Origin of the sequence: Nonomuraea sp. NPDC050478, assembly GCF_044458265.1 — a bacterium.
Taxonomy (GTDB): Bacteria; Actinomycetota; Actinomycetes; order Streptosporangiales; family Streptosporangiaceae; genus Nonomuraea; species Nonomuraea ferruginea.
Genome location: NZ_JBITHT010000014.1, coordinates 1 through 90332 on the forward strand (window position 1 = coordinate 1; position 90332 = coordinate 90332).

At 70.2% G+C, this 90332-nt stretch carries 101 protein-coding genes; 71 read left to right on the top strand and 30 right to left on the bottom strand.

The features are described from left to right. From ACIBF7_RS43245 to truA, 40 genes are all read left to right on the top strand, one after another. Nucleotides 1-2298: DNA-directed RNA polymerase subunit beta (locus ACIBF7_RS43245; protein ID WP_397199751.1), on the top strand; the 2298-nt coding region annotated here is incomplete at its 5' end. Between the two features lie 17 nt (nucleotides 2299-2315). Then, complete coding sequence (locus ACIBF7_RS43250; protein WP_271274679.1) at nucleotides 2316-6191, top strand: DNA-directed RNA polymerase subunit beta'; 3876 nt, start codon at nucleotides 2316-2318, stop codon at nucleotides 6189-6191. A 509-nt stretch (nucleotides 6192-6700) separates the two neighbouring features. Next, complete coding sequence (gene rpsL / locus ACIBF7_RS43255; protein WP_020542315.1) at nucleotides 6701-7075, top strand: 30S ribosomal protein S12; 375 nt, start codon at nucleotides 6701-6703, stop codon at nucleotides 7073-7075. 2 nt (nucleotides 7076-7077) lie between these two features. Further along, nucleotides 7078-7548 carry a 30S ribosomal protein S7 gene (rpsG, locus tag ACIBF7_RS43260; protein ID WP_055505082.1) on the top strand — a complete coding sequence of 157 codons (471 nt, stop codon included), beginning with the start codon at nucleotides 7078-7080 and terminating at the stop codon, nucleotides 7546-7548. 90 nt (nucleotides 7549-7638) lie between these two features. Beyond that, a complete protein-coding gene (gene fusA, locus ACIBF7_RS43265; protein ID WP_378525323.1) occupies nucleotides 7639-9687 on the top strand; it encodes an elongation factor G in 2049 nt (682 codons plus the stop codon). A gap of 110 nt (nucleotides 9688-9797) precedes the next feature. Next, nucleotides 9798-10991, top strand: a complete 1194-nt coding sequence (gene tuf, locus ACIBF7_RS43270; RefSeq protein WP_219545096.1) for an elongation factor Tu — start codon at nucleotides 9798-9800, stop codon at nucleotides 10989-10991. A gap of 261 nt (nucleotides 10992-11252) precedes the next feature. Continuing rightward, nucleotides 11253-11561 carry a 30S ribosomal protein S10 gene (rpsJ, locus tag ACIBF7_RS43275; protein WP_030912931.1) on the top strand — a complete coding sequence of 103 codons (309 nt, stop codon included), beginning with the start codon at nucleotides 11253-11255 and terminating at the stop codon, nucleotides 11559-11561. Between the two features lie 14 nt (nucleotides 11562-11575). Further along, nucleotides 11576-12229: a 50S ribosomal protein L3 gene (gene rplC / locus ACIBF7_RS43280; RefSeq protein ID WP_148036778.1), complete on the top strand. Its 654-nt coding sequence runs from the start codon at nucleotides 11576-11578 to the stop codon at nucleotides 12227-12229. Next, nucleotides 12226-12882 carry a 50S ribosomal protein L4 gene (gene rplD / locus ACIBF7_RS43285; RefSeq protein WP_148036779.1) on the top strand — a complete coding sequence of 219 codons (657 nt, stop codon included), beginning with the start codon at nucleotides 12226-12228 and terminating at the stop codon, nucleotides 12880-12882. The genes rplC and rplD overlap by 4 nt, the downstream gene beginning before the upstream one ends. A gap of 38 nt (nucleotides 12883-12920) precedes the next feature. Further along, nucleotides 12921-13223, top strand: a complete 303-nt coding sequence (rplW, locus tag ACIBF7_RS43290) for a 50S ribosomal protein L23 (protein WP_148037290.1) — start codon at nucleotides 12921-12923, stop codon at nucleotides 13221-13223. 187 nt (nucleotides 13224-13410) lie between these two features. Next, nucleotides 13411-14244, top strand: a complete 834-nt coding sequence (gene rplB, locus ACIBF7_RS43295; RefSeq protein ID WP_148036780.1) for a 50S ribosomal protein L2 — start codon at nucleotides 13411-13413, stop codon at nucleotides 14242-14244. A gap of 11 nt (nucleotides 14245-14255) precedes the next feature. Further along, nucleotides 14256-14534, top strand: a complete 279-nt coding sequence (rpsS, locus tag ACIBF7_RS43300) for a 30S ribosomal protein S19 (RefSeq protein WP_030451498.1) — start codon at nucleotides 14256-14258, stop codon at nucleotides 14532-14534. Nucleotides 14535-14563: 29 nt separating this feature from the next. Then, on the top strand, nucleotides 14564-14917 hold the full coding sequence (rplV, locus tag ACIBF7_RS43305) for a 50S ribosomal protein L22 (protein WP_148036781.1): 354 nt from the start codon (nucleotides 14564-14566) through the stop codon (nucleotides 14915-14917). After that, on the top strand, nucleotides 14917-15750 hold the full coding sequence (rpsC, locus tag ACIBF7_RS43310) for a 30S ribosomal protein S3 (RefSeq protein WP_148036782.1): 834 nt from the start codon (nucleotides 14917-14919) through the stop codon (nucleotides 15748-15750). Before rplV ends, rpsC begins: the two co-directional genes overlap by 1 nt. A gap of 2 nt (nucleotides 15751-15752) precedes the next feature. After that, nucleotides 15753-16172: a 50S ribosomal protein L16 gene (gene rplP / locus ACIBF7_RS43315; RefSeq protein WP_148036783.1), complete on the top strand. Its 420-nt coding sequence runs from the start codon at nucleotides 15753-15755 to the stop codon at nucleotides 16170-16172. After that, on the top strand, nucleotides 16172-16408 hold the full coding sequence (rpmC, locus tag ACIBF7_RS43320; RefSeq protein WP_080047279.1) for a 50S ribosomal protein L29: 237 nt from the start codon (nucleotides 16172-16174) through the stop codon (nucleotides 16406-16408). The genes rplP and rpmC overlap by 1 nt, the downstream gene beginning before the upstream one ends. Further along, entirely contained in the window at nucleotides 16401-16700 is a 300-nt protein-coding gene (gene rpsQ, locus ACIBF7_RS43325; protein ID WP_148036784.1) for a 30S ribosomal protein S17, read from the top strand. The genes rpmC and rpsQ overlap by 8 nt, the downstream gene beginning before the upstream one ends. A gap of 258 nt (nucleotides 16701-16958) precedes the next feature. After that, nucleotides 16959-17330, top strand: coding sequence for a 50S ribosomal protein L14 (gene rplN / locus ACIBF7_RS43330; protein WP_148036785.1), 372 nt, complete (start codon nucleotides 16959-16961; stop codon nucleotides 17328-17330). Between the two features lie 8 nt (nucleotides 17331-17338). Then, entirely contained in the window at nucleotides 17339-17638 is a 300-nt protein-coding gene (gene rplX, locus ACIBF7_RS43335; protein ID WP_219545196.1) for a 50S ribosomal protein L24, read from the top strand. Then, a complete protein-coding gene (gene rplE, locus ACIBF7_RS43340) occupies nucleotides 17638-18213 on the top strand; it encodes a 50S ribosomal protein L5 (protein WP_148036787.1) in 576 nt (191 codons plus the stop codon). The genes rplX and rplE overlap by 1 nt, the downstream gene beginning before the upstream one ends. Nucleotides 18214-18218: 5 nt before the next feature. Continuing rightward, nucleotides 18219-18404, top strand: coding sequence for a type Z 30S ribosomal protein S14 (locus tag ACIBF7_RS43345; RefSeq protein WP_132337023.1), 186 nt, complete (start codon nucleotides 18219-18221; stop codon nucleotides 18402-18404). 186 nt (nucleotides 18405-18590) lie between these two features. Beyond that, the gene (gene rpsH, locus ACIBF7_RS43350) at nucleotides 18591-18989 is read left to right on the top strand and encodes a 30S ribosomal protein S8 (protein ID WP_148036788.1); all 399 of its coding nucleotides are present in this window, start codon (nucleotides 18591-18593) and stop codon (nucleotides 18987-18989) included. A gap of 16 nt (nucleotides 18990-19005) precedes the next feature. Next, nucleotides 19006-19548 carry a 50S ribosomal protein L6 gene (rplF, locus tag ACIBF7_RS43355; RefSeq protein WP_148036789.1) on the top strand — a complete coding sequence of 181 codons (543 nt, stop codon included), beginning with the start codon at nucleotides 19006-19008 and terminating at the stop codon, nucleotides 19546-19548. A gap of 2 nt (nucleotides 19549-19550) precedes the next feature. After that, a complete protein-coding gene (rplR, locus tag ACIBF7_RS43360) occupies nucleotides 19551-19934 on the top strand; it encodes a 50S ribosomal protein L18 (RefSeq protein ID WP_148036790.1) in 384 nt (127 codons plus the stop codon). A gap of 25 nt (nucleotides 19935-19959) precedes the next feature. After that, nucleotides 19960-20589 carry a 30S ribosomal protein S5 gene (gene rpsE, locus ACIBF7_RS43365; protein WP_132509678.1) on the top strand — a complete coding sequence of 210 codons (630 nt, stop codon included), beginning with the start codon at nucleotides 19960-19962 and terminating at the stop codon, nucleotides 20587-20589. Nucleotides 20590-20591: 2 nt separating this feature from the next. After that, nucleotides 20592-20774 (top strand): 50S ribosomal protein L30, encoded by a 183-nt coding sequence (gene rpmD, locus ACIBF7_RS43370; RefSeq protein ID WP_080043226.1) that lies wholly within the window; start codon nucleotides 20592-20594, stop codon nucleotides 20772-20774. Nucleotides 20775-20776: 2 nt separating this feature from the next. Continuing rightward, on the top strand, nucleotides 20777-21232 hold the full coding sequence (rplO, locus tag ACIBF7_RS43375; RefSeq protein ID WP_148036791.1) for a 50S ribosomal protein L15: 456 nt from the start codon (nucleotides 20777-20779) through the stop codon (nucleotides 21230-21232). A gap of 167 nt (nucleotides 21233-21399) precedes the next feature. Next, nucleotides 21400-22710 (top strand): preprotein translocase subunit SecY, encoded by a 1311-nt coding sequence (gene secY, locus ACIBF7_RS43380; RefSeq protein ID WP_148036792.1) that lies wholly within the window; start codon nucleotides 21400-21402, stop codon nucleotides 22708-22710. Continuing rightward, nucleotides 22710-23360: an adenylate kinase gene (locus tag ACIBF7_RS43385; protein ID WP_148036793.1), complete on the top strand. Its 651-nt coding sequence runs from the start codon at nucleotides 22710-22712 to the stop codon at nucleotides 23358-23360. The genes secY and ACIBF7_RS43385 overlap by 1 nt, the downstream gene beginning before the upstream one ends. A gap of 109 nt (nucleotides 23361-23469) precedes the next feature. Then, the gene (gene map / locus ACIBF7_RS43390; RefSeq protein WP_148036794.1) at nucleotides 23470-24273 is read left to right on the top strand and encodes a type I methionyl aminopeptidase; all 804 of its coding nucleotides are present in this window, start codon (nucleotides 23470-23472) and stop codon (nucleotides 24271-24273) included. Nucleotides 24274-24293: 20 nt separating this feature from the next. Next, nucleotides 24294-24719, top strand: a complete 426-nt coding sequence (locus tag ACIBF7_RS43395; RefSeq protein WP_219545098.1) for a DUF1707 domain-containing protein — start codon at nucleotides 24294-24296, stop codon at nucleotides 24717-24719. A gap of 109 nt (nucleotides 24720-24828) precedes the next feature. Next, entirely contained in the window at nucleotides 24829-25242 is a 414-nt protein-coding gene (locus tag ACIBF7_RS43400; RefSeq protein WP_397199752.1) for a hypothetical protein, read from the top strand. 310 nt (nucleotides 25243-25552) lie between these two features. Next, nucleotides 25553-25774: a translation initiation factor IF-1 gene (infA, locus tag ACIBF7_RS43405; protein ID WP_012887858.1), complete on the top strand. Its 222-nt coding sequence runs from the start codon at nucleotides 25553-25555 to the stop codon at nucleotides 25772-25774. A gap of 23 nt (nucleotides 25775-25797) precedes the next feature. Then, a complete protein-coding gene (rpmJ, locus tag ACIBF7_RS43410; RefSeq protein ID WP_003956441.1) occupies nucleotides 25798-25911 on the top strand; it encodes a 50S ribosomal protein L36 in 114 nt (37 codons plus the stop codon). A gap of 218 nt (nucleotides 25912-26129) precedes the next feature. Next, on the top strand, nucleotides 26130-26510 hold the full coding sequence (gene rpsM, locus ACIBF7_RS43415; protein ID WP_148036797.1) for a 30S ribosomal protein S13: 381 nt from the start codon (nucleotides 26130-26132) through the stop codon (nucleotides 26508-26510). A gap of 43 nt (nucleotides 26511-26553) precedes the next feature. Next, complete coding sequence (gene rpsK / locus ACIBF7_RS43420) at nucleotides 26554-26958, top strand: 30S ribosomal protein S11 (protein ID WP_020542285.1); 405 nt, start codon at nucleotides 26554-26556, stop codon at nucleotides 26956-26958. 23 nt (nucleotides 26959-26981) lie between these two features. After that, complete coding sequence (rpsD, locus tag ACIBF7_RS43425) at nucleotides 26982-27608, top strand: 30S ribosomal protein S4 (protein WP_148036798.1); 627 nt, start codon at nucleotides 26982-26984, stop codon at nucleotides 27606-27608. A 105-nt stretch (nucleotides 27609-27713) separates the two neighbouring features. After that, nucleotides 27714-28730 (top strand): DNA-directed RNA polymerase subunit alpha, encoded by a 1017-nt coding sequence (locus tag ACIBF7_RS43430; protein WP_055506403.1) that lies wholly within the window; start codon nucleotides 27714-27716, stop codon nucleotides 28728-28730. Nucleotides 28731-28911: 181 nt separating this feature from the next. After that, the gene (gene rplQ / locus ACIBF7_RS43435) at nucleotides 28912-29436 is read left to right on the top strand and encodes a 50S ribosomal protein L17 (RefSeq protein ID WP_148036799.1); all 525 of its coding nucleotides are present in this window, start codon (nucleotides 28912-28914) and stop codon (nucleotides 29434-29436) included. Between the two features lie 67 nt (nucleotides 29437-29503). Next, nucleotides 29504-30361: a tRNA pseudouridine(38-40) synthase TruA gene (gene truA / locus ACIBF7_RS43440; RefSeq protein WP_397199753.1), complete on the top strand. Its 858-nt coding sequence runs from the start codon at nucleotides 29504-29506 to the stop codon at nucleotides 30359-30361. On the opposite strand, the gene ACIBF7_RS43445 is transcribed toward truA, so the two are convergent. Beyond that, nucleotides 30362-31138 carry a hypothetical protein gene (locus tag ACIBF7_RS43445; RefSeq protein ID WP_271274682.1) on the bottom strand — a complete coding sequence of 259 codons (777 nt, stop codon included), beginning with the start codon at nucleotides 31136-31138 and terminating at the stop codon, nucleotides 30362-30364. 1828 nt (nucleotides 31139-32966) lie between these two features. On the opposite strand from ACIBF7_RS43445, the gene ACIBF7_RS43450 reads away from it, so the two are divergent. After that, nucleotides 32967-33215 (top strand): hypothetical protein, encoded by a 249-nt coding sequence (locus ACIBF7_RS43450; protein ID WP_148036801.1) that lies wholly within the window; start codon nucleotides 32967-32969, stop codon nucleotides 33213-33215. Nucleotides 33216-33682: 467 nt separating this feature from the next. Here the strand turns inward: ACIBF7_RS43450 and ACIBF7_RS43455 are convergent, their stop codons facing one another. After that, the gene (locus ACIBF7_RS43455; RefSeq protein ID WP_364225157.1) at nucleotides 33683-35095 is read right to left on the bottom strand and encodes a hypothetical protein; all 1413 of its coding nucleotides are present in this window, start codon (nucleotides 35093-35095) and stop codon (nucleotides 33683-33685) included. Nucleotides 35096-35119: 24 nt separating this feature from the next. Beyond that, the gene (locus tag ACIBF7_RS43460; RefSeq protein ID WP_397199754.1) at nucleotides 35120-35878 is read right to left on the bottom strand and encodes a CAP domain-containing protein; all 759 of its coding nucleotides are present in this window, start codon (nucleotides 35876-35878) and stop codon (nucleotides 35120-35122) included. A gap of 322 nt (nucleotides 35879-36200) precedes the next feature. Here ACIBF7_RS43460 and rplM point away from each other — a divergent pair, with 322 nt between their 5' ends. From rplM to glmM, 3 genes are all read left to right on the top strand, one after another. Next, nucleotides 36201-36644 carry a 50S ribosomal protein L13 gene (gene rplM / locus ACIBF7_RS43465; protein WP_148036804.1) on the top strand — a complete coding sequence of 148 codons (444 nt, stop codon included), beginning with the start codon at nucleotides 36201-36203 and terminating at the stop codon, nucleotides 36642-36644. 119 nt (nucleotides 36645-36763) lie between these two features. Further along, complete coding sequence (gene rpsI / locus ACIBF7_RS43470; RefSeq protein WP_148036805.1) at nucleotides 36764-37285, top strand: 30S ribosomal protein S9; 522 nt, start codon at nucleotides 36764-36766, stop codon at nucleotides 37283-37285. Nucleotide 37286: 1 nt separating this feature from the next. Then, nucleotides 37287-38639, top strand: coding sequence for a phosphoglucosamine mutase (gene glmM / locus ACIBF7_RS43475; RefSeq protein WP_148036806.1), 1353 nt, complete (start codon nucleotides 37287-37289; stop codon nucleotides 38637-38639). A 36-nt stretch (nucleotides 38640-38675) separates the two neighbouring features. Here glmM and ACIBF7_RS43480 read toward each other — a convergent pair whose 3' ends face one another. The 7 genes from ACIBF7_RS43480 to coaA all read right to left on the bottom strand — a co-directional run bounded on the left by ACIBF7_RS43480 (nucleotide 38676) and on the right by coaA (nucleotide 44954). After that, nucleotides 38676-39143: a hypothetical protein gene (locus tag ACIBF7_RS43480; RefSeq protein WP_148037292.1), complete on the bottom strand. Its 468-nt coding sequence runs from the start codon at nucleotides 39141-39143 to the stop codon at nucleotides 38676-38678. A 2-nt stretch (nucleotides 39144-39145) separates the two neighbouring features. Further along, a complete protein-coding gene (locus ACIBF7_RS43485; protein WP_397199755.1) occupies nucleotides 39146-40501 on the bottom strand; it encodes an AAA family ATPase in 1356 nt (451 codons plus the stop codon). A gap of 39 nt (nucleotides 40502-40540) precedes the next feature. Beyond that, entirely contained in the window at nucleotides 40541-41257 is a 717-nt protein-coding gene (locus tag ACIBF7_RS43490; RefSeq protein WP_148036808.1) for an ABC transporter permease, read from the bottom strand. 1 nt (nucleotide 41258) lies between these two features. Beyond that, nucleotides 41259-42173 carry an ABC transporter ATP-binding protein gene (locus ACIBF7_RS43495; protein WP_148036809.1) on the bottom strand — a complete coding sequence of 305 codons (915 nt, stop codon included), beginning with the start codon at nucleotides 42171-42173 and terminating at the stop codon, nucleotides 41259-41261. Then, the gene (locus tag ACIBF7_RS43500) at nucleotides 42170-43027 is read right to left on the bottom strand and encodes an ABC transporter permease (RefSeq protein WP_148036810.1); all 858 of its coding nucleotides are present in this window, start codon (nucleotides 43025-43027) and stop codon (nucleotides 42170-42172) included. The genes ACIBF7_RS43495 and ACIBF7_RS43500 overlap by 4 nt, the downstream gene beginning before the upstream one ends. Beyond that, nucleotides 43020-43928 (bottom strand): ABC transporter ATP-binding protein, encoded by a 909-nt coding sequence (locus ACIBF7_RS43505; protein WP_397199756.1) that lies wholly within the window; start codon nucleotides 43926-43928, stop codon nucleotides 43020-43022. Before ACIBF7_RS43505 ends, ACIBF7_RS43500 begins: the two co-directional genes overlap by 8 nt. 108 nt (nucleotides 43929-44036) lie before the next feature. Further along, nucleotides 44037-44954 (bottom strand): type I pantothenate kinase, encoded by a 918-nt coding sequence (gene coaA / locus ACIBF7_RS43510; protein WP_148036812.1) that lies wholly within the window; start codon nucleotides 44952-44954, stop codon nucleotides 44037-44039. 172 nt (nucleotides 44955-45126) lie between these two features. Between coaA and ACIBF7_RS43515 the strand changes: the two genes are divergently transcribed. The 12 genes from ACIBF7_RS43515 to tsaD all read left to right on the top strand — a co-directional run bounded on the left by ACIBF7_RS43515 (nucleotide 45127) and on the right by tsaD (nucleotide 55713). Continuing rightward, nucleotides 45127-46539, top strand: coding sequence for an alkaline phosphatase PhoX (locus ACIBF7_RS43515; protein WP_397199757.1), 1413 nt, complete (start codon nucleotides 45127-45129; stop codon nucleotides 46537-46539). A gap of 40 nt (nucleotides 46540-46579) precedes the next feature. Next, on the top strand, nucleotides 46580-46930 hold the full coding sequence (locus ACIBF7_RS43520) for a holo-ACP synthase (RefSeq protein ID WP_148036814.1): 351 nt from the start codon (nucleotides 46580-46582) through the stop codon (nucleotides 46928-46930). Between the two features lie 10 nt (nucleotides 46931-46940). Next, nucleotides 46941-48428, top strand: a complete 1488-nt coding sequence (locus tag ACIBF7_RS43525; protein ID WP_397199758.1) for an NAD(P)H-hydrate dehydratase — start codon at nucleotides 46941-46943, stop codon at nucleotides 48426-48428. Between the two features lie 100 nt (nucleotides 48429-48528). Beyond that, nucleotides 48529-49659, top strand: a complete 1131-nt coding sequence (gene alr / locus ACIBF7_RS43530; protein ID WP_397199777.1) for an alanine racemase — start codon at nucleotides 48529-48531, stop codon at nucleotides 49657-49659. Further along, a complete protein-coding gene (locus ACIBF7_RS43535) occupies nucleotides 49656-50744 on the top strand; it encodes an alpha/beta fold hydrolase (RefSeq protein ID WP_397199759.1) in 1089 nt (362 codons plus the stop codon). Before alr ends, ACIBF7_RS43535 begins: the two co-directional genes overlap by 4 nt. After that, nucleotides 50741-51199, top strand: a complete 459-nt coding sequence (gene tsaE, locus ACIBF7_RS43540; RefSeq protein WP_397199760.1) for a tRNA (adenosine(37)-N6)-threonylcarbamoyltransferase complex ATPase subunit type 1 TsaE — start codon at nucleotides 50741-50743, stop codon at nucleotides 51197-51199. Before ACIBF7_RS43535 ends, tsaE begins: the two co-directional genes overlap by 4 nt. 206 nt (nucleotides 51200-51405) lie before the next feature. After that, complete coding sequence (locus tag ACIBF7_RS43545; RefSeq protein WP_187281615.1) at nucleotides 51406-52053, top strand: hypothetical protein; 648 nt, start codon at nucleotides 51406-51408, stop codon at nucleotides 52051-52053. 2 nt (nucleotides 52054-52055) lie between these two features. After that, the gene (locus ACIBF7_RS43550; protein ID WP_187281616.1) at nucleotides 52056-52589 is read left to right on the top strand and encodes a class F sortase; all 534 of its coding nucleotides are present in this window, start codon (nucleotides 52056-52058) and stop codon (nucleotides 52587-52589) included. Between the two features lie 31 nt (nucleotides 52590-52620). Next, the gene (locus tag ACIBF7_RS43555; RefSeq protein ID WP_397199761.1) at nucleotides 52621-53550 is read left to right on the top strand and encodes a phosphotransferase family protein; all 930 of its coding nucleotides are present in this window, start codon (nucleotides 52621-52623) and stop codon (nucleotides 53548-53550) included. A 51-nt stretch (nucleotides 53551-53601) separates the two neighbouring features. Continuing rightward, nucleotides 53602-54246 carry a tRNA (adenosine(37)-N6)-threonylcarbamoyltransferase complex dimerization subunit type 1 TsaB gene (gene tsaB / locus ACIBF7_RS43560; RefSeq protein ID WP_148036821.1) on the top strand — a complete coding sequence of 215 codons (645 nt, stop codon included), beginning with the start codon at nucleotides 53602-53604 and terminating at the stop codon, nucleotides 54244-54246. 11 nt (nucleotides 54247-54257) lie between these two features. Beyond that, complete coding sequence (gene rimI / locus ACIBF7_RS43565; protein ID WP_271274761.1) at nucleotides 54258-54689, top strand: ribosomal protein S18-alanine N-acetyltransferase; 432 nt, start codon at nucleotides 54258-54260, stop codon at nucleotides 54687-54689. Then, on the top strand, nucleotides 54682-55713 hold the full coding sequence (gene tsaD, locus ACIBF7_RS43570; RefSeq protein ID WP_148036822.1) for a tRNA (adenosine(37)-N6)-threonylcarbamoyltransferase complex transferase subunit TsaD: 1032 nt from the start codon (nucleotides 54682-54684) through the stop codon (nucleotides 55711-55713). Before rimI ends, tsaD begins: the two co-directional genes overlap by 8 nt. A 14-nt stretch (nucleotides 55714-55727) precedes the next feature. Here tsaD and ACIBF7_RS43575 read toward each other — a convergent pair whose 3' ends face one another. The 3 genes from ACIBF7_RS43575 to ACIBF7_RS43585 form a co-directional block, all read right to left on the bottom strand. Next, complete coding sequence (locus ACIBF7_RS43575) at nucleotides 55728-56192, bottom strand: tetratricopeptide repeat protein (protein ID WP_148036823.1); 465 nt, start codon at nucleotides 56190-56192, stop codon at nucleotides 55728-55730. A 95-nt stretch (nucleotides 56193-56287) separates the two neighbouring features. Next, nucleotides 56288-57907 carry a hypothetical protein gene (locus tag ACIBF7_RS43580; RefSeq protein ID WP_397199762.1) on the bottom strand — a complete coding sequence of 540 codons (1620 nt, stop codon included), beginning with the start codon at nucleotides 57905-57907 and terminating at the stop codon, nucleotides 56288-56290. 191 nt (nucleotides 57908-58098) lie between these two features. After that, the gene (locus ACIBF7_RS43585) at nucleotides 58099-59271 is read right to left on the bottom strand and encodes a methyltransferase domain-containing protein (protein WP_397199763.1); all 1173 of its coding nucleotides are present in this window, start codon (nucleotides 59269-59271) and stop codon (nucleotides 58099-58101) included. A gap of 303 nt (nucleotides 59272-59574) precedes the next feature. Between ACIBF7_RS43585 and groES the strand changes: the two genes are divergently transcribed. The 4 genes from groES to ACIBF7_RS43605 all read left to right on the top strand — a co-directional run bounded on the left by groES (nucleotide 59575) and on the right by ACIBF7_RS43605 (nucleotide 62717). Then, the gene (gene groES, locus ACIBF7_RS43590) at nucleotides 59575-59889 is read left to right on the top strand and encodes a co-chaperone GroES (RefSeq protein WP_219545199.1); all 315 of its coding nucleotides are present in this window, start codon (nucleotides 59575-59577) and stop codon (nucleotides 59887-59889) included. Between the two features lie 72 nt (nucleotides 59890-59961). After that, nucleotides 59962-61581, top strand: a complete 1620-nt coding sequence (groL, locus tag ACIBF7_RS43595) for a chaperonin GroEL (protein WP_271274693.1) — start codon at nucleotides 59962-59964, stop codon at nucleotides 61579-61581. Nucleotides 61582-61929: 348 nt separating this feature from the next. Then, nucleotides 61930-62565: a sigma-70 family RNA polymerase sigma factor gene (locus ACIBF7_RS43600; RefSeq protein ID WP_148036828.1), complete on the top strand. Its 636-nt coding sequence runs from the start codon at nucleotides 61930-61932 to the stop codon at nucleotides 62563-62565. After that, the gene (locus ACIBF7_RS43605; protein ID WP_187281617.1) at nucleotides 62562-62717 is read left to right on the top strand and encodes a hypothetical protein; all 156 of its coding nucleotides are present in this window, start codon (nucleotides 62562-62564) and stop codon (nucleotides 62715-62717) included. The genes ACIBF7_RS43600 and ACIBF7_RS43605 overlap by 4 nt, the downstream gene beginning before the upstream one ends. Here the strand turns inward: ACIBF7_RS43605 and ACIBF7_RS43610 are convergent. Beyond that, nucleotides 62678-63055 (bottom strand): DUF5319 family protein, encoded by a 378-nt coding sequence (locus tag ACIBF7_RS43610; RefSeq protein WP_271274694.1) that lies wholly within the window; start codon nucleotides 63053-63055, stop codon nucleotides 62678-62680. The two genes, ACIBF7_RS43605 and ACIBF7_RS43610, sit on opposite strands and share 40 nt — an antisense overlap. Before the next feature lie 36 nt (nucleotides 63056-63091). Then, on the bottom strand, nucleotides 63092-64105 hold the full coding sequence (locus ACIBF7_RS43615) for a helix-turn-helix transcriptional regulator (RefSeq protein WP_148036830.1): 1014 nt from the start codon (nucleotides 64103-64105) through the stop codon (nucleotides 63092-63094). 397 nt (nucleotides 64106-64502) lie between these two features. Between ACIBF7_RS43615 and guaB the strand changes: the two genes are divergently transcribed. Together guaB and ACIBF7_RS43625 are read left to right on the top strand one after the other, a co-directional pair. Continuing rightward, complete coding sequence (guaB, locus tag ACIBF7_RS43620; protein ID WP_148036831.1) at nucleotides 64503-65984, top strand: IMP dehydrogenase; 1482 nt, start codon at nucleotides 64503-64505, stop codon at nucleotides 65982-65984. 15 nt (nucleotides 65985-65999) lie between these two features. Beyond that, nucleotides 66000-67109: a GuaB3 family IMP dehydrogenase-related protein gene (locus ACIBF7_RS43625; RefSeq protein WP_271274762.1), complete on the top strand. Its 1110-nt coding sequence runs from the start codon at nucleotides 66000-66002 to the stop codon at nucleotides 67107-67109. A 12-nt stretch (nucleotides 67110-67121) separates the two neighbouring features. On the opposite strand, the gene ACIBF7_RS43630 is transcribed toward ACIBF7_RS43625, so the two are convergent. Genes ACIBF7_RS43630 through ACIBF7_RS43665 form a run of 8 tightly spaced genes read right to left on the bottom strand, consistent with a single transcriptional unit; the run spans nucleotide 67122 to nucleotide 71413 of the window. Beyond that, on the bottom strand, nucleotides 67122-68102 hold the full coding sequence (locus ACIBF7_RS43630) for a serine hydrolase (protein WP_271274695.1): 981 nt from the start codon (nucleotides 68100-68102) through the stop codon (nucleotides 67122-67124). Beyond that, nucleotides 68099-68569 carry a Clp protease N-terminal domain-containing protein gene (locus ACIBF7_RS43635; protein ID WP_271274696.1) on the bottom strand — a complete coding sequence of 157 codons (471 nt, stop codon included), beginning with the start codon at nucleotides 68567-68569 and terminating at the stop codon, nucleotides 68099-68101. Before ACIBF7_RS43635 ends, ACIBF7_RS43630 begins: the two co-directional genes overlap by 4 nt. Next, nucleotides 68566-68802, bottom strand: coding sequence for a hypothetical protein (locus ACIBF7_RS43640; protein WP_148036834.1), 237 nt, complete (start codon nucleotides 68800-68802; stop codon nucleotides 68566-68568). Before ACIBF7_RS43640 ends, ACIBF7_RS43635 begins: the two co-directional genes overlap by 4 nt. Nucleotides 68803-68849: 47 nt before the next feature. Continuing rightward, a complete protein-coding gene (locus tag ACIBF7_RS43645; protein ID WP_397199764.1) occupies nucleotides 68850-69617 on the bottom strand; it encodes an alpha/beta fold hydrolase in 768 nt (255 codons plus the stop codon). A gap of 2 nt (nucleotides 69618-69619) precedes the next feature. After that, nucleotides 69620-70069, bottom strand: coding sequence for an SRPBCC domain-containing protein (locus ACIBF7_RS43650; RefSeq protein ID WP_397199765.1), 450 nt, complete (start codon nucleotides 70067-70069; stop codon nucleotides 69620-69622). Then, nucleotides 70066-70413: an ArsR/SmtB family transcription factor gene (locus ACIBF7_RS43655; protein ID WP_397199766.1), complete on the bottom strand. Its 348-nt coding sequence runs from the start codon at nucleotides 70411-70413 to the stop codon at nucleotides 70066-70068. Before ACIBF7_RS43655 ends, ACIBF7_RS43650 begins: the two co-directional genes overlap by 4 nt. Before the next feature lie 53 nt (nucleotides 70414-70466). Next, nucleotides 70467-70841, bottom strand: a complete 375-nt coding sequence (locus ACIBF7_RS43660) for a VOC family protein (protein ID WP_364225226.1) — start codon at nucleotides 70839-70841, stop codon at nucleotides 70467-70469. Nucleotides 70842-70846: 5 nt separating this feature from the next. Further along, nucleotides 70847-71413, bottom strand: coding sequence for a TetR/AcrR family transcriptional regulator (locus ACIBF7_RS43665; protein ID WP_397199767.1), 567 nt, complete (start codon nucleotides 71411-71413; stop codon nucleotides 70847-70849). Between the two features lie 57 nt (nucleotides 71414-71470). Here ACIBF7_RS43665 and ACIBF7_RS43670 point away from each other — a divergent pair, with 57 nt between their 5' ends. Beyond that, a complete protein-coding gene (locus ACIBF7_RS43670) occupies nucleotides 71471-72433 on the top strand; it encodes a DsbA family protein (protein ID WP_397199768.1) in 963 nt (320 codons plus the stop codon). Nucleotides 72434-72454: 21 nt separating this feature from the next. Here the strand turns inward: ACIBF7_RS43670 and ACIBF7_RS43675 are convergent, their stop codons facing one another. From ACIBF7_RS43675 to ACIBF7_RS43690, 4 genes are read right to left on the bottom strand one after another with little or no spacing between them, the layout of a single operon-like run. Continuing rightward, on the bottom strand, nucleotides 72455-73282 hold the full coding sequence (locus tag ACIBF7_RS43675) for a ketose-bisphosphate aldolase (protein WP_397199769.1): 828 nt from the start codon (nucleotides 73280-73282) through the stop codon (nucleotides 72455-72457). 13 nt (nucleotides 73283-73295) lie between these two features. Then, nucleotides 73296-74198 carry a 1-phosphofructokinase family hexose kinase gene (locus tag ACIBF7_RS43680; protein WP_397199770.1) on the bottom strand — a complete coding sequence of 301 codons (903 nt, stop codon included), beginning with the start codon at nucleotides 74196-74198 and terminating at the stop codon, nucleotides 73296-73298. Next, nucleotides 74198-75331 (bottom strand): N-acetylglucosamine-6-phosphate deacetylase, encoded by a 1134-nt coding sequence (nagA, locus tag ACIBF7_RS43685; RefSeq protein WP_397199771.1) that lies wholly within the window; start codon nucleotides 75329-75331, stop codon nucleotides 74198-74200. Before nagA ends, ACIBF7_RS43680 begins: the two co-directional genes overlap by 1 nt. Continuing rightward, nucleotides 75328-76200, bottom strand: a complete 873-nt coding sequence (locus ACIBF7_RS43690) for an SIS domain-containing protein (RefSeq protein ID WP_148036844.1) — start codon at nucleotides 76198-76200, stop codon at nucleotides 75328-75330. The genes nagA and ACIBF7_RS43690 overlap by 4 nt, the downstream gene beginning before the upstream one ends. 127 nt (nucleotides 76201-76327) lie before the next feature. Here ACIBF7_RS43690 and ACIBF7_RS43695 point away from each other — a divergent pair, with 127 nt between their 5' ends. Continuing rightward, the gene (locus ACIBF7_RS43695) at nucleotides 76328-77098 is read left to right on the top strand and encodes a DeoR/GlpR family DNA-binding transcription regulator (protein ID WP_148036845.1); all 771 of its coding nucleotides are present in this window, start codon (nucleotides 76328-76330) and stop codon (nucleotides 77096-77098) included. Between the two features lie 44 nt (nucleotides 77099-77142). After that, nucleotides 77143-78873 (top strand): glycerol-3-phosphate dehydrogenase/oxidase, encoded by a 1731-nt coding sequence (locus ACIBF7_RS43700; protein ID WP_148036846.1) that lies wholly within the window; start codon nucleotides 77143-77145, stop codon nucleotides 78871-78873. Here the strand turns inward: ACIBF7_RS43700 and ACIBF7_RS43705 are convergent. Continuing rightward, nucleotides 78868-80793 (bottom strand): beta-propeller domain-containing protein, encoded by a 1926-nt coding sequence (locus ACIBF7_RS43705; RefSeq protein WP_148036847.1) that lies wholly within the window; start codon nucleotides 80791-80793, stop codon nucleotides 78868-78870. The two genes, ACIBF7_RS43700 and ACIBF7_RS43705, sit on opposite strands and share 6 nt — an antisense overlap. 118 nt (nucleotides 80794-80911) lie before the next feature. Here ACIBF7_RS43705 and ACIBF7_RS43710 point away from each other — a divergent pair, with 118 nt between their 5' ends. Both ACIBF7_RS43710 and ACIBF7_RS43715 read left to right on the top strand, forming a co-directional pair. Further along, nucleotides 80912-82414: a succinic semialdehyde dehydrogenase gene (locus ACIBF7_RS43710; RefSeq protein ID WP_397199772.1), complete on the top strand. Its 1503-nt coding sequence runs from the start codon at nucleotides 80912-80914 to the stop codon at nucleotides 82412-82414. Then, nucleotides 82396-84072, top strand: coding sequence for an FAD-dependent oxidoreductase (locus ACIBF7_RS43715; protein WP_397199773.1), 1677 nt, complete (start codon nucleotides 82396-82398; stop codon nucleotides 84070-84072). Before ACIBF7_RS43710 ends, ACIBF7_RS43715 begins: the two co-directional genes overlap by 19 nt. Here the strand turns inward: ACIBF7_RS43715 and ACIBF7_RS43720 are convergent. Continuing rightward, complete coding sequence (locus tag ACIBF7_RS43720) at nucleotides 84062-85417, bottom strand: pyridoxal-dependent decarboxylase (protein ID WP_187281618.1); 1356 nt, start codon at nucleotides 85415-85417, stop codon at nucleotides 84062-84064. The two genes, ACIBF7_RS43715 and ACIBF7_RS43720, sit on opposite strands and share 11 nt — an antisense overlap. Before the next feature lie 64 nt (nucleotides 85418-85481). On the opposite strand from ACIBF7_RS43720, the gene ACIBF7_RS43725 reads away from it, so the two are divergent. The 4 genes from ACIBF7_RS43725 to guaA are packed head-to-tail and all read left to right on the top strand — an operon-like array spanning nucleotide 85482 to nucleotide 89796. Further along, nucleotides 85482-85955: an Lrp/AsnC family transcriptional regulator gene (locus ACIBF7_RS43725; RefSeq protein ID WP_246639931.1), complete on the top strand. Its 474-nt coding sequence runs from the start codon at nucleotides 85482-85484 to the stop codon at nucleotides 85953-85955. A 12-nt stretch (nucleotides 85956-85967) separates the two neighbouring features. Then, nucleotides 85968-86714, top strand: coding sequence for an N-acetyltransferase (locus ACIBF7_RS43730; protein ID WP_397199774.1), 747 nt, complete (start codon nucleotides 85968-85970; stop codon nucleotides 86712-86714). A gap of 10 nt (nucleotides 86715-86724) precedes the next feature. After that, nucleotides 86725-88215, top strand: a complete 1491-nt coding sequence (locus tag ACIBF7_RS43735) for a DUF885 family protein (protein WP_397199775.1) — start codon at nucleotides 86725-86727, stop codon at nucleotides 88213-88215. A gap of 9 nt (nucleotides 88216-88224) precedes the next feature. Then, the gene (guaA, locus tag ACIBF7_RS43740) at nucleotides 88225-89796 is read left to right on the top strand and encodes a glutamine-hydrolyzing GMP synthase (protein ID WP_378525324.1); all 1572 of its coding nucleotides are present in this window, start codon (nucleotides 88225-88227) and stop codon (nucleotides 89794-89796) included. 14 nt (nucleotides 89797-89810) lie between these two features. On the opposite strand, the gene ACIBF7_RS43745 is transcribed toward guaA, so the two are convergent. After that, nucleotides 89811-90119, bottom strand: coding sequence for a hypothetical protein (locus ACIBF7_RS43745; protein WP_397199776.1), 309 nt, complete (start codon nucleotides 90117-90119; stop codon nucleotides 89811-89813). Nucleotides 90120-90332: the final 213 nt, after the last annotated feature.

Genomic DNA, 90332 nt, shown 5'->3' on the forward strand with positions numbered 1-90332 from the left:
GCGATCACGCCGCAGACCCTGATCAACATCCGCCCGGTGGTGGCGTCGATCAAGGAGTTCTTCGGCACCTCCCAGCTGTCCCAGTTCATGGACCAGACCAACCCGCTGGCCGGCCTGACGCACAAGCGGCGTCTGTCCGCGCTCGGCCCCGGTGGTCTGTCGCGTGAGCGGGCCGGCTTCGAGGTCCGCGACGTGCACCCGTCCCACTACGGCCGGATGTGCCCGATCGAGACTCCTGAAGGCCCCAACATCGGCCTGATCGGCTCGCTCGCCTCCTACGGCCGGATCAACGCGTTCGGCTTCGTCGAGACGCCTTACCGCAAGGTCGTCGACGGCAAGGTGACCGACCAGATCGACTACCTCACGGCCGACGAGGAAGACCGCTACGTCAAGGCGCAGGCCAACACCACGCTCAACCCCGACGGCTCGTTCGCCGAGTCCCGGGTGCTCGTCCGCACCAAGGGCGGCGAGACCGAGCTGGCCAGGGCCGAGGAAGTCGACTACATCGACGTGTCGCCGCGCCAGATGGTGTCGGTCGCCACCGCGATGATCCCGTTCCTGGAGCACGACGACGCCAACCGCGCGCTCATGGGCTCCAACATGCAGCGCCAGTCGGTGCCGCTGCTCAAGAGCGAGGCGCCGCTGGTCGGCACCGGCATGGAATACCGTGCCGCGACCGACGCGGGCGACGTCATCAGCGCCGAGAAGGCCGGTGTGGTCGAGGAGGTCTCGGCCGACTACGTCACCGTGGCCAACGACGACGCCACCCGCACCACCTACCGGGTGGCCAAGTTCAAGCGGTCCAACCAGGGCACCTCGTTCAACCAGAAGCCGATCGTGGCCGAGGGTGACCGGATCGAGGTCAACCAGGTCATCGCCGACGGTCCCTGCACCGAGAACGGCGAGATGGCGCTGGGCAAGAACCTCCTGGTGGCGTTCATGCCGTGGGAGGGCCACAACTACGAAGACGCGATCATCCTGTCCCAGCGGCTGGTGCAGGACGACGTGCTGTCCTCGATCCACATCGAGGAGCACGAGGTCGACGCCCGTGACACCAAGCTGGGCCCTGAGGAGATCACGCGGGACATCCCGAACGTCTCCGAGGAGGTGCTGGCCGACCTCGACGAGCGCGGCATCATCCGGATCGGCGCCGAGGTGGTTCCCGGCGACATCCTGGTCGGCAAGGTCACCCCGAAGGGCGAGACCGAGCTGACTCCGGAGGAGCGGCTGCTGCGGGCGATCTTCGGTGAGAAGGCGCGTGAGGTGCGTGACACCTCGCTGAAGGTGCCGCACGGTGAGCAGGGCAAGGTCATCGGGGTTCGGGTGTTCTCCCGTGAGGAGGGCGACGAGCTGCCGCCGGGGGTCAACGAGCTGGTGCGCGTGTACGTGGCGCAGAAGCGTAAGATCACCGACGGTGACAAGCTGGCCGGCCGTCACGGCAACAAGGGTGTCATCTCGAAGATCCTGCCGGTGGAGGACATGCCGTTCCTGGAGGACGGCACGCCGGTCGACATCATCCTCAACCCGCTGGGCGTGCCCGGCCGGATGAACGTGGGCCAGGTGCTGGAGACCCATCTGGGGTGGATCGCCGCCCGGGGCTGGGACATCACCGGCATCCAGGAGGCGTGGGCCGAGCGGCTGCGCGAGAAGGGCTTCGAGAAGGTCGAGGCGCGCACCAACGTCGCCACCCCGGTCTTCGACGGCGCCAACGAGCAGGAGATCGTCGGCCTGCTCAACAACACCGTGCCCAACCGCGACGGCGACCGGATGGTCCAGGAGACCGGCAAGGCCCGCCTGTTCGACGGCCGCTCCGGCGAGCCGTTCCCGTACCCGATCTCGGTCGGCTACATCTACATCCTCAAGCTGCTCCACCTGGTCGACGACAAGATCCACGCGCGGTCGACCGGCCCGTACTCCATGATCACCCAGCAGCCGCTCGGCGGTAAGGCCCAGTTCGGCGGCCAGCGCTTCGGTGAGATGGAGGTGTGGGCGCTGGAGGCCTACGGCGCCGCCTACGCCCTGCAGGAGCTGCTGACCATCAAGTCCGACGACGTTCTCGGCCGGGTGAAGGTCTACGAGGCCATCGTCAAGGGCGAGAACATCCCCGAGCCCGGCATCCCGGAGTCCTTCAAGGTGCTGATCAAGGAGATGCAGTCGCTCTGCCTCAACGTCGAGGTGCTCTCCAGCGACGGCATGTCCATCGAGATGCGCGACACCGACGAGGACGTCTTCCGCGCCGCGGAGGAGCTCGGCATCGACCTGTCCCGGCGTGAGCCGAGCAGCGTGGAAGAAGTCTGAGGGGGAGATCGCACAAAATGCTAGACGTCAACTTCTTCGACGAGCTTCGGATCGGGCTGGCGACGGCCGACGACATCCGTCAGTGGTCGCACGGCGAGGTCAAGAAGCCCGAGACCATCAACTACCGGACCCTCAAGCCGGAAAAGGACGGGCTCTTCTGCGAGAAGATCTTCGGCCCGACCCGCGACTGGGAGTGCTACTGCGGTAAGTACAAGCGCGTCCGGTTCAAGGGCATCATCTGTGAGCGCTGCGGCGTCGAGGTGACCCGTGCCAAGGTGCGCCGTGAGCGGATGGGCCACATCGAGCTGGCCGCTCCGGTCACGCACATCTGGTACTTCAAGGGCGTTCCCTCGCGCCTCGGCTACCTGCTCGACCTGGCCCCGAAGGACCTGGAGAAGGTCATCTACTTCGCGGCCTACATGATCACGCAGGTCGACACCGAGATGCGTGAGCGTGACCTGCCCTCGCTGGAGGCGAAGATCTCCGTCGAGCGGCAGCACATCGAGCAGCGGCGAGACGCCGACATCGAGGCCAGGCAGAAGAAGCTCGAAGGCGACCTGGCCGAGCTGGAGGCCGCCGGCGCCAAGGGCGACCAGCGCCGCAAGGTCCGTGAGGGCGCCGAGCGCGAGATGCGCCAGCTCCGTGACCGGGCCCAGCGTGAGCTGGACCGGCTGGAGGAGGTCTGGAGCCGCTTCAAGAACCTCAAGGTCCAGGACCTCGAGGGCGACGAGCTGCTCTACCGCGAGATGCGCGACCGCTTCGGCCGCTACTTCAAGGGCGGCATGGGCGCGCAGGCGATCCAGGACCGGCTCGTCAGCTTCGACCTCGACGCCGAGGCCGAGAACCTGCGCGAGACCATCCGCAGCGGCAAGGGCCAGAAGAAGGCCCGTGCGCTCAAGCGGCTCAAGGTGGTGTCGGCGTTCCTCAACACCACCAACTCGCCGCGCGGCATGGTCCTCGACTGCATCCCGGTCATCCCGCCGGACCTGCGCCCGATGGTGCAGCTCGACGGTGGCCGGTTCGCGACCTCCGACCTGAACGACCTGTACCGCCGGGTCATCAACCGCAACAACCGCCTCAAGCGGCTTCTCGACCTCGGCGCGCCCGAGATCATCGTGAACAACGAGAAGCGGATGCTGCAGGAGGCCGTCGACGCGCTGTTCGACAACGGCCGTCGCGGCCGCCCGGTCACCGGTCCCGGCAACCGGCCACTCAAGTCCCTCAGCGACATGCTGAAGGGCAAGCAGGGTCGGTTCCGCCAGAACCTCCTGGGCAAGCGCGTCGACTACTCCGGCCGTTCGGTCATCGTCGTCGGCCCGCAGCTCAAGCTCCACCAGTGCGGCCTGCCCAAGCAGATGGCGCTGGAGCTGTTCAAGCCGTTCGTGATGAAGCGGCTGGTCGACCTCAACCACGCCCAGAACATCAAGTCCGCCAAGCGGATGGTCGAGCGCGCCCGCCCGGTCGTGTGGGACGTGCTCGAAGAGGTCATCACCGAGCACCCGGTGCTGCTCAACCGCGCGCCCACGCTCCACCGTCTGGGCATCCAGGCGTTCGAGCCGCAGCTCGTGGAGGGCAAGGCCATCCAGATCCACCCGCTCGTCTGCACCGCGTTCAACGCGGACTTCGACGGCGACCAGATGGCCGTGCACCTGCCGCTGTCGGCTGAGGCCCAGGCCGAGGCACGCATCCTGATGCTCTCGACCAACAACATCCTCAAGCCGGCCGACGGCAAGCCCGTGACGATGCCCACCCAGGACATGGTCATCGGCCTCTACTGGCTGACCACCATGAAGGAGGGCGCGCTGGGCGAGGGCCGCGTGTTCGGCTCCGTCGCCGAGGCGCAGATGGCCTTCGACCGCAGCGAGCTCGACATCCAGGCCAAGATCCAGATCAGGCTCAAGGATGTCCTGCCGCCGCGTGACTGGGTCGCGCCCGAGGGCTGGGAGCAGGGCGACCCGATCCGTCTGGAGACGACGTTCGGCCGCTGCCTGTTCAACCAGACGCTGCCGATGAGCTACCCGTTCGTCAACTTCCAGGTCGGCAAGAAGCAGCTGTCCACGATCGTCAACGAGCTGGCCGAGACCTACCCGAAGATCGAGGTCGCCAACTCGCTCGACGCGCTCAAGGACGCCGGCTTCCGCTGGGCGACCCGCTCCGGCGTCACGATCTCGATCGAGGACGTCGTCGCGCCGCCCAACAAGACCGACATCATGGAGAACTACGAGCGCCGCGCCGACAAGGTGCAGCGTGAGTACGAGCGCGGTCTGATCACCGACGAGGAGCGCCGCCAGGAGCTCATCGAGATCTGGACCCACGCCACGGCCGACGTCGAGACCGACATGGTCAACGCCTTCCCGGCGACCAACCCGGTCTGGATGATGGTCAACTCCGGCGCCCGCGGTAACAAGATGCAGGTGCGTCAGATCGCCGGCATCCGCGGCCTGGTGTCCAACACCAAGGGTGAGACGATCCCGCGGCCGATCAAGGCCTCGTTCCGCGAGGGCCTGTCGGTGCTGGAGTACTTCATCTCCACCCACGGACAGCGGAAGGGTCTGGCCGACACCGCGCTGCGCACCGCCGACTCGGGTTACCTCACCCGGCGTCTGGTGGACGTGGCGCAGGACGTCATCGTCCGCGAGATCGACTGCGGCACCGACCGTGCTGTCCCGCTGGCCGTCGGCGAGCGCGACATCTCGGGCAACCTGGTCAAGGCCGAGAACGCCGAGTCCAACGTGCACGGCCGCATCCTGGCCGAGGACGTCGAGGTCGACGGCAAGGTCGTCGTGGCGGCGGGTGTCGACATCAACGACATCCACGTCACCAAGCTGGTCGAGGCCGGCGTCGAGACCGTCCGCACCCGCAGCGCGCTCGTCTGCGAGGCGAAGATCGGTGTCTGCGCCACCTGCTACGGCCGCTCGCTGGCGACCGGCAAGCTCGTGGACGTCGGCGAGGCGGTCGGCATCATCGCCGCCCAGTCGATCGGTGAGCCCGGCACGCAGCTGACGATGCGTACCTTCCACACCGGTGGTGTGGCGGGCGCCGACATCACCCACGGTCTGCCCCGAGTCCAGGAGCTGTTCGAGGCGCGCATCCCCAAGGGTGTCGCCCCGATCTCCGAGGCGGAGGGCCGGGTCCGCATCGACGAGACCGACAAGGCGCGCAAGGTCGTCATCGTCCCGGACGACGGCTCCGAGGAGATCGCCTACCCGGTGTCGATGCGGTCGCGTCTGCTGGTCTCCGAGGGCGAGCGCGTCAAGGTCGGCCAGCAGCTGGTGGCCGGTGCGGTCAACCCCAACGAGGTGCTGCGCATCCTCGGCCCGCGGGCCGTGCAGCTGCACCTGGTGGCGGAGGTCCAGCAGGTCTACCGCTCGCAGGGTGTGTCGATCCACGACAAGCACATCGAGATCATCGTGCGGCAGATGCTCAAGCGCGTGAACGTGCTCGAGTCCGGTGACACCGACCTGCTGCCCGGAGAGCTCGTCGAGCGGCCGCGGTTCGAGCTCATCAACCGCGAGACCGTCGCCGAGGGCGGCGGCCCGGCGGCCGGACGCCCGGTGCTCATGGGCATCACCAAGGCGTCGCTGGCCACCGAGTCCTGGCTGTCGGCGGCCTCCTTCCAGGAGACCACCAGGGTCCTGACGGACGCGGCGATCCACGCCAAGTCCGACTCGCTCCTGGGCCTGAAGGAGAACGTCATCATCGGTAAGCTCATCCCGGCCGGCACGGGCATGCCCCAGTACCGCAACATCCGGGTCGAGCCGACCGAGGAGGCCAAGGCCGCCATGTACACCGTGGGCGGCTACGACGGCTCCGCGGCCGACTACACGTTCGGCACCGGCAGCGGCGAGGCAGTGCCGCTGGAGGAGTACGACTTCGGTCAGTACAACCGGTAACGAGCCACAGGCGAGCGCCCGGGCCCCTCGAAGGAGGGCCCGGGCGCTCGCTCGTTCCCGCCCTCTTCCCCCGCACGGAGGGTCGCGCGTACGGGGGAGCGCGAAGTCGTCATCTGCCCGTCGGGGGATGTTCTTGGTATGGTCGGCAGCAGACCAGATCTCGCTATATCATGAGGCGCGAGCAGTAGCCGGGCCTCTGGTGGGATGGACCGCGCGACACCCGGAGCGACAAGGCTTCCGAGCCTAGTCGCGGCGTTTTGACGTGTCGCGAGGTCCTGGTAACCTGGACCATCGTGCCCGTAGTTTGCGGGCTCTCGATCGTGCGCTCTTCAATGGCAGCGCAGGTCGGCTTCCTAGCTCGTAGTCCTCGTGGATGTGTCGGTGCGAACAGCGCGACACGCCCGAGCGCGGGGGCGTGGAGGCAAGGACAATTCGCAGGTCATGACACCGGCAGCACCTGCGAATTGCACAACTGACGTAACACCGGCCAGGCACGAAACGGAGTGGCAGTGCCCACTATTCAGCAGTTGGTCCGCAAGGGCCGGCAGGACAAGGTCTCCAAGACCAAGACTCCTGCCCTCAAGGGGAGTCCGCAGCGGCGCGGTGTGTGCCAGCGCGTTTACACCACGACCCCGAAGAAGCCCAACTCGGCCCTGCGCAAGGTGGCCCGTGTGCGGCTCACCAACGGCATCGAGGTCACGGCCTACATCCCCGGTGTGGGCCACAACCTGCAGGAGCACTCCATCGTGCTCGTGCGTGGCGGTCGTGTGAAGGACCTGCCGGGTGTTCGCTACAAGATCATCCGTGGTTCGCTCGACACCCAGGGTGTCCGCAACCGCAAGCAGGCCCGTAGCCGCTACGGCGCGAAGAAGGAGAAGAGCTAACTATGCCTCGCAAGGGTTCTCCTGGCCGCCGTCAGCTCATGGCTGACCCGGTTTACAGCTCCCCGCTGGTCACCGCCCTGATCAACAAGGTGCTTCTTGACGGCAAGCGCTCCATCGCGCAGTCGATCGTCTACGGCGCCCTTGAGGGCTGCAGGGACAAGACGGGCAACGACCCGGTCGTCACCCTCAAGCGTGCGCTCGACAACGTCAAGCCCACCCTCGAGGTTCGCAGCCGCCGCGTCGGTGGCGCGACCTACCAGGTGCCGGTCGAGGTGCGCGCCGCGCGCAGCACCACCCTGGCGCTGCGCTGGCTGGTGCAGTACTCCCGGGCCCGCCGCGAGAAGACCATGACCGAGCGCCTGATGAACGAGCTCCTCGATGCCAGCAACGGTCTCGGGGCGAGCGTGAAGAAGCGCGAGGACACCCACAAGATGGCCGAGTCCAACAAGGCCTTCGCCCACTACCGCTGGTAACCCCGGCGGGTTCGACGAGACGACGAGGACGCGAAGAAAGTGGCCACCACGACCGCACTTGACCTGGCCAAGGTCCGCAACATCGGGATCATGGCCCATATCGACGCGGGCAAGACCACCACGACCGAGCGCATCCTGTTCTACACCGGCATCAACTACAAGATCGGCGAGACCCACGAGGGCTCGGCGACGATGGACTGGATGGAGCAGGAGCAGGAGCGCGGCATCACGATCACGTCCGCCGCGACCACCTGTAGCTGGGACGGTCACACGATCAACATCATCGACACCCCGGGCCACGTCGACTTCACCATCGAGGTGGAGCGTTCGCTGCGTGTCCTCGACGGCGCCGTGGCCGTTTTCGACGGTGTCGCGGGTGTCGAGCCCCAGTCGGAGACGGTGTGGCGTCAGGCAGACGGCTACAACGTCCCCCGCATCTGTTTCGTGAACAAGATGGACCGCGTCGGCGCGGAGTTCCACCGCTGCGTCGACATGATGATCACCCGGCTGGCCGCGACGCCGGCCGTCGTCCAGCTTCCGTGGGGCGTCGAGGCCGACTTCAAGGGCGTCATCGACATCATCAGGATGAAGGGCCTCATCTGGAGCGCCGAGGCGGCCAAGGGCGAGATGTACGACACCGTCGACATCCCGGCCGACCACGCCGAGGCCGCTCGTGAGTGGCGCGACAAGCTGGTCGAGACCGTCGCGGAGAACGACGACGAGCTGATGGAGCTCTACCTCGAGGGCACCGAGCCCACCGAGGAGCAGCTGGTGGCGGCGCTGCGCCGCGCCACGCTGTCGGGCGCCGTCAACCCGGTGCTGTGCGGCACCGCGTTCAAGAACAAGGGCGTGCAGCCCCTGCTCGACGCGATCGTCGCCTACCTGCCGGCGCCGACCGACATCCCCGCCATCAAGGGCCACGCGGTCGGCGACGAGAGCACCGCGGTCGAGCGTCACGCCGACCCGAAGGAGCCGTTCTCGGCTCTGGCGTTCAAGATCGCCAGCGACCCGCACCTGGGCAAGATCACCTACATCCGCATCTACTCGGGCACGCTCGAGGCCGGTTCACAGGTCGTCAACTCTGTGAAGGGCAAGAAGGAGCGGATCGGCAAGATCTACCAGATGCACGCCAACAAGCGCGAGGAGCGCTCGTCGGCGATCGCGGGGCAGATCGTCGCGGTGATGGGCCTGAAGGACACCACCACCGGCGACACCCTGTCCGACCCGGTCAAGCAGGTCGTGCTCGAGTCGATGACGTTCCCGGCTCCGGTCATCAACGTCGCGATCGAGCCGAAGACCAAGGGCGACCAGGAGAAGCTGTCGACCGCGATCCAGCGGCTGGCCGAGGAGGACCCGTCCTTCCAGGTCCGCCGTGACGAGGAGACCGGCCAGACCGTCATCTGGGGGATGGGCGAGCTCCACCTCGAGATCCTGGTCGACCGGATGCGCCGCGAGTTCAAGGTCGAGGCGAACGTCGGCCGTCCGCAGGTCGCCTACCGCGAGACCATCCGCCGCAAGGTGGAGAAGGTCGACTACACCCACAAGAAGCAGACCGGTGGTTCCGGTCAGTTCGCGCGGGTCATCATCGACCTGGAGCCGCTGGGCGAGGGCAACGACGGTTACGAGTTCGAGAACAAGGTCACGGGTGGTCGCGTGCCGCGGGAGTACATCCCGTCGGTCGACGCGGGCGCCCAGGAGGCCGCCGAGTTCGGCGTGCTGGCCGGCTACCCGATGGTGGGCGTGAAGGTGACGCTCCAGGACGGTGCCGCGCACGACGTCGACTCCTCGGAGATGGCGTTCAAGATCGCCGGCTCGATGGCCTTCAAGGAGGCCGCGCGCAAGGCTGACGCCGTGCTCCTCGAGCCGATGATGGCCGTCGAGGTCACCACGCCCGAGGACTACATGGGTGACGTCATCGGTGACCTCAACGGTCGCCGGGGGCAGATCCAGGCGATGGACGAGCGGGCCGGCGCCCGCGTCGTCAAGGCGCTCGTGCCGCTGTCTGAGATGTTCGGCTACGTGGGTGACCTGCGTAGCAAGACGCAGGGGCGGGCGAGCTACAGCATGCAGTTCGACTCCTACTCGGAGGTGCCCCCGGGCATCGCCAAGGAGATCGTCGCGAAGGCCCGGGGCGAATAGTTCCCGGTCCCTGGCGGGACGGTGCGAGCCGTCCCGCCGCCTAGGGGTTCGGGAACACCCGGGCCCGAGTGTGCAGACGAAAGTCAGTCAGATTCTCAAGGAGAGAACCAGTGGGCAAGGCCAAGTTCGAGCGGACAAAGCCGCACATGAACATCGGCACCATTGGGCATATCGACCACGGTAAGACCACACTGACCGCGGCGATCACCAAGGTGCTCCACGACCGTTTCCCCGAGCTGAACGCCGCGACGCCGTTCGACAAGATCGACAAGGCGCCGGAGGAGAAGGCCCGCGGCATCACGATCTCGATCTCGCACGTCGAGTACCAGACCGAGAAGCGCCACTACGCGCACGTCGACTGCCCCGGTCACGCGGACTACGTGAAGAACATGATCACCGGTGCCGCTCAGATGGACGGCGCCATCCTCGTGGTCGCCGCCACCGACGGCCCGATGCCGCAGACGAAGGAGCACGTCCTCCTGGCCCGCCAGGTCGGCGTCCCCTACATCGTCGTGGCCCTCAACAAGTCCGACATGGTGGACGACGAGGAGATCCTGGAGCTCGTCGAGCTCGAGGTGCGCGAGCTCCTGTCCGCTCAGGAGTTCCCCGGCGACGACCTGCCCGTCATCCGCGTCTCCGCGCTCAAGGCTCTTGAGGGCGACGAGAAGTGGGCCGACAGCATCGTCGAGCTGATGAACGCCGTCGACGAGAACGTCCCCGAGCCCCCGCGTGAGACGGAGAAGCCGTTCCTCATGCCGGTCGAGGACGTCTTCTCGATCACCGGTCGCGGCACCGTCGTCACCGGTCGTATCGAGCGCGGCATCGTCAAGGTCAACGAGCAGGTCGACATCATCGGCATCAAGCCGGAGAAGACGACCACCACCGTCACCAGCATCGAGATGTTCAACAAGATGCTCGACGAGGGCCACGCCGGTGACAACGCCGCGCTGCTGCTCCGCGGCATCAAGCGCGACGACGTCGAGCGCGGCCAGTGCATCATCAAGCCGGGCACGACCACCCCGCACACCGAGTTCACCGGCCAGGTCTACATCCTGTCCAAGGACGAGGGCGGCCGCCACACGCCGTTCTTCAACAACTACCGCCCGCAGTTCTACTTCCGTACGACTGACGTGACCGGTGTGGTGAACCTCCCCGAGGGCACCGAGATGGTCATGCCGGGCGACAACACCGAAATGCGCGTTGAGCTGATCCAGCCCATCGCCATGGAGGAAGGCCTGAAGTTCGCGATCCGTGAGGGTGGCCGCACCGTCGGCGCCGGCCGGGTCGTGAAGATCATCAAGTAGCACGACCGCGGGGCGGCGGCCGGCCTCCTGGAGGGGCCGGCCGCCACACCACGAACGGGGCGGGCGGCCGCGAGGCGGCCCGGCCCGGGCACCACGGGAAAGCCGTGATTCAGCAGTGGCTTCGGGGCAACGACCGAAGTAACTGCCGGATCACGGAAGAAAAGGCAGATCACACGCGTCTGCTCGTGGGGCCACGCACTGAACAGCGGCACAAGCCGCACGATACTTTTTCTGACGACAGCGAAGGACACCGAGGCCACTATGGCGGGACAGAAGATCCGCATCCGGCTTAAGGCCTATGACCACGAGGTCATCGACGTTTCGGCCAAGAAGATCGTCGAGACGGTGACGCGGACTGGCGCGAAGGTCGCGGGCCCGGTGCCGCTGCCGACCGAGAAGAACGTGTACTGCGTCATCCGCTCGCCGCACAAGTACAAGGACAGCCGCGAGCACTTCGAGATGCGTACGCACAAGCGGTTGATTGACATCATCGACCCGACGCCCAAGACCGTCGACTCGCTCATGCGGCTCGACCTCCCCGCGGGCGTCGACATTTCGATCAAGCTCTGAGGGAACGCACTGACATGGCTAAGACGATCAAGGGCGTCCTGGGCAAGAAGCTCGGCATGACCCAGGTCTTCGACACGGACAACCGGCTGGTTCCGGTGACCGTGGTCGAGGCCGGTCCGTGCGTGGTGACCCGCGTCCGCAGCGCCGAGAAGGACGGCTACTCCGCCATCCAGCTCGGTTACGGGCAGGTCGACCCGCGGAAGGTCAACAAGCCGCTCGGCGACTACCTGCGTAAGCACGACATCACCCCGCGCCGTTACTTCGCGGAGATCCGCACCGACGACGCGAGCGACTACACCCTCGGCCAGGAGCTGCTGGCCGACACCTTCGAAGCCGGCCAGTTCGTCGACGTGACGGGCAAGAGCAAGGGCAAGGGCTTCGCCGGTGTGATGAAGCGTCACGGCTTCGGTGGTCTGGGCGCGTCGCACGGTACGCAGCGCAAGCACCGGTCGCCGGGTTCCATCGGTGGCTGCGCCACCCCGGGCCGTGTATTCAAGGGCCTGCGCATGGCGGGGCGGATGGGTAACGTCCGCACGACTGTGCAGAGCCTCAAGGTTCACGCCGTGGACGCCGAGAAGGGTCTCATCCTGATCAAGGGTGCGATTCCGGGCGCCAACGGCAGCCTGGTCCTCGTCCGCACCGCTGCCAAGAAGGGGGCCGCGAAGTGACCAGCATCGACGTGCTCGACGCGAGCGGCGCCAAGACCGGCTCCGTCGAGCTGCCTGACGAGATCTTCGGCGCGAAGGTCAACATCCCGCTGATCCACCAGGTCGTGGTGGCCCAGCAGGCGGCGCGCCGGCAGGGCACTCACAAGGCCAAGAGCCGCGGCGAGGTTCGCGGTGGCGGCAAGAAGCCGTACCGGCAGAAGGGCACCGGCCGCGCCCGTCAGGGCTCGACCCGTGCGCCGCAGTTCACCGGCGGTGGCGTCGTCCACGGTCCGGTGCCGCGCGACTACTCGCAGCGGACGCCCAAGAAGATGAAGGCCGCCGCGCTGCGTGGCGCCCTGTCCGACAGGGCGGCCGCGGGCCGCGTCCACGTGGTGAGCAGCCTGGTCGACGGCGAGACGCCGAAGACCAAGGCGGCCCTGCAGGCGCTGCGCGCCATCACCGAGGCCAGGTCCGTGCTCGTCGTGGTCGACGAGGACGACGAGATGACCTGGCTGAGCCTGCGCAACGCGCCGGAGGTCCACCTGCTGGACTCCGGGCAGCTCAACACCTACGACGTGCTCTGCAACGACGCCGTGGTCTTCACGCAGGAGGCGTACGACCAGGTCGTGGCCCGGCTGTCGGAGGGCGCTCGCACTGAGAAGGAAGACGCCTGATGGACAACACCGGTCAGCCGGTCGCCCGTAAGACGACCATGGAGCGGGTCTCCGACCCGCGCGACGTCATCATCAAGCCGGTGGTCTCCGAGAAGAGCTACGGCCTGATCGACGAGAACAACAAGTACACGTTCCTGGTGAGGAACACCGCGAACAAGACGCAGATCAAGATCGCGGTGGAGAAGATCTTCGGGGTCAAGGTCACCGGGGTGAACACGATCAACCGGCAGGGCAAGCGCAAGCGGACCCGCACCGGTTTCGGTAAGCGTCCCGACACCAAGCGCGCGATCGTGAGCTTGGCCGAGGGCGATCGGATCGACATCTTCGGTCAGATCGGCTGACCCGCGGGGGGCGCTGCTCCCCGCGATCCCCCCGGGGTCGCCGTCGGCGACGCGGGTGGGGTGCTCTGCACGTATCGCCGGTTCGAGACCCGCGGCTCCGAGGTCAGGGGCCGCGGGCGGGAACCGGCGGTGACACAAGAGATCCAGTTCTCTGGAGCTGGATTCCGACGAAGGATGAACGAAAAAGATGGGCATCCGTAAGTACAAGCCGACGACTCCGGGTCGCCGCGGGGCGAGTGTCTCGGACTTTTCCGAGATCACCCGCAGCACGCCCGAGAAGTCGCTGCTTGCACCCCTTCACGGTAAGGGCGGCCGTAACGTACACGGCCGGGTCACCGCTCGCCACCAGGGCGGCGGTCACAAGCGCGCCTACCGGATCATCGACTTCCGCAGGCATGACAAGGACGGCATTCCGGCCAAGGTCGCTCACATCGAGTACGACCCCAACCGCACCGCCAATATCGCGCTGCTGCACTACGCCGACGGCGAGAAGCGCTACATCATCGCGCCGACCGGCCTCAAGCAGGGCGACCGCATCGAGAACGGCCCCGGGGCCGACATCAAGCCGGGCAACTGCCTGCCGCTGCGCAACATCCCGACAGGTACTTTCATCCACGCGGTGGAGCTCCGTCCGGGCGGCGGCGCCAAGCTCGGCCGCTCCGCCGGCGCGCAGATCCAGCTGCTCGCCAAGGAGGGCCAGTACGCCACGCTGCGTATGCCCTCGGGCGAGATGCGCATGGTCGACGTGCGCTGCCGCGCGACGGTGGGTCAGGTCGGCAACGCCGAGCAGGCCAACATCAACTGGGGCAAGGCCGGCCGCATGCGGTGGAAGGGCAAGCGCCCGACCGTCCGCGGTGTCGCCATGAACCCCGTCGACCACCCGCACGGTGGTGGTGAGGGCAAGACCTCCGGTGGTCGCCACCCGGTGAACCCCAAGGGCAAGCCCGAGGGCCGCACCCGCCAGCCCAACAAGGCCAGCGACCGCCTGATCATTCGCCGGCGTAGCAAGAAGAAGCGGTAGGAGCAGCCAGAATGCCACGTAGCCTTAAGAAGGGTCCTTTCGTCGACGATCACCTTCAGAAGAAGGTGGACGCGCAGAACGAGAAGGGCACCAAGAACGTCATCAAGACGTGGTCGCGGCGCTCCATGATCGTTCCCGACATGCTCGGGCACACGATCGCCGTGCACGACGGCCGCAAGCACGTCCCGGTGTTCGTCACCGAGTCGATGATCGGCCACAAGCTCGGAGAGTTCGCCCCGACGCGGACCTTCCGCAGCCACGTCAAGGAAGACCGCCGCAGCCGGCGATAGACAGCCTTCAGAAGTCAGAGGAGTAAGCGATGGAAGCCAGGGCTCAGGCGCGGTTCGTCCGCGTCACGCCCCAGAAGGCCCGCCGCGTGGTGGACCTTATTCGCGGGCTGCCCGCTTCGGAGGCGCAGGCCGTGCTGCAGTTCGCTCCCCAGTCGGCGAGCGAGCCGATCTACAAGGTGCTCTCGAGCGCGGTGGCGAACGCGGAGCACAATTTCGATCTCGACCCTCAGACGCTGGTCGTCAGCCGCGCGTGGGTCGACGAGGGCCCGACGCTGAAGCGGTTCCGTCCGCGTGCTCAGGGTCGTGCCTATCGGATCAACAAGCGGACGAGCCACATCACCGTGATCGTGGAGTCCCGCGAGCCGAAGGGAAGGACCCGATAGTGGGCCAGAAGGTTAACCCGCACGGGTTCCGCCTCGGCATCACGACCGACTTCAAGAGCCGGTGGTACGCCGACAAGCTTTACAAGTCGTACGTGGCCGAGGACGTGGCGATCCGTCGCATGCTGCAGAAGGGCATGGAGCGGGCCGGCATCTCCAAGGTGGAGATCGAGCGTACGACCGACCGCGTCCAGGTCGACATCCACACCGCGCGTCCGGGCATCGTCATCGGCCGCCGCGGCGCGGAGGCCGACCGCATCCGCGGCGACCTGGAGAAGCTGACCAAGAAGCAGGTCCAGCTCAACATCCTCGAGGTGAAGAACCCCGAGACCGACGCCCAGCTCGTCGCGCAGGGCGTGGCCGAGCAGCTGTCCAGCCGCGTCTCGTTCCGTCGTGCCATGCGCAAGGCCATGCAGTCGGCGATGAAGAGCGGAGCCAAGGGCATCCGGGTGCAGTGCTCGGGCCGTCTCGGCGGTGCTGAGATGTCGAGGTCGGAGTTCTACCGCGAGGGCCGGGTGCCGCTGCACACGCTCCGCGCGGACATCGACTACGGCTTCTACGAGGCCCGTACCACCTTCGGCCGGATCGGCGTGAAGGTGTGGATCTACAAGGGTGAGGCGGCGACCAGTCGCGCCGAGCGTGAGGCCGCCGCTGCCGGCGCCCGCGCCGGTCAGCGCCGCGAGCGGGACGACCGCAGGGGCGGCGGCGACCGTCCGCGTCGTTCCGGTGGTGCCCGTCGCGGTGGCCGTGGCGACCGCGCCCCCAGGACTGAGGCGGCCGCGCAGGCTGCCCCCGAGACCGGCCCGGCCGCGCAGCCGGGTGCTGAAGGGAGCTGACCATGCTGATCCCGCGCAGGGTCAAGCACCGCAAGCAGCACCGGCCTGACCGCAGCGGAGCCGCCAAGGGCGGCACCAGGGTCGTGTTCGGCGAGTACGGCATTCAGGCGATTGAGCACTCTTACGTGACCAACCGCCAGATCGAGTCCGCTCGTATCGCCATGACCCGTCACATCCGCCGTGGTGGGAAGGTGTGGATCAACATCTACCCCGACCGTCCCCTCACCAAGAAGCCTGCCGAGACCCGCATGGGTTCCGGTAAGGGTTCGCCGGAGTGGTGGATCGCCAACGTCAAGCCCGGACGCGTGATGTTCGAGCTGTCCGGCGTGGGCGAGACGGTCGCGCGTGAGGCGCTTCAGCGCGCGATCCACAAGCTGCCGATGAAGTGCAAGATTGTTAAGCGTGAAGTGGGTGAGGCGTGATGGCTAAGGGCCTGACCGCCGGAGAGCTGCGTGTGGAGGACCAGGACACCCTGGTCCAGAAGCTGAAGGAGGCGAAGGAGGAACTGTTCAACCTCCGCTTCCAGGCGGCGACCGGTCAGTTGGAGAGCCACGGGCGGCTGCGTGCCGTCCGCCGCGAGATCGCCCGTATCTACACCGTGATGCGCGAGCGCGAGCTGGGCATCGTCACGGTCGAGAAGGAGACGAGCGATGGCTGAGACCGAGACCACCGGCACCACCGAGACGGACGCCGAGCGCGACCGCAACTTCCGTAAGGTCCGTGAGGGCCTGGTCGTCAGCGACAAGATGGACAAGACCGTCGTCGTCGCCGTCGAGGACCGGGTCAAGCACCGCCTGTACGGCAAGGTCATCCGCCGTACGACCAAGTACAAGGCGCACGACGAGTCCAACGCCTGCGGCGTGGGCGACCGTGTGCTTCTGATGGAGACCCGCCCCCTCTCCGCCACCAAGCGGTGGAGGGTCGTGGAGATCCTCGAGAAGGCCAAGTAGGTTTTCTCGGATATACCGCGCCTCGTGGGGGTCACTCCCCATGACGGCGTCCAAGGACGCGAGGCCGTCAGGCCTCGCGTCGCCTGCGGTGCGGCCCCAGGAGCGGCTGCTCCGGGCTTCTGAACCTGAGGGTTCAGGGGGTCCGGGGCGCGGCCCCTGCGGGTTCGTGGCCGGGGGACCAAGACCATATCGGGTTCCGCCAGGCTCGGGCGGGGGCTTGCCTCCGTCCGAGAACCGGCGCGACTAACAGGAGTCAACGTGATCCAGCAGGAGTCGCGGCTCAAGGTCGCCGACAACACGGGTGCCAAGGAGATTCTCTGCATCCGTGTGCTCGGCGGCTCGGGCCGACGCTACGCCGGTATCGGCGACGTCATCGTCGCCACTGTCAAGGACGCCCTCCCGGGCAGCACGGGCGTCAAGAAGGGCGATGTCGTCAGGGCCGTCATCGTCCGCACCGCCAAGGAGCGCCGCCGGCCCGACGGCTCCTACATCCGCTTCGACGAGAACGCCGCCGTCATCATCAAGGACAGCGGCGACCCTCGTGGCACCCGTATCTTCGGCCCGGTCGGCCGTGAGCTGCGCGACAAGAAGTTCATGCGCATCATCTCGCTCGCTCCGGAGGTGCTGTAATGCCGAAGCTGCATGTGAAGAAGGGTGACCTCGTCGCCGTCATCGCCGGCAAGGACAAGGGCGCCAAGGGCCGGATCATCGCCACGCTCCCGCGCGAGGACCGCGTGGTGGTCGAGGGCGTCAACATGATCAAGAAGCACACCAAGGAGACCAACCAGGGTCCGCGTGGCGCCAAGTCTGGCGGCGTGCAGACCATGGAGGCTCCCATCCACGTGAGCAACGTGAAGAAGCTCAAGGACGACAGCCCGAAGGACAAGCCCGCCGACAAGAAGGCCGAGCAGGCCGACGAGACGGGTGAGGACAGCTGATGACTGCTACGACCACCGAGACCGAGCGCCCGACGCCGCGCCTCAAGACGAAGTACCGCGAGGAGATCGCGGCCAAGCTTCGCGAGGAGTTCGGCATCGAGAACGTCATGCAGATCCCCGGCCTGGTGAAGATCAAGGTCAACATGGGTGTCGGCGAGGCGGCCCGCGACTCGAAGCTGATCGAGGGCGCCGTCCGCGACCTGACCGTGATCACCGGCCAGAAGCCGGCTGTCGTCCGGGCCCGCAAGTCCATCGCCCAGTTCAAGCTGCGCGAGGGCATGCCGATCGGCGCGCACGTCACTCTCCGCGGTGACCGCATGTGGGAGTTCCTCGACCGGCTGCTGTCGCTGGCGCTGCCGCGCATCAGGGACTTCCGCGGCCTGTCGCCGAAGCAGTTCGACGGCAACGGCAACTACACGTTCGGCCTGACCGAGCAGGTCATGTTCCACGAGGTCGACCAGGACAAGGTCGACCGGCCCAGGGGCATGGACATCACGGTCGTGACCACCGCGAAGAACGACGACCAGGGCCGGGCGCTGCTCAAGCTTCTCGGCTTCCCCTTCAAGGAGGCCTGATCCAGATGGCGAAGAAGTCGCTGATCGCCAAGGCAGGGCGCAAGCCGAAGTTCCAGGTGCGCGCCTACACCCGCTGCTCGCGCTGCGGACGTCCGCGCGCCGTCTACCGGAAGTTCGGCCTGTGCCGCGTGTGCTTCCGTGAGATGGCCCACCGGGGCGAGCTGCCTGGCATCACCAAGTCCAGCTGGTAGTTACCCTTGGGGGGCGGCGCGTGAGTCGCCCCCTTCGGGCGACCGCCCGCCGCGCATATCTGTAAACATCAAAATCGGGAGCTCTCGCCGAGAGTTCCCATGACCACGCCGAAGGTCCACCGGCAGAGCAGTGCACTCCACTGACACTCGGCCGACTGGAAACCGCGGCGAGGAAGGCCACTGGCCATGACGATGACCGACCCGATCGCAGACATGCTCACACGTCTGCGTAATGCGAACTCGGCTTACCACGACAGCGTGTCGATGCCGTACTCGAAGATCAAGGCGCACATCGCCGAGATCCTCCAGCAGGAGGGCTACATCCAGGCCTGGAGCGTCGAAGACGCCAAGGTCGGCAAGAACCTCGTGGTGGAGCTCAAGTTCGGGCCGAGCCGTGAGCGTTCGCTGGCGGGCCTGCGCCGGGTTTCCAAGCCTGGCCTGCGGGTCTATGCGAAGAAGGACAACCTGCCTCGAGTCCTGGGCGGACTGGGCGTCGCGATCATCTCGACGTCCCACGGTCTCATGACCGACAAGCAGGCCGGCAAGCGTGGTGTGGGCGGGGAAGTCCTCGCCTACGTCTGGTAGAGGGGAGGAACACAGCATGTCACGTATCGGACGGCTGCCCATCCCTGTGCCCAGTGGCGTAGACATCACGATCGACGGCCAGGATGTCCAGGTCAAGGGCCCGAAGGGCACGCTCACTCACACGGTCGCGGAGCCCATCAAGGTGGGCCGCGACGACGACGGCGCCATCCAGGTCTCCCGTCCCAACGACGAGAACAAGGTCCGCGCACTGCACGGGCTGTCGCGGACGCTGATCGCCAACATGGTGCAGGGCGTCACGCAGGGCTACTCCAAGTCCCTGGAGATCGTCGGCGTCGGTTACCGCGTCCAGGCCAAGGGCCCGACGCAGCTGGAGTTCTCGCTGGGCTTCAGCCACCCGGTCATCGTGGACGCCCCCCAGGGCGTCACCTTCCGCGTCGAGAAGCCGACCCTGTTCCACGTGGACGGCATCGACAAGCAGAAGGTCGGCGAGGTCGCCGCCAACATCCGCAAGCTGCGCAAGCCCGACCCGTACAAGGGCAAGGGCGTGCGCTACCAGGGCGAACAGATCCGCCGCAAGGTCGGAAAGGCTGGTAAGTAGGCATGGCTCCGAAGACTGCGTTCGGCAAGCACACGGCTGCCCGCACCGTCTCGCGGGCCCGCCGTCACCGCCGCGTCCGCAAGCAGGTCGTCGGTACGACCCAGCGTCCGCGCCTGGTCGTCAACCGCTCGACCCGCCACATGTTCGTCCAGATCGTGGACGACACCGTCGGCCACACGCTGGTGAGCGCGTCCACCATGGACCCCTCGCTGCGTGCGCTGGAGGCGGACAAGACCGAGAAGGCGAAGAAGGTCGGCGAGCTCCTCGCTCAGCGGGCCAAGGAAGCCGGGATCACCGCTGTCGTGTTCGACCGCGGTGGCAACCGCTACGCCGGCCGCATCGCGGCTCTGGCGGACAGCGCTCGCGAAGGCGGGCTCGAGTTCTGATGGCAACTGAGAAGAGGAACCACTGATGGCTGCAGCTCCGCGTCGCGGTGGCGGCACCGGTGGCGAGCGGCGGGACCGTCGTGACGACCGCCGCGGCGGCGCCGCCGACAAGGGCGTCTCGTACATCGAGCGCGTAGTGAAGATCAACCGAGTGGCCAAGGTCGTGAAGGGTGGTCGTCGCTTCAGCTTCACCGCCCTCGTCGTCGTCGGCGACGGCAACGGCATGGTCGGCGTCGGCTATGGCAAGGCCAAGGAAGTCCCGGCCGCCATCGCCAAGGGCGTCGAAGAGGCGAAGAAGCACTTCTTCAAGGTGCCTCGGATCCAGGGCACGATCCCGCACACGGTGCAGGGCGAGGAGGCGGCCGGTGTCGTCTTCCTGCGGCCGGCGTCCGCCGGTACCGGCGTCATCGCCGGTGGCCCGGTGCGCGCGGTCCTGGAGTGCGCCGGCATCCACGACGTGCTGTCGAAGTCGCTCGGCTCCGACAACCCGATCAACATCGTGCACGCCACCGTGGCGGCTCTGAAGGGCCTTTCCCGGCCCGAGGAGATCGCCGCCCGTCGTGGCCTGCCGATCGAGGACGTGGCTCCGGCTCGCATGCTCAAGGCCCAGCGCGAGGGTATCGCCGAGGCCGCGGCAGCGAAGGCGGTGAGCTAGTCGTGGCACGCCTGAAGATCACTCAGGTTCGCTCGAAGATCGGTGGCAAGCAGAACCAGCGTGACTCGCTGCGTTCGCTTGGCCTGAAGCGGATCGGCGACGTCGTCGTCAAGGAGGACAGGCCCGAGATTCGCGGCATGGTCTCCGTGGTGACGCACCTCGTCGAGGTGGAAGAGGTCGACTAGTCATGACTGACAAGGCTCCGCTCAAGATTCACGACCTGCGTCCTGCTCCCGGTGCCAACAAGCCGAAGACCCGCAAGGGCCGCGGCGAGGCGTCGAAGGGCAAGACCGCCGGTCGCGGCACCAAGGGCAGTCGCGCCCGCACGACCGTCCCCCTCGGTTTCGAGGGTGGTCAGGTGCCGCTGCAGAGGCGTCTGCCGAAGCTCAAGGGCTTCTCCAACGCCCTGTTCAAGACGACCTACCAGGTCGTCAACCTGGACAAGCTCGGTGAGCTGTTCCCCGAGGGTGGCGACGTCACCGTCGAGGCGCTGGTGGCCAAGGGCGCTGTCCGCAAGAACCAGCCGGTCAAGGTGCTGGGCACCGGGGAGATCTCGGTCGCGGTGAACGTGCAGGCGCATGCCTTCTCGAACACCGCGAAGGAGAAGATCGCCGCTGCCGGTGGCTCCGTGACCGAGCTGTAAGAGCAATTACGAGGCGTGGGGGCTCTGACAATGGGCCCCCACGCGCGTAGTGCGTTAGAGTTCGCGAGACGGCAGGATTCTGTCCTGCTCGATTGACCTGAGACTCAGATGGCAGACCCCCGCTCCATCGCATACTCACATCGCCTTATAGGCGCGCAGGAGGGACCGTGCTGACCGCGTTTACCCGGGCGTTCCGGACGCCGGACCTGCGCAAGAAGTTGCTCTTCACCCTGGGCATCATCGCGCTGTTCCGTCTCGGCTCGGTTCTTCCGACTCCGGGCGTTCACGTTCAGAATCTGGCGGCCTGCTTCGACCAGGCCCGTGAAGGCGCCAACGGAAACATCTACGGAATGGTGCAGCTGTTCAGCGGCGGCGCCCTTCTGAAACTTTCGGTGTTCGCTCTCGGCATCATGCCGTACATCACCGCGAGCATCATCCTGCAGCTGCTGGTGGTCGTGATCCCACGACTGGAAGCGCTGAAGAAGGAAGGCCAGTCAGGCCAGACGAAGATCACTCAGTACACCCGTTACCTGACCGTCGGTCTCGGTGTCCTGCAGTCGACCGCCTTCATCGCCCTGGCCCGCTCCGGTCAGCTGTTCCCGAACTGCCAGTCGAACGTGCTCATCAACCCCGACAACGTCTTCCAGATCGTGACCATGGTCCTCATCATGACCGCGGGCACGTCTGTGATCATGTGGCTGGGCGAGCTCATCACCGACCGCGGTGTCGGCAACGGCATGTCCGTGCTGATCTTCGCCTCGGTCGTCGCCATCTTCCCGTCGGAGATGGCCAACATCTTCCAGGCGAACAAGTTCACCTTCGCGGCCGTGCTCGTGATCGGTGTGTTCATCGTCGCCGCGGTCGTCTTCGTCGAGCAGGCGCAGCGCCGCATCCCGGTGCAGTACGCCAAGCGGATGGTCGGGCGCCGCATGTACGGCGGCACGTCCACCTACATCCCGCTGAAGGTCAACCAGGCCGGCATCATCCCGCTCATCTTCGCGTCCTCGCTGCTCTACTTGCCGCAGCTGGTCGTCTCGCTGTTCGCGAACGCGGAGGAGCCCAACACGGTCGTGCAGTGGATCTCGCAGAACCTCGCCACCGGCGACACGCCGATCTACATGGTGACGTTCTTCCTCCTGATCGTGTTCTTCACCTACTTCTACGTGTCCATCACCTTCAACCCCACTGAAGTGGCCGACAACATGAAGAAGTACGGTGGGTTCATTCCGGGCATCCGTCCGGGGAGGCCTACGGCCGAGTACCTCAACTTCGTGCTCAACCGTCTGACCACCCCCGGTGCGCTCTATCTGGGTCTGATCTCCATGATCCCGATTTTCGCGCTCGCGGTGTCCGGAGCGAGCCAGAACTTCCCGTTCGGAGGTGCGACCATTCTGATCATGGTTGGTGTCGGTCTGGACACGGTCAAGCAAATCGAGAGCCAGCTGCAGCAGCGTAATTACGAAGGCTTCCTGCGGTAGTGCGTCTCGTTCTAGTCGGGCCCCCTGGAGCGGGTAAAGGGACTCAGGCCCAGTTCATCGCATCTAACCTGTCCATCCCGAAGATTTCGACAGGTGACATCTTCCGTGCCAACGTCTCCGGGGGCACGGAGCTCGGCAAACTCGCCAAAACCTACATGGATCGTGGCGACCTGGTGCCTGACGAGGTCACCATCGCCATGGTCCGTGACCGCCTCTCGGAGGACGACGCGCAGGACGGGTTCCTGCTCGACGGCTTTCCGCGCAACGTGCCCCAGGCCGAGATTCTCAAGAAGATGCTCGCCGACTGGGGCCAGGGTCTCGACCTGGTGCTGGAGCTCGTGGTCGACGACGACGAGGTGGTCAGGCGGCTGGCGGGCCGGCGCACGTGCAGCCAGTGCGGGCGCATCTGGCATGTGGAGTTCGACGACAAGCAGGACGACTTGTGCGATGCCTGCGGTGGCACGCTGTTCCAGCGTGACGACGACAAAGAGGAGACCGTCAGGCACCGCCTGGAGGTCTATCAGGAGCAGACCGCTCCGCTGATCAACTTCTACGCCGACGAAGGCATCCTGGTCGGCGTGGACGCCACGGGCCCGGTCGAGGAGGTCACCCAGCGAGCCATGGACGCGATCCGTCCTTTCCTGGGGTAGCACCGCAGACCATTCGCGGAGGTGGCACGGTTGTCCGTGTCACCTCGCGGCTATTGTGGGGGGAATTGGGCTCCCATGTTGCCCGTTGAAGCCCTTGGGGGTGCCGTACGTGTTCAAACGAAACAAGCATGGAATTCAGGTCAAGTCCGCTGAGCAGCTGGAAAAGATGCGCGCTGCCGGCCTGGTGGTCGGGCGCACACTCGAACTGCTGAAGCGTTCGGTCGAGCCGGGTATGACCCCGCTCGACCTGGATGTCATCGCCGAGAAGGCGATCAGGGACGAGGGCGCTATCCCGTCCTTCAAGGGCTACCAGGGCTTCCCCGCGACGATCTGCGCGTCGGTGAACAACGAGGTGGTCCACGGGATCCCCACCGAGGCGCGCAAGCTGCGCGAGGGCGACATCATCTCGATCGACTGCGGCGCCATCCTCGACGGCTGGCACGGCGACTCGGCCGTCACGGTCCCGGTGGGCGAGGTGGAGCCGAAGCTGCTGGAGCTGATCCGCATCACCGAGGAGGCGATGTGGGCCGGCATCAGGACGCTCAGCCCCGGCCGCCATCTCTCCGACATCGGCCACGCGATCGAGCGGTACGTCAAGTCGCAGGGCAGGTTCGGCATCCCGCCTGAGTACGGCGGCCATGGCATCGGCACCGAGATGCACATGGACCCGTGGATCGCCAACCACGGCAAGGCCGGCCGCGGCCCGGTCATGGAGGCCGGCATGTGCCTGGCCATCGAGCCCATGGTCAACCTGGGTTCGGAGCGCACCCGCGTGCTGGGCGACGACTGGACCGTGGTGACCGTCGACGGCAAGCCGTCCGCGCACTTCGAACACAGCGTCGCGGTGACACATAATGGTCCTTGGGTGCTCACTGCTCTTGATGGGGGCAAAGAGCGCCTTTCGCAGCCGTAGACCCGAGCCCGGGAGTGGGAATGGCGCAGAGCCCCGAGATGCGCGCGTCCGACGTCGACCGTGACCGGGTGGCAGCCCTGCTGCGCGAGCACACCGCACAGGGCCGCATCACCATGGACGAGTTCAACGAGCGGCTGGAGGAGCTCTACAAGAGCAGGACCTACGGCGACCTGGCCAAGCTGACCGCCGACCTGCCCGACGTCGACCTGCGCAACCTCCCCGCCAAGATCCCTCAGCAGGAGGTGCCCGCGCGCCGCATGCATCCCGGGATGATGGCCGCCTGGAGCGCGTGGGCCGCCGCCAGCTCGATCAACTGGGTCATCTGGCTCATCGTCAGCGTCACGTCGGGTGACTTCGTCTACCCGTGGCCGCTGTGGGTGATGGGTCCCTGGGGCGCGATTCTGCTGGTGAGCACGATTTTCGGAGACGGCAAGCAGCGGAAGTAGACGCCTCCATCTGTGCACTAGTGCGCTCTGCGTATTCGTCCACAGAACGAAACCGCGCGGATTCCTAACGTGAACGGTGTCGAGAAACACCACTCACGGAGGAAATGAAATGCGCAAGATCTTTGCGGCAGCCGCTCTCGCCGGTTCGATGGCCCTCACCGGTCTCGCCCTCGCTCCCGCCGCCCAGGCGGCCTCGGCTCCGGCCACCACGCAGGCGGCCTCCGCCACCGCCGGCACGTGGGGCAAGTACTACTCCAGCAACAGGAAGGCCTACACCTACGGCCAGACCTGGAAGTCGGGCGGCAAGGTCCACACGAAGTGGTACGGCAAGGAGTCCACGTCCAAGCACGGCTACGTCTGGTTCCGCTACGAGTACAAGAGCGGCAAGATCGGCAAGCACTTCTACCGCTGGAACGGCTCCCACAAGCACATCTGGAGCAAGCGGGACATCAAGAAGCTCTACACCTACACCTGCTGGGGCGGCCCCACCAAGTACTGCGGCGCGGTGCACCGCATCTACTGACCGTGAGCCCAGGAAGGCCCGCCGCTCTCCGGCGGGCCTTCCGTCGTGCCGGAGGTCATCACGTACGGGCGCGCGGGAGGAAGACGGCCCGAGGCGGTAGGAGGGTCGGGTAGACTGGCCACTGGTTGTGTCGGGACATCTGGCACGCGTTTTCGCGTTTTCCGCCATGGTGCCGTACACTTCTTTGTCGGCTCACTAAGACTGTCACGCGTCGGCGGCCCTTGCCGGTCGCCGCTCTCTCCGAAGCGTGAGGTCGCGGCTGCTAGTGAACCGGAGCCTCAGACGATCGATCAGTGAAACGCGAGGGATTTTGGCCAAGAAAGACGGCGCCATCGAGATCGAGGGCACTGTGGTTGAGTCGCTCCCGAACGCCATGTTCCGGGTGCAGCTCGACAACGGCCATAAGGTCCTGGCCCACATCAGCGGACGGATGCGGATGCACTACATCCGGATTCTGCCGGACGACCGGGTAGTCGTGGAACTGAGCCCCTATGACCTCAGTCGTGGGCGGATCGTCTACCGATACAAATAAGACGTCTGAGGACATAAAGGACAATGAAGGTAAAGCCGAGCGTCAAGAAGATCTGCGACAAGTGCAAGGTTATTCGCCGGCACGGTCGCGTCATGGTGATCTGCGACAACCTGCGCCACAAGCAGCGCCAGGGCTAGTCGCCGCAAGGCTTCTCCGAGTCCGCCCCGATCAGGGTGCGGGCTCGACGCATGAGAAGTCTGCAACGTAAGCGCGTGTCACACCCGAGCAGGCAGGTCTCGTCAGAGACCTGGACCACTCGGGAGACCCCCGGTCGGAGGCCGGGGCCCTCCACCCCGGGCATGGGGAGGGGAAGTGGCGCGCAAGACCTCCGCCACAACGAAGGAGAATGCCCGCCATGGCTCGCCTGGTTGGCGTCGACCTCCCCCGCGACAAGCGGCTGGAGATCGCTCTCACCTACATCTACGGCATCGGCCGCACCCGCGCCCAGGAGATTCTCCAGGCCACCGGTGTGAGCCCCGACCTCCGTGTGCACCAGCTCTCCGACCAAGAGCTCGTCCCGATGCGTGACTACATCGAGGCGAACTTCAAGATCGAGGGTGACCTGCGCCGCGAGGTCCAGGCCGACATCCGTCGCAAGATCGAAATCGGTTGCTACCAGGGCATTCGGCACCGCAAGGGCCTGCCCGTCCACGGTCAGCGCACGCAGACCAACGCGCGCACCCGCAAGGGCAAGAAGAAGACCGTGGCCGGCAAGAAGAAGCCTGGCAAGAAGTAGTCCACAGCCGCGGACCGAAGACCTCAGGAGTTGAAGGCAAGCAATGCCTCCTAAGAGCCGTCAGGGCGCGCCGAAGAAGGTGCGCCGCAAGGAAAAGAAGAACGTCGCTCACGGGCACGCCCACATCAAGAGCACGTTCAACAACACGATCGTCTCGATCACCGACCCCAACGGGAACGTGATCTCCTGGGCCAGCGCGGGCCACGTGGGTTTCAAGGGCTCCCGTAAGTCCACCCCGTTCGCCGCTCAGATGGCCGCCGAGAACGCCGCCCGCCGCGCCATGGAGCACGGCATGCGCAAGGTCGACGTCTTCGTGAAGGGTCCCGGCTCCGGCCGTGAGACCGCGATCCGCTCCCTCCAGGCCACCGGCCTCGAGGTGGGTTCGATCCAGGACGTCACCCCGGTTCCGCACAACGGTTGCCGGCCGCCGAAGCGCCGCCGCGTCTGAATTAGCCCAGGAGATACAGAGAAATGGCTCGTTACACGGGCGCGGACTGCAAGCTCTGCCGCCGGGAGAAGACCAAGCTCTTCCTCAAGGGCAGCAAGTGTGAGTCCGCCAAGTGCCCCATCGAGATCCGTCCTTACCCGCCGGGTGAGCACGGCCGCGGACGCCCCAAGGAGTCCGAGTACCAGCTTCAGCTTCGCGAGAAGCAGAAGACCCGCCGCATCTACGGCGTCCTCGAGAAGCAGTTCCGCAACTACTACGAGGAAGCCGCCGGCAAGAGCGGCAAGTCGGGCGAGAACCTCCTCCAGATCCTGGAGAGCCGCCTCGACAACGTCGTCTATCGCGCCGGTTTCGCGCAGTCGCGCGACGCCGCCCGCCAGCAGGTCCGCCACGGCCACGTCATGGTCAACGGCAAGAAGGTGGACATCCCGTCCTACCGCGTGCGCGAGCACGACATCGTCGAGGTGCGCGAGACCAAGCGCAACCTGATGCCGTACGAGGTGGCCCGCGCCACCGCCGGCGAGCGGACGGTCCCGGCCTGGCTGGGCGTCGTGCCCGACAAGCTCCGCATCCTGGTGCACCAGCTGCCCGTCCGGCAGCAGATCGACACCCAGGTGCAGGAGCAGCTGATCGTCGAGTACTACTCGAAGTAGTCACTCGCCTTCCTGGTTCTCGTACGGATCCCGTACGAGAACTAGGCTGTTTCATCGGGGTGGCGTCATATAGCGGGCGCCACACGAAAAAGGGGAGACCCGCACATGCTGATCGCTCAGCGCCCGACTCTTCTCGAAGAGTCCATCGACGAGACACGCTCCCGGTTCGTCATCGAGCCGCTGGAGCCGGGCTTCGGTTACACCATCGGCAACTCGCTCCGCCGCACGCTGCTGTCGTCCATCCCGGGCGCGGCCGTGACGAGCATCCGGATCGAGGGAGTGCTGCACGAGTTCTCGACCGTTCCCGGGGTCAAGGAAGACGTCACCGACATCATCCTCAACCTCAAGGAGCTCGTCGTCTCCTCCGAGCACGACGAGCCGGTCGTGATGTACCTGCGCAAGCAGGGCCCGGGTGAGGTCACCGCCGCCGACATCGCGCCGCCCGCCGGTGTCGAGGTGCACAACCCCGAGCTGCGCATCGCCACGCTCAACAGCAAGGCGAAGCTCGAGATGGAGCTGACGGTCGAGCGCGGCCGCGGCTACGTCTCCGCCGCGCAGAACAAGCAGCCCGGCCAGGAGATCGGCCGCATCCCGATCGACTCCATCTACTCGCCGGTTCTCAAGGTCACCTACAAGGTCGAGGCGACCCGAGTCGAGCAGCGCACCGACTTCGACCGCCTCATCCTCGACGTCGAGACCAAGCCGGCCATGAAGCCCCGCGACGCGGTGGCCTCCGCCGGTAAGACCCTCGTCGAGCTCTTCGGCCTGGCCCGCGAGCTCAACGTCGAGGCCGAGGGCATCGACATCGGCCCGTCGCCGACCGACGCCGCCCTGGCCGCCGACCTGGCGCTGCCGATCGAGGAGCTCAACCTCACCGTCCGCTCGTACAACTGCCTCAAGCGCGAGGGCATCCACACCGTGGGCGAGCTGGTCGCGCGGAGCGAGCAGGACCTGCTCGACATCCGCAACTTCGGCGCCAAGTCGATAGAGGAAGTCAAGCAGAAGCTGCACGAGATGTCGCTGGCGCTCAAGGACTCCCCGCCCGGGTTCGACCCGAGCGCGGTGGCCGGCGGCGGCTACGACGACGACGACAGCGCGTACGTCGAGACCGAGCAGTACTGACCCGCACGGGGTCCCTCGCTGGGGCCCTTCGCGGTTGGCGGGAATCACGGATGGTTTCCGTTGAGGGCGCGCCGGCGGATCTCGCCGGCGCGGCCTTCGCATCGCGGCAGGCCGCTGGTGGCCTTCCGCCCGACCCCGGTACCTGGCACGGCCGGGGCGGTTAACTCACAAGGAGAGAGCAATGCCCAAGCCCACCAAGGGCCGACGTCTTGGCGGCAGCCCGGCGCACGAGCGGCTGATCCTGGCCAACCTGGCCACCGATCTGTTCCGCCACGGCCGGATCCGCACCACGGTCACCAAGGCCAAGCGTCTTCGCCCGCTGGCGGAGCGCCTGATCACCAAGGCGAAGAAGGGCGACATCCACAACCGTCGCCAGGTGCTCACGGTCGTCAAGGACAAGGGCGTCGTCCACCACCTCTTCACGGAGATCGCGACGACGTTCGCCGAGCGTCCCGGCGGTTACACCCGCATCACCAAGATCGGCGCGCGTAAGGGCGACAACGCCCCGATGGCCGTCATCGAGCTGGTGAGCGAGCCGCTGAACACGGTCACGCGCACCGCCGCCCCGGCTGCTCCGGCCGCTCCCGCGGAGGAGCCTGCCGAGGCGAAGGCCGAGGAGAGCGCCGAGGTCTCCGCCGAGGCCAAGGGCGACGAGGCCGCCGAGGGTGCCGCCGAGGCGCCCGAGGCGAAGAAGGACGAGGCCTGAGACATCAGGCTTGACGGGCCCGGACCTCCTCATCGGGGTTCGGGCCCTTTTTCGTCCGCGTGTCTGCATGGAGGTGATCGTGGTACGGCTGCGGCTGGATCTCGGGTACGACGGGAGCGGTTTCTCCGGGTGGGCCCGTCAGCCCGCGCTGCGCACCGTACAGGGAGAGATCGAGCAGGCGCTCGGCCGGATCCTCCGGATCGCGGAGCCGGTGCTGACCGTCGCGGGGCGCACCGACGCGGGCGTGCACGCGCGCGGGCAGGTGGCGCACGTCGACGTGCCCGGCGAGGTGCTGGTGCGGCTTGACGGGAACCGGCCGCACGCGCTGGGGACGGACGAGAGGCTCTCTGTGCTCGTGCGGAGGCTTGGCGGGGTTCTCCCTCCAGATGTCCGTGTTTTTCGTGTCTCGGTGGCTCCTGAGGGCTTCGACGCCCGATTCTCCGCTCTGTCCCGGCGGTACGCGTACCGGGTGAGCGACGCCGCGGGCGGCTGCGACCCGCTGCGGCGGCACGAGGTGCTGTGGCACAACCGGCCGCTCGACCTGGACGCGCTGAACGCCGCCGCCGCCCGGCTGCTCGGCGAGCACGACTTCGCGGCGTTCTGCAAGAAGCGCGAGGGCGCCACCACGATCAGGGAGCTGCAGCGGCTTGACTGGGCGCGCGAGCCCGGCGGGGTGCTGGTCGCGACCGTGGTGGCCGACGCGTTCTGCCACTCGATGGTACGGGCCCTCGTCGGCTCGCTCCTGGCCGCGGGCGACGGCCGGCGGCCGGTCGAGTGGCCCGGGCAGGTGCTCGCGGCGGGCGTACGCGACACGGGGGTGCATGTGGCGCCCGCGCACGGGCTCTGCCTGGAGGAGGTGCGCTACCCGGCCGACGCGGAGCTGGCGGACCGGGCGAGCGCCACCAGACGGGTGCGCACCCTCTGATCAGTTGTCGGTGATGCGGCGCTCCAGCACCTTGGCGGTCTCGTCGCGGAACTCGCTGCTCACCTTGACCAGGGTCTTCTCCTTGTCACCCGGGGTGTGGCCGTCGGCGTGGGTGGCGTAGCTGAAGACGATGTAGCGGCCCCACACCAGCCCGGCCGCGTAGCCGCCGGCGATGTGCACCCGGTCGCCACCGGACCCCTCAGGGCCGGCGAGGCCGCGGAACCACAGGTTGCGGCTCAGGTTCTTGGCCTGGTCGACCTCCAGCGCGGCGTCCTTGCTGGGCAGGACGGCGATGCCGGTGGTCACCGCGTACCGGCGCTTGCGGTCGACGTACGTGGCGCGCAGCACGCGGCTGCACTGCTGCTCCTTGAGCGCCTCGGCGAACGGACCCGACGCGGCGTCCTCGCAGTCGTCGGCCACGGTCGACTTGACCCTGGTGAAGGCGGCGCCCGCGGCGTCCACCTTCTTGTCCGGGAACGCCTCCTTGAGCGACAGCGTCTTCGGGTCGGTGATCTCCGAGTTGAGCATGGAGGTTCCGGACGGCTCGGCGGAAGGGGTGACGGACGGGGCGGAGGTGGGGCTCGCCGTGGGGGCGCTCGCGGCCGTGTTCGCCGGCGCCGCCGTGTTGGCGGACCGTACGGCGAAGAACCCGCCCGTGGCAACCCCCGCGAGCACCAGCACGCCGAGCGTGGCGAACAGCGCCCGCTTGCTCTTCGGCGGCTCCTGGACCTGGATGGCCGCGAACGGCGGCTGCCTGAACGGGCCACCGGCGTCCACCGGGGCCAGCTCCCCTGGGCGGGGCAGTCGTCCCGGGGGGTCCGCTTGGCTGGGGACCAGTGCGGCGGGGTCTCCGTGGCCGGGCATCCGTCTGCCGGGGTCTCCCTGCTGGGGCACCCGTCCGGCGGGGTCTGCTTGCTGGGGTACCCGTCCGGCGGGATCTGCCGGGTTGGGGGAGCGCCTGGTCAGGGGTGTGACGGGACCGCCGCGTGGTGGGCTCTGGGGTGGGACGAGGCCGCTCTGGGGCGGGCCCTGGGTGTCGTGCGGTCCGCCGCGTGCCGGGCCTTGGGCGGAGCCGGTCGTGTACGGCGCGTTGCCTTGGGTCGGCTGGGGGTTGCCGAAACCTCCCGGAGGTGGGACCGGCACTCCCTGGATCACGCTGCCCGGAGGGTGTGGCCCGGCGTCAGGTGGTGTGACACCTTCGGGTGTGTTCTGAGGGCCGGCTCCGGCTTGTGCCTCGGGGTCACTGCCTGGAGAGGCCGGTGGTTCCTCGCCCTGGAGGAGCCCGTCCTTGACCGGCTCCGCGGTCACCGGGCGCTCTTCGCGCCCTCCGGACGACGGGGTAACCGGGCGTTCCTCGTGCACCTCAGAGGACGCGGTCACTGGGCGTTCCTCACGCTCCGGGGAGGACGCGGGCCGACGGCCCCAGACCTCCGGGGCGAACGGCAGGTCGAGCTGGTCGCGCTCCGGCTCCTCGCGCTGCGGAGCGGGCGGCCACACGGGCACATCACTCGGTTCGGCCCGGCGGCCGGCCTGCTCCCTGGGAGCGCCGGGCGGGCCGCCCGTGCCATGAGCCCCGGCCGCGCCGGCAGGGGCGCCCTCGGCCCGATGGTCACCTGCGGTGTGCGGAGTGTTGATGCCGTGAGAGGCGCTCTCGGCCCGGAGGCCTCCGGCGGTGTGCTGGTTGTCCGCGAGGTGAGGAGTGCCTTCGGCCCGAGGGCCACCTGCGGTGTGCGGAGTGTTGGTGCCGTGCGGAGTGCTCACGGCACGGGAGGCTCCGGTGGTGTGCGGATCGCCGCTGGCAGGGCTCGTGGGGTGGGTGCCGCTCGGGTTCTGGCTGGGGATTCCCGGGGGCCCGCTCTGGCTGGGGGGTCCCGGGGGGTGAGGGTTGCCGGTGATCGGAGGGCCTGCCGTCTCTGGGGCGGGGTTGGTGGTGCCTTGCTGGGCGGCGGGGGAGAGTTTGGGGTCGAACAGGGGTGCCGGCGGACCCTTCGGGCCGGGTGACGGCACAGGCATGCCGGCGCCGAGTCCCGGCCCGCCCTTCCTGGCGAACGGGGGCACCTGGCCCGGGCGGGTGGGGCCCTCGACGTCGTCCGGCTGTTCGCCGTACGTGGGGCGGGTCGGCTCCACGCCGTACGGAGGTCTCGGATCGTCCGTGGAGGACCCGTACGGAGGCTGGCCTTCGCGTGCGGGAGGCGGAGGCGCATCGTGGTCGGCGGGCGTCGGCGCGCTGAGCGGGACGGGGCGCGGAGCCATGGTGTTCGGGTCGAAGTAGTGCGACGGACCTGATGCCACGGGCTCGGGACCCCAGCCATCGGCGAGGTCCGGCGACTCGGATCCGGCCGGTGGAGGCGTGGTCCGGTCTTCCGCGGAGGGTTGGGCGGGCCAGTGTCGCCACATGGGGTCGGAGTGCGTGGGGGGTGGTGTGGCCGGGAAGGCTCTGAGGCCTTCCGACGGGGGCTGGGCGGGCCAGTCTTGCCATGTGGGCTCGGACGACGGCGGGGTCGCTGATGCGGGCTCGGCGGGCCAGGACTCTGATGGCAGCGAGGGCTCGGACGGTCCCTCGGGTCGCGGGGGGTCGCCGTGCTCGCTGCGCTGGGGAGCGTGGGTGTCGTCGTCGGGCTCCAGTTCGCCGGTGGCGGCGGGCCACGGCGGCATGGCGGGGGAGCCGGTGACCGGGGCCGGCCACACCTGCATGCCGGCCGCCGCGGCGGTGAACGCCGGGGGAGGCTCCCAGCGGGGGGCGCCGGGGACGGCGGGCTCACCCCACGAGCTCTTCGGCGGCTGGGGCCAGGGGACGCCCGGCGGGGTGAAGGGCACGCCCGCCGGCTCGTCGTCCTCGGCGTACCAGTCGTAGGCCGCGCCGTCCGCGTCCTGCACCTCCCAGGGCTGCGCACCGGGGTAGACCGGGACAGGCTGCTCGCCGCTCGCGGGCTCTCGTACGTCCGAAGGACGCGCGGGGCGCGACGCGGCGAGATCGGGCCCGGACTCCTGGACGGAGAGCCAGTCCTCGGCGGGGGCGGCGCCTGCGGGTTGCCAGGCGTCGTCGCGGGGTGGCTCGCCTTCGACCGTGAGCCAGGCTTGTCCCGAGGGGTCGTCCGGGTATGCCGGTGGGCCCCCTTGCTCTTTGGGGGGCTGGCGACCGAAGCTCGGCGGGGGCGTCGGAGGTGCGCTGCCCGCTTCCCTGCGCTCGTGCTCTGACCCGGGTCCCTGGCCACGCATAAGGCGAGCGTAGCGAGTGTCTCTAGATCGTTCCCCCGGTATGAGTGTTCCCGCGCTGATCGATCGTCACTTTTGCGGGATTTTCGCGTACGAAGTGAGAATTCAGGCCGCGCGAGCGCCCGTCAGCGCACGAACGTCGAGGGCCTTGAAGACCGTCGCCTTGGTGATGTCCTCGGCCGCCTGGAAGAGTCGCTTGGATGCCGTCTTGTCGGGATCGGACCCGTCCTTGTTCTGGAACCAGACCAGGACGGCGTAGTGGCCGTGCGTCCACACCTTGGCGCCGCCGCTGCCCGAGCCGAGGAACTTGGTCACCTCGTCCTTGCCCGCGAGGGGTTTGACGTAGTTGGACTTGTCGCCGGCCTTGGCGACCCTGGCGGCGTTCTTGGTCGTGCTGAGGTTGGCGACGCCGACCGTGCCGATGGTCTCGCCCTTCTTGTCACGGAAGCTGGCTCGCATCATCTGTGTGCACTTGCCGGCCTTGAGGGCCTTCTTGAGCTTGTCGCCGAGCACGCCGTCGTCGCACTTCTTGTCCTTGCTGGTGATCGTCATCTCGTAGGCGCGGCCCGAGGCGGTGATCTTCTTGGACTTGAAGAGCTCCTTCACGGTGAGCGGCTCGGGGTCCGTGCTGCGGCTGCCCGCGTAGCCGAACTCGCCGGGGGGCGCCGACGGGAGCGGGGCGGAGGTGCGGCGCTCCGAGCTGGACACGGCGGCGGGGTCGTCGGCGTTGAACATCACCGCCAGGCCGCCGCCGAGCAGGGCCAGCACGCCGACGCCGGCGAGCGAGGCCCAGAGCGGGCCGCGGGAGCGGGGGCCCTCGTCGTAGGGGCTCCAGGTCTGCCGGGGGGCGGCGGTCTTCTCGGCGGATTTGTCGGGCTTCTCCGCCTGCTCTGCCTTGTCCGTCTTATCGGGCTTGCCGGACTTGGCCCTGCCGCGCCTGCCGCGGCCGGTCTCCTTGGCGGCCGGGTCGTCGCCGGGCGTGTCACCGGGAGGGCCGGACGGCGGCTGCGCGTTCGCGGCGGGCTGCGGGGCGCCGGGCGGGGGCTTCCTGTTGCTCGGCGTGAACGCGTCGGACGCTCCTGGGCCGCCGGGCGCTCCTGGGCCGGCGGCGAAGGGGTCGGACGGGTTCTGCGGGTCGGTGGAGAAGGGGTCCGCCGCCGCTTGCGGGCCGGTGCGCGGGCCCTGAGGGAAGGCGCCGGGCCCCTGCGGGCCGGTGGCGCGCGGGTCGGGCGTGCCCAGCGGGCCGGTCGGCGGGCCGGAGAAGGAGCCTGCCGCGCCCAACGGGCCCGTGGCGGGGCCGGAGGCGAACGGGTCGGACGAGCCCGGCCGGCCTGGCGCGCCCTGCTGGCGAGGGGTGAAAGCGTCGCCGGCCTGGGAGAACGGCCCCGATGGCGGTTGCCCGTCGGCACTCGGCTGGGCGGGTGTGAAGAAGCCGGAGTCGGTCTGGGGCTGGCGGTCTCTACGAGAACGACGCGGGGTGCCGTCCGTGCCGGTTTGCGGTTCCTCGGGAAAACCCATGCGGAGACATTACCGTGAAGGTGGTCACGAACGTCCGAAATCCTGCGTCCACCACGGCCCGCCGGGGCCGGACACGACGCCGACGCCGATGGCGTTGAAGTCGCAGTTGAGCATGTTGCGCCGGTGGTCGCGGCTGGCGAGCCAGCCCTGGACGGCCTCCTTGGCGGAGGCGTAGCCGCGGCCGATGTTCTCGGCGGTGCCGTTGACGTACCCGACCCGTTCCATCCGGTCCCAGGGTGAGGCGCCGTCGGGTGATTCGTGGGTGAACTGCCCGGAGCGGGCCATTTCCATGGAGTGGGTGCGGGCCGCCCGGGTGAGCCTGGCGTCGGTCCTGAGCGGGCGGCAGCCGTTCCTCGCCCTGGCGGCGTTGGTGAGCCGGACGACGTCGGCGGCCATGCCCGGCATGTTCCTGATCGACTGGCCGTCGTCGTCGTCGCCGAGCACCGAGACCGGGTCCTGGTCGGTGAAGCCGGCTATCTCGCCGGTGGGGCTCTTGGTGGGCCGGACGTCCGTCTTGCCGCGCGGCGTCGTGGTGACAACCTGCCGGGGGATCCGCTCGGCGTGCGGCTGGGCCTTCTGCGGCGTGGTCTTCGGGGCGGCCTGGGCCGTCGTGGGCGGCGTGGTCTCGTTCAGGAAGATGTGGTCGTCGGGCATCGAGTCGCCGGACACCCGGCCGAGCAGCACACCCGTGAGCAGGGCCGTCGCGAGCAGGCCCACGGCACCCAGGTGGTTTCGGCGCCGGATGGGCCGCTGGGTGTGCCGGGTGTGAGAACTCTGCCACATACCGCCACCAACGATAGAGATGTCGGGTCCTGGTAAAGAAGGGAATGCCGGGAACCGAAATCTATTCGTTCTGTGGTCAGGTAGAATCGCGACAGGTTATCGGTCTTTTGACTGCCCTCTCGGGGGCGGGTAACCTCTCGTTCGTTGTGTGCATAGGTCCGCGAGACCGATGCGCGGCGCGTCCGGCGTCATCTCCTATCACAGCCCTCTCGGGGCCGGGAGACGGAAGGTCCGGGCCGTCGTGTGCCCGCACCGACCGACCCCATAGCGCTGCCGTGTCCGGCGGCGCGCCGAAGACGCGAGCATAAAGAAGGCTACGACCGTGCGCACGTACTCACCGAAGCCCGCCGACGTCCAGCGTCAGTGGTACGTCATCGACGCGACCGATGTCGTCCTGGGCAGGCTGGCCAGCCACGTCGCGATCCTGCTCCGCGGCAAGCACAAGCCGATCTTCGCGAACCACGTCGACACCGGTGACTTCGTCATCGTCATCAACGCCGACAAGATCGCGCTGAGTGGCAACAAGCTTGAGCAGAAGAAGGCCTACCGCCACTCGGGTTACCCGGGCGGTCTGCGTTCCGTCAGCTACGGCGAGCTCATGGAGAAGCGGCCCGACAAGGCCGTCGAGAAGGCCGTCAAGGGCATGCTGCCGAAGAACTCCCTGGGCCGGAAGATGATCAAGAAGCTGAAGGTCTACGCGGGTCCCGAGCACCCGCACCAGGCCCAGCAGCCGGTGCCGTTCGAGATCACCCAGATCGCCCAGTAGACCTGCGGGGGGATGTCCCCCCGCATGCCCCTCAAGGGGCAGTGAACCGAGTTTGATTTTCGTGGGGAAACCCCACGCCTTGCCCCCGATGGGGCAAGCGAAAGATTCAGAGGAGAACCGTGGCTGAGCCCACCGGTGTCGAGACGGCTGTCGAGGCCGAGCAGGAGGACTTCTCCACCGAGGAGTTCCCGTCCGAGTACACCACCGAATCCGCCGCCAGCGCCGACGCTCCCGTGCGCAAGCCCGTCACCACGGGCAACTCGTACGGCACCGGCCGCCGCAAGGAGGCGATCGCCCGCGTGCGCATCGTCCCCGGCACCGGCAAGTGGACGATCAACGGTCGTTCGCTGGACACCTACTTCCCCAACAAGGTCCACCAGCAGATCGTCAACGAGCCCTTCGTGGTGCTCGGCGCCGAAGAGGCGTTCGACGTCATCGCGCGCATCGACGGCGGTGGCGTGACCGGCCAGGCCGGCGCGCTGCGCATGGGCCTGTCCCGCGCGCTCGCGCTCCTGGACGTGGAAGTCAACCGCCCGCCGCTGAAGAAGGCCGGCTTCCTCACCCGTGACGCCCGCGCCACGGAGCGGAAGAAGTACGGCCTCAAGAAGGCCCGTAAGGCTCCGCAGTACAGCAAGCGCTGACTTGGCGCGGCTGTTCGGCACCGACGGGGTGCGTGGTGTCGCCGGGCGCGACCTCACGGCCGAGCTCGCCATGGACCTTTCGGTCGCGGCGGCTCATGTCCTCGGCGATGCAGGCGTGTTCGCCACCGGCTCCAGCCGCAGGAGGCCGGTGGCGGTCGTAGGCCGGGACCCGCGAGCCTCGGGGGAGTTCCTCGAGGCCGCCGTGGTCGCCGGCCTCGCGTCGTCCGGAGTGGACGTGCTGCGCCTCGGCGTGCTGCCCACCCCGGCCGTCGCCCATCTCACGGCCGCGCTCGGCGCCGACCTCGGCGTCATGCTCTCGGCCTCGCACAACGCGGCGCCCGACAACGGGATCAAGTTCCTGGCCAGGGGCGGCTTCAAGCTCTCCGACGCGGTCGAGGACGAGATCGAGCGGCGGCTCGGCGAGGAGTGGAGCTTCCCCGTCGGCTCGTCCGTGGGGCGGGTGCGCGACGCGTACGGCGAGGCCGATCGTTACATCAGCCACGCGCTCGACACCGTCAGCGCCCGGCTCGACGGGCTCCACGTCGTGGTCGACTGCGCCCACGGCGCGGCCCACATGGTGGCGCCCGAGGCGCTGCTGCGCGCCGGCGCGCGGGTGGAGGCCATCGGCGCCCGGCCCGACGGCCTCAACATCAACGACGGCTACGGCTCCACCCATCTCGACAAGCTGACGCAGGTCGTGGTCTCGCGCGGCGCCGACGTCGGCATCGCCTACGACGGCGACGCCGACCGCTGCCTGGCGGTCGACCACACCGGCGCGGTCGTCGACGGCGACCAGATCATGGCCATCCTGGCCGTGGACATGCACGAGCAGGGCTCGCTGGCCAAGGACACCGTGGTCGCGACCGTCATGTCCAACCTGGGCTTCAAGCTGGCCATGCGCGAGGCGGGCATCACCGTGATCGAGACCGCGGTGGGCGACCGTTACGTGCTGGAGCGGATGAAGGCCGAAGGCTACAACCTGGGCGGCGAGCAGTCGGGCCACGTCATCATGCTCGACCACGCCACCACGGGCGACGGCCTGCTCACCTCGCTCCACCTGCTGTCGGTGGTGGCCAGGTCCGGCCGGTCGCTGCGCGAGCTGGCGTCGGTGATGACCGCGCTGCCGCAGATCCTGATCAACGTCAAGGGCGTCGACCGGGGCAAGGCCGCCGCGCCGGAGCTCAAGTCGGCCGTGACCGAGGCCGAGGTCGAGCTGGGCGAGACGGGCCGGGTGCTGATCCGGCCCAGCGGGACCGAGCCGATGATCCGCGTCATGGTGGAGGCCTCCTCGGAGGAGGAAGCCTCCAAGGTCGCGGAGCGCCTCGCCGACGTGGTCCGCACCGTCTGCGCCTGAACGGGCCTCCGGGTACGGGATCGCCGTGCCCGGAGGTCAGGCGTGAGACCTCAGCTGGTCGTCGAGAGTCCAGATGCCTGCCTCGACCCCGCTCACCCGTCTCTGATAGAGCTCGCGCTCGGCGAGGATGCACAGATCACCCAACCCGAGCTTGCTCATGACGTGATCGGTCAGCGGGACTCCGGTTCCTGCCCCGTCGATGAGCGCTCGCAGGAACTCCGGCCCCCACTCCACGGAGTGAAGCACCCACGGCGCCTTGCCCTCGATGACCAGCCGCAGGAGCTGGGAGAGCTTGTCGGCATACTGGCGGCGCAGTCGGCCGTCGGCCAGCTGGGCGATGTGATTACCGGTCTCGATCACCGCTGTCACGGGGAGGATCAGCCTGCAGCGGCTGCGTTTGTCCGCAAGCTGGCCGGAGACCATCTCGCGGTCCTGGTTCTTCCCGGGGATGTCGAGAAGGTTGCAGAGGATTGAGGTGTCGACGAACTCGACCCGGCGGCTCATGGTCACCCAAGCCCCATCAGGCGGTCGAACTCGGTGTGGTCGTCGTTCTCGGGAGGACGCTGCTCCAGCAGCCCCGAGGTGATGACGGCTCCGAGGTCGCCTTGTGCCATCAGGCTCGGGTAACCAGCAAGATCCGGCAGCTTGGTGAGCCGGGAGAGACCTGTCTCGCGATCCCGGGTGCTGACCACCACGTTCCGGTGATCCTCTCGCGAAAGGGCCGACAGCAGCGCGGGGCTGTGTGTGGTGAACACCGTTTGGGCGGTGCGTTCCTCAGTAGCGCTCTTCACCAGCTTGAGGAGCTGCGAGGCCTGCGACGGATGCAGGCCGTTCTCCAGTTCCTCGATGACCAGCAAGGGGATCGCCGCTCCGTCCGTGGGCTCACGCCGGTTGAGGTCGAGGTCTCTGCCCTGGCGGAGCAGCGTCGTGGCGATGGCGATGAACCGCAGCAGACCGTCGCTCATCTCGCGGGCCGGCGTCGTGGCACCGTCTTCTCGCAGCGCGAGCATCAGGTCATCGAGCTCGGAGCGGATGAGCTCGATGCCGGATATCTTGTGGTCGACGAGAGCTTGGGCGTGCCGCAGCAGCCGCTCGTAGGCCGCGGGGTCGACGTGCTTGAGGTGCCCGACGACCGCGGAGATGTTCTCCGCGGTCCTGCGCAGGCGGATGTCCCGGCTGGGAACGTACTGGCGCATCAGATGCGGGACCGGGTCCAGATGGAAGACGCCGCGCAGAGTGTCCAGGACGTCCTGCGCCGCTGCGGCCACATGACGCTCCGCATCAGTCGTCAGGTCCAGTCTGAGAGGCAGTTGCGCGGTCAGCAGCCGGGACGAGCGGAAGGTGGCCTTCGGATCGCGGCCCGGCCGCCCGTTGTAGTAGCGCGCTTCGATGCTTCCGCTTCCTTCGGAAGAGCTCACGCCATGCAGCAGCGTATGGAACGCACGCCCGGCCAGATCGTTGGTCCGCCGGAGCTTGCCGGAGAATCCTCGAAGCGATTCGCTGATGATCCCGGGCTCGGGGCGCACGCGGATCTCGACATCGAAAATGATCCCGACGTACGCGCCGTGTTCGACGCGATCAAAGTTGATCACCTGACAACCCAGCCGGAACGTGTCCTCTCCATGGGGAGGGCAGCCCGTGATGCCCCCCCGCAACGGGCCTTCGTCCCCCCGCCTGCTGTCGAGGGAGTCGACGATGTCGCCACCCTCTGCGAGCCGCGAGAGCACCTCCAGCCCGTCGAGAGCGTTGGATTTTCCGCTGCTGTTACGGCCGATGAGCAACGTCATGTCACCCAGCGGGAGGCGAGCGTCGCGAAAGGTCTTGAAGCTCGTCAGACTCAGCTGGGCCAGGCGTGCGGGCATGGCACAACGTTACACGCGGGTCGATCAATCGCCTGGTCGCTATTCGTCGCCCGTCAGGGAGAAGACCCGCAGGCGGCGGCCGGCCCAGAAGACGGCGGCGACGGTGACGACGACCAGGGCGGGGACGGCGAAGGCCAGGGTGACCTCCGCCTCGAAGAACGGCGAGGTGACGACCTGGTCGGCGACCGTCTGGCCCCACTGCTGGATGGAGAAGCGCTTGGCCCCCGGCACCAGGCTGCCGACCAGCGACTCCCAGACGAGGGCGTAGATGATGCCGATCGTGACCGCGTGGCGGGTGACGACGCCGAGCAGCAGGAAGACGGCCGCGTAGGCGATGCCGGCGACGAGGGTGCCGAGGGCGAAGCCGGCGGCGATGCCGTCTTCGTTGCCCACGAGGATCCAGGCCGCAAGGTAGGTGGGCACGGCCGCGAACACGGCCACCAGTGAGGCCGCCACCGCGAACTTGGTCCACGCGACGAGTGGCCGGGAGATCGGCTTGGACATCAGGTGGATGATGGTGCCGTCGTCGATCTCGGGGGCGATCACTCCTGTGCCGGCGATGAGACCGAGCAGCGGCAGGAGGGTGCCGATGGCGAAGTTCTGCATCAGCAGCACGGCCGTGCGCTGGTCGCCGCCGCCGAAGAAGCTGAACATGAGGGCCAGGGCGATCAGCGCCAGGGGCAGCAGGAGCAGCAGGACGACCCTGCGCCTGCCCAGCAGCGCCCGGTAGGTGATGCCTGCCACGACGGTGTTCATGTCAGCTGCTCCTGTTGATCAGGTAGGAGAAGACGCTCTCCAGGTCCTCGTCGGCGGGTGACACCTCGTGCAGGCGCACGCCCTGGTCGCGGGCCACGCGGGGGAGCAGCCTGGCGAACCGGCGGAACTCGGTGGCCTGCACCTCCAGGCCGTCGAGGCTGAGCGTGACCCCTCCGGCGGAGTCGTCGCGGATGAGGGCGGCGGCGAGCTTGCGGTCGTCGCTGGAGCGGATCCTGAACAGGTGGGGCCGGTCGGTCATGAGCCGGCGGATGTCGCGGAAGTTGCCCGAGGCGGCGTGGCGGCCCGAGACCAGCACCTCGATGTGCTGGGCGACCCGCTCGACCTCCTCCAGGATGTGGGAGCTGAACAGGATGGTCTTGCCGGCGGTGCCCATCGACCGGATGAGGTCCATCAGGTGGAGCCGCTGGCGTGGGTCCATGCCGTTGAAGGGCTCGTCGAGCAGCAGCACGCCGGGGTCGTGGACGAGCGCGGCGGCGACCTTGACCCGCTGGCGCATGCCCTTGGAGTAGGTCTCGACCCGGCGGTCCTTCGGCTCCTCCATCTCGACCGTGGCCAGGGCCTTGCGGGCGGCCTCCTCCGGGTTGGGCAGGCCGTGGAGCCTGGCCGCCGAGAGCACGAACTGCCAGCCGGTCAGGAAGCCGTAGACGCCCTCGCGCTCGGGCACCAGGCCGATGTCGCGGTAGACGTGGTGGTTCTTCCAGACGGCGGCGCCGTCGAGGGTGACGGTGCCGCCGGAGGGGGACAGGAACCCGGCCATCATGTGGAGGAGCGTCGACTTGCCGGCTCCGTTGGGCCCGAGCAGGCCGGTGACGCCGGGCCCGATCGTCATGGTGACGTCGTTGACCGCGACGACGTTGCCGTACCAGCGGGAGACCTGGGAGAGCTCGATCTTCACTGCGAGGCCGCCTTCCGGTAGCGCGCAGACAGGACCGCCACGGCGGCGGCGATGAGGGCCAGCACGATCAGGATCGGCGCCGGGCCCCCGGGGTAGGCGCCGTCGGGGACGTGGGCCGTGCTGCCGAACAGCCACACCTGCGCGGCGTCGACCAGCCAGAACGGGTTGATCAGCCAGCCCCAGGCGCCTTCCGACCGGTAACCGGACTCGTAGAGCGCGGCGTAGATCATCGGCGCCGCGCCGGTGGACAGCAGGTAGACGGTGATCACCGAGGCGACGCCGAGCCCGCGCCGGGGCGTCAGCGCGGCCAGCGCCAGCCCCACGGTGGACAGCAGCACGGCCAGCACCGCGGCCATGGTCACCGCGCCGAGGTATTCGCCGGTGGGCGGCGGCCCGGGCATGTCGACGAGCAGGTCGCCGACGAACATCACCGTCAGCGGGACGGCCACCAGCAGGAACAGCGCCACGGTCATGGCCGCGACCTTGGCTCCGACGTACTCGGTGATGGTGACCGGGCGGGAGAGGTAGAGCGGCAGGACGCGGTGGCGCAGGTCGGGGGCGACCACGGTGGGCGCCTGGGAGGCCAGGAAGATGGCCACCACGGCCTGCATGACCACGGCGTAGCCGCTGTAGTCGCCGACCCGCTGCTGGATCATCGCCATCGTCGCGATCGACACCACGACGGGGAACATCATGATGGCGGCCAGCGAGAACGGCATGATCTTGGATCGGGCGGGCCTGCCGAGGCCGAAGACGCCGCGCAGGCTGTGGACGCCCAGCGCCAGCACGGTGTGGTGGCGGCCCAGCCGGGGGCCGTCGTAGTGGCGGTAGCCGATGTCGTAGATCTCAGACATGGGCGGCCTCCCCCCTGAAGACGTCCTCGATGCGGTTGCGGCCCTGCTCCAGGCGGATGAGGCACAGGTCGAGGTCGGCGGTGGCGTCGCGGACGGCGTCGTAGGTCTCGGGGCCGCGCACCTTGACGAGGAGCATGCGGCCGTGCGGAGTGACGGTCTGGCCCAGCTCGGCCAGCCGCCCGGCCAGCGCGTCGGAGCCCTCCTCGACCTCGACCGTGATGGTCTCGGTGGCCTGGGTGAACTCGGTGATGGCGGACGAGCGCAGCAGCCGGCCGGCGTCGATCACGATGACGTGGTCGCAGACCCGCTCCAGCTCGCCGAGCAGGTGGGAGGTGACGAGCACGCTGATGCCGAACTCGGTGCCGATGCGCCGGATCAGGGTCAGCATCTCGTCGCGGCCCCGGGGGTCGAGCCCGTTGGTCGGCTCGTCGAGGAAGATCAGCTTGGGGTCGTGGACGATCGCCTGGGCGAGCTTGACCCGCTGCTTCATGCCGGTGGAGTAGCCGCCGATCGGGCGGTAGCGCTCTTCGGCGAGGCCGACGTGGCGCAGCACGTCGGCGGCGCGCTCGCGGGCGGCGGTGCGCGGCAGCCCCGACATCCGCGCGAGGTGGACGACCAGCTCGGTCGCGGACACGTCGGGCGGCAGGCACTCGTGCTCCGGCATGTAGCCGACCAGCCTGCGGATCTCGGCGCTCTGGGTGAAGGCGTCGAGGCCGAGCACGGCGGCCCGGCCCTCGGACACCGGCAGCAGGCCGAGCAGGATCTTGATGAGCGTCGATTTGCCCGCGCCGTTCGCCCCGACGAGGCCGGTGACGCCGGGACCGACGGTGACCGTGAGCCGGTCGAGCGCCGTGACGGTGGGGAAGCGTTTGGTCAGCCCCTCGATGGCGAGGATGTGCATGCCCCGGACCCTACCGGCCGGGGATGCCGCGAATCGTCGTCCCAAGGGATGAATGGGTGTCATCCCTGAGTCCGGCATCGGGGCCCCGGCCAGGGTCCTCCTCAGGGATCAGGTCCTGCGCAGCACCACCCGCCGGACGGAGTGGTCGCGGCCCTTGTGCATGACCAGGTCGGCGCGGCCGCGGGTGGGGGCGATGTTGTCGATCAGGTTGCGTTCGTTGATGTCGCGCCAGACGTTGACGGCGAACTTCGTCGCCTCGTCGTACGGCATGTCCGCGATGTACTTGAAGTAGGACTTGGGGTCTTCGAAGGCGGTGCGGCGGAGCTTGTGGAAGCGGTCGACGTACCACGTGCGGACGTGTTCCACCTTGGCGTCGACGTAGATGGAGAAGTCGAAGTAGTCGTTGACGGCGAGGGAGGTGGGCGGGGCGGGCTGGAGGACGTTGAGCCCTTCCATGATGAGGATGTCTGGATTTTTCACGACCTGGGAGGCGCCGGGGACGATGTCGTACTCCAGATGGCTGTAGACCGGCGCGTGCACCTCGGCCGCCCCCGCCTTCACCTCCGCCACGAACCGCACCAGCGCCCGCCGGTCGTAGCTCTCGGGGAAGCCCTTGCGATGCATGATGCCCTTGGACTCCAGCACCGCGTTCGGATAGAGGAAGCTGTCCGTCGTCACCAACTCCACGTGCGGATGCTCCGGCCACCTCGCCAGCAGCGTGTGGAGCAGCCGCGCCGTCGTCGACTTGCCGACCGCGACGCTGCCCGCGATGCCCAGGACGTACGGCACGCGCCGCTCGTGATGCCCGAGGAAGGCGCTCAGCACGCTGCTGCGCTGCTTGGATCCGGTGAAATGGAGGTTGAGCAGCCGGGTCAGCGGCAGATAGATGTCGGTCACTTCGGTGAGGTCGATGGGGTCGTCAACGCCGCGCAGCTCTTCCAGCTCGTCCGCGGTGAGAGTCAAGGGCGTGTTCTTGCGGAGGTCGCTCCACTGCTCCCTGCTCAGTTCAACGTAACCGTTGTTCACCTTGGCAGCGTAACGACGCGGTCCAGCTCGCCCATCAGCCGGGGTATCCACAGGCTGTGGATGAAAACGGGGGATTACCGATAACCAGTTCGGGGAAGGATGCAGGATTCGCCGGAATGGTGGGGATACCTGGGGTTATCGTGCGGGTAGTCGTCGCCGTCTCGGAGGTCGTGTGGACCGTCGCAGCTTCCTGGCCAGGGCGGCCGTGCTGGCGGCCGGGCCGTTCGCGGGGGTCGCGTGCGCGGGCGCGCGCGGCGGCGCCGTGCCCGTCACGGGCGACGGGCCGCGCGGAGGGTACGGGCGGCTGAGACCGGTGCGCGACCTGGCCGACGGCGAGGTCCGGCTGCACCTGCCCGAGGGCTTCCGCTACCGCTCGTTCGGCGCGGCCGGTGAACGGTTACCCGGCGGCGGCGTGGTGCCGGGCAGCCACGACGGCATGGCCGCGTTCCGCGGCCCGCGCGACACCGCGATCCTCGTCCGCAACCACGAGGTCGGCGGCCCCGTCAGCGCGTTCGGCGACCCTGACCTCGCCTACGACAGGATGGCCGGCGGCGGCGCCTTCACCCTGCGGGTCACCCGCGAAGGCGAGGTGCTCAAGAGCCGCCCGTCACTCAGCGGCACACTGCGGAACTGCTCCGGCGGCCCCATGCCGTGGGGCGCCTGGATCAGCTGCGAGGAGACCGTGGACGGCCCCGACGTGGCCGGCGCCGGCAACGACCGGCTGACCAGGAAGCACGGCTACGTCTTCGAGGTCCCCCTGAAGGGCGCCGCCAGCGGCCGGCCGATCAGGGCCGCGGGACGGTTCGCGCACGAGTCCGCCGCCTTCGACCCCGCCACCGGCACGCTCTATCTCACCGAGGACAACTACCACCATCCCTCGGGTTTCTACCGGTACGTCGCGCCGGAGCACCCGATGCGGGCCGGGCGGCTGCTCGACGGCGGCAAGCTGCAGATGCTCGCGGTCAAGGGCGAGCCGCGCGCCGACCTGTCCGTGGGACACCGCACCGGCGGCACGTTCGCCACCACCTGGGTGGACATCGAGGAGCCCGACCCCGCACTGCCCGCCGGGACGTCCAGGGCCCAGGCCGGGAAGGCCGTCGGCGGGCAGGGCAGGGCCGCGGGCGCGGCGGTCTTCGCCAGGCTCGAAGGCGCCGTCCACCACCGGGGCACCATCTACTTCGTCTCCACCCAGGGCGGCGACGCGGCCCCGGACGACGACCCGCCCGACGGCTTCGGCGACGGACGCGGCCAGGTCTGGGCGTACGAGACGTGGAGCGGCACGCTCAGGCTCGTCTACCAGTCGCCCCGCGCCGCCGCCCTCGACCTGCCCGACAACGTGACGGTCAGCGGCCGCGGCACGCTCGTGCTCTGCGAGGACGGCGACGGCGACAACTACCTGCGCGGGCTCACCAGGAACGGGGAGATCTTCGACTTCTGCCGCCTGGAGCCCATCCCGGGCGATCCCGGCGCCGAGTTCGCCGGCACCACGTTCGGGCCCGGCGGGCACACCCTGTACGTGAACGTCCAGGCGGAGCGGGGCCGCACGATCGCCATCTGGGGTCCCTGGGCACGAGGCGCCTTCTGACGTCCCCGTCGAGCGGATCTTCTGGGGGTAACCTGGGGCGATGATCCTCGGCATCGGGGTCGACGTGGTCGACATCGCACGCTTCCGCGACGCTCTGGAGCGCACACCCGCGCTGCGCGAGAGGCTGTTCACCGAGGTCGAGCGGGATCTCGCGATCCAGTCGCTGGCCGCCAGGTTCGCCGCCAAGGAGGCCGTGGCCAAGGCGCTCGGCGCGCCGCGCGGGCTGAGCCACCTGGAGGCCGAGGTGCGCCGCGACCGCAGCGGCAGGCCCGAGCTGTGCGTCACCGGCGAGGCCGCCGAGGTCGCCCGCCGGCTGGGGGTCCAGCGCTGGCACGTCTCGCTGAGCCACGACGGCGGCGTCGCGATGGCTTACGTGATCGCCGAAGGATAGTTTGGTCAGGGTGTTCACCGCCTACACCGCCGACCAGATCAGGACCGCCGAGCGCGCGCTGATGGCCACCCTGCCGCAGGGCACGCTCATGCTGCGCGCCGCGACCGGGCTGGCCGCGGTCTGCGCCGCCATGCTTCCCCGCGTGTACGGGAGCCGCGTCGTGTTGCTCGTGGGCAGCGGCGACAACGGCGGCGACGCCCTCCACGCCGGGGCGGTCCTCGCCAGGCGCGGCGCGGGGGTGACGGCGGTGCTCGCCGGCTCCCGCGTCCACGAGGCGGGCCTGGCCGCGCTCCTGGCCGCGGGCGGGGTGTCCCGGAAGCCCGGTGGCGGGGACGACGTCCGCCGTGCCGTCGAGGGCGCAGACCTGATCGTCGACGGGCTGGTCGGGATCGGGGCGTCGGGGGCGTTGCGCGAGCCGTACGCCGGGCTGGCGGAGACGGCCGGTCACGCCGCCGCGCCGGTCGTCGCCGTGGACGTGCCCAGCGGCGTCGACGCCTCCACCGGCAGGGTCGAGGGGGGCGCGGTCCGGGCGGCGGTGACGGTGACGATGGGGGCGCTCAAGACCGGCCTGCTGGTCGACCCGGGCGCCGCCCACGCGGGCCGGGTGGAGCTGATCGACATCGGGCTCGGCCCGTACCTGCCAGGTCCTGACGTCACCGCGCTCACCCGCGCGTCCGTACGGGCCACGCTGCCGCGACCGGCGGCCGCCTCCGACAAGTACCGCAGGGGAGTGGTCGGCGTCGTCGCGGGCAGCGACCAGTACACCGGCGCCGCGGTGCTCGCCGTCGGCGGCGCGCTGCACGCAGGGGCGGGCATGGTCCGCTACGCCGGGCCCTGCCGGCCAGTCGGACAGGTGCGGGCCCGCTGGCCCGAGGCGGTCGTGACCGAGCTGGACGAGCCGTCGATCGACGACGTGGGCCGGGTGCAGGCGTGGGTGCTCGGGCCCGGGCTCGGCACCGGCCGATGGGCCCGCGAGCTGGTCCTCCGGGTGCTCGCCACCGACGTGCCCGTGCTGGTGGACGCCGACGGCCTGAACGTCGTGGCCCACGACGTCTCGCTGCTCCGCCGTACCGCGCCGGTCCTGATCACCCCGCACGCGGGCGAGCTGGCGCGGCTGACCGGGGCGGCGCGCGGTGACATCGAGGCGGCGCCGCTCGCGCACGCGCGGGCGGCGGCGGCCGAGCTGGGCGTCACCGTGCTGCTCAAGGGGTCCACCACGGTCGTCGCCGAGGAGGGCGAGCCGGCCCGGGTCAACGGCACGGGCACGCCGTGGCTGGCCACCGGCGGCACCGGCGACGTGCTGTCCGGCATCGCGGGGTCGCTGCTCGCCCAGGGGCTCGGCGCGCGGGACGCGGGCTCGTGCGCCGCCTACCTGCACGGCCTGGCCGGGAGGATCGCCGCCGACGGAGCGCCGCTCACAGCCGCCGAGGTGGCCGAGGCGCTCCCCGCCGCCATCCGGGCGCTGGACGAAGAAAGCCCGCGGAGCCGGGTGCCGTGAGCGGCGAGACCGTGGGCCCTGCCGTCATCGGGGTTCTGAGCGGCGGAAATCGCGCTCGACCACGTTCAGGAGCTGCCAAACTAGAAGGATGAGCTCCCCGATGGCGACGCCCGCGGAGGCGCGGGTAGACCTGACCGCGATCAGGCACAACGTGGCGCTGCTGCGCGAGCGGGCGTCCGGCGCCGAGCTGATGACCGCCGTCAAGGCCGACGCCTACGGGCACGGGCTGGTGCCCGCCTCCGAGGCCATGCTGGAGGCCGGCGCGGGCCGGCTCGGCACCGCGTTCGTCCAGGAGGCGCTCGACCTGCGCGCCGCCGGCGTCACCGCGCCGATCCTGGCCTGGCTCATCACGCCCGGCGAGCCGATAGGCGAGGCGATCGGGGCCGACGTCGAGGTGTCGGCCTCCGACGAGCGGCTGCTCGGCGAGATCGCCGCCGCCGCCCGCGCCACCGGCGTCACCGCCCGCGTCCACCTGGAGGCCGACACCGGCATGAGCAGGGGCGGCGCGCCGCTCGCCGCCTGGCCCGGCCTGCTGCGCAAGGCGCTGGAGCTGCAGGCGGAAGGCGCCGTCGAGGTCGTCGGCATCTGGTCACACTTCGCCTGCGCCGACATCCCCGGCCATCCAGCCGTCGAATCCCAGACCGACGCCTTCGAGGCCGCGCTCAAACTGGCCGAGCAGGCGGGCGTGGCCGGCTCCCACGTGATCAGGCACCTCGCCAACTCGGCCGCCGTGATGACCCTGCCCAGGACGCACTTCGACATGGTGCGCGCCGGCATCGCCGTCTACGGCCTGAGCCCCGTCCCCGAGCTGGGCGACTTCGGGCTGCGCCAGGCCATGACGCTCGTCGCGCGCCTCGCCATGGTCAAACGGGTGGCGGAGGGCTCGGGGGTGTCCTACGGGCACCTCTACGTGACCGGCCGCGAGACCACGCTCGGCCTGGTCCCGCTCGGCTACGCCGACGGGATCCTGCGCCACGCGACCGACCGCGCGGAGGTGCTGGCCGGCGGCAGGCGAAGGCGGGTGGCCGGCCGCGTGTGCATGGACCAGTTCATGATCGATGTGGGTGACGACCCGTTGCGGGCAGGCGACGAGGTCGTCCTGTTCGGACCGGGAGACCAGGGCGAGCCGACCGCTCAGGAGTGGGCGGATACCCTCGGCACGATCACGCATGAGATCGTGACGAGGATCGGGGCGCGCGTGCCGAGGGTCTACGAGGGACAGAGGACATGACGACGACAACACGCCGCAGGTTCGGGATCGCCGGCGCGCTCGTCGGCGCGGCGTCCGCGGGCATCGCGGCCGCGGCCATGGCCAAGCGCTACGCGGTCGGCCGCATCCGCCTCCGCCCCGACCTGGAGGCCAGCGAGCCCTTCGGCGAGCTGGGCGGCAGCTCCCACACGCTCATCACCTCCGACGGCGTGGCCCTGCACGTCGAGGTCGACGGGCCGAAGGAGCGAAGGCCCCAAGAGGAAGGCGGCGACGACGGACACGACGGGCCGCTGACCGTCGTGCTGTGCCATGGCTACTGTCTCAGTCTCGAATCGTGGCACTACCAGCGCAGGGACCTGCGCGAGCACCACCGCGTCGTGGTGTGGGACCAGCGCTCACACGGCCGCTCCCAGCGCGCCGTCTCCGGCGACACCTCGATCGACCGGCTCGGCGACGACCTGGCCGAGGTGCTCGACCAGTTCGTGCCGGGGCCGTGCGTGCTCGTCGGCCACTCCATGGGCGGCATGACGATCATGGCGCTCGCCGACCGCCACCCGGAGCTGTTCGGCGACCGGGTGCGCGGCGTCGCCCTCATCGCCACCTCCGCGGGCAAGCTGGCCGAGCTGACGCTCGGGCTGCCCGCGCTGGTGTCCAAGGCCGTCCACAAGGTCGCCCCGAGCACGGTGTCGATGCTCGGCCGCCGGGGCTCGCTCGTCGACCGCACCCGCCACGCGGGCAGCGACATCGCCTTCCTGCTGACCCGCTACATGGCCTTCGGCGACTCCAAGAACGTCAGCCCCACCCTCGTCGACTTCGCCGAGTCCATGATCAGGGCGACCCCGACCGAGGTGGTCGCCGACTTCTACCCCGCGCTGATGAACCACGACAAGCTGTCCGCGCTGCACGTGCTCGACCCGGTGCCGACCGCGATCATGGTCGGTGACCAGGACTGGCTGACTCCCCCCGACCACAGCCGCGCCATGGCCGAGGCGCTGCCCAAGGCCCAGTTCATCGAGGTGCCCGACACCTCGCACCTGATCCAGCTCGAACGTCCCGGCGCCGTCACCGACGCGCTCCGCGACCTGATCAAGAGGGTGGGCGTGTGAGGCTGCGCACCGCCGAGGAGATGCGCGCGTACGGCACGCGCCTGGCATCCCTGCTGCGCCCCGGCGACCTGCTGGTCCTGTCGGGCCCGCTCGGCGCCGGCAAGACGACGCTCGTGCAGGGCATCGCCGAAGGGCTCAAGGTCCGCGGGCCGATCACCTCGCCCACGTTCGTCATCGCCCGGGTGCACCCGTCGCTGTGCGGCGGCCCCGCGCTGGTCCACGCCGACGCCTACCGGCTCGGCGGCGACCTGGAGGTGGACGACCTCGACCTCGACGCCTCGCTGGAGGAGTCGGTGACGGTCGTCGAGTGGGGCGAGGGCCTGGTCGAAGGGCTCGCCGAAGACCGCCTGGAGATCCACATCGACCGCGAGTCGGGCGACGACGCCCGCACCGTGACCCTGCGCGGCGTCGGCCCGCGCTGGGCCGACACGCCGACTGACGCCGCACAAGAGTAAAACCCGCACCAACTCCGGGTCATGCTGACACCCTTGACGTACCTTCGCCATGACGAGAAACATGATCATTGGTAAGGGTTGGCCCAGAAAATCTGGGTATCAGGAGGGCGGTATCCACGAAACCGGTGGATGCTAGTAAAAGAGCGGCGGAGTGGGGTGCGGCGGTGCTCAGGGTCAGGCGAGTCGCTTATGCGGGGGCCATCCTCATGATCGGCCTCATGGGCTGCGCGGCGGAGGCGCAGACACCGGCGGAAAGCTCCACGCCGACCGGCAGCCCGACAGGCACGGGCCAGCCGACCGCCACCACCACCGCGACCACGACGGCCACCACGACGGCCACGGCGACCGCCACTCCGGCGGTCTCCTCCATCTCGGTCCAGCTCAACCCCGATCGCGTCACTGCGGGCGAGAGCTCCACCGTGTGGATCCTGGCCAACTGCCCGGCGCCTCAGGGCGGGCCCGCCCACACCGGCACCGCCACGTCCAGGGCGTTCGTCAGCGGGGTCACGCTCAACCCGACCACCTCGGGCGGCACGCCCAGCCCGACCGGCAACGCCGGGGGCGACTGGGTGCGCGGTCAGGCGCAGATCTCCGGAACGGTCCGGCGCGGCTCGTACCGCGTGGACGTCAAGTGCGACGGCACCAACCACTCGGGCCGGGCCACCCTGCGCGTGGCGCGGGCGGAACCGCTGCCCAGCGACGTGCCCACCAGGGCGCCCAGGGCGGGCGGCGGCGGCACGTTCGGCAAGGAAGTCGACGAGGGCACGTCGATCCCGCTCGGCGGCGTCGGCGCGGCCATCGGGCTGGCGCTCGCCGTCGGCGTCGGCGTGGCGGTCAAGCGCCGCCGGTCCTAGTCATGGCGAGTTCCGGACGGGTGGTGCTCGCGGGCGCCGTCACGGGCCTGGTGCTGGTCGCCTTCGGCCAGAGCATGCAGCAGCCCGAGCAGGCCGCGGCCGCGGTCGTGCCCGAGACCATCGGCATCCCCTCGATCGACGTCGAGGCGCCGCTGATGAAGCTCGGCGTGAAGAACGGCGAGGTCGAGCTGCCGCCCTACGAGAAGCCCGAGATGGCGGGCTGGTACACCGGCAGCGTGGTGCCCGGCGAGAAGGGCGCCTCGGTGATCATCGGCCACGTCGACACCAAGACCGCGCCCGCCGTGTTCTACAAGCTCCGCCACCTGCGCAAAGGCTCGAAGGTACGGGTCGAGCGGAGCGACGGCAAGACCGTCACGTACAAGGTCGACGCCGTCGAGCAGGTGCACAAGGACGAGTTCCCGCTCAGGAAGGTGTACGTCGAGGACGGGCTCAAGCTCGTGACCTGCGGCGGAAGGTTCGACGCGGCCCAGGGCGAGTACGTCGACAACATCATCGTGTACGCGTCGCGCGCCTAAAACCGGTTGCTCCGCACCCGATCATGGATGCATGAGCACTCGGACGAACCCGCCGGCGACCGGCGTGCGCGTGCCCTGGCAGGACGTCCACGCCGGCGTGCGCGCCGCCGTGGAGGAGTTCCTCGGCGGCCGGGTGGCCGAGGCGGTCACCCAGGACGGCGGCTTCTCCCCGGCCGCGGCGGTGCGGCTGCGCACCGACGGGGGCCGCCGGGCCTTCGTCAAGACCGTGAGCCCGGAGCCGAACCCCGACGCCGTCCGCATCTACCGGGCGGAGGCCGCGATCTCCGCCGCGCTGCCCGCCGCCGTGCCCGCTCCCCGGCTGCTCACCTCGTTCGAGCTCGACGGCTGGGTGACGCTCGTGTTCGAGGACATCGAGGGGCGCCATCCGGTGACGCCGTGGCGCCGCGACGAGCTCGACCTGGTGCTGGCCGCCGTGCGGCGGATGGGCGCCGAGCTGACGCCGTCGCCCATCGACGCGCCGTCCATCGCGGAGCGGCTCGGTGACTCGTTCCGCGGCTGGCGCAGGCTCCTGGGCGAGGACACCGCCGGGCTCGACCCGTGGGCGCTGCGCCATCTCGCCGCGCTGGCCGAGCTGGAGTCCGGCTGGGCCGCGGGGGCCGCCGGCGACACGCTGCTCCACTCCGACCTGCGCGCCGACAACCTGCTGGTGGCCGGTGACCGGGTGTACGTCGTCGACTGGCCGTGGGCGTGCACGGGAGCCGCCTGGTTCGACCTCATGGCCATGCTGCCGTCGGTGGCCATGCAGGGCGGACCGCCGCCGCAGGAGCTGCTGCCCGACCCGGCCCCGGCCATCACCGCCGCGCTGGCCGGGCTGACCGGCTTCTTCCTGCGGCAGAGCCGTCAGTCGGCCCCGCCGGGGCTGCCCACCCTGCGCGCCTTCCAGCACGCGCAGGGCGTCGAGGCGCTGGAGTGGCTGCGCCACCGCACGGGCTGGGCCTGAGGAGCGCGTACGGGCGCGGTGGGGTGTGAGCCGCGGGTAGGCTAAACAGTCGTGCTGGTCCTGGCCTTTGACACCGCGACGCCCGCCGTCACCGCCGCTGTCCACGACGGCGAGCGGGTGCTCGCCGAATCCACGACGATCGACGCGCGCCGCCACGGCGAGCTGCTGGCGCCGGCCGTCGAGCGGGTGCTCGCCGAGGCGGGCGTGCCGCTGCGCGAGGTGACGGCCGTCGTCGCGGGCCGCGGCCCCGGCCCCTACACCGGCCTGCGCGTCGGGCTGATGACCGCGCAGGCGCTGGCGGCCACGCTCGGCGTGCCCGCCCACGGCATCTGCACCCTCGACGCGCTGGCGTACGGCAGCGGCCTCGACGAGCCGTTCCTGGTGGCGACCGACGCGCGGCGCAAGGAGGTCTTCTGGGCCCGCTACGCCGACCGGCGCACCAGGCTCGACGGCCCCTCCGTCGACAAGCCTGCCGAGGTGCCCGTCGAGGGTCTGCCGGTGGTCGGCGCCGGAGCCGGTCTCTACCCCGGCGCGCTCGGCCCGGCCCGCGAGCCCGCCTACCCGCACGCCGGGTTCCTGGCCGCGCTGGCGGCCGAGCGCATCGCGGCGGGCGTGCCGCTCGACGAGGCCCGCCCGATCTACCTGCGCCGCCCCGACGCGGCCGTGCCGGGCGCGCCCAAGCGGGTGACGGCGTGAGGCTGCGCCAGATGACCGAGGGCGACCTGCCGGAGGTCATGGCGATCGAGCGCGCCACGTTCCCGCTCGACGCGTGGAGCGAGGGCATGATGCGGGGCGAGCTGGCCGACCAGCCGCGCACCAGACACTACGTGGTGGCCGTGGTCGACGACGTGATCATCGGCTACGCCGGGGTCGCGGTCGCCGCCGACCAGGCCGACGTGCAGACGATCGCGGTGCTGCCCGCCCACCGCGGCACCGGCGTCGGCGCCGCCATGCTCACCGAGCTGCTGGCCGAGGCGCGCCGCCGCGGGGCTCGCGAGATCTTCCTGGAGGTGCGGGAGGACAACCCGGTGGCGCGCGGCCTCTACGAGCGATTCGGGTTCGAGAGCATCGGCACCCGCCGCCGCTACTACGACGACGGCACCGACGCGATCATGATGAGAAGGAAGCAGGATGGCTGACGCACCCCTGGTCCTGGGCATCGAGACGTCCTGTGACGAGACCGGCATCGGCCTCGTCAGGGGCCACACGCTGCTGGCCAACACCATCGCCTCCAGCATGGACGAGCACGCCCGCTACGGCGGCGTGGTGCCCGAGGTCGCCTCGCGCGCCCACCTGGAGGCCATGACGCCCACCGTGGACGCGGCGCTGGCCGCGGCCGGGGTGAAGCTCTCCGACGTCGACGCGGTGGCCGTCACCGCCGGGCCGGGGCTGGCCGGGGCGCTGCTGGTCGGCGTGGCCGCCGCCAAGTCGTACGCCCTCGGCCTGGGCGTCCCGCTCTACGGCGTCAACCACCTGGCCGCGCACGTCGCCGTCGACCAGCTCGAACACGGGCCGCTGCCCAAGCCGTGCATCGCCCTGCTGGTGTCCGGGGGCCACTCCTCGCTGCTGCTGGTGCCCGACGTCGCCGCGGACGTGATCTCGCTCGGGTCCACCGTGGACGACGCGGCGGGGGAGGCGTTCGACAAGGTGGCGCGGGTGCTCGGGCTGCCGTTCCCCGGCGGCCCGTACATCGACAAGGCGGCCCGCGACGGCTCCGGCACGGCCGTCGCCTTCCCTCGCGGCAAGATCGACGACGGCACGCTCGACTTCTCCTTCTCCGGGCTCAAGACCGCCGTCGCACGCTGGGTGGAGGCCCGCGAGGCCGCGGGCGAGCGCATCCACGTGCCCGACGTGGCGGCCTCGTTCCAGGAGGCGGTCGTCGACGTGCTGACCCGCAAGGCGTTGCAGGCGTGCCGGAAGTACGACGTGCACGACCTGCTCATCGGCGGCGGGGTGGCGGCCAACTCACGGCTGCGCGCCCTGGCCCAGGAGCGGTGCGACGCGGCGGGCGTGCGGCTGCGCGTGCCCCGCCCGGGGTTGTGCACCGACAACGGCGCCATGGTGGCCGCGCTCGGCTCCGACCTGGTGGCTGCCGGGATCGCGCCCTCCGCGCTGGACATCCCCGCCGACTCGTCCCTGCCGATCACGACCGTCAACGTCTGACCGCGCGGGCGCGCTCAGACGGTCTCGTCCAGCTGTTCGGCCAGCCGCTCCAGCCCGCCCTTGATGAGCCGGCCGTAGCCGTCGTCGCCGAGTGCGCCGATCTCGGCCCGCGCCTGCTGGAGGTGCTCGCGGGCGCGGCCGAGATCGCCCAGCTTCCGGTAGCACTCACCCAAGTTCAGATGCAACGACGGATACAGGCCGGCCACCGACAGCGGCACCCCGGCCTCGGCCACCCGCTCGTCGGTGACCTGGCCGACGGCGGCGAGCGCCCGCAGGTCCCACGTCAGTTCCTCGTGCACGTCGTCCTGCACGTCGGCCATCGAGTGGGCGAGGACGCAGACATGCAGCGGGTCGCCCTGCTCGCCGCCGATGTCGTCCCAGATCTGCGCGAACAGGTCACGAGCGGCATCACGCTGCCCTTGGTGGTGATGTAACTCCACTCCCTGGGCGATCCGGGCCATCGTGGGGTCGGTGGTCATGAGCGGCTCCTCCACTGTCGCTGGCGATCATGGTGAGCCTACTCGCCGTGCGTCGCTCAGCGCCCTTCCGCCGGCTCGCGTACGGGGGAGCCGGGTCAGTCCTTGGCGCGGCTCGGTCGCAGCAGTGCTTCGGCGAGTGCCAGCATGGTCTCCTCCAGGGCGCCCAGGCGCTTGTTGAGGTCGGTGGTGGCGGGCTGGACGATGTCCGAGACGGTCTCGGCGAGCGTGTCGCGGTCGGGGCGGGAGCGGACGATCTCGGCGAGCGAGGCGGCCGCCTCGGTCAGCCGTTCGCCGTGGGTGTCGAGCAGCTCGCCGATGCCGAGGGCGGCGGGCAGGCCGTCGATGCGGCGGCCGACCGCCTCCAGGGTCTCGCCGGCCTGCTCGGCGCGGGTGTTGAGGCCGGTCAGGTGGGCGTCGAGGCCCTCGACCCGGTGGGCCAGGCGCTCCTCGGCCTCGCCCAGGCGCCCGTCGAGCGAGGTCAGGCGGTCGTCGATGCCGGCGAAGCGGTCCTCGTGGCGGCCCGCGGCCTTGCCGAGGCGGCCGTCGACGGCCTCCAGGCGCTCGTCCTGCGCGGTCAGCCGGTCCTCGACCGTGTCGAACCGCCCGACCTGGGCGGTCAGCCGCTCGTCGATGGCGTCGAACCTGTCCGCGTGCGTGACGAGGTGCCGGTCGACGGTGTCGAAGCGGCCGGTCAGCCGTGTGTCCGCGGCGTCGAGGCGGTCGGCGTGGGCGGCGAGACGCTCGTCGATCACGTCGAAGCGGCCTGTGTGCGTGTCGAGGTGCTCGTCGATGGCGTCGAAGCGGCCCGCGTGGGAGGCCAGGCGGGCGTCGAGGGCGTCGAAGCGGCCGGTGTGGGAGGTCACGCGGGCGTCCACGCCGCGCAGGCGGGCGTCGACGTCGGCCAGGCTCTCCTCGGCCGTCTCGAACCGGGTGTCGAGCGCCATGAGCCGGCTCTCGACCCGGTCGACCCGGCCGTCGACGCCGTCGAAGCGCCCGGACAGGTGCTCGTCGACCTCGTCGACCCGGGCCCGCACCTCGCGGGCGGCGCTCGCCACCCGCTCGTCGAAGGTGTCGGACAGGTCGAGCACCACGCCCTCGACGCGGTCGGTGCGGGAGTTGAGCTCGGCCAGCGACTTGTCGAGCCGGGTGAACCGGCCGGCGGCCACCTCCATGCCCGCGCTCACCTGCGCCAGCCTGGCCGTGACGTCACCCATCCGCTTGGCCATGTCGTCGGTGAAGTCGACCACCGTCTGCAGCCGGCCCAGCGTCTCCTCCATCCCCTCGCACACGGCGGTGACGTCGGCGCGCAGCTTCGGCAGCTCCATGACCGGGTGGACGCGCTTGCCGACCGACTCCACGGCCGAGTCGACGCCGCCGACCTGCTCGCCCACCGCGTCGACGTGGTCGCGCACCGCCTCGACGTGCTGGGCCAGGCCCTCGGCCCACAGGGGCGGCTTGGCGGCGATGTCGTCCAGCCGGCCGCTGACGGTCTCCAGGGTGCCGCTCAGGCCGCCCAGTTCGCGCTCGCGCACCTCGCGCAGGAGCCATTCCATGCCCTCCAGCCGCTGGCGGATCTCGTCGAGCACGGCTCCCTGCGTGCGCTGCTCGTACACGTGATCCTGGGCGGCACGCGCCAGCAGCTCCCGCATCCGCTCCGAGATGGCGGTCTGGCCACCCGCCGCCTGCAGCAGAGTGGTGTGGTTGGAATGGTCCACCGAAAGGCTCCTTCGCTGTCGACGGTCTGCCGCGTAGCGGTGGGATGGTCCGATTTGCAGATAAGAAGGAGAACGCGGCTCACCGCAAGAGGGGGGAGGACTCCCGCCCGCCCACCTTAGCCTTTCGATCAAGGTCCGTCAGGGGCGAAGAAAAACGTCGCGCTTATCGGTGAATCGCCCTGATTTGTCATTCACGCAGGTGGGCTGGGGTCGCAGATCAGGACAGTGGGCTTATCGGATACGCGCGTCAGAATGACCACGGCGGTCCTGTCGCCGGAAAGCCTGAGGTCGGCCCGCAGGCGTTCTATATCGACCGCCGAGCCGCGTTTCTTGATGACGGCGTTGCCCACTCCGCGCTCCCTCAGCGCGGCCCTGAGCCGCTTCAGCGAGAACGGCAGCACGTGCTGTATTTCGTAGCGGGTGGCCCACGGGGTGTCGACCGGCTCGTCCCCCGAGATGTAGGCGATCATCGGGTCGGGCAGCCATCCGCGCACCAGCTCGGCCACCTCGCCGACGAGATGCGCCCTGACGGCCGCACCGTCCGGCTCGTACACGTACCGCCCGACCGGCCCGGTGGCCGCGCGGGCGCCGGTGGCGGTGAGCGTGTGCCCGCCCGGCAGCAGCGTCGCGCGCCGCGCCCCCTCCGGCGGGCGGCCGGTCCACAGGGTGGCCTCCTTCACCTCGCCCTTGTACGAGACCCATTCGGCCTCCGCGTCGTCCGGGATGAACTCGTACGGGATGCCCGGAGCGACCTTCACGCAGCCGACCCGCGCCCTGCCCAGCAGGCCGAGCACCACGGGCCAGGACGGCGAGTAGGCGAGCGGGTCGAACGTCCTGCCCCTGGAGGTGCGCCGGGCGGGGTCGGCGAACAGCACGTCGTAGGCCTCCGGCCGCACCTCGGCGGCGTCGCCCACCCGTACGGTCACCCGGTCGGCCACCCCGAGCGCCTCGGCGTTGGCCCTGGCCACGGCGACCGAGAGCGGGTCGGTGTCCACGGCGTCGACCGCGCAGCCGGCCCGCGCCAGCGCCAGCAGATCGCCCCCGACGCCGCAGCAGGCGTCGGCCACGCGCGGCCCGGGAGCCGCGCCCAGCCGCCGCGCCCGGTGGGCGGCCACCTCGGCCCTGGTCGCCTGCTCCAGGCCGTGCGGGGTGAAGAACATGTGCCCGGCGTCGGCGCCGAACTTGGCCTTGGCCCGCTCGCGCAGCCGGGCCTGGGTGAGCGCGGCCGAGGTGAGCGCGGCGTCCTGGGTCCTGCGCAGCCGCGTGGCGGCGGCGACGGGGTCGGCGCCGACGAGCTCCTGCGCCTCGGCCAGGGCTTCGCGGCCGCGCGGGGTCAGCAGCGCGGTGAAGGCGTCGAGATCCACGGCATACGACGGTAGCGCCCGTACGGAGTGCTTCCGGGCCAGCGTGTCGGCCCGTGAGGGGCCCGCGCGGACGTAGGCTGGAGCTCCAGGAGGCTCCGGAGTCCGGGTCGACCTCGTGAAAGCTTGCCCACGATCGCTGTGAGCAGACGAGTTCGTGTTGACTGTCAAGCCCCTCTTGCATATGTTTCCTGTTGGCACTCTCCCCGTGAGAGTGCCAACGTGCGACGAGGCAGGTCTGGCACCCGCGACGGCAGGCCCAGCTGGTCGCCTCTTCTAATCAGTCACATCTGAAGGGGAGGTCCGATCGTGACGACCGCCACCAAGGTTCCCGTTAAGCCGCTCGGCGACCGCATCGTGGTTCAGCCGCTTGAGGCAGAGCAGACCACCGCTTCCGGCCTGGTCATTCCCGACACCGCCAAGGAGAAGCCGCAGGAGGGCAAGGTCCTCGCGGTGGGCCCCGGCAACTGGGACGAGGACGGCGAGAAGCGGATTCCGCTCGACGTCAGTGAGGGCGACATCGTCCTCTACAGCAAGTACGGCGGCACCGAGGTCAAGTACGGCGGCGAGGAGTACCTCGTGCTCTCCGCCCGCGACGTTCTCGCGATCATCGAGAAGTAAGCCGGTTGTGTCGGGCCCCGGGCGCTCTAGAGCCCCGGGGCCTTCGACGCTAGGAGAGGACTTTCAGCAAAAATGGCGAAGATCCTGGAATTCAACGAGGACGCCCGCCGCGCGCTCGAGCGCGGCGTCAACGCCCTCGCGGATGCCGTGAAGGTAACCCTCGGCCCCCGCGGCCGCAACGTCGTCATCGACAAGAAGTTCGGTGCTCCGACGATCACGAACGACGGCGTGACCATCGCCCGCGAGATCGAGCTTGAGGAGCGCTACGAGAACCTCGGCGCCCAGCTCGCCAAGGAAGTGGCCACCAAGACCAACGACATCGCGGGTGACGGCACCACCACCGCGACCGTCCTGGCCCAGGCCATGGTCCGTGAGGGCCTGCGCAACGTCGCGGCCGGCGCCTCGCCGCTGTCGCTCAAGCGCGGCATCGACAAGGCCGCCAAGGAGGTCAGCGACAAGCTGCTCGCCTCCGCCCGGCCGGTCGAGGACAAGAAGGAGATCGCCAACGTCGCGACGATCTCCGCCCAGGACGCCAAGATCGGCGAGCTGATCGCCGAGGCGTTCGACAAGGTCGGCAAGGACGGCGTGCTGACCGTCGAAGAGTCCAACGCCATGGGCATGGACCTGGAGTTCACCGAGGGTCTCCAGTTCGACAAGGGCTACCTGTCGGCCTACATGGTCACCGACACCGAGCGCATGGAGGCCGTCCTGGAGGACGCCTACATCCTGCTCACCCAGGGCAAGATCTCCTCCATCGCGGACTTCCTCCCGCTGCTGGAGCAGATCGCCCAGACCAAGAAGCCGCTGCTCGTGGTCGCCGAGGACGTCGAGGGCGAGGCCCTGGCCGTCCTGGTCACCAACAAGATCCGCGGCACGTTCACCTCCGTCGCCGTCAAGGCCCCGGGCTTCGGCGACCGCCGCAAGGCGATGCTGCAGGACATGGCCATCCTCACCGGCGGCCAGGTCGTCAGCGAGGAGATCGGCCTCAAGCTGGAGAACGTCGGCCTGGAGGTGCTCGGCACCGCCCGCCGCATCGTGATCGACAAGGACAGCACCACGATCGTCGACGGCGCCGGTGACGCCGCGGCCATCGAGGACCGCGTCAAGGAGATCAAGCTCGCGATCGAGCAGTCCGACAGCGACTGGGACCGCGAGAAGCTCCAGGAGCGCCTGGCGAAGCTGGCCGGCGGCGTGTGCGTGCTGCGCGTCGGCGCCGCCACCGAGGTGGAGCTCAAGGAGAAGAAGCACCGTCTCGAGGACGCGATCTCCGCGACCCGCGCGGCCATCGAGGAGGGCATCGTCTCCGGCGGCGGCTCGGCGCTGATCCACGTCGCCAAGGAGCTCGACGACCTCGGCCTGACGGGCGACGAGGCGACCGGTGTGGCCATCGTGCGCCGCGCACTGGTCGAGCCGACCCGCTGGATCGCCGAGAACGCCGGTCTGGAGGGCTACGTCGTCACGCACAAGGTGGCGGAGCTGTCCGCCGGCAACGGCCTCAACGCCGCCACCGGCGAGTACGGCGACCTGCTCGCCCAGGGCGTCATCGACCCGGTCAAGGTCACCCGCTCGGCCGTGCAGAACGCCGCGTCGATCGCGGGGATGCTGCTGACCACCGAGGCGCTCGTCGTCGACAAGCCCGAGGAGGAGGCTCCGGCCGCCGGCCAGGGCCACGGTCACGGCCACGGTCACTGACCCACGTTCGGCTCCTCACGGCCCGCACCGGCTCCGGTGCGGGCCGTCGTGGTTTTCGGTCACCGCCCGGACCGGTTTCGCAGTCGTACCTGCTTTCGAAACGCCAGTGGTATGTCATGTTGCGGGCGGCGAATCTTGATGGAGAATGTCGGATTAATTCGGTAAACCTCAAGCAGGCGGTAAGCGTCCACGTCTGACAAATGTCGTGCGTATCGGGTTATTCGGTGAAATATTGCGCCACAGCCAAAGGCTTAGTGTTGTCATCCGATTACCGAGAGTTATCGTCGCGTCAATGTGACCAATCCGTAGCCGTTCGCCATGACGACATGCCGGATCAACGCGGGCATCATGCCTATCGTGAGCGAGGGAAGCGTCGCCGACGCCAAAATTGGGGTAAGGCTCGCGTCGAGACTTCCGGCACGGACGGATGACTCCGACCTAAGAGAACTGACAACCCTCGCCGTGCAGGGCGATCGCACCGCGATCGAATCCTTGCTCGGCGAGTTGCGTCCGATGGTGGTGCGCTATTGCCGCGCCAGGCTGGGCAGGGTGTCAGGGCAATATCACATAGCAGATGACGTGGCCCAGGAAGTGTGCATCGCGGTCCTGTCCGCGCTGCCGCGATACCGCGACATGGGACGGCCGTTCGCGTCCTTCGTGTTCGGCATCGCCTCGCACAAGGTGGCCGACGCGCTGCGCAGCTCCGTGCGCTCGGCCGTGCCGACGCAGGACCTGCCCGACGGGCCCGACGACGGGCCGGGGCCGGAGGAGACCGTCGTCCGCTACATCGAGGTGGAGCACGCCCGCAGGCTGCTCGCCCGGCTGCCGCGCAACCAGCGCGAGCTGCTGCTGTTGCGTGTGGTGTCCGGGCTGTCCGCCGAGGAGACCGGTAATGTACTCGGCATGTCACCAGGCGCCGTACGCGTCGCCCAGCACCGGGCGCTCGCCAGGCTGAGGCAGATGGCCGAGCTGGAGTCCGCTTGACGCCAGAGGACGAGAGCGACGCGCTGCTCGACGCGCTCGCCGCCGGAGGGCTTCCCGACCACCACGACCCCGCCGCGCGGGTGCTCGCCGTGCTGGTCGCGGACGTCCTCGATCAGCGGCGCTCCTCGGTGTCGATGACGCCGTCGACGTAGCCTCTGGCGTACTCCCAGGTGACGTAGTCGGCCGGGTCGGGATGGAACGCCGGCTCGTGCACCTGCGGCCGGCCCTGCTCGATCATCTGGCGCAGGTTGCCGCGCAGCAGGTCCCAGTCGAAGAAGTGCTGCTCGCCGCACTCCGGGCAGTCGAGCACGAGCCCCAGCACGCCCTGCGGCTCGAGCAGGGAACGGAAGACCTCCACGTCGGCCAGGTCGGTGATCGCCTCGTCGCGCTCGGCGGCGGTCAGCGGCTCGGCGTCGTCGAGCCCGCCCATCGCCGAGGACGGGTCGTCGGGATCATCCGCGAACGGGTCGCGGGGGACGTCTTCCGGCACCTTCCCACCATAAGACCGGGGCGGCGCCCATGGTGGTCATTGGTCGAGCCATCCGCGCCGCGCCGCCTCCACACCCGCCTGGAACCGCGACTGCGCCCCCAGCTCGGTCATGGCCTCGGCGAACCTCGTGCGCACCGTACGGACCGACACGCCGAGGTGGCGGGCGATCGCCTCGTCCGACAGGCCCTGCGCGGCCAGGCGGACCACCTGCGCCATGGCGTCGCCCCTGCGCCCCCACGGCAGCGGGACCGCCCTGCTCCACAGCTCCTCGAACAGCGAGCTCAGCATGCCCACCACGATCGGGGTGCGCAGCAGGTAGAAGTTGTACGCGACCTCGGGCAGGTTGCCGCCCCACCGGGCGGGCAGGCCGGCGGCCTCCGCCCCGGCCGTCATGAACCAGCTCGGCACCCTGTCGAGGGTCCGCATGCTGCCCCCGGTGGCGATCACACGCGTCATCGCGTCGCGGACCCCCGGCAACGTCAGCGCGTCGACCGGCACGACGGCGCGGATCACCATCAGGCCCCGCTCCTGGGCGTCGATCCACGGGTCGGCGAACTTGCGGGCGAAGTCCGTCATCGTGCGCCCGTCGGGGATCGCGACGAGCAGGGTGAGCGGCGGCGCCTGCACCGCCATGCCCATGACGCTCTCGTACAGCACGTCGGCGCCGCTGACCAGCTCGACGGGGAACGGGCCGCTCCGGTAGTCGCGGCCCATGTCGTAGTCGCGGATCAGGGTGCGGATCGAGCCCAGCGCGCTGTCGATCCTGCGGCTCTCCTCGGCGAGCAGGTCGAGGCGGTCCGCCACCAGCCGGCCCAGGGCGGCCGCGGGGTGCCTGGCGAGGTACTCGCCCGACTGCTCGTCGACCACCCCCAGCCTGACCAGGTCGTCGAGCTGGCCGGCCAGGGTGTCGACCGGGCCGTTCATGACCTCGGCGAGCTCGCTCCGGGTGGCCCGGTGGAGGCGCAGGACAGCCGTGTAGAGGGCCGTCTGGGTGGGGTCGAGGCCCAGCGTTTCGAGCGGATCGGCCAGGGTCCGCTGCTCGTTGCGCATCGTGGCGTGCTCCGTTGGGGGGATACGGCGTGCCTGAGGATAACCCGGCATCCGGCGGTTGTCCGCAGGTTGGGCCGGAGGGGTGCAACTTCGTGCAATTGCACGTTTTCACGTTGCGGCATGCCGAAGAGTGACCCAGGCTTAACAGAGCGTCGGCAGCCCAGGCGGCCGGAGCGACGCAGGCCATCAGGACGCGGAGGGGGGTTCGGTGGCCACGGCGCGCTCCCGGCCCGGATGCCGGTGGCCGGGGGGCGGACGGCAGATCGTTCCGCCCTCCGGCTCTTTCGATGCCGGGAGCACGACGAACCGTGGGGGTCCTCGTCCTCCCGGCATCCATACGTTTTGCGCACACCCTCTAGACTTGGCGTCATCAGGCGAGGCAGGGAGGGGCCGCGGCATGTCCAAGTTCACGGAGACGGGTCTGACGTTCGACGACGTGCTGCTCGTGCCGGCCTACTCGGATCTCCAGCCGGGCGAGGCCGAGACGGTCACCCGGCTCTCGCGCGGCATCACGCTCAACATCCCGCTGGTCTCCGCCGCGATGGACACCGTGACCGAGGCCCGCATGGCCGTCGCCATGGCCCGCCAGGGCGGCATCGGCATCCTCCACCGCAACCTGTCGATCGAGGAGCAGGCCCAGCAGGCCGACCTGGTCAAACGGTCCGAGGCCGGCATGGTCACCAACCCCGTGACGTGCAGCCCCGACGACACGCTGGCCGAGGTCGAGCGGCTGTGCGCCACCTACCGCATCTCCGGCGTGCCGGTCACCGACCCGTCGGGCATCCTCGTCGGCATCGTGACCAACCGCGACATGCGCTTCGAGACCGACCACACGCGTCCCGTACGCGACGTCATGACGAAGATGCCGCTGGTCACCGCCCCGGTCGGGGTCTCGCGCGACGACGCGTTCGCCCTCCTGCGGCGTAACAAGATCGAGAAGCTGCCCCTGGTCGACCCCGACGGCAGGCTGCGCGGCCTGATCACGGTCAAGGACTTCACCAAGAGCGAGCAGTACCCCCTGGCCACCAAGGACGCCGACGGCCGGCTCGTCGTCGGCGCCGCCGTGGGCGTCGGCGGCGACGCCGAGACCCGGGCCAGGGCGCTGATCGAGGCCGGCGTCGACGTCATCGTGGTCGACGTCGCCCACGGCCACTCCAAGGGCCTGGCCGACATGATCGGCAAGATCAAGGCCAACGCCAAGGTCGACGTCATCGGCGGCAACATCGCCACCAGGGCCGGCGCCCAGATGCTGGTCGACGCGGGCGCCGACGCCGTCAAGGTGGGCGTGGGCCCCGGTTCCATCTGCACCACCCGGGTGGTCGCCGGCGTGGGCGCGCCCCAGATCACCGCCATCCACCAGGCGTCACTGGCCTGCGCGCCGGCGGGCGTGCCGGTCATCGGCGACGGCGGGCTGCAATACTCCGGCGACATCGCCAAGGCCATCGCCGCCGGCGCCCACTCGGTCATGCTCGGCTCGCTGCTGGCCGGCTGCGAGGAGTCGCCGGGCGAGCTGATCTTCATCAACGGCAAGCAGTTCAAGTCCTACCGCGGCATGGGCTCCCTCGGCGCGGTGCGCAACCGCGAGCGGGGCGGCACCTCCTTCAGCAAGGACCGCTACGCGCAGGCCGGGGTCGACGGCGAGGACAAGTACATCCCGGAGGGCATCGAGGGTCAGGTGCCCTACCGCGGGCCGGCCGCCGCCGTCGCCCACCAGCTCGTCGGCGGGCTGCGCCAGGGCATGTGGTACGCGGGCTGCCGCACCATCGAGCAGATGCACACCGACTGCGAGCTGATGCCCATCACCGCGGCGGGTCTCAAGGAGAGCCATCCCCACGACATCCAGATGACCGTGGAAGCTCCTAACTATCACAGAAGGTAATCCATGACTCAGCAGGTGGAGATCGGCCGGGGCAAGTCGGGCCGCCGGGCCTACTCGCTCGACGAGATCGGCCTCGTGCCGTCGCGGCGCACCCGCGACCCGGAAGAGGTCTCGATCGCCTGGCAGATCGACGCGTACCGGTTCGAGCTGCCCGTCGTCGTCGCCCCGATGGACAGCGTGGTCTCGCCGGCCACCGCGATCGAGATCGGCCGGCACGGCGGGCTGGCCCCGCTCGACCTCGAAGGTCTCTGGACCCGCTACGAGGACCCGACCCCGCTGCTGGAGGAGTGCGCCTCCCTCAGCGCCGAGGCTGCCACCAAGCGCCTCCAGGAGATCTACACGGCCCCGATCCAGGAGGACCTGATCGGGCGGCGCATCGAGGAGATCAGGGCCGCGGGCGTCACCACCGCCGTCCGGCTGTCGCCGCAGCGGGTCGTGCAGTACCACAAGGCGGTCATCGACGCCGGCGTCGACATCTTCGTCATCCGCGGCACCACGGTCTCCGCCGAGCACGTCTCCGGCCGGGCCGAGCCGCTGAACCTCAAGCAGTTCATCTACGAGCTTGACGTGCCGGTCATCGTCGGCGGCTGCGCCACCCACACCGCCGCCCTCCACCTGATGCGCACCGGCGCGGCCGGCGTGCTGGTCGGCTTCGGCGGCGGCGCCTCCCACACCACCCGCAACGTGCTGGGCGTCGCGGTGCCGATGGCGACCGCGGTCTCCGACGTGGCGGCGGCCCGGCGCGACTACATGGACGAGTCCGGCGGCCGCTACGTGCACGTCATCGCCGACGGCGGCATGGGCACCTCCGGCGACATCGCCAAGGCCATCGCCTGCGGGGCCGACGCCGTCATGGTGGGCTCGCCGCTGGCCAGGGCCGTCGAGGCGCCGGGGCGCGGCTTCCACTGGGGCTCCGAGGCCCACCACCCCGACCTGCCGCGCGGGCGCCGGGTCGAGTTCGGCACCGTGGGCTCGCTGGCGCAGATCCTGCACGGTCCTTCGAGCGTGGCCGACGGGTCGATGAACCTCATGGGCGCGCTGAAGCGGACGATGGCGTCCACGGGTTACTCCGACATCAAGGAGTTCCAGCGGGTGGAGGTCGTGGTCTCGCCCGTCCAGAGCTGATCCCGCCGGTGGTCAGGGCCCGGTTCCGGCCATGCGGAACCGGGCGTCCAGGAGGTCGCCGAAGGTGGCCATCAGGTCGCCCCAGTCGCCGTTCGCGTTGGCGACCACCGCGCGCGAGCCGTCGCGGTCGGCCATGGCGTAGCTCCACGAGCCGGGCACGGCTCCGCCCCCTCCCCAGACCGTGACGCCGCAGGAGAGCCGCTGGGAGTAGACGCCCAGGCCGTAACGGGCGTGCGGGACCCACCCCGTCCCCTCGGTGGAGACCGTGGTGAACATCTCCCGCCGCAGGCCGGGCGGGAGCAGCCGGCCGCGCAGCAGCGCGTGCAGGAACGCGTGCAGGTCCGCGGTCGTCGAGACCATGCCGCCGGCGGCCCAGGCCCAGCTCAGGTCCGTCGCGGTCACGTCGTGGATCTCCGCGTCGGGCTGCTTCGCGTAGTGCCGCGCGTGCGGCTCGCGGAGTGTCTGGTCGTCCCCGGGGAGGTACGTGCCGGTCAAGCCGAGCGGCCGGGTGACGTGCCGCGCGATCTCCTCGGCGAGCGTCGAGCCCGTCACCCGTTCGACGATCATCCCGGCGAGGTTGTAGTTGACCTTCGAGTAGCGGAAGCCGCCCGGCTCCTCCAGGGGCGGCGTCTCCAGGCCCGGGATGACGTCCGGCAGGCCACTGGTGTGGTTGAGCAACCGCCTGACGCTGATCGTCGTGCCGTCGGCGCCGAGCTGCTCCTCGGCCAGGCCGGGCAGCCACGTCGCCACCGTGTCGTCCAGCGTCAGCCCGCCCTCGGCCACCAGCCGCAGGACCACCACCGCGGTGAACGCCTTGGTGAGGCTGCCGATCCTGAAGTGCTCGCCCGGCCGGCGCGCCCGGCGGGTCGTCAGGTCGGCCACGCCCGCCGTGCCGAACCAGGACCGGTCGGCGTCGCGTACGTCGGCGACGATCCCGGGCACCCCGCCACCGGCGACCGCCCAGTCGAGGACGCGCTGGATTCCCGCGTTCATTCGTTGATCAGCTCCAGGGCTCGGGACAGTAGGGCGGCGCGGTCGACGCCGGCCAGGGCGAGGGCGCGCGGGACCGTGCCCACCTCGGCGTGCAGGATCCCGACCAGCACGTGTGCCGGTCGCAGGTCCTTCTTGCGTGCCGCGGACGCGAAGCTCCGCTCCAGGGCGAGCCTGCCCGTGGCGCCCATGCCAGGCCGGCGTCCGGGTAGGACACTCGACCGGGGGAGGCCGAAGGCGGCGGACACGCCGACGGCGCTCAGGCTGTGCTCGAACTCGCGGTCGAGCGCGGCGCGGACGGCCTGGTGACCGAGCCCGGCCTCGGCGAGGACGCGCTGCGGCGCGGTGTCCTCCTGGGCCGCGACCGCCAGCAGGAGGTGCTGCGCCTCGATCGTCGGCGATCTGTCCCGCCGGGCCTCGGCCTCTCCCTCGGTGAGGATCGCGTGCAGGTACGCGTCGAACGGTCTCACGGTGAACGTCTCCTCAGCTTGACGCCCGCGGCGATGAGTCGCTTGGCGTGCTTGCGGTGGACCGCCTGACGCGTCACACCGAGTGCCTCGGCGACCTGCGGCCAGCTCCAGCCCGCACGCATCGCCTCCTCGACGGCGGCGTCCTCTAGCTGGTCGGCCAGACGCCGCAACGCCACCACGGCCGCCAGCGCGTCGCCGGGCTCCTGGGGAGGGGGGATCTCACTCACGGGCATGCAAGCAACGTTAGTTGACTAATCCGAAATTAGTCAACATAGGTTGCTCAGGCGAGGAAGGCGGCCAGCACCGGGGCGAGGGCGTCCGGCTGGACGTCGTGGGTCTGGCCGTCGAGGGATCGGTGCTCGGCCGTGGGGATGGCGTCCGCGGTGGCCTCGGCGGCGCCCTGGAGCCCGTTCGGGCTTTCGCCGCCGGACAGGACCAGGGCGGGGATGGTGATCGCCGACGCCAGGTCGTGCGGCACCCGGCCGCCGCCGAGCAGTTCGTCGTCGTACGCGAGAGTGGGCGCGATCGCCTCCAGCGCCGCCCACATCGGCTGACCGCGCATGCCGTCGATGGCCTGGGCGGGCATCCCGACGTGGGCCATGAACAGCGCGACGGCCTCGCCTCTCATCCCGGCGGCGAGCAGCTCGCGCAGGCGGGCGGTGTACGCCCCGTTGCCGGGGTCGTCGATGTACGGCGGCTCGTACAGGGCGAGCCTGGTGATGCCGGGGCCGGTCGCCGCGGCTCTCAGGGCGAGGGCGGCGCCTGAGGAGATGCCGTAGACGTACGCCTCGCCGCCGGCCTCGGCGATGAGCGCCCGCAGGTCCTCGATCTCGCGTTCGGGCGCGTACGGCGGGGTGTCGGTGCTCTCGCCGCGCCCGCGCCGGTCGTACGCGTGGACGGTGAACGACGAGCTCAGCAGGGCGGCGAGCGGCCGCATCGGGCCCGCGGCGCGGTGGCACATGGCGCCGTCGACCAGGACGAGCGCGGGGCCGTCGCCGGAGCGCTCGTAGCCGATCACGGTGCCGTCGGGTGAGGTGAGTGTCGGCATGATCAGGTTTCCTCCCGGTTCAGGCCGGCCAGATAGGCGTCGAAGCGGTCCAGGCTGGTGGCGAAGCCCGCCCGCGCTTCGGCGCTGAGGTAGGCGGCCGGCACGTTGGTCTGGTGGGTGACCACCTCGGTGCGGCCGTCGCCCAGGTCGCGGAAGGTGATCGTGGTCTTCATGCCGCCCTCGACGCCCGGCTCGATCCACACCAGCCGCTCGGGGCGGCGCACCTCGGCGTAGGTGGCCTTCATCGTGTAGGTGCCGCCGTCGTCGCCGACCATCGTGGTCTCGAAGGCGCCGCCCGGCCGCAGGTCGACCACGATGCCGTCGAGCGGGGTGGTGGTGCCGGCCGGGCCCCAGAAGCGGGTGAGGTGCTCGGGCGTGGTCATGCAGTCGAACAGCAGCTCCGGCGACGCGCGGTGGACGCGCCGGTAGGTCATCTCGCCGGTCTCGGTCATGGCGTCTCCCCGTCCCGGTCGCGCAGGGCGGCCAGGTGCCGCTCCAGCCGGTCGTGGCGGTCGGCCCAGACCTGGCGGTGGCGGGCGATCCAGTCGGCGGCGGCTTCGAGCCGCTCGGTGTCGAGAGCGCACGGCCGCGACTGGGCGGTGCGGGTGCGGGTGATCAGGCGGGCGCGTTCGAGCACCTTCAGGTGTTTCGAGACGGCCTGCTGGGTCATCGCGAACGGCTCGGTGAGCTGGCTCACGGTCGCGTCGCCCTCGGCCAGGCGCTCCAGGATCGCGCGCCTGGTCGGGTCGGCGAGGGCCGTGAACACCAGGGACAGCTCGTCTTCGGCTACGGTCACACGCCGACCCTAGCCACAACCATTCGTTTGCACAACCATCTGGTTGTGAGAGGTCAGGGCCAGGTGGTGGCCTCGGCGTCGAAGCGGTCGCTCTCCGCGGGCAGGACGCAGAGCAGGTGGCCGCCGGGTGCGCGCAGGATCCGGCATTCCTGCCAGCGGGAGACCTCGGTGGCGCCGAGGGCCACCAGCCGGGCCGTCTCCGCGTCGACGTCGTCGGTCTCGATGTCCAGGTGGTAGCGCGGGGCGTCGTCGACGGACTGGACGGCGAGGTCGAGTCCGGAGACGGCGCCGGGGAAACTGGTGAACTGCTCGTAACCGGGCAGCGGCCGGGCGGGGACGCCGAGGGCGGCCGACCAGAAGGCGGTGGCCCGCTCGGCCTCGTCCGCCGGGGTGTCGATGAGGAGTGCGTAGACGCGACTTCTGTGCATGGAGATCACTTACCAGCCGGGCGGAAGAGGCGCCAGAAGGCGAGCGCGACGTCGGCCGACGGCGTGTCCCGTGAGTCGATCACCCAGTGGGCGATCACGCCGGTCAGTGCGCCGGCGAGGTAGGCGGCGTGCGTGCCGGGCGGCACGTCCGCGAAGCCGGCGGGCCGGGCGCCGGCGGCGAAGCGGGCTTCCAGCTCGCTGGTGAGCCGCTCTCTGAGCCGGGCGCAGAAGCGCGGGCTGCCCTGGGTGCCGAGCATGCACGCGTACAGCTCGGCGTTGCCGTCGATGTGCGCGAAGAGCGTGGTCAGGGGCTCGGGCGCAAGGTCGCGCGGGGCGTCCAGCGGGCAGAGTGCGGCGGCCCTGGCCACCTCGGCGACCGCCTCCTCCATGGCGTCGGCGGCCAGCGCGTCGACGTCCGGGTAGTGCAGGTAGAACGTGGCCCGGTTGACCCCGGCCCGCTTGGCGACGGCGGAGATCGTGATGGCGCCCAGGTCGCGCTCGGTGGCGAGGTCGAGGACGGCGGCGCGCAGGCTCGCCCGGGTGCGCCGGGCGCGTGGATCGTCGGGGTTCACGATGGTCACTATACGACAAATGTTGCTTAATCAACAGTTGACGCATAGATTGTCGGCATGCGAATCGAGATCTGGGCCGACGTGGTCTGCGGCTGGGCCTACATCGGCAAGCGGCGAGTGGAGAGAGCGCTCGAAGGGCTGGACGCCGAGGTCGTGTGGCGGCCGTTCCGCATCGACCCGATGGCGCCCGCGCAGGCGGTCCCGCACGAGGAGGCCATGGCCGACCCGACGGTCGACGCCGCCCTGCGCCGGTGCGCGCCCGATCTCACCCCCGGCGAGAACCGCGTGCGCGTGGCTCTCGTCGCCGCCGAGGAAGGCTTCGGCTGGACGTGGGGTCCCGCCTGGCGGGCCGACAGCCACGACGCCCACCGGCTGATCGCCCTCGCCCTGGAGCACGGCGGTCCCGGCCTGCAGGACGCGGTGGCCGAGCGGGTGATGAAGGCCCACTTCCTCGACCGGCTCGACATCAGCGACCGCGCGACCCTCCACCGGCTCGCCGCCGACGCGGGCTTCGCCGGCGGGGGCGCGCTGCTCGACGCCGGCGCGGGCGACGAGCTCGTACGGGAGCTGCTGCTCAAGGGCAAGGCCATGGGCGTCAGGACCTCGCCGACCATCGTCGCCGGGTCCGAGGCGCTGGCCGGGGCCCAGTCGGCGGAGGTGATCAGGGAGTTCGTGCTGGCGGCGCGGCCCGCGCGCCGGCTGCCCGAGGAGGTCGAGCGCTACCGCCACGCGGAGTCGCTGCTCGACCAGCGTGACCCGCTCGGCGCGCTGGCGCTGCTCAGGCCGCTGCTGGACGCGCACGGCGACGACCGCAACGTGCTCATGCTCGCCGGGCGCTGCTACTACCTGTCGGCGCAGCTCGGCCGTGCCCGCGCGGTGCTGGAGCGGCTGGTCGCGGCCACGCCGGACGACGCGTACGCGCGCCACCTGCTCGGCCGCACCCTCCAGCGCCAGGGCCACGCGGAGGAGGCCGGTCCGCACCTGCGGATGGCGGCGGTGATGGCACCGGAGTACGCCTGACGACCAGGCGCCCCCGGACGGTCAGGATGACGTGAGGATGGACAGGAGGTGGGTGACCTCGCGGGTGACGGCGTCCCGGCCGGACTTCACGTACTTGCGGGGGTCGACGACCGCGGCGTCGCGGGTGAGGTGGTCGCGGACGGCGCCGGTGAACGCCTTGTTGAGGTGGGTCGCGATGTTGATCTTCTTCATGCCGTTCCGTACGGCCTCGCGCAGGGTGTCGTCGGGCACCCCCGAGGAGCCGTGCAGGACCAGCGGGACCGGCAGCGCGGCCCGCAGCTCGGCGATGAGCGCCAGGTCGAGCACGGCGTCCTTGGTGGTCATCGCGTGGGAGGTGCCCACGGCCACGGCCAGCGCGTCCACGCCGGTCCTGGCGATGTAGTCCGCCGCCTCGTGGGGCTTGGTGCGGGCGCCGGGGGCGTGCACGCCGTCCTTGCCGCCGACCTCGCCCAGCTCGGCCTCCACCCAGACGCCGCGCGCGCGGCACCAGGCGGTCACCTCGGCGGTGGCGGCCACGTTCTCCTCGTCGGGCAGCGCGGAGGCGTCGAACATCACCGAGCCGAGCCCGAGCGCCACCGCCTCCTCGACCAGCGCGCGGTCGGTGGCGTGGTCCAGGTGCACGGCGACCGGCACCGAGGCCGCGCGGGCGACGGCGAGCGCGGCGAGCGCGACGGGCTCCAGCGCGCCGTGGTAGCGCACGCAGTTCTCGCTGATCTGCAGCACCACGGGCACGCCCAGGGCCTCGGCCCCGGCCACGATGGCGGTGGCGTGCTCAAGCTGGATCACGTTGAACGCGCCCACCCCGGCGGGGGACTGGCGGATGACGTCGCCGATTCCGGTGAGGGGCATGACGGGGGCTCCTTCAGACGATCTCGATCAGCGGGTGGACGGCCTCGTACACGCCCGGGTCGAAGGCGCCGGCGACCGGCGCGGCCACCGCGGCGGCGCCCAGCGCGGCCGCCCGGCGCAGCAGCTCGGGCCACGGCCCCGGGGCGACCAGGCCGAGCGCCAGCCCGGCCACCAGCGCGTCGCCGGCTCCGGTGGGGTTGCCGTCGACCGCGTACGGCATGCGGGCGCGGAACGTGCCGTCGGCCGTGACCGCCAGCGCCCCCGACGCGCCCAGCGACACGATCACCGCCCCGGCGCCGCGGTCGCGCAGGGCTTCGGCGCCCTCCTCCGGGCTGCCGTGCGGGACGGCCCTGGCCAGCTCCTCGGCGTTGGGCTTGATGATCGCGGGGCGGCCGTCGGGCGCGTGGCGGAGCGGCTCGCCGTCGGCGTCGACGATCGCGGGCACGCCCCGGTCACGGGCGAAGGCGGCCAGCGTGGCGTACGTGGTGGGGGGGAGTCCCCGCGGCAGGCTGCCCGACAGCACGACGGCCCGCGCCTCGCGCAGCAGCGCCTCGTACGTGCGCAGGAAGTCGGCGAACTCGTCCTCGCCCACCGTCGGCCCCGGCTCGTTGAAGAGCGTGTGCGCGGCGGGCTCGGCGACGACGAGCGTGGTGCGGGTCTCGCCCGCGACGGGCACCAGGGCGTGCGCCAGGCCCGCGGAGTCCAGGTCACGCTCGACGGCCCGGCCGGTGGGGCCGCCGGCCAGGCCGGTGACCAGCACGTCCTGGCCCAGGGCGGCCAGGACGCGGGCCACGTTGACGCCCTTGCCGCCAGCCCGCCGGTGGACCGCGGCGACGCGGTTCACCCCGTCCCAGGAGACCTGTGGCGTCTCGTAGGTGACGTCGAGTGCGGCGTTGAGCGTCACGGTGAGGATCATCAGGGCTCCGCGATCCAGACGCCGCGCTTCATCACGCCCGCCACCTCCAGGTCGCCGCCGAGCACCACCAGGTCGGCGTCCTTGCCGACGGCGATCGAGCCGGTCCGGCCGGACAGGCCGAGCACGCGGGCGGGAGTCAGCGACGTCATGCGCGACACCTCCGGCAGCGACAGACCCAGCTCGCGGACGGCCCGGCGGAAGGCGGTGTCCATGGTGAGCGTGGACCCCGCGATGGAGCCGCCCTCGGTCAGCCGGGCCACGCCGTCCACCACCCGCACCCGCATCGGGCCGAGGAGATACTCGCCGTCGCTCAGCCCGGTCGCCGAGATCGAGTCGGTGATCATCGCCACCCGGTCGGCCCCGGCCACCGCGCAGGCCAGGCGGAGCATGGCCGGGTGCACGTGCACGCCGTCGTTGATCAGCTCGACCGTGACCCGCTCGTCCTGCAGCAGCGCCGCGATCGGGCCGGGGTCGCGGTGACCGAGCTGCGGCATCGCGTTGTAGAGGTGAGTGGCCACGGTGGCGCCCGCCTCGATGCCGGCCAGCGTCCGCTCGTAGTCGGCAGCGCTGTGGCCGAGCGCGGCGACCACGCCTTCGGCGACGGCCATCCGGATCGTGTCGAGCGCGCCCGGCAGCTCGGCCGCGATCGTCAGCATCCGTACGTGCCCGCGCCCGGCCTTGACCAGCGCGGCGAACTCCGCCGGGGACGGCTCGCGCAGCAGCTCGGGGTCGTGCGCGCCGCAGCGCGCCCTGGCGATGTACGGGCCCTCGAAGTGGATGCCGGCCAGCAGGCCCTCGTCGCAGAGCTCGGCCAGCGACGCGGCGGCCGCGGCCAGGCGCTCGGGGGTGTCGGTGACCAGGCTGGCCACCGTCGTGGTGGTGCCGTGGCGCGCGTGCAGGGCCACCGCGTCGCGCGCCTTGTCCTGCTCGCCGGTGGGGAAGGACCCGCCCGCCCCGCCGTGGTTGTGCATGTCGACGAAGCCGGGCACGACGTGCCGCCCGCCCAGGCTGTGGCCGGGACGGGGGGCGGATCCGTGGCCGACATGCGTGATGCGGCCGTCCTCGATGGTCAGCCACCCCTCGTGGACTGCGTCGGGGGTCACGATGCGGGCGTCGGCGAGAGTAAGGCTCATGGAGAAAGGATCACAGATCGGGTGAGGTGGAGGGGCTCGTCGGGGTTGAGCCCGCGGGCGAACGCCCTGGCCACCGACACCCGCTGGGCGCGGACCAGCTCGGCCATCGGGTCCAGGTCGCTCTCGGTGAACGTGCCGCCGGTCGCCTCCACCTGCGCGCGCAGGCCCTCGGGGGCGGTGCCGAGCATCCAGGTGACGCGGCCGGGGCCGGCGATGCTGATCGGGCCGTGGCGGTACTCCATCGCCGGGTAGGCCTCGGTCCACGAGCGGGACGCCTCGCGCATCTTCAGCGCGGCCTCCTGCGCCAGCCCGACGGACCAGCCCGAGCCGAGGAAGGTGACCTGCTCGGCGGTGATCAGCTCGTCGGGCAGCGGCTCGGCCAGGGCCCGCTCGGCGTCGGCGATGACGGGCTCCAGGTCCTCGCCGAGGCTGGCGCGGAGCAGGGCGAGCTGGGTGGTGGCGAACCGGGTCTGCACGACCGAGCGCTCGTCGGCGTGGTCGAGCACGATCACCTGCCCGGCGGCCCGCATGATCGGCGACTCCGGGTCGGCGGTGATGGCCGTGGACGCGGTGTCGAGCCTGGACAGCAGGTCGAGCACCTCGGTGGTGGTGCCGGAGCGGCTCAGCGCCAGCACCCGGTCGTAGCGCCGCCCGGTGGGCGCCTCGGAGGCGGCGAAGGCGTCGGTCTCGCCCTGCCCGGCGCGTTCCCGCAGGGTCGCGTACGCCATCGCGATGAACCAGGAGGTGCCGCAGCCGACGACGGCGACCCGCTCTCCCGGGCGGGGCAGCGCGCCGGCGGGGACGCCGGCGACCGCTCGGCGCCAGCAGTCGGGCTGGGAAGCGATCTCGGCTTCGGTATGGGTGGTCACCGCTACCTCCGTAATGCTTGTTTCTGCATTTTTTATAGCATAAAAGTGCAAAATTGGGCACTGGTGGCTACCGATGCGAGGGTATGCCACGCTTGCCCCCTTGACGGATCTCCGAAGGAGGGTGATCGTGTCCCGATACGACCGGTGGAACGCGATCCTCGAGCTGCTCGCGCAAGAAGGCAGGCTCTCCGTCGAAGACGCGGCCCGCGCGCTCGACGTCTCCACCGCGACCATCCGCCGCGACTTCGACCAGCTCGCCCAGCAGCAGATGCTCATGCGCACGCGGGGAGGCGCGGTCGCCCAGAGCGTCAGCTACGACCTGCCGCTGCGCTACAAGACCGCCCGGCACGCCGACGAGAAGCACCGCATCGCGGCCGCCGCCGCCGAGCTGGTGCGGCCCGGCGCCGTGGTCGGGCTCAACGGCGGCACCACCACCTCCGAGCTGGCCCGAGCGCTGGCCACGCAGGCGACGCTGGAGTCGGGCTTCACGATCGTCACCAACGCGCTCAACATCGCCGCCGAGCTGGTGGTCCGGCAGCACGTGAAGATCGTGGTGACCGGCGGGGTGGCCAGGCCGCAGTCGTACGAGCTGATAGGACCGCTGGCCTCGGGCGTGCTGGAGGAGGTCACGCTCGACATAGCCTTCCTCGGCGTCGACGCGCTCGACGTGGAGCTGGGCGCCTCGGCGCACCACGAGGGCGAGGCGAGCGTCAACCACCTGCTCATCAGCCGGGCGGCGCAGGTCGCCGTGGTGGCGGACTCCTCGAAGCTGGGGAAGCGGGCATTTTCCCGTATCTGCCCCATCGAGGAGATCGACACCCTCGTCACCGACCAGCGGTTGCCCGAAGCCGACGCCGCCCGCTTCGCCGAGGCGGGCGTGAAGGTGATTCGCGCATAACGGGTAGGTATGGACCCAAGTCTCACAACGCAGGGGGAATGCGGATGGCCGCGGGTAAGTGCGTGGCCCGGCTCGGGCCCGTCGAGCGGGGGGCGGCGCTGGCGGCGATGGCGTCGCGCGAGCTGGACGTGGTCGTGGTCGGCGGCGGGGTGGTCGGCGCGGGCATCGCGCTCGACGCCGCCACGCGAGGGCTGGAGGTCGGGCTCGTCGAGGCCCGCGACTTCGCGTCGGGCACCTCCTCGCGCTCGTCCAAGCTGATCCACGGGGGCCTGCGCTATCTCGAACAGCTCAACTTCGACCTGGTCCGCGAGGCGTTGCAGGAGCGGGCGCTGCTGCTGCAGCGCATCGCCCCGCACCTGGTCCGGCCGGTGCCCTTCCTGTTCCCGCTGACCCACTTCGGGTGGGAGCGCCCGTACGTGGGAGCGGGCGTGATGCTCTACGACACGCTCGGCTTCGCCTCCGGGCTCACCAGGGGCGTGCCGGGGCACCGCCACCTGTCCAGGAAGCGGGCGCTGCGGCTGGCCCCGGCGCTGCGGAAGTCCGCCTTCACCGGCGCCGTGCAGTACTGGGACGCGCAGGTCGACGACGCCCGCTACGTGATGACGCTGCTGCGCACCGCCGCCACCTACGGCGCCCACGTGGCGCCGCGCGCCCAGGCGGTCGGGTTCCTGCGCGAGGGGGAGCGGGTGACCGGCGTGCGGGTGCGCGACCTGGAGTCCGGCGACGAGCTGGACGTGCGCGCGCAGCAGGTGGTCAACGCCACCGGCGTGTGGACCGACGACATCCAGGAACTCGTCGGCGGGCGCGGCCAGATCCACGTGCGCGCCTCCAAGGGCATCCACCTGCTGGTGCCGCGCGACCGCATCCACTCGCGCACCGGGCTCATCCTCCGTACGGAGAAGTCTGTGCTGTTCGTCATCCCGTGGGGCCGCCACTGGATCATCGGCACCACCGACACCGAGTGGACCCTGACCAAGGCGCACCCCGCCGCGTCCCGTGCCGACATCGACTACCTGCTCGACCACGTCAACGAGGTGCTCTCGGTGCCGTTGACCAGGGACGACGTGGAGGGCGTCTACGCGGGACTGCGGCCGCTGCTGTCCGGCGAGTCGGACCAGACGTCCAAGCTGTCGCGCGAGCACGTGGTCGCGCACCCGGTGCCGGGCCTGGTGATGACCGCGGGCGGCAAGTACACCACCTACCGGGTGATGGCCAAGGACGCCGTCGACGCCGTCGCCCACGGGCTCGACCAGCGGGTGCCGCCCTCGTGCACCGACCGCGTCGCGCTGGCCGGGGCGGAGGGCTACCAGGCGCTGTGGAACTCGCGTCACCGGATCGCGTACGACTCCGGCCTGCACGTGGCCAGGATCGAGCACCTGCTGCAGCGGTACGGCTCGATGATCGACGAGGTGCTGGCGCTGATCGAGGCCGACCCGTCGCTGGGCAAGCCGCTGCACGGGGCCGACGACTACCTGCGGGCCGAGATCGTCTACGCCGCCACCCACGAGGGCGCCCGCCACCTGAACGACGTGCTGACCAGGCGCACGCACATCTCCATCGAGACCTTCCACCGCGGCACGGCCGTCGCCCAGGAGGCGGCCGAACTGCTCGCCGGCCCGCTGGGCTGGGACGACGAGCAGGTCAAGCGCGAGGTCGAGTACTACACCAAGCGCATCGAGGCCGAGCGCCTGTCGCAGGAGCAGGACACCGACCAGGAGGCCGACGCCATCAGGCTCGGCGCCCCCGAGATCGTGCCGGTCGAGCCCTCGTCATGAGGTGAGCGGGATCCACGCCTGCTTCGCGAGCGTGGCCAGGTCGTTGACCTGCGCGCCCTCGTACGAGAACGTCCAGATCGAGTCGCCGATCACCATCGAGCGCTGGATGCCGGGCTGGTAGGCGAGGCCCTGCTCGGTGCGGCTCGGGTGCTGGATCGTGCCCGTCCTGGTCACCTCGGAGTCGGTGATCTTCAGTACGGTCGCGCCGGTCTCGAACGTGCCGTCGGCGTGGCTGCTGAGGGGGATGACCGCGGTGCCGGTCTTCGGCCAGTAGAGGAACGCGTGCGGGTCCCACTCGGCCTCGGAGCCGGAGTCCTTCTGGAACAGCTGCGAGAGCCTGCGCGGGTTCGCCGGGTCGCCGACGTCGAACAGCGAGATCTGCGTGCCGAGCGTCCGGCCCTCCGTGCTGGCCTCCTGCCCGACGCCGATCAGCCGCCCGTCGCCCGCCGGGTGCAGGTACGCCGAGTAGCCGGTGATCTTCAGCTCGCCGGTGACCTTCGGGGCGGCCGGGTCGCGCAGGTCCAGCGTGTAGAGCGGGTCCACCTGGCGGAACGTGACGACGTAGCCGACCGGGCCGATGAACCGGACCGAGTAGATCCGCTCGCCCTTGCCCAGCCCGCCGACCTGGCCGACGGTCTTCATGCCGGCGGCGTCGAGCACGTGCACGCTGCTGGAGCTGCTCCGGCCGTCGGCGGAGCCGAGCGTGGTGGCGACGCGCAGGTGGCCGTCGTGCTCCGAGAGCGAGTACTGGTTCAGCAGCCGCCCCGGCACCTTGCCGGAGGCCGCGTACGAGGGCGCGCCCGGCCCCGAGACGTCGAACCGGTGCACCTCGGTCTCCTCGGGCGGCGGCCCGCCGGGGGTGGGCTCGTCCGGTGAGGGCTCGGTCGCCGGGGCCTGCTCGACGTCCACCGGCTGGATCGGCCACCACCAGCGCGGGTTGCTCGCCACGTACAGGCTCTGGCCGGTGCCGTAGACGATGTCGCCGTCGGCGGCCAGCGCGATCGGGTCCGACCCGGCGGCGGTGACGCCCTGGGCCAGGTCGAGCGTGTGCAGGGTGAGCATCGAGGTGCCGGTGTACTCGGCCGGGTGGCTGACCCGCTCGCACGGCACCGTGGCCTTCCTGACGGCGCCCGACGCGTCGGTGATCTCGATCTCGGGCAGCCAGGCGGTCAGCGGGGCGCCGCGGACCACGGCCTGGTTCATGGCCTTGCGCTCGGCCTCGCCGACGTTCTCCTTGGCCTCGGGGAAGGCGATGGCGGGCTGGCCGCGGGTGACGAGCCGGACCGTTGAGCCCACCATGCGGGCGTCCACGTGGGCGCCCTCGGGCTTGATCGAACCGATCACCTTCGGCTCGCCCGCGAGGTCGACGAGCACGTACCGGGTCTGGCCCGGCGGCGCGAACCCGTCGGCGATCCGGGTGGTGGCCATGCCGCCGCCCTGGAGCAGCACCAGCGCCCGGTCACCGGAGACGAGCAGGTCGGCGGGGGAGTAGCCGCCGTCGTCGCCCTTCAGGTCGAGCGAGCCGGTGACCTTCCTGGTGGCGGTGTCGATGACCCGGAGGACGCCGCCGCTGACGGTGAAGACGCGGTCGCCGTCGGTCTTGACCAGGTCGGGCTCGTCCACGCCGGCCTCGTGCACGTTCGTGGTGGAGTGGTCGGGGGTCGCCTTGGCCGTGCTGTCCCTGGCCGCCGTCGCGTCCTCCATGTACATGATCTGCGGGCCGCCGAAGCCCCACGGGCCCACGTTCGCGGCCGCCTTCTCGCGCAACCCGGCCAGCAGCTCGTCGCAGTCGCTGTAGGAGACCAGGCGGACTTGCCCGAGCGGGGTGCTGGGCGCCTTGTCAGGGGGTGCCGAGGTGCAGGCGGCGAGAGCCGCCACGAGCGCGGCGGCAGCCGCGATCGGCCGGGTGAGCGTCTTCATGCCCTCACAACGGATCAGCCCGGCGACCGGTTCAAGGGTGAAGATCGGCTCTCCGCGGTGCGCCGACGTCCGCTGCCGATAACTACCGGTCGGTAGCCAACCCGAATATCCTTCTGGCATGCACGTCACCACCGGCAGAACCCGGCAGATCATCGCTCCGTTCACCGGCGAACCCCTCGCCGAACTCCCCCTGGCCGGCGCGGAAGATGTGCGCGAGGCGTACCGCAGAGCGCGGGCGGCGCAGGAGGAGTGGGCGGCCAGGCCCGTGCAGGAGCGGGTGAAGCCGTTCCTGCGGCTGCACGACGTGATCCTGGACCGGCGTGACGAGATCCTCGACCTGCTCCAGGACGAGACGGGCAAGGCCCGTTCGCACGCCTTCGAGGAGGTGCTCGACGTCGCGGGCTGCGTGCTCTACTACGCCCGCCGGGCGCCCGGACTGCTCGCCCCGCAGGGGCGCAAGGGCGCGTTCCCGATCGCCACCCGGGTGAGCGAGCTGCGCCGGCCCAAGGGCGTGGTCGCGCTCATCTCGCCGTGGAACTACCCGCTGTCGCTGGGCGTCACCGACGCCGTGCCCGCGCTGCTGGCCGGCAACGCGGTGGTGCACAAGCCCGACACCCAGACCACGCTGTCCACCCGGTGGGCCGTCGACCTGCTGGTGGAGCTCGGCATGCCGCGCGACCTCTGGCAGGTCGTGCCCGGCGAGCCTGACGAGATCGGCGAGGCGCTGCTCGACGGCGCCGACTACGTGGCCTTCACCGGCTCCACCCGCACCGGCAGGAAGATCGCCGAGGAGGCGGCCAAGCGGCTCGTCGGCTGCTCGCTGGAGCTCGGCGGCAAGAACCCGATGCTGGTGCTCGACGACGCCGACCTGGACCTGGCCGTGCAGGGCGCGATCCGCGCGTGCTTCGCCAACGCGGGCCAGCTGTGCGTCTCGATCGAGCGGCTGTACGTGCACACGTCGCTGTTCGAGGCGTTCGCCGACCGCTTCGCCCGCCAGGTGCGCAACATGAAGCTCGCCCCCGGCCGCGACTGGTCGGTCCAGATGGGCTCGCTGACCCACCGCCACCAGCTGGAGACCGTCACCCGGCACGTCAACGACGCCGTGGCCCGCGGCGCGACCGTGCTCGCCGGCGGGAAGGCCAGGCCGGACCTCGGGCCGCTGTTCTACGAACCGACCGTGCTGACCGGGGTCACCGACGACATGGAGCTCTGCCGCGACGAGACGTTCGGCCCGGTGGTGTCGCTCTACCCGTTCGCCTCCGACGACGAGGCGGTCGAGCTGGCCAACGACACGGCCTACGGCCTGAACGCCTCCATCTGGACCTCCGACACCTCCCGCGGCCGCGCGCTGGCCGCCCGGATCAAGGCCGGCACGGTCAACATCAACGAGGGGTACGGCGCCGCGTACGCCTCCTACGACGCCCCGATGGGCGGCATGAAGGCGTCCGGCCTGGGCCGCAGGCACGGCACGGAGGGCCTGCTGCGCTACACCGAGTCGCAGACCGTGGCTTCCCAGGCGTCCTGGCTGCGCATCGAGCCGCCGTTCGACCTGGCCCAGGAGACGTGGGCGGACGTGCTGACCACCACGCTCAAGGTGATGAAGTGGCTGAGGGTCAAGTGAGCGGGTTCGACGTCGTCGTCATCGGTTCCGGGTTCGGCGGCGGCGTCTCGGCGCTCCGGCTGGCCGAGAAGGGCTACCGGGTCGCGGTGCTGGAGGCGGGGCGGCGCTTCGACCGGTCCTCGCTGCCCGCGACCTCCTGGCGGTTGCGCGACTTCCTGTGGGCGCCGTGGCTGGGGATGAAGGGCATCCAGCGCATCCACCTGCTCCGCGGCGAGAAGGGCACCGGCGTGATGGTGCTCGCCGGGGCGGGCGTGGGCGGCGGGTCGCTGGTGTACGCCAACACGCTGTACGAGCCGCTCGACCCGTTCTACCGCGACCCGCAGTGGGCCTCGATCACCGACTGGAAGGCCGAGCTGGCGCCCTACTACGACCAGGCCAAGCGGATGCTCGGGGTGACGCCCAACCCCGCGCACACCCCGGCTGACGCGGTGATGCTGAAGATCGCCGATCGGATGGGCGTGGGCGGCACGTTCCGCCCGGCCCCCGTCGGCGTCTACTTCGGGCCCGACGGCGCCGACCCGTACTTCGGCGGCGCGGGCCCCGAACGGCGCGGCTGCGTCCAGTGCGGCGAGTGCATGACCGGCTGCCGCCACGGCGCCAAGAACACGCTCACCGAGAACTACCTCTACCTGGCCGAGCGGGCCGGCGCCCGGGTCTACGCCGAGTGCACGGTCACCTCGGTGCGTCCGCTGCCGTCCGGCGGCTACGAGGTGCTGGCCCGGCGGACCGGCTCGGCCAGGCGGCGCCGGGTCTTCACCGCCCGGCAGGTGATCTTCGCGGCCGGGGCCTGGGGCACGCAACGACTGCTGCACCGGCTGCGCGACGACGGCACGCTGCCCCGGATCTCGCCCCGGCTGGGCACGCTCACCCGTACCAACTCCGAGGCGCTGCTCGGCTTCGAGCGGCCGTCGCGCGGCGGCGAGAAGCTCAACGCCGGGGTGGCGATCACGTCGTCCTTCCACCCGGACGCCGAGACGCACATCGAGCCGGTCCGCTACGGCGACGGCTCCAACGCGATGGGCCTGCTGCGCACGCTGCTGATCGACGGCGGCCAGAACCGGTGGAAGGCGTTCGCCCGCGAGGCCGCCCGCCGTCCGCTGCGCGCGCTCGGGCTGCTCGACCTGCGCGGCTGGTCCGAGCGGTCGCTGATCGCGCTGGTCATGCAGGCCAAGGACAACTCGATCACGGTACGGCGCGGCCGGTTCGGGCTGCGTTCCACCCGGGGGCACGGCGAGCCGAACCCCACCTGGATCCCGGCGGGCCACGAGGCGGTGCGGATCGGGGCCGAGGAGGTCGGCGGCGAGCCGCGCGGGTCGTGGCTGGACCTGTTCGACATCCCCGCGACCGCGCACTTCCTCGGCGGCTGCGCGATCGGCGCCTCGCCGGGGGAAGGCGTGATCGACCCGTACCACCGGCTCTACGGGTACGAGGGCCTGCACGTCGTGGACGGGTCCTCGATCGCCGCCAACCTGGGCGTGAACCCGTCGCTGACCATCACCGCGCTGGCCGAGCGGGCCATGGCGCTCTGGCCGAACGCGGGCGAGCCCGACGCCCGCCCGCCGCTCGGCACGGCCTACCGGCCCCTGCCCCCGATCCCCCCGCGCAGCCCAGCGGTCCCCGCCACGGCCCCCGCCGCGCTCCGGCTGATCACCCGCTGACCGCCTCGATCTCGTCCAGGAGCGCCGTCAGGGTGGCGTCGTCCGTGGCCGGGGCCATCACCGTGATCCGCAGGTGGCGGACCCCGGCCAGTTCGGTCGAGGTGAGGTAGAAGGTGCCGTCGCGCATCAGCCGTTCGCGGATCGCCACCTGGTCGCCGTCGCCGTGGCGGAAGCACACGATGTTGCTCTCCGGCTCGTACGGCACCGTGAACCCGGGGCGTTCGCGGGCCAGCTCCCAGAACCGGTGGGCGGTGTCGTACCGGGAGGCCACGTAGTCGCCGAGGCCGCGCTCGCCGCGCCAGGCCAGGTTCATGAACACTTTCAGCCCCAGCTCGGCCTTGGTGCACTCGACCGTACGGGCGATCTGGTCGAAGCCCTGGTCGCCGTAGAACAGGTAGCTGGCCTCCTGCTTGAAGGCCGCGTCCAGGTCGCTCTCCCTGCGCACCAGCACCGCCGCCGACAGGGCCGAGGTGCGCAGCATCTTGTGCGCGTCCCAGATCACCGAGTCGGCCAGCCCGATGCCGTCGAGCAGGTGGGCGTGCCGGTCCGACAGCAGGGCCGAGGCGCCGTGCGCGCCGTCGACGTGGAACCAGACCTCCCGCTCGCGGCACCACTCGCCGATCGCCCGCAGATCGTCGTACAGTCCGGTGCCGGTGGCGCAGGCCGCCGCGACCAGCGCCATCACCCGCTTGCCCGAGATGTCCGGCAGTCTGGCCGGGTCGATCCGGCCCAGTTCGTCCGTCTCCAGCGGCACCACCGCGCGCTGCCCGAGCCCGAGTATCGAGACCGCGCGGGAGATCGAGTAGTGCGCCGACGGCGAGGCCAGGATCACCAGGTCGCCCGGCACGCCCTCCTCCCACGCCTCCGGCGCCACCCGCGCCCTGGCCGCCAGCATCGCCGTCAGGTTGGCCAGCGAGCCGCCGTGCGTCAGCACGCCGCCGCCGGCCGGGAAGCCCACCTTGTCCAGCATCCAGCGCAGGACCTCGAACTCGACCGTGGCCGCCGAGGCGCCCATCTCGTAGATGTTCATCGGGTTGTTGATCGCGCCGTGCACGAGGTCGGCCAGCGCGGCGGGGAAGTCGGGGGAGGCGGTCTGGTGGGCCAGGAACGCCGGGTGGTGCAGCCGCGTGCTCTCGGCGAGGAAGGCGCGCAGGAAGCCGCGGTACGACGCGGGGGTCATGCCGCCCTTGACGATCAGCTCACGCAGGCCCAGCCGGTCCGCCAGCTCGCGCGGCGGCGTGCGCCTGAGCACGGGGGCCTCGCCCCGCTGGCTCTCCGCCACGTAGGCGGACAGCTCCTCGACCGTGATGCCGGCCGACTCGGTGAACTCCTCAACGTTCCACATATCTCGAAATAGTGAGGACATCATCGGCGTGCGGCTAGTGTGGCCGAATTGGAGGGCAATTTCCATGCATAACGCCGAACTGGATTCGATCGACCTGGCCATCCTGGCGGCACTCCAGCGCGACGCCCGGCTGCCGAACAAGGATCTCGCCGAGCGGCTCGGCGTCGCGCCCTCCACCGCGCTCGAACGGGTGCGCGCGCTGCGGCGGCGCGGGATCATCACCGGCTTCCGCGCCTCGGTCGACGTCGCCAAGCTGGGCCGGCCGCTGCAGGCGCTGCTCGCGCTGCGGGTACGGCCGCACACGAGCCAGCTCGTCGACCCGCTGCGGAGCTTCGTGCTGTCGCTGCCCGAGACGATCACGCTCTTCCACGTGGCCGGCGCCGAGGACTTCCTGGTGCACGTGGCCGTGGCCGACGCCGAGCACCTGCACCGGCTCTGCCTGGAGAGGTTCCTGGTACGGCCCGAGATCGTGCACCTGCAGACCACCTTGATCTTCAAGAGTGAGGATCAACCCGTCCAGCGGCCCTCCGAAATGTGAAAATATCCGCCCATGGCCCTGCGGATCACCACCCTCTCCGAGCGCCCCGAGTTCATCCCCACCCTGTGGGACATGGACCACTCCTGGCCGGAGTTCATGATGAAGGACCCGATCGCCGACTTCTTCTACGCGGTCGCCGACACGGCCTACACCGACTACGTCCTGGTCGCCGACGACGACGCCGAGCCGGGCCGGCTGGCCGCGCGGGGCTGCACGATGCCGTTCACGCTCAAGGACGGCGAGCTGCCCGACGACGGCTGGGACGGCGTCATCAGGCGCGCCTGGCTGACCCGCGAGCGCGGCGAGCGCCCCGGCCGGATCTCCGCCCTGGAGATCACCGTCCGCCGCGACCTGCTCGGCAAGGGCGTCTCGCCGCTCATGGTGGCCGCCATGCGCGCCAACGCCGCCCGCCTCGGCTTCGACGAGCTGGTCGCGCCGGTCCGCCCCAACCACAAGCACCTGGAGCCGCACACCCCCATGGCGGAGTACGCCTTCCGCACCCGCCCCGACGGGCTGCCGCACGACCCGTGGCTGCGCGTCCACGTACGGGCGGGCGGCGAGATCGTCAAGGTGGCGCCGCGCTCGATGACGATCGCCGGCACGCTCGCCGAGTGGCGCGGGTGGACAGGCCTGCCGTTCGACCGGCCGGGCCCGGCGGAGGTGCCGGGCGCGCTCAACCCCGTCCACGTCGAACCCGGCCACGATCACGCCGTCTACGTCGAGCCCAACGTCTGGGTCAGCCACCCACTCGGCCGCTAGCGTTTCCGGCATGACGGAACTTCAGCCCAGATTGCGGGCCATCACCGACCTGATGGTCCCGGAAGCACGCGAGTCAGGCGGACGGCACGAGTACGACGGCGCCATCCAGGACCTGTCTCCCGAGGGCGTGCGCGCCGGCCTGACCCGGCTCGGCGACGGCGACCTGCCGGAAGACCCCCACGACGCCCGCCACCTCCAGGTCTTCGAGGAGGGCCTGCGTTTCGAGCTCGGCGAGCTCGCGCTGCACCGCAAGAACCCGCTGCTCCACCTGTCCAACCTGGACCTCGCCTGCTACGACCGCGACTACGGCCCCGAGGAGCAGCGCGCCGCCGCCAAGGCCGCCCACCTGGCGCTCTGGCCGGAAGCGGTACGGCACGCGACCGCCTCGCTCGACCAGGTCAGCGCCCCCGTGGCGCAGTCCCTGCGCGGCGCGGTCAAGGGCCTGGCCGCAGGCGTCACCGACCAGGCCGCTCTGGAGGCGCACACCCGCCTGGTCGCCCACGTCGAGCGGGCGGCGGAGACCGGCGACCCGGACGCCGCGCTCGGCGCGGACGCCCTGGCCCGGCTCATGGGCACCGTCGAGGGCCTGGACGTCGACCTGGGCAGGCTGGCCGAGCGCGCCGACGCCGAGCGCGACCGCCTGACGGCCCGCCTCGCCGACGCCTGCGACCGGCTCGGCCAGGGCGGCAGGCCGCCGCTGGACGTGGTCCGCGAGCTGGTCAAGCAGCACCCCGACGCCGACGGCGTGATCGAGGCGGCCAGGATCGGCACCGAGAAGGCCATCGCGTTCACCCGCGAGAAGGACCTGGTGCCCTACCACGACGGCACGTGCCTGGTCGGCCTCGCCCCCGAGTCACGCCGCTGGGCGATGGCGATGATGTCGTGGAACGCCCCCGGCGAACCCGAAGGCCCGTCCTGGTACCACATCACCCCGCCCGACCCGTCCTGGCCGAAACAGGACGTCGACGAGTGGCTGGAGGTCTTCAGCGAGACCACGCTGCCCGCCATCAACGTGCACGAGGTCGCGCCCGGCCACTTCTCCCACGGCCTGGCCCTGCGCCGGGCGCCGTCGGACGTGCGGCGGCTGCTGCAGTCGTTCTCGTTCGCCGAGGGCTGGGCGCACTACGCCGAGGAGCTCTGCGTCGAGGAGGGGTTCGAGGCGGGCGACCCGCGCTTCGAGATCGGCGTCTGGGTGGAGGCGCTCATCCGCGTCACCCGGCTGGCCTGCGCGATCGGCGTGCACACCGGCGCGATGACCGTCGAGGACGCGGCCGCCCGCTTCGCCTCCCACACCCACCTGGCGGGCCCCGCCGCGATGGCCGAGGCAAGGCGGGCCACCTTCGATCCCACGTACGGGCGCTACACCTGGGGCAAGCTGATCATCATGGATCTGCGCGAGCAGGCCAGGCAGGCGTGGGGCGCGGGCTTCACACTCCAGCGCTTCCATAAGTCCCTGCTCGACCTCGGGTCGCCGCCGCTCGGTCTGCTGTCGATAGACTGAGTGCACCGCATTCGCCTTTGGGGGGTTCCTTCGGTGTCTGAGTTCGACACGGTCCTGGTGGTCGACTTCGGCGCGCAGTACGCGCAGCTCATCGCCAGGCGGGTGCGCGAGTGCCACGTCTACTCCGAGATCGTCCCGTCGACCATGACGGTCGAGGAGATGATGGCGAAGAACCCCAAGGCGATCATCCTGTCCGGCGGTCCCTCGTCCGTCTACGCCGACAACGCCCCCGACGTGCCCCACGGCCTCTTCGAGACCGGGGTGCCCACGTTCGGCATCTGCTACGGCTTCCAGGCGATGGCGAGGGCCCTGGGCGGCGAGGTGGCCCGCACGGGCGTCGCCGAGTACGGCGGCACCTCCCTGGAGGTCCTCGACGAGGGCGTGATCTTCGCGGGCCTCCCGTCGGCCCAGAAGGTCTGGATGTCCCACGGCGACAGCGTCGCCGCCGCCCCCGAGGGCTTCCTGGTGACCGCCTCGACCCGCGAGACCCCGGTCGCCGCCTTCGAGCACCCCGGCCGCGGCCTCTACGGCGTGCAGTTCCACCCCGAGGTCCTCCACAGCGAGCACGGCCAGCAGGTGCTCAAGCACTTCCTGGAAGCGGCCGGCTGCCGCCCCAGCTGGACCATGCTCAACATCGTCGAGGAGTCCGTCGAGGCGGTCCGCCGCCAGGTCGGCGACGGCCGCGCCATCTGCGCCCTGTCCGGCGGCGTCGACTCCGCGGTGGCCGCTGCGATCGTGCAGCGGGCCATCGGTGATCGGCTGACGTGTGTGTTCGTCGACCACGGGCTGCTCCGCAAGGGGGAGGCGGAGCAGGTCGAGCGCGACTTCGTGGCCGCCACCGGGGTGCGGCTGCGGGTGGTCGACGCCTCGGATCGTTTCCTGAAGGCTCTCGAAGGGGTCTCCGACCCGGAGGAGAAGCGCAAGATCATCGGCCGGGAGTTCATCCGGGTCTTCGAGGACGAGCAGCGCGCCATCATGGCCGACGGCCCGGTGGACTTCCTGGTGCAGGGGACGCTCTATCCGGACGTGGTGGAGTCCGGCGGGGGCACGGGCACGGCCAACATCAAGTCCCACCACAACGTGGGCGGGCTGCCTGAGGACCTGCAGTTCAAGCTGGTGGAGCCGCTGCGCACGCTCTTCAAGGACGAGGTGCGGCGGGCCGGCGAGGAGCTCGGGCTGCCGTCGGCGATGGTGTGGCGCCAGCCGTTCCCGGGGCCGGGTCTCGGCATCCGCATCGTGGGCGAGGTCACGCGGGAGCGTCTCGACCTGCTGCGTGAAGCCGACGCGATCGCTCGTGAGGAGCTGTCGCGGGCGGGGCTCGACCGGGAGATCTGGCAGTGCCCGGTGGTGCTGCTCGCCGACGTGCGCTCTGTGGGGGTGCAGGGGGATGGTCGTACGTACGGGCATCCGGTGGTGCTGCGGCCGGTGACGTCCGAGGACGCGATGACGGCTGACTGGTCGCGGGTGCCCTACGACGTGCTGTCGCGGATCTCCACGCGGATCACGAACGAGGTGCGCGAGGTCAACCGGGTGGTGCTGGACGTCACCAGCAAGCCCCCGGGCACCATCGAGTGGGAGTGACCCCGGGCCGGCGATCAGCCGGGATGGACCGTGGGCGGGATGATCTCGTAACGCGCGACCTTCTCCCGGGGAGTGGCTCTGCGTTGCTCCATGGTGACGAAGTCCCCGTGGGCGGGCACGGTCACCCGGGAGAAGAAGACTCCTTTCCTGCAGTGGTCGCACCAGAACTCCGCCCTGCCCACCGACGTGTCGTCCGCCGGCACCACGAACAGCAGGCGTAGCGCCGGTCGGCCGCAGCTGGGGCAAGGGGAGGCGCTGAGGGACCGAGGGTCCTTCTCCGCCTCGACATAGGCGTGGAGCCACTTATCGTAGAGCTCACTCATGGATTTTCTCGGTGGGCGATCCCGTCACGCCTCAGGCGGGATGACGCGGAAGTTCGGGATGTGCTCGTATCCCTCCGCCAGGTCTCCGCTGATTCGCTCTGCGCCCGCGGGAATATGCCCCGCGTTCCGCAGCTAATCCGTGATCCAGGGCATGTTCGGGTGCGAAACCGCAGGTCGGTGGCTTGCGACTTTGTGGAAACGGCGGAAGGCCCT

What these genes read in the sequence shown, in the direction of transcription:
- rpsK (WP_020542285.1), top strand. Translation starts at nt 26,554, where the DNA reads ATGCCTCCTAAGAGCCGTCAGGGCGCGCCGAAGAAGGTGCGCCGCAAG.
- ACIBF7_RS43730 (WP_397199774.1), top strand. Translation starts at nt 85,968, where the DNA reads ATGGCCCTGCGGATCACCACCCTCTCCGAGCGCCCCGAGTTCATCCCC.
- ACIBF7_RS43555 (WP_397199761.1), top strand. Translation starts at nt 52,621, where the DNA reads ATGAGCACTCGGACGAACCCGCCGGCGACCGGCGTGCGCGTGCCCTGG.
- ACIBF7_RS43600 (WP_148036828.1), top strand. Translation starts at nt 61,930, where the DNA reads ATGCCTATCGTGAGCGAGGGAAGCGTCGCCGACGCCAAAATTGGGGTA.
- ACIBF7_RS43735 (WP_397199775.1), top strand. Translation starts at nt 86,725, where the DNA reads ATGACGGAACTTCAGCCCAGATTGCGGGCCATCACCGACCTGATGGTC.
- ACIBF7_RS43575 (WP_148036823.1), bottom strand. Translation starts at nt 56,192, where the DNA reads ATGACCACCGACCCCACGATGGCCCGGATCGCCCAGGGAGTGGAGTTA.
- ACIBF7_RS43345 (WP_132337023.1), top strand. Translation starts at nt 18,219, where the DNA reads ATGGCGAAGAAGTCGCTGATCGCCAAGGCAGGGCGCAAGCCGAAGTTC.
- ACIBF7_RS43640 (WP_148036834.1), bottom strand. Translation starts at nt 68,802, where the DNA reads ATGCCCGTGAGTGAGATCCCCCCTCCCCAGGAGCCCGGCGACGCGCTG.
- ACIBF7_RS43250 (WP_271274679.1), top strand. Translation starts at nt 2,316, where the DNA reads ATGCTAGACGTCAACTTCTTCGACGAGCTTCGGATCGGGCTGGCGACG.
- ACIBF7_RS43455 (WP_364225157.1), bottom strand. Translation starts at nt 35,095, where the DNA reads ATGGGTTTTCCCGAGGAACCGCAAACCGGCACGGACGGCACCCCGCGT.
- rplW (WP_148037290.1), top strand. Translation starts at nt 12,921, where the DNA reads ATGGAGCGGGTCTCCGACCCGCGCGACGTCATCATCAAGCCGGTGGTC.
- ACIBF7_RS43520 (WP_148036814.1), top strand. Translation starts at nt 46,580, where the DNA reads ATGATCCTCGGCATCGGGGTCGACGTGGTCGACATCGCACGCTTCCGC.
- ACIBF7_RS43705 (WP_148036847.1), bottom strand. Translation starts at nt 80,793, where the DNA reads ATGAAGACGCTCACCCGGCCGATCGCGGCTGCCGCCGCGCTCGTGGCG.
- ACIBF7_RS43720 (WP_187281618.1), bottom strand. Translation starts at nt 85,417, where the DNA reads ATGTGGAACGTTGAGGAGTTCACCGAGTCGGCCGGCATCACGGTCGAG.
- rpsD (WP_148036798.1), top strand. Translation starts at nt 26,982, where the DNA reads ATGGCTCGTTACACGGGCGCGGACTGCAAGCTCTGCCGCCGGGAGAAG.
- rpsG (WP_055505082.1), top strand. Translation starts at nt 7,078, where the DNA reads ATGCCTCGCAAGGGTTCTCCTGGCCGCCGTCAGCTCATGGCTGACCCG.
- ACIBF7_RS43500 (WP_148036810.1), bottom strand. Translation starts at nt 43,027, where the DNA reads ATGTCTGAGATCTACGACATCGGCTACCGCCACTACGACGGCCCCCGG.
- ACIBF7_RS43480 (WP_148037292.1), bottom strand. Translation starts at nt 39,143, where the DNA reads ATGAGCCGCCGGGTCGAGTTCGTCGACACCTCAATCCTCTGCAACCTT.
- ACIBF7_RS43400 (WP_397199752.1), top strand. Translation starts at nt 24,829, where the DNA reads ATGCGCAAGATCTTTGCGGCAGCCGCTCTCGCCGGTTCGATGGCCCTC.
- nagA (WP_397199771.1), bottom strand. Translation starts at nt 75,331, where the DNA reads ATGAGCCTTACTCTCGCCGACGCCCGCATCGTGACCCCCGACGCAGTC.
- rpsM (WP_148036797.1), top strand. Translation starts at nt 26,130, where the DNA reads ATGGCTCGCCTGGTTGGCGTCGACCTCCCCCGCGACAAGCGGCTGGAG.
- rplP (WP_148036783.1), top strand. Translation starts at nt 15,753, where the DNA reads ATGCTGATCCCGCGCAGGGTCAAGCACCGCAAGCAGCACCGGCCTGAC.
- guaB (WP_148036831.1), top strand. Translation starts at nt 64,503, where the DNA reads ATGTCCAAGTTCACGGAGACGGGTCTGACGTTCGACGACGTGCTGCTC.
- ACIBF7_RS43615 (WP_148036830.1), bottom strand. Translation starts at nt 64,105, where the DNA reads ATGCGCAACGAGCAGCGGACCCTGGCCGATCCGCTCGAAACGCTGGGC.
- rimI (WP_271274761.1), top strand. Translation starts at nt 54,258, where the DNA reads ATGACCGAGGGCGACCTGCCGGAGGTCATGGCGATCGAGCGCGCCACG.
- rplQ (WP_148036799.1), top strand. Translation starts at nt 28,912, where the DNA reads ATGCCCAAGCCCACCAAGGGCCGACGTCTTGGCGGCAGCCCGGCGCAC.
- truA (WP_397199753.1), top strand. Translation starts at nt 29,504, where the DNA reads ATGGAGGTGATCGTGGTACGGCTGCGGCTGGATCTCGGGTACGACGGG.
- rplO (WP_148036791.1), top strand. Translation starts at nt 20,777, where the DNA reads ATGACTGACAAGGCTCCGCTCAAGATTCACGACCTGCGTCCTGCTCCC.
- ACIBF7_RS43745 (WP_397199776.1), bottom strand. Translation starts at nt 90,119, where the DNA reads ATGAGTGAGCTCTACGATAAGTGGCTCCACGCCTATGTCGAGGCGGAG.
- ACIBF7_RS43490 (WP_148036808.1), bottom strand. Translation starts at nt 41,257, where the DNA reads ATGAACACCGTCGTGGCAGGCATCACCTACCGGGCGCTGCTGGGCAGG.
- fusA (WP_378525323.1), top strand. Translation starts at nt 7,639, where the DNA reads ATGGCCCATATCGACGCGGGCAAGACCACCACGACCGAGCGCATCCTG.
- ACIBF7_RS43395 (WP_219545098.1), top strand. Translation starts at nt 24,294, where the DNA reads ATGGCGCAGAGCCCCGAGATGCGCGCGTCCGACGTCGACCGTGACCGG.
- ACIBF7_RS43670 (WP_397199768.1), top strand. Translation starts at nt 71,471, where the DNA reads ATGCGAATCGAGATCTGGGCCGACGTGGTCTGCGGCTGGGCCTACATC.
- ACIBF7_RS43660 (WP_364225226.1), bottom strand. Translation starts at nt 70,841, where the DNA reads ATGCACAGAAGTCGCGTCTACGCACTCCTCATCGACACCCCGGCGGAC.
- ACIBF7_RS43710 (WP_397199772.1), top strand. Translation starts at nt 80,912, where the DNA reads ATGCACGTCACCACCGGCAGAACCCGGCAGATCATCGCTCCGTTCACC.
- ACIBF7_RS43650 (WP_397199765.1), bottom strand. Translation starts at nt 70,069, where the DNA reads ATGACCGAGACCGGCGAGATGACCTACCGGCGCGTCCACCGCGCGTCG.
- rpsE (WP_132509678.1), top strand. Translation starts at nt 19,960, where the DNA reads ATGGCTGCAGCTCCGCGTCGCGGTGGCGGCACCGGTGGCGAGCGGCGG.
- ACIBF7_RS43430 (WP_055506403.1), top strand. Translation starts at nt 27,714, where the DNA reads ATGCTGATCGCTCAGCGCCCGACTCTTCTCGAAGAGTCCATCGACGAG.
- tsaD (WP_148036822.1), top strand. Translation starts at nt 54,682, where the DNA reads ATGGCTGACGCACCCCTGGTCCTGGGCATCGAGACGTCCTGTGACGAG.
- rplC (WP_148036778.1), top strand. Translation starts at nt 11,576, where the DNA reads ATGGCTAAGACGATCAAGGGCGTCCTGGGCAAGAAGCTCGGCATGACC.
- ACIBF7_RS43675 (WP_397199769.1), bottom strand. Translation starts at nt 73,282, where the DNA reads ATGCCCCTCACCGGAATCGGCGACGTCATCCGCCAGTCCCCCGCCGGG.
- ACIBF7_RS43535 (WP_397199759.1), top strand. Translation starts at nt 49,656, where the DNA reads ATGACGACGACAACACGCCGCAGGTTCGGGATCGCCGGCGCGCTCGTC.
- rplF (WP_148036789.1), top strand. Translation starts at nt 19,006, where the DNA reads ATGTCACGTATCGGACGGCTGCCCATCCCTGTGCCCAGTGGCGTAGAC.
- ACIBF7_RS43545 (WP_187281615.1), top strand. Translation starts at nt 51,406, where the DNA reads ATGATCGGCCTCATGGGCTGCGCGGCGGAGGCGCAGACACCGGCGGAA.
- rpsQ (WP_148036784.1), top strand. Translation starts at nt 16,401, where the DNA reads ATGGCTGAGACCGAGACCACCGGCACCACCGAGACGGACGCCGAGCGC.
- ACIBF7_RS43645 (WP_397199764.1), bottom strand. Translation starts at nt 69,617, where the DNA reads ATGCCGACACTCACCTCACCCGACGGCACCGTGATCGGCTACGAGCGC.
- ACIBF7_RS43725 (WP_246639931.1), top strand. Translation starts at nt 85,482, where the DNA reads ATGCATAACGCCGAACTGGATTCGATCGACCTGGCCATCCTGGCGGCA.
- rplR (WP_148036790.1), top strand. Translation starts at nt 19,551, where the DNA reads ATGGCTCCGAAGACTGCGTTCGGCAAGCACACGGCTGCCCGCACCGTC.
- ACIBF7_RS43630 (WP_271274695.1), bottom strand. Translation starts at nt 68,102, where the DNA reads ATGAACGCGGGAATCCAGCGCGTCCTCGACTGGGCGGTCGCCGGTGGC.
- groL (WP_271274693.1), top strand. Translation starts at nt 59,962, where the DNA reads ATGGCGAAGATCCTGGAATTCAACGAGGACGCCCGCCGCGCGCTCGAG.
- rpsH (WP_148036788.1), top strand. Translation starts at nt 18,591, where the DNA reads ATGACGATGACCGACCCGATCGCAGACATGCTCACACGTCTGCGTAAT.
- ACIBF7_RS43485 (WP_397199755.1), bottom strand. Translation starts at nt 40,501, where the DNA reads ATGCCCGCACGCCTGGCCCAGCTGAGTCTGACGAGCTTCAAGACCTTT.
- rplV (WP_148036781.1), top strand. Translation starts at nt 14,564, where the DNA reads ATGGAAGCCAGGGCTCAGGCGCGGTTCGTCCGCGTCACGCCCCAGAAG.
- ACIBF7_RS43550 (WP_187281616.1), top strand. Translation starts at nt 52,056, where the DNA reads ATGGCGAGTTCCGGACGGGTGGTGCTCGCGGGCGCCGTCACGGGCCTG.
- rpmJ (WP_003956441.1), top strand. Translation starts at nt 25,798, where the DNA reads ATGAAGGTAAAGCCGAGCGTCAAGAAGATCTGCGACAAGTGCAAGGTT.
- rpsS (WP_030451498.1), top strand. Translation starts at nt 14,256, where the DNA reads ATGCCACGTAGCCTTAAGAAGGGTCCTTTCGTCGACGATCACCTTCAG.
- ACIBF7_RS43505 (WP_397199756.1), bottom strand. Translation starts at nt 43,928, where the DNA reads ATGCACATCCTCGCCATCGAGGGGCTGACCAAACGCTTCCCCACCGTC.
- ACIBF7_RS43460 (WP_397199754.1), bottom strand. Translation starts at nt 35,878, where the DNA reads ATGTGGCAGAGTTCTCACACCCGGCACACCCAGCGGCCCATCCGGCGC.
- rpsJ (WP_030912931.1), top strand. Translation starts at nt 11,253, where the DNA reads ATGGCGGGACAGAAGATCCGCATCCGGCTTAAGGCCTATGACCACGAG.
- rplB (WP_148036780.1), top strand. Translation starts at nt 13,411, where the DNA reads ATGGGCATCCGTAAGTACAAGCCGACGACTCCGGGTCGCCGCGGGGCG.
- rpmC (WP_080047279.1), top strand. Translation starts at nt 16,172, where the DNA reads ATGGCTAAGGGCCTGACCGCCGGAGAGCTGCGTGTGGAGGACCAGGAC.
- ACIBF7_RS43680 (WP_397199770.1), bottom strand. Translation starts at nt 74,198, where the DNA reads ATGATCCTCACCGTGACGCTCAACGCCGCACTCGACGTCACCTACGAG.
- alr (WP_397199777.1), top strand. Translation starts at nt 48,529, where the DNA reads ATGGCGACGCCCGCGGAGGCGCGGGTAGACCTGACCGCGATCAGGCAC.
- ACIBF7_RS43700 (WP_148036846.1), top strand. Translation starts at nt 77,143, where the DNA reads ATGGCCGCGGGTAAGTGCGTGGCCCGGCTCGGGCCCGTCGAGCGGGGG.
- rplE (WP_148036787.1), top strand. Translation starts at nt 17,638, where the DNA reads ATGACTGCTACGACCACCGAGACCGAGCGCCCGACGCCGCGCCTCAAG.